Annotated in this window: 109 protein-coding genes, 1 tRNA gene, 1 pseudogene and 1 riboswitch (2 of these 112 cut by a window edge); of the genes and pseudogenes, 51 read left to right on the forward strand and 60 right to left on the reverse strand. The window is 71.5% G+C overall.

Annotated elements, in window-relative coordinates:
* Positions 1-1,195 carry the 5' portion of a threonine synthase gene (gene thrC, locus CG740_RS26350; protein ID WP_100577755.1) on the reverse strand. 101 nt of this gene lie to the left of the window's left edge, so the window shows 1,195 of its 1,296 coding nt (coding positions 1-1,195); it begins with the start codon at positions 1,193-1,195; its stop codon lies off the left edge, out of view.
* Between the two features lie 17 nt (positions 1,196-1,212).
* A riboswitch (SAM riboswitch) is annotated at positions 1,213-1,378 on the reverse strand.
* Between the two features lie 136 nt (positions 1,379-1,514).
* Between thrC and CG740_RS26355 the strand changes: the two genes are divergently transcribed.
* Positions 1,515-2,462, forward strand: coding sequence for a glucosyl-3-phosphoglycerate synthase (locus CG740_RS26355; RefSeq protein WP_100577756.1), 948 nt, complete (start codon positions 1,515-1,517; stop codon positions 2,460-2,462).
* 92 nt (positions 2,463-2,554) lie between these two features.
* Positions 2,555-4,042, forward strand: a complete 1,488-nt coding sequence (locus CG740_RS26360) for an alpha,alpha-trehalose-phosphate synthase (UDP-forming) (protein WP_100577757.1) — start codon at positions 2,555-2,557, stop codon at positions 4,040-4,042.
* 47 nt (positions 4,043-4,089) lie between these two features.
* Here the strand turns inward: CG740_RS26360 and otsB are convergent, their stop codons facing one another.
* The 3 genes from otsB to CG740_RS26375 form a co-directional block, all read right to left on the reverse strand.
* The gene (otsB, locus tag CG740_RS26365) at positions 4,090-4,935 is read right to left on the reverse strand and encodes a trehalose-phosphatase (RefSeq protein WP_100577758.1); all 846 of its coding nucleotides are present in this window, start codon (positions 4,933-4,935) and stop codon (positions 4,090-4,092) included.
* A gap of 83 nt (positions 4,936-5,018) precedes the next feature.
* Complete coding sequence (locus CG740_RS26370; protein ID WP_100577858.1) at positions 5,019-5,252, reverse strand: DUF3263 domain-containing protein; 234 nt, start codon at positions 5,250-5,252, stop codon at positions 5,019-5,021.
* Positions 5,253-5,773: 521 nt separating this feature from the next.
* Positions 5,774-6,991 carry an extracellular solute-binding protein gene (locus tag CG740_RS26375; protein ID WP_100577759.1) on the reverse strand — a complete coding sequence of 406 codons (1,218 nt, stop codon included), beginning with the start codon at positions 6,989-6,991 and terminating at the stop codon, positions 5,774-5,776.
* A 281-nt stretch (positions 6,992-7,272) separates the two neighbouring features.
* Here CG740_RS26375 and CG740_RS26380 point away from each other — a divergent pair, with 281 nt between their 5' ends.
* From CG740_RS26380 to CG740_RS26390, 3 genes are all read left to right on the forward strand, one after another.
* On the forward strand, positions 7,273-8,325 hold the full coding sequence (locus CG740_RS26380; RefSeq protein WP_199846576.1) for an ROK family protein: 1,053 nt from the start codon (positions 7,273-7,275) through the stop codon (positions 8,323-8,325).
* Positions 8,325-9,470: an N-acetylglucosamine-6-phosphate deacetylase gene (nagA, locus tag CG740_RS26385; protein WP_100577760.1), complete on the forward strand. Its 1,146-nt coding sequence runs from the start codon at positions 8,325-8,327 to the stop codon at positions 9,468-9,470. The genes CG740_RS26380 and nagA overlap by 1 nt, the downstream gene beginning before the upstream one ends.
* Positions 9,471-9,572: 102 nt before the next feature.
* Complete coding sequence (locus CG740_RS26390) at positions 9,573-10,493, forward strand: 1-phosphofructokinase family hexose kinase (protein WP_100577761.1); 921 nt, start codon at positions 9,573-9,575, stop codon at positions 10,491-10,493.
* Between the two features lie 29 nt (positions 10,494-10,522).
* On the opposite strand, the gene CG740_RS26395 is transcribed toward CG740_RS26390, so the two are convergent.
* Positions 10,523-11,542 carry a CBM35 domain-containing protein gene (locus CG740_RS26395; protein ID WP_100577762.1) on the reverse strand — a complete coding sequence of 340 codons (1,020 nt, stop codon included), beginning with the start codon at positions 11,540-11,542 and terminating at the stop codon, positions 10,523-10,525.
* Positions 11,543-11,652: 110 nt separating this feature from the next.
* Positions 11,653-13,326, reverse strand: a complete 1,674-nt coding sequence (gene cdgB / locus CG740_RS26400; RefSeq protein WP_100577763.1) for a diguanylate cyclase CdgB — start codon at positions 13,324-13,326, stop codon at positions 11,653-11,655.
* Between the two features lie 340 nt (positions 13,327-13,666).
* Here cdgB and CG740_RS26405 point away from each other — a divergent pair, with 340 nt between their 5' ends.
* A complete protein-coding gene (locus CG740_RS26405) occupies positions 13,667-14,233 on the forward strand; it encodes a flavin reductase family protein (RefSeq protein ID WP_100577764.1) in 567 nt (188 codons plus the stop codon).
* On the opposite strand, the gene CG740_RS26410 is transcribed toward CG740_RS26405, so the two are convergent.
* The 3 genes from CG740_RS26410 to CG740_RS26420 all read right to left on the reverse strand — a co-directional run bounded on the left by CG740_RS26410 (position 14,196) and on the right by CG740_RS26420 (position 16,455).
* Positions 14,196-14,507 carry a hypothetical protein gene (locus tag CG740_RS26410; protein WP_100577765.1) on the reverse strand — a complete coding sequence of 104 codons (312 nt, stop codon included), beginning with the start codon at positions 14,505-14,507 and terminating at the stop codon, positions 14,196-14,198. The two genes, CG740_RS26405 and CG740_RS26410, sit on opposite strands and share 38 nt — an antisense overlap.
* On the reverse strand, positions 14,504-15,034 hold the full coding sequence (locus CG740_RS26415; RefSeq protein ID WP_100577766.1) for a hypothetical protein: 531 nt from the start codon (positions 15,032-15,034) through the stop codon (positions 14,504-14,506). Before CG740_RS26415 ends, CG740_RS26410 begins: the two co-directional genes overlap by 4 nt.
* Positions 15,035-15,240: 206 nt before the next feature.
* Positions 15,241-16,455, reverse strand: a complete 1,215-nt coding sequence (locus tag CG740_RS26420) for a helix-turn-helix domain-containing protein (RefSeq protein WP_100577767.1) — start codon at positions 16,453-16,455, stop codon at positions 15,241-15,243.
* A 135-nt stretch (positions 16,456-16,590) separates the two neighbouring features.
* On the opposite strand from CG740_RS26420, the gene CG740_RS26425 reads away from it, so the two are divergent.
* A complete protein-coding gene (locus CG740_RS26425; RefSeq protein ID WP_100577768.1) occupies positions 16,591-17,262 on the forward strand; it encodes an HAD family hydrolase in 672 nt (223 codons plus the stop codon).
* A 129-nt stretch (positions 17,263-17,391) separates the two neighbouring features.
* On the opposite strand, the gene arfB is transcribed toward CG740_RS26425, so the two are convergent.
* Positions 17,392-17,826 carry an alternative ribosome rescue aminoacyl-tRNA hydrolase ArfB gene (arfB, locus tag CG740_RS26430; protein ID WP_100577769.1) on the reverse strand — a complete coding sequence of 145 codons (435 nt, stop codon included), beginning with the start codon at positions 17,824-17,826 and terminating at the stop codon, positions 17,392-17,394.
* Positions 17,827-18,026: 200 nt separating this feature from the next.
* Here arfB and CG740_RS26435 point away from each other — a divergent pair, with 200 nt between their 5' ends.
* Together CG740_RS26435 and CG740_RS26440 are read left to right on the forward strand one after the other, a co-directional pair.
* Entirely contained in the window at positions 18,027-18,602 is a 576-nt protein-coding gene (locus tag CG740_RS26435) for a TerD family protein (protein WP_100577770.1), read from the forward strand.
* Positions 18,603-18,949: 347 nt separating this feature from the next.
* Positions 18,950-20,452, forward strand: coding sequence for a M4 family metallopeptidase (locus CG740_RS26440; protein WP_100577860.1), 1,503 nt, complete (start codon positions 18,950-18,952; stop codon positions 20,450-20,452).
* Between the two features lie 57 nt (positions 20,453-20,509).
* On the opposite strand, the gene CG740_RS26445 is transcribed toward CG740_RS26440, so the two are convergent.
* Together CG740_RS26445 and CG740_RS26450 are read right to left on the reverse strand one after the other, a co-directional pair.
* On the reverse strand, positions 20,510-21,967 hold the full coding sequence (locus CG740_RS26445) for a M1 family metallopeptidase (RefSeq protein WP_234376496.1): 1,458 nt from the start codon (positions 21,965-21,967) through the stop codon (positions 20,510-20,512).
* Positions 21,968-22,067: 100 nt separating this feature from the next.
* Positions 22,068-22,625, reverse strand: a complete 558-nt coding sequence (locus CG740_RS26450) for a GlcG/HbpS family heme-binding protein (protein ID WP_100577771.1) — start codon at positions 22,623-22,625, stop codon at positions 22,068-22,070.
* Positions 22,626-22,810: 185 nt separating this feature from the next.
* On the opposite strand from CG740_RS26450, the gene CG740_RS26455 reads away from it, so the two are divergent.
* Together CG740_RS26455 and CG740_RS26460 are read left to right on the forward strand one after the other, a co-directional pair.
* Positions 22,811-24,229: a sensor histidine kinase gene (locus CG740_RS26455; RefSeq protein ID WP_442802855.1), complete on the forward strand. Its 1,419-nt coding sequence runs from the start codon at positions 22,811-22,813 to the stop codon at positions 24,227-24,229.
* Positions 24,226-24,861: a response regulator gene (locus CG740_RS26460; protein WP_100577772.1), complete on the forward strand. Its 636-nt coding sequence runs from the start codon at positions 24,226-24,228 to the stop codon at positions 24,859-24,861. Before CG740_RS26455 ends, CG740_RS26460 begins: the two co-directional genes overlap by 4 nt.
* 120 nt (positions 24,862-24,981) lie before the next feature.
* Here the strand turns inward: CG740_RS26460 and CG740_RS26465 are convergent, their stop codons facing one another.
* Entirely contained in the window at positions 24,982-25,317 is a 336-nt protein-coding gene (locus CG740_RS26465; protein ID WP_100577773.1) for a VOC family protein, read from the reverse strand.
* 291 nt (positions 25,318-25,608) lie between these two features.
* Between CG740_RS26465 and CG740_RS26470 the strand changes: the two genes are divergently transcribed.
* On the forward strand, positions 25,609-26,109 hold the full coding sequence (locus CG740_RS26470) for a hypothetical protein (protein ID WP_100577774.1): 501 nt from the start codon (positions 25,609-25,611) through the stop codon (positions 26,107-26,109).
* A 348-nt stretch (positions 26,110-26,457) separates the two neighbouring features.
* Here the strand turns inward: CG740_RS26470 and CG740_RS26480 are convergent, their stop codons facing one another.
* Positions 26,458-27,141 (reverse strand): pentapeptide repeat-containing protein, encoded by a 684-nt coding sequence (locus tag CG740_RS26480; RefSeq protein ID WP_234376498.1) that lies wholly within the window; start codon positions 27,139-27,141, stop codon positions 26,458-26,460.
* A 416-nt stretch (positions 27,142-27,557) separates the two neighbouring features.
* Positions 27,558-28,022: pseudogene (locus tag CG740_RS26485) on the reverse strand (GNAT family N-acetyltransferase); the annotation flags it as partial.
* A gap of 469 nt (positions 28,023-28,491) precedes the next feature.
* Between CG740_RS26485 and CG740_RS26490 the strand changes: the two are divergent.
* Positions 28,492-29,289 (forward strand): rhomboid-like protein, encoded by a 798-nt coding sequence (locus CG740_RS26490; RefSeq protein ID WP_234376499.1) that lies wholly within the window; start codon positions 28,492-28,494, stop codon positions 29,287-29,289.
* Here the strand turns inward: CG740_RS26490 and CG740_RS26495 are convergent.
* The gene (locus CG740_RS26495) at positions 29,286-30,011 is read right to left on the reverse strand and encodes a DsbA family protein (RefSeq protein ID WP_100577776.1); all 726 of its coding nucleotides are present in this window, start codon (positions 30,009-30,011) and stop codon (positions 29,286-29,288) included. The two genes, CG740_RS26490 and CG740_RS26495, sit on opposite strands and share 4 nt — an antisense overlap.
* A gap of 192 nt (positions 30,012-30,203) precedes the next feature.
* Between CG740_RS26495 and CG740_RS26500 the strand changes: the two genes are divergently transcribed.
* Complete coding sequence (locus CG740_RS26500; protein WP_100577777.1) at positions 30,204-31,595, forward strand: NAD(P)/FAD-dependent oxidoreductase; 1,392 nt, start codon at positions 30,204-30,206, stop codon at positions 31,593-31,595.
* 114 nt (positions 31,596-31,709) lie between these two features.
* Here CG740_RS26500 and CG740_RS26505 read toward each other — a convergent pair whose 3' ends face one another.
* The 3 genes from CG740_RS26505 to CG740_RS26515 all read right to left on the reverse strand — a co-directional run bounded on the left by CG740_RS26505 (position 31,710) and on the right by CG740_RS26515 (position 34,504).
* Positions 31,710-33,851, reverse strand: coding sequence for a restriction endonuclease (locus tag CG740_RS26505; RefSeq protein WP_100577778.1), 2,142 nt, complete (start codon positions 33,849-33,851; stop codon positions 31,710-31,712).
* A 124-nt stretch (positions 33,852-33,975) separates the two neighbouring features.
* Positions 33,976-34,299, reverse strand: a complete 324-nt coding sequence (locus tag CG740_RS26510) for a hypothetical protein (protein ID WP_100577779.1) — start codon at positions 34,297-34,299, stop codon at positions 33,976-33,978.
* 131 nt (positions 34,300-34,430) lie between these two features.
* Positions 34,431-34,504: transfer RNA gene (locus CG740_RS26515), tRNA-Thr, on the reverse strand.
* Positions 34,505-34,878: 374 nt separating this feature from the next.
* Here CG740_RS26515 and CG740_RS26520 point away from each other — a divergent pair.
* From CG740_RS26520 to CG740_RS26530, 3 genes are all read left to right on the forward strand, one after another.
* The gene (locus CG740_RS26520; RefSeq protein ID WP_100577780.1) at positions 34,879-36,015 is read left to right on the forward strand and encodes an ABC transporter ATP-binding protein; all 1,137 of its coding nucleotides are present in this window, start codon (positions 34,879-34,881) and stop codon (positions 36,013-36,015) included.
* Positions 36,016-36,225: 210 nt separating this feature from the next.
* Positions 36,226-36,633: a hypothetical protein gene (locus CG740_RS26525; protein WP_100577781.1), complete on the forward strand. Its 408-nt coding sequence runs from the start codon at positions 36,226-36,228 to the stop codon at positions 36,631-36,633.
* Between the two features lie 33 nt (positions 36,634-36,666).
* A complete protein-coding gene (locus CG740_RS26530; protein ID WP_100577782.1) occupies positions 36,667-37,398 on the forward strand; it encodes a nucleotidyltransferase family protein in 732 nt (243 codons plus the stop codon).
* Between the two features lie 97 nt (positions 37,399-37,495).
* Here the strand turns inward: CG740_RS26530 and CG740_RS26535 are convergent, their stop codons facing one another.
* The 7 genes from CG740_RS26535 to CG740_RS26565 form a co-directional block, all read right to left on the reverse strand.
* Positions 37,496-38,998 carry a DoxX family protein gene (locus tag CG740_RS26535; protein WP_100577783.1) on the reverse strand — a complete coding sequence of 501 codons (1,503 nt, stop codon included), beginning with the start codon at positions 38,996-38,998 and terminating at the stop codon, positions 37,496-37,498.
* 75 nt (positions 38,999-39,073) lie between these two features.
* On the reverse strand, positions 39,074-40,030 hold the full coding sequence (gene rlmB, locus CG740_RS26540) for a 23S rRNA (guanosine(2251)-2'-O)-methyltransferase RlmB (RefSeq protein WP_100577784.1): 957 nt from the start codon (positions 40,028-40,030) through the stop codon (positions 39,074-39,076).
* A 110-nt stretch (positions 40,031-40,140) separates the two neighbouring features.
* Positions 40,141-41,538, reverse strand: coding sequence for a cysteine--tRNA ligase (gene cysS / locus CG740_RS26545; RefSeq protein WP_100577785.1), 1,398 nt, complete (start codon positions 41,536-41,538; stop codon positions 40,141-40,143).
* A gap of 81 nt (positions 41,539-41,619) precedes the next feature.
* Positions 41,620-42,024 (reverse strand): PPOX class F420-dependent oxidoreductase, encoded by a 405-nt coding sequence (locus tag CG740_RS26550; RefSeq protein ID WP_100577786.1) that lies wholly within the window; start codon positions 42,022-42,024, stop codon positions 41,620-41,622.
* Positions 42,025-42,087: 63 nt separating this feature from the next.
* A complete protein-coding gene (ispF, locus tag CG740_RS26555; RefSeq protein ID WP_100577787.1) occupies positions 42,088-42,615 on the reverse strand; it encodes a 2-C-methyl-D-erythritol 2,4-cyclodiphosphate synthase in 528 nt (175 codons plus the stop codon).
* Entirely contained in the window at positions 42,605-43,342 is a 738-nt protein-coding gene (gene ispD / locus CG740_RS26560; protein ID WP_100577788.1) for a 2-C-methyl-D-erythritol 4-phosphate cytidylyltransferase, read from the reverse strand. Before ispD ends, ispF begins: the two co-directional genes overlap by 11 nt.
* 331 nt (positions 43,343-43,673) lie before the next feature.
* Positions 43,674-44,156, reverse strand: a complete 483-nt coding sequence (locus CG740_RS26565) for a CarD family transcriptional regulator (RefSeq protein WP_003953493.1) — start codon at positions 44,154-44,156, stop codon at positions 43,674-43,676.
* Between the two features lie 633 nt (positions 44,157-44,789).
* Between CG740_RS26565 and CG740_RS26575 the strand changes: the two genes are divergently transcribed.
* The gene (locus CG740_RS26575; protein ID WP_100577789.1) at positions 44,790-45,461 is read left to right on the forward strand and encodes a DUF461 domain-containing protein; all 672 of its coding nucleotides are present in this window, start codon (positions 44,790-44,792) and stop codon (positions 45,459-45,461) included.
* A gap of 136 nt (positions 45,462-45,597) precedes the next feature.
* On the opposite strand, the gene CG740_RS26580 is transcribed toward CG740_RS26575, so the two are convergent.
* Both CG740_RS26580 and CG740_RS26585 read right to left on the reverse strand, forming a co-directional pair.
* On the reverse strand, positions 45,598-46,278 hold the full coding sequence (locus CG740_RS26580) for a response regulator transcription factor (RefSeq protein ID WP_017242433.1): 681 nt from the start codon (positions 46,276-46,278) through the stop codon (positions 45,598-45,600).
* Positions 46,275-47,555: a sensor histidine kinase gene (locus CG740_RS26585; RefSeq protein ID WP_100577790.1), complete on the reverse strand. Its 1,281-nt coding sequence runs from the start codon at positions 47,553-47,555 to the stop codon at positions 46,275-46,277. Before CG740_RS26585 ends, CG740_RS26580 begins: the two co-directional genes overlap by 4 nt.
* A 198-nt stretch (positions 47,556-47,753) precedes the next feature.
* Between CG740_RS26585 and phoU the strand changes: the two genes are divergently transcribed.
* The gene (gene phoU, locus CG740_RS26590) at positions 47,754-48,431 is read left to right on the forward strand and encodes a phosphate signaling complex protein PhoU (RefSeq protein WP_100577791.1); all 678 of its coding nucleotides are present in this window, start codon (positions 47,754-47,756) and stop codon (positions 48,429-48,431) included.
* Between the two features lie 376 nt (positions 48,432-48,807).
* Here phoU and CG740_RS26595 read toward each other — a convergent pair whose 3' ends face one another.
* Positions 48,808-49,287: a hypothetical protein gene (locus CG740_RS26595; RefSeq protein ID WP_234376500.1), complete on the reverse strand. Its 480-nt coding sequence runs from the start codon at positions 49,285-49,287 to the stop codon at positions 48,808-48,810.
* Between the two features lie 217 nt (positions 49,288-49,504).
* On the reverse strand, positions 49,505-50,263 hold the full coding sequence (locus CG740_RS26600; RefSeq protein WP_100577792.1) for a phosphoglyceromutase: 759 nt from the start codon (positions 50,261-50,263) through the stop codon (positions 49,505-49,507).
* 239 nt (positions 50,264-50,502) lie between these two features.
* On the opposite strand from CG740_RS26600, the gene CG740_RS26605 reads away from it, so the two are divergent.
* On the forward strand, positions 50,503-51,801 hold the full coding sequence (locus tag CG740_RS26605; RefSeq protein ID WP_100577793.1) for an MDR family MFS transporter: 1,299 nt from the start codon (positions 50,503-50,505) through the stop codon (positions 51,799-51,801).
* A 161-nt stretch (positions 51,802-51,962) separates the two neighbouring features.
* On the opposite strand, the gene CG740_RS26610 is transcribed toward CG740_RS26605, so the two are convergent.
* Complete coding sequence (locus CG740_RS26610; RefSeq protein WP_100577794.1) at positions 51,963-52,451, reverse strand: YbjN domain-containing protein; 489 nt, start codon at positions 52,449-52,451, stop codon at positions 51,963-51,965.
* Positions 52,452-52,549: 98 nt separating this feature from the next.
* Positions 52,550-53,890 carry a D-inositol-3-phosphate glycosyltransferase gene (mshA, locus tag CG740_RS26615; protein ID WP_100577795.1) on the reverse strand — a complete coding sequence of 447 codons (1,341 nt, stop codon included), beginning with the start codon at positions 53,888-53,890 and terminating at the stop codon, positions 52,550-52,552.
* A 217-nt stretch (positions 53,891-54,107) separates the two neighbouring features.
* Here mshA and CG740_RS26620 point away from each other — a divergent pair, with 217 nt between their 5' ends.
* The 3 genes from CG740_RS26620 to CG740_RS26630 all read left to right on the forward strand — a co-directional run bounded on the left by CG740_RS26620 (position 54,108) and on the right by CG740_RS26630 (position 57,777).
* Complete coding sequence (locus tag CG740_RS26620) at positions 54,108-54,905, forward strand: class I SAM-dependent methyltransferase (protein ID WP_100577796.1); 798 nt, start codon at positions 54,108-54,110, stop codon at positions 54,903-54,905.
* Between the two features lie 310 nt (positions 54,906-55,215).
* The gene (locus CG740_RS26625) at positions 55,216-56,286 is read left to right on the forward strand and encodes a C40 family peptidase (RefSeq protein WP_234376501.1); all 1,071 of its coding nucleotides are present in this window, start codon (positions 55,216-55,218) and stop codon (positions 56,284-56,286) included.
* A 231-nt stretch (positions 56,287-56,517) separates the two neighbouring features.
* Positions 56,518-57,777 carry a PP2C family protein-serine/threonine phosphatase gene (locus tag CG740_RS26630; RefSeq protein ID WP_100577797.1) on the forward strand — a complete coding sequence of 420 codons (1,260 nt, stop codon included), beginning with the start codon at positions 56,518-56,520 and terminating at the stop codon, positions 57,775-57,777.
* A 56-nt stretch (positions 57,778-57,833) separates the two neighbouring features.
* On the opposite strand, the gene CG740_RS26635 is transcribed toward CG740_RS26630, so the two are convergent.
* The 3 genes from CG740_RS26635 to CG740_RS26645 all read right to left on the reverse strand — a co-directional run bounded on the left by CG740_RS26635 (position 57,834) and on the right by CG740_RS26645 (position 59,417).
* Positions 57,834-58,178 carry a DUF2516 family protein gene (locus tag CG740_RS26635; RefSeq protein WP_100577866.1) on the reverse strand — a complete coding sequence of 115 codons (345 nt, stop codon included), beginning with the start codon at positions 58,176-58,178 and terminating at the stop codon, positions 57,834-57,836.
* A 179-nt stretch (positions 58,179-58,357) separates the two neighbouring features.
* Complete coding sequence (locus tag CG740_RS26640) at positions 58,358-58,963, reverse strand: hypothetical protein (RefSeq protein WP_100577798.1); 606 nt, start codon at positions 58,961-58,963, stop codon at positions 58,358-58,360.
* Positions 58,964-58,985: 22 nt separating this feature from the next.
* Positions 58,986-59,417 (reverse strand): helix-turn-helix domain-containing protein, encoded by a 432-nt coding sequence (locus tag CG740_RS26645; protein WP_100577799.1) that lies wholly within the window; start codon positions 59,415-59,417, stop codon positions 58,986-58,988.
* A gap of 520 nt (positions 59,418-59,937) precedes the next feature.
* On the opposite strand from CG740_RS26645, the gene CG740_RS26650 reads away from it, so the two are divergent.
* The gene (locus tag CG740_RS26650) at positions 59,938-60,126 is read left to right on the forward strand and encodes a hypothetical protein (protein WP_159030411.1); all 189 of its coding nucleotides are present in this window, start codon (positions 59,938-59,940) and stop codon (positions 60,124-60,126) included.
* Positions 60,127-60,375: 249 nt separating this feature from the next.
* Here the strand turns inward: CG740_RS26650 and CG740_RS26655 are convergent, their stop codons facing one another.
* Positions 60,376-61,011, reverse strand: a complete 636-nt coding sequence (locus CG740_RS26655) for a TetR/AcrR family transcriptional regulator (protein WP_100577801.1) — start codon at positions 61,009-61,011, stop codon at positions 60,376-60,378.
* A gap of 77 nt (positions 61,012-61,088) precedes the next feature.
* Here CG740_RS26655 and CG740_RS26660 point away from each other — a divergent pair, with 77 nt between their 5' ends.
* Positions 61,089-61,529: a hypothetical protein gene (locus CG740_RS26660; protein ID WP_199846577.1), complete on the forward strand. Its 441-nt coding sequence runs from the start codon at positions 61,089-61,091 to the stop codon at positions 61,527-61,529.
* A 63-nt stretch (positions 61,530-61,592) separates the two neighbouring features.
* Here the strand turns inward: CG740_RS26660 and CG740_RS26665 are convergent, their stop codons facing one another.
* On the reverse strand, positions 61,593-61,961 hold the full coding sequence (locus tag CG740_RS26665) for a VOC family protein (RefSeq protein WP_100577868.1): 369 nt from the start codon (positions 61,959-61,961) through the stop codon (positions 61,593-61,595).
* A gap of 254 nt (positions 61,962-62,215) precedes the next feature.
* On the opposite strand from CG740_RS26665, the gene CG740_RS26670 reads away from it, so the two are divergent.
* Together CG740_RS26670 and CG740_RS26675 are read left to right on the forward strand one after the other, a co-directional pair.
* The gene (locus CG740_RS26670) at positions 62,216-63,766 is read left to right on the forward strand and encodes an FAD-dependent monooxygenase (RefSeq protein WP_100577802.1); all 1,551 of its coding nucleotides are present in this window, start codon (positions 62,216-62,218) and stop codon (positions 63,764-63,766) included.
* A 61-nt stretch (positions 63,767-63,827) separates the two neighbouring features.
* The gene (locus CG740_RS26675) at positions 63,828-64,406 is read left to right on the forward strand and encodes a dihydrofolate reductase family protein (protein ID WP_100577803.1); all 579 of its coding nucleotides are present in this window, start codon (positions 63,828-63,830) and stop codon (positions 64,404-64,406) included.
* Here the strand turns inward: CG740_RS26675 and CG740_RS26680 are convergent.
* Positions 64,403-65,023: a TetR/AcrR family transcriptional regulator gene (locus CG740_RS26680; RefSeq protein ID WP_100577869.1), complete on the reverse strand. Its 621-nt coding sequence runs from the start codon at positions 65,021-65,023 to the stop codon at positions 64,403-64,405. The genes CG740_RS26675 and CG740_RS26680 overlap by 4 nt on opposite strands.
* A gap of 261 nt (positions 65,024-65,284) precedes the next feature.
* On the opposite strand from CG740_RS26680, the gene CG740_RS26685 reads away from it, so the two are divergent.
* Positions 65,285-66,256, forward strand: coding sequence for a zinc-binding dehydrogenase (locus tag CG740_RS26685; protein ID WP_100577870.1), 972 nt, complete (start codon positions 65,285-65,287; stop codon positions 66,254-66,256).
* 46 nt (positions 66,257-66,302) lie between these two features.
* Here CG740_RS26685 and CG740_RS26690 read toward each other — a convergent pair whose 3' ends face one another.
* The 3 genes from CG740_RS26690 to CG740_RS26700 are packed head-to-tail and all read right to left on the reverse strand — an operon-like array spanning position 66,303 to position 69,201.
* Entirely contained in the window at positions 66,303-67,562 is a 1,260-nt protein-coding gene (locus CG740_RS26690) for a GNAT family N-acetyltransferase (RefSeq protein ID WP_100577871.1), read from the reverse strand.
* A gap of 25 nt (positions 67,563-67,587) precedes the next feature.
* Complete coding sequence (locus CG740_RS26695; protein ID WP_100577804.1) at positions 67,588-68,547, reverse strand: asparaginase; 960 nt, start codon at positions 68,545-68,547, stop codon at positions 67,588-67,590.
* A 60-nt stretch (positions 68,548-68,607) separates the two neighbouring features.
* Positions 68,608-69,201: an RsiG family protein gene (locus CG740_RS26700; RefSeq protein WP_100577805.1), complete on the reverse strand. Its 594-nt coding sequence runs from the start codon at positions 69,199-69,201 to the stop codon at positions 68,608-68,610.
* 166 nt (positions 69,202-69,367) lie between these two features.
* On the opposite strand from CG740_RS26700, the gene dtd reads away from it, so the two are divergent.
* Positions 69,368-69,793, forward strand: coding sequence for a D-aminoacyl-tRNA deacylase (gene dtd / locus CG740_RS26705; RefSeq protein WP_100577806.1), 426 nt, complete (start codon positions 69,368-69,370; stop codon positions 69,791-69,793).
* Between the two features lie 19 nt (positions 69,794-69,812).
* On the opposite strand, the gene ygfZ is transcribed toward dtd, so the two are convergent.
* The 3 genes from ygfZ to CG740_RS26720 form a co-directional block, all read right to left on the reverse strand.
* Entirely contained in the window at positions 69,813-70,778 is a 966-nt protein-coding gene (ygfZ, locus tag CG740_RS26710; RefSeq protein ID WP_100577807.1) for a CAF17-like 4Fe-4S cluster assembly/insertion protein YgfZ, read from the reverse strand.
* A gap of 10 nt (positions 70,779-70,788) precedes the next feature.
* A complete protein-coding gene (locus CG740_RS26715; protein ID WP_100577808.1) occupies positions 70,789-71,226 on the reverse strand; it encodes a Fur family transcriptional regulator in 438 nt (145 codons plus the stop codon).
* A 67-nt stretch (positions 71,227-71,293) separates the two neighbouring features.
* Entirely contained in the window at positions 71,294-71,866 is a 573-nt protein-coding gene (locus tag CG740_RS26720) for an FABP family protein (RefSeq protein WP_100577809.1), read from the reverse strand.
* Positions 71,867-72,093: 227 nt separating this feature from the next.
* Between CG740_RS26720 and CG740_RS41615 the strand changes: the two genes are divergently transcribed.
* Together CG740_RS41615 and CG740_RS26730 are read left to right on the forward strand one after the other, a co-directional pair.
* Positions 72,094-72,225 (forward strand): hypothetical protein, encoded by a 132-nt coding sequence (locus CG740_RS41615; RefSeq protein ID WP_267895425.1) that lies wholly within the window; start codon positions 72,094-72,096, stop codon positions 72,223-72,225.
* Between the two features lie 23 nt (positions 72,226-72,248).
* The gene (locus tag CG740_RS26730; protein WP_100577811.1) at positions 72,249-72,614 is read left to right on the forward strand and encodes a DsrE family protein; all 366 of its coding nucleotides are present in this window, start codon (positions 72,249-72,251) and stop codon (positions 72,612-72,614) included.
* Between the two features lie 34 nt (positions 72,615-72,648).
* On the opposite strand, the gene CG740_RS26735 is transcribed toward CG740_RS26730, so the two are convergent.
* From CG740_RS26735 to CG740_RS26765, 8 genes are all read right to left on the reverse strand, one after another.
* A complete protein-coding gene (locus tag CG740_RS26735) occupies positions 72,649-73,008 on the reverse strand; it encodes a DUF3099 domain-containing protein (protein WP_100577812.1) in 360 nt (119 codons plus the stop codon).
* A gap of 59 nt (positions 73,009-73,067) precedes the next feature.
* Positions 73,068-73,355 (reverse strand): DUF1416 domain-containing protein, encoded by a 288-nt coding sequence (locus tag CG740_RS26740; protein WP_030362227.1) that lies wholly within the window; start codon positions 73,353-73,355, stop codon positions 73,068-73,070.
* A 63-nt stretch (positions 73,356-73,418) separates the two neighbouring features.
* Complete coding sequence (locus CG740_RS26745; protein WP_100577813.1) at positions 73,419-74,264, reverse strand: sulfurtransferase; 846 nt, start codon at positions 74,262-74,264, stop codon at positions 73,419-73,421.
* Positions 74,265-74,447: 183 nt separating this feature from the next.
* Positions 74,448-74,528: an Ms5788A family Cys-rich leader peptide gene (locus CG740_RS41955; RefSeq protein WP_350751515.1), complete on the reverse strand. Its 81-nt coding sequence runs from the start codon at positions 74,526-74,528 to the stop codon at positions 74,448-74,450.
* A gap of 713 nt (positions 74,529-75,241) precedes the next feature.
* Positions 75,242-75,991 carry an LmeA family phospholipid-binding protein gene (locus CG740_RS26750; RefSeq protein ID WP_199846578.1) on the reverse strand — a complete coding sequence of 250 codons (750 nt, stop codon included), beginning with the start codon at positions 75,989-75,991 and terminating at the stop codon, positions 75,242-75,244.
* A gap of 125 nt (positions 75,992-76,116) precedes the next feature.
* Positions 76,117-77,430 (reverse strand): hypothetical protein, encoded by a 1,314-nt coding sequence (locus CG740_RS26755; protein WP_100577814.1) that lies wholly within the window; start codon positions 77,428-77,430, stop codon positions 76,117-76,119.
* 10 nt (positions 77,431-77,440) lie between these two features.
* On the reverse strand, positions 77,441-77,695 hold the full coding sequence (locus CG740_RS26760; protein WP_100577815.1) for a MoaD/ThiS family protein: 255 nt from the start codon (positions 77,693-77,695) through the stop codon (positions 77,441-77,443).
* 33 nt (positions 77,696-77,728) lie between these two features.
* The gene (locus CG740_RS26765) at positions 77,729-78,547 is read right to left on the reverse strand and encodes an alpha/beta hydrolase (RefSeq protein ID WP_100577816.1); all 819 of its coding nucleotides are present in this window, start codon (positions 78,545-78,547) and stop codon (positions 77,729-77,731) included.
* A 301-nt stretch (positions 78,548-78,848) separates the two neighbouring features.
* On the opposite strand from CG740_RS26765, the gene CG740_RS26770 reads away from it, so the two are divergent.
* The 5 genes from CG740_RS26770 (at position 78,849) to CG740_RS26790 (ending at position 84,290) form a co-directional block, all read left to right on the forward strand.
* Positions 78,849-79,616, forward strand: a complete 768-nt coding sequence (locus CG740_RS26770) for a response regulator transcription factor (RefSeq protein WP_100577817.1) — start codon at positions 78,849-78,851, stop codon at positions 79,614-79,616.
* Between the two features lie 81 nt (positions 79,617-79,697).
* On the forward strand, positions 79,698-80,720 hold the full coding sequence (locus tag CG740_RS26775) for a LacI family DNA-binding transcriptional regulator (protein WP_100577818.1): 1,023 nt from the start codon (positions 79,698-79,700) through the stop codon (positions 80,718-80,720).
* Between the two features lie 121 nt (positions 80,721-80,841).
* Complete coding sequence (locus tag CG740_RS26780; protein WP_100577819.1) at positions 80,842-82,014, forward strand: S1C family serine protease; 1,173 nt, start codon at positions 80,842-80,844, stop codon at positions 82,012-82,014.
* A gap of 135 nt (positions 82,015-82,149) precedes the next feature.
* Complete coding sequence (locus CG740_RS26785) at positions 82,150-82,881, forward strand: response regulator transcription factor (protein WP_100577820.1); 732 nt, start codon at positions 82,150-82,152, stop codon at positions 82,879-82,881.
* Positions 82,882-82,907: 26 nt separating this feature from the next.
* Positions 82,908-84,290: a sensor histidine kinase gene (locus tag CG740_RS26790; protein WP_199846585.1), complete on the forward strand. Its 1,383-nt coding sequence runs from the start codon at positions 82,908-82,910 to the stop codon at positions 84,288-84,290.
* Between the two features lie 514 nt (positions 84,291-84,804).
* Here CG740_RS26790 and CG740_RS26795 read toward each other — a convergent pair.
* On the reverse strand, positions 84,805-86,628 hold the full coding sequence (locus CG740_RS26795) for a bifunctional metallophosphatase/5'-nucleotidase (RefSeq protein WP_100577822.1): 1,824 nt from the start codon (positions 86,626-86,628) through the stop codon (positions 84,805-84,807).
* A gap of 228 nt (positions 86,629-86,856) precedes the next feature.
* Between CG740_RS26795 and mshD the strand changes: the two genes are divergently transcribed.
* The 8 genes from mshD (at position 86,857) to pstB (ending at position 96,908) form a co-directional block, all read left to right on the forward strand.
* Positions 86,857-87,780, forward strand: a complete 924-nt coding sequence (mshD, locus tag CG740_RS26800) for a mycothiol synthase (protein ID WP_100577823.1) — start codon at positions 86,857-86,859, stop codon at positions 87,778-87,780.
* Between the two features lie 751 nt (positions 87,781-88,531).
* Positions 88,532-90,757: an RNA degradosome polyphosphate kinase gene (locus tag CG740_RS26805; protein ID WP_199846579.1), complete on the forward strand. Its 2,226-nt coding sequence runs from the start codon at positions 88,532-88,534 to the stop codon at positions 90,755-90,757.
* 22 nt (positions 90,758-90,779) lie between these two features.
* Positions 90,780-91,823 carry a CHAD domain-containing protein gene (locus tag CG740_RS26810; protein ID WP_100577873.1) on the forward strand — a complete coding sequence of 348 codons (1,044 nt, stop codon included), beginning with the start codon at positions 90,780-90,782 and terminating at the stop codon, positions 91,821-91,823.
* Positions 91,820-92,248: an NUDIX hydrolase gene (locus tag CG740_RS26815; RefSeq protein WP_100577825.1), complete on the forward strand. Its 429-nt coding sequence runs from the start codon at positions 91,820-91,822 to the stop codon at positions 92,246-92,248. The genes CG740_RS26810 and CG740_RS26815 overlap by 4 nt, the downstream gene beginning before the upstream one ends.
* 375 nt (positions 92,249-92,623) lie before the next feature.
* Entirely contained in the window at positions 92,624-93,766 is a 1,143-nt protein-coding gene (gene pstS, locus CG740_RS26820) for a phosphate ABC transporter substrate-binding protein PstS (RefSeq protein ID WP_100577826.1), read from the forward strand.
* Between the two features lie 137 nt (positions 93,767-93,903).
* Entirely contained in the window at positions 93,904-94,902 is a 999-nt protein-coding gene (gene pstC, locus CG740_RS26825) for a phosphate ABC transporter permease subunit PstC (protein WP_100577827.1), read from the forward strand.
* A gap of 100 nt (positions 94,903-95,002) precedes the next feature.
* Positions 95,003-96,079, forward strand: coding sequence for a phosphate ABC transporter permease PstA (gene pstA, locus CG740_RS26830; RefSeq protein WP_100577828.1), 1,077 nt, complete (start codon positions 95,003-95,005; stop codon positions 96,077-96,079).
* 52 nt (positions 96,080-96,131) lie between these two features.
* Complete coding sequence (gene pstB / locus CG740_RS26835) at positions 96,132-96,908, forward strand: phosphate ABC transporter ATP-binding protein PstB (protein WP_100577829.1); 777 nt, start codon at positions 96,132-96,134, stop codon at positions 96,906-96,908.
* 920 nt (positions 96,909-97,828) lie between these two features.
* Here pstB and CG740_RS26840 read toward each other — a convergent pair.
* On the reverse strand, positions 97,829-98,827 hold the full coding sequence (locus CG740_RS26840; protein WP_100577830.1) for an inorganic phosphate transporter: 999 nt from the start codon (positions 98,825-98,827) through the stop codon (positions 97,829-97,831).
* A 7-nt stretch (positions 98,828-98,834) separates the two neighbouring features.
* Entirely contained in the window at positions 98,835-99,455 is a 621-nt protein-coding gene (locus CG740_RS26845) for a DUF47 domain-containing protein (RefSeq protein WP_053729022.1), read from the reverse strand.
* Positions 99,456-99,719: 264 nt separating this feature from the next.
* On the opposite strand from CG740_RS26845, the gene CG740_RS26850 reads away from it, so the two are divergent.
* Entirely contained in the window at positions 99,720-100,064 is a 345-nt protein-coding gene (locus CG740_RS26850; RefSeq protein ID WP_100577831.1) for a metal-sensitive transcriptional regulator, read from the forward strand.
* Positions 100,065-100,553: 489 nt separating this feature from the next.
* Here CG740_RS26850 and CG740_RS26855 read toward each other — a convergent pair whose 3' ends face one another.
* Positions 100,554-100,748 carry a hypothetical protein gene (locus tag CG740_RS26855; protein ID WP_100577874.1) on the reverse strand — a complete coding sequence of 65 codons (195 nt, stop codon included), beginning with the start codon at positions 100,746-100,748 and terminating at the stop codon, positions 100,554-100,556.
* Positions 100,749-100,906: 158 nt separating this feature from the next.
* Positions 100,907-101,698 (reverse strand): hypothetical protein, encoded by a 792-nt coding sequence (locus CG740_RS26860; protein WP_100577832.1) that lies wholly within the window; start codon positions 101,696-101,698, stop codon positions 100,907-100,909.
* Between the two features lie 88 nt (positions 101,699-101,786).
* On the opposite strand from CG740_RS26860, the gene CG740_RS40450 reads away from it, so the two are divergent.
* Positions 101,787-101,939 carry a hypothetical protein gene (locus CG740_RS40450; RefSeq protein WP_199846580.1) on the forward strand — a complete coding sequence of 51 codons (153 nt, stop codon included), beginning with the start codon at positions 101,787-101,789 and terminating at the stop codon, positions 101,937-101,939.
* 98 nt (positions 101,940-102,037) lie between these two features.
* Positions 102,038-103,615, forward strand: a complete 1,578-nt coding sequence (locus tag CG740_RS26865; RefSeq protein WP_100577833.1) for an FAD-binding oxidoreductase — start codon at positions 102,038-102,040, stop codon at positions 103,613-103,615.
* Between the two features lie 54 nt (positions 103,616-103,669).
* Here the strand turns inward: CG740_RS26865 and CG740_RS26870 are convergent, their stop codons facing one another.
* The 3 genes from CG740_RS26870 to CG740_RS26880 form a co-directional block, all read right to left on the reverse strand.
* Positions 103,670-104,374: a phosphatase PAP2 family protein gene (locus tag CG740_RS26870; RefSeq protein ID WP_100577834.1), complete on the reverse strand. Its 705-nt coding sequence runs from the start codon at positions 104,372-104,374 to the stop codon at positions 103,670-103,672.
* 202 nt (positions 104,375-104,576) lie between these two features.
* Positions 104,577-105,584, reverse strand: coding sequence for a C40 family peptidase (locus CG740_RS26875; protein ID WP_199846581.1), 1,008 nt, complete (start codon positions 105,582-105,584; stop codon positions 104,577-104,579).
* Positions 105,585-105,785: 201 nt separating this feature from the next.
* Complete coding sequence (locus CG740_RS26880) at positions 105,786-106,745, reverse strand: trypsin-like serine peptidase (RefSeq protein WP_100577836.1); 960 nt, start codon at positions 106,743-106,745, stop codon at positions 105,786-105,788.
* A gap of 404 nt (positions 106,746-107,149) precedes the next feature.
* Between CG740_RS26880 and CG740_RS26885 the strand changes: the two genes are divergently transcribed.
* The 4 genes from CG740_RS26885 to CG740_RS26900 all read left to right on the forward strand — a co-directional run.
* Positions 107,150-107,458 (forward strand): hypothetical protein, encoded by a 309-nt coding sequence (locus tag CG740_RS26885; RefSeq protein ID WP_053729027.1) that lies wholly within the window; start codon positions 107,150-107,152, stop codon positions 107,456-107,458.
* A gap of 174 nt (positions 107,459-107,632) precedes the next feature.
* A complete protein-coding gene (locus CG740_RS26890; protein WP_100577837.1) occupies positions 107,633-108,496 on the forward strand; it encodes a hypothetical protein in 864 nt (287 codons plus the stop codon).
* On the forward strand, positions 108,486-109,850 hold the full coding sequence (locus CG740_RS26895; protein ID WP_100577838.1) for a hypothetical protein: 1,365 nt from the start codon (positions 108,486-108,488) through the stop codon (positions 109,848-109,850). Before CG740_RS26890 ends, CG740_RS26895 begins: the two co-directional genes overlap by 11 nt.
* On the forward strand, positions 109,847-110,841 hold the 5' portion of the coding sequence (locus CG740_RS26900; protein ID WP_100577839.1) for an SCO6880 family protein. The gene runs 553 nt beyond the window's last position; the window shows 995 of its 1,548 coding nt (coding positions 1-995); its start codon is at positions 109,847-109,849; its stop codon lies off the right edge, out of view. Before CG740_RS26895 ends, CG740_RS26900 begins: the two co-directional genes overlap by 4 nt.

Below are 110,841 nucleotides of genomic sequence, written 5' to 3' on the forward strand. Positions count from 1 at the left end.
CACCGGTGTTGAGCACGACCGTGGTGAGCGACGGGTCGAGGAGGCCGGCCTCGATGAGCTTCCTGGTGACGCCGACCGTCACACCGCCCGCGGTCTCCGCGAAGATGCCCTCGGTGCGGGCGAGCAGCTTGATGGCGTCGACGATCTGCTCGTCGTTCACGTCCTCCACCGCGCCGCCGGTGCGGCGGGCGATGTCCAGGACGTACGGGCCGTCCGCGGGGTTGCCGATGGCGAGCGACTTGGCGATGGTGTCCGGCTTCTGCGGGCGTACGACGTCGTGGCCGGCCTTGAAGGCGGTCGACACCGGGGAGCAGCCCTCGGCCTGGGCGCCGAAGATCTTGTAGGGCTTGTCCTCGACCAGGCCGAGCTTGATCAGCTCCTGGAGGCCCTTGTCGATCTTGGTGAGCTGGGAGCCGGAGGCGATCGGGATGACCAGCTGGTCCGGCAGCCGCCAGCCGAGCTGCTCGCAGATCTCGTACGCCAGCGTCTTGGAACCCTCGCCGTAGTACGGGCGCAGGTTGACGTTGACGAAGCCCCAGCCCTCGCCCAGCGGGTCGCCGATGAGCTCGGAGCAGAAGCGGTTCACGTCGTCGTAGTTGCCCTCGATGCCGACGAGCTCGCCGCCGTACACCGCGGCCATGACGACCTTGCCCTGCTCCAGGTCGTGCGGGATGAACACGCAGGAGCGGAAGCCGGCCCGCGCGGCGGCGGCGCCGACCGCGCCGGCCAGGTTGCCGGTGGAGGAGCAGGAGAGCGTGGTGAAGCCGAAGGCGCGGGCGGCCTCCAGGGCCTGGGCGACGACGCGGTCCTTGAAGGAGTGCGTCGGGTTGCCGGAGTCGTCCTTGACGAACAGCTTGCCGGGCTCGACGCCCAGCTCGCGGGCCAGGTTCTCGGCCTTGACGAGCTTGGTGAAGCCCGGGTTCAGGTTCGGCTTGTCGGCGACGTCCGCCGGGACGGGCAGCAGCGGGGCGTAACGCCAGATGTTCTCGGGGCCCGACTCGATCTTCTTGCGCAGCGCCTCGGGGTCGCCGAGCGGCAGGTCATAAGCCACTTCGAGCGGTCCGAAACACAGTTCACAGGCGAAAATCGGCCCAAGTTCGAAGCGCTGGCCGCACTCGCGGCAGGAAAGTCCGGATGCCGGACCGAGGTCGACGGCGGTGCGGGTTTCAACGGTTGCGACAGTCTGAGCAGACATGGAGGGGAGGCCCTTTCTCCTCATCTTCCTCATGACGAACTTCGCCATGAGACGGATTTGGCACCTTCCCTAGCCGGTGGCCTCGTGTCCGGACCGTGTCGTGGCCGACGCGATCGACGAGAACCGACTGGAGGGTTGCCGGGGCTTCAACGGGCCGTATCCCTCTGCCCCTCTGGATGAGCGGTATTCGATTGTCAGCGTGACGACGACCCCCGACATGCGACGGTCATCCGCGTTGTTCAAGACTGTAACCGAAGCCCTGGACGGTTGAGATAGTCGTCCGAACCGCGAGATGGATCACACAAGGAGGCCAGGAGCCGTGCTGGAAGAGGTGGAACGCTGGCTGAGCAGGCGTTCCTGGGCCGCGGCCGAGCGACCGATCGAGCGGATCCTGGCCGCGAAGCACCGCACGGGGACCACGGTCAGCGTGGTGCTGCCCGCCCTGGACGAGGAGGCCACGGTCGGTGACATCGTGGCCGCGATCCGGCGCGAGCTGATGACGCAGGCCGTGCCGCTGGTCGACGAGCTGGTGGTCGTCGACTCCGGTTCCACCGACCGTACGGCCGAGGTCGCGGCGCAGGCCGGCGCCCGGGTCGTGCACCGCGACGCGATCCTGCCGCGCGTCCCGGCGCTGCCCGGCAAGGGCGAGGTGCTGTGGCGCTCGCTGCTCGTGACCAGCGGCGACATCGTGTGCTTCATCGACGCCGACCTGAAGGACTTCGACGCCGGGTTCGTATCCGGCGTCGTCGGGCCGCTCCTGACCGACCCGGACGTGGCGTTCGTCAAGGCGATGTACGACCGCCCCTTCGGCGGGGGTGCCGGCCAGGGCGGCCGGGTCACCGAGCTGGTGGCGCGCCCGCTGCTCAATCTGCACTGGCCCCAACTGGCCGGAATCGTCCAGCCGTTGGGCGGCGAGTACGCGGCCCGGCGCTCGCTCCTTGAGCGGCTGCCCTTCCCCGTCGGGTACGGGGTGGAGCTCGCGCTGCTGGTGGACGCGCTGCACACGGTGGGCCTGGACGCGCTGGCCCAGGTGGATGTGGGCGTACGCAAGCACCGCCACCAGGACGGGCAGGCGCTCGGCCGGATGGCCGCCGCGATCTACCGCACCGCGCAGCTGCGGCTGTCGCGGGGCCATCTCGTACGGCCCGAGCTGACCCAGTTCGAGCGGGGCGCGGACGGCTTCGTACCGCGGACGTATGCGGTGGACACCGAGGAGCGGCCGCCGATGCGGGAGATCGAGGAGTACGCGGTGCACCGCGCGGCCTAGGCCCGGGTGAGCGGAGGGGGTGGCCGGTTCCTTCCCCTGGGGGTGGGCGTACGGGTGTTTGAGGTATTGCGGGGCGGGCTAGGTTCCGCAACATGGTCACCGCGCAGGAATCTCCCCGGGCTCAGGTCCTCGTCGCCTCCAACCGAGGCCCCGTTTCGTACACCCTGAAGGACGACGGGTCCCTCGAATCCAAGCGGGGCGGGGGCGGGCTCGTCTCCGGGCTCAGCGCGATCGGCTCCGACGTGGACTCGGTGTGGGTGTGTGCCGCGCTCAGTGGGGGCGACCGCGAGGCCGTGCGGCAGGGCGTGGGTGAGCAGGGTGTCCGGATGCTGGACATCGACCCCGAGGTGTTCGCCGACGCGTACAACGGCATCGCGAACTCGGTGCTGTGGTTCGTCCAGCACATGCTGTACCAGATCCCGCTGGAGCCGGTCTTCGACGCGGAGTTCCGGCGGCAGTGGGCGTCGTACGAGGCGTACAACCGGGCCTTCGCCGAGGCGCTGGCGGCCGAGGCGGCGGACGGGGCGCGGGTCCTGGTGCAGGACTACCACCTGGCGCTGGTGCCGGGCATGCTCCGCGAGCTCCGGCCCGACCTGCGGATCGGCCACTTCTCGCACACGCCGTGGGCGCCGGTGGACTACTTCCGGATGCTGCCCGACGACATCGCCGAGCAGCTGCTGCGCGGGATGCTGGGTGCCGACCGGCTCGGGTTCCTCACCCGTCGGTGGGCGTCGGCGTTCCTGGACTCGGTGGCGGGCGTGCTGCCGGCGGAGGACGGCGAGGTGGCCGGGCACGAGGGGGATGCGTCCGGCGGCGGGCCGGAAGGGCGCCGGTTCTTCCGGCACGGGGCCGCGGGCGGGCAGGGGCGTACGACGGAGATCGCCGTGCACTCGCTCGGCGCGGACGGTGACTTCCTGCGCAAGCGGTCGCACGAGGCCGACGTCGAGGAGCGGATGGCGGCCCTGCGCGAGCAGATCGGGGCGGGCCGCAAGACGATCGTGCGGGTCGACCGCACCGAGCTGTCCAAGAACATCGTGCGGGGGCTGCTCGCCTACCGGCATCTGCTGGACACACGCCCCGAGTGGCGCGAGCGCGTCGTGCACGTCGCGTTCGCGTACCCCTCGCGGCAGGACCTCGCGGTGTACCGGGACTACACGGCGGAGGTCGCCCGGGTCGCCGAGGACATCAACTCCCGTTACGGGACGCCTGGTTGGACCCCGGTCGTCCTCCACGTCCAGGACGACTTCGCCCGCTCCCTCGCGGCGTACCGGCTCGCGGACGTCGCCCTGGTGAACCCCGTCCGCGACGGCATGAACCTCGTCGCGAAGGAGGTGCCGGTGGTGTCCGACGCGGGCTGCGTCCTCGTCCTCTCGCGAGAGGCCGGTGCGTGGGCGGAGCTGCGGGACGACGCGCTGGTCGTGAACCCGTACGACGTGACGGGGACGGCGGCGGCGTTGCACGCGGCGCTGTCCCTGCCGGAGGGGGAACGGGCGGAGCGGACGAAGCGGTTGGCGGCGGCGGGTACTGCGCTGCCGCCCCGGCGGTGGTTCCTGGACCAGCTGGAGGCGCTGGGGGGCTAGGTCCTGGGGCTGCGGGGCGGCACCGGGACGGCGGAGCACCCGGCGGGCTACAGGTGCAGGTGCTGGGCCAGGGTCGTCAGGAAGGCCGTCACCGCTGCGGGGCCGTTCAGGGAGAGGTCGGCCCGCTCGGCCAGTTCGGGGATCACCGTGTCCGCCGCCACCAACAGCCCGGGCAGGCCGTCCGAGCGGAGCTTCTCGACGGCGGCGAAGGCGGGGAGGTCGCCCAGGTCGTCGCCCGCGTACAGGACGGACTCGGCGCCCACCTCGCGCAGGTACGCCGTGAGCGCCACCCCCTTGTCCATGCCGGGGGGCCTCAGCTCAAGGACCATGCGGCCGGGTTCGAGGACCAGTCCGTGCCGGGTGGCCAGCTGCGCGAGAGGGTCGCGCAGGGCTTCGAAGGCGGCCTGCGGGTCGGCGGCCCTGCGGGTGTGGACGGCCACGGCCTGGCCCTTCTCCTCCACCCAGGTACCGCGCCAGGCCCCGTGCGATTCCAGGAACCCGGGGAGTTCCGCGCGGGCGGCGGCGACGCCGGGGTGGGGCGCGGGGGTGTGGACGGTGCCGGTGACCGCGTCCCAGCGCTCGGCGCCGTAGTGGCCCAGGACCACCAGGTGCTCCAGTCCGGGTACGCCGGCGAAGCCCCCGTAGCGGACGGCCACTCCGGCCGGGCGGCCGGTGATCACGGCCACGGAGGCCGTGTGCGGGGCGAGGGCGGCGAGCGCGGGTACGGCGTCGGGGTGGGCCCGGGCCAGCTCGGGGTCGGCGACGATCTCTGCGAGCGTGCCGTCGAAATCGATGGCCACGACGGCCTTCTCGGGCCGCGCGAGAATCGCCGCGAGGCCGTCACGGCCGGACGGGGTGGCGGGGGTCGGCAGGGGTTCCGGTTGGCTTCCCATGCGGGTGACCCTATCGGGGGTGGGGGCACGTGTGGCGCGACGGGGCGTGGGGCTTGGCACCGGCCCGTTCGGCCCCGCTCCGGTCAGCGCCGCTCGCGTTGTTCGTCGCGGATCCGGCGGAGGCGGTTGACCGTGACGGGGTCGTGGGCGAGGGCGCGGGTGTCGTCGAGGAGGGCGTTGAGGAGCTGGTAGTAGCGCGTCGGTGAGACGCCGAGCTCCTCCCGGATGGCGCGTTCCTTGGCGCCGGGGGTGGGCCAGGGGTGCGTCTCCATGCGGAGGACGGCGCGGGCGCGGGCGTCCAGGGGGTGCGCTTCCATGCCGCCCACGGTAGCCGTCCCGGGGTGCGGCGGGGTGGGGCGGCTGGGGCTCTGCCCCAGACCCCGGGGGTCCGCCCCGCCCCTTCCCGCAACCCTCCGGGGGTGGAGCGGGGACCGAGACCGCTCCCGAGACCGCTCCCGGGGCTGCGCCCCGGGCCCCGCTACCGGTTCGGCTGCGGGCCGTGGGTGGCTGGTCGCGCAGTTCCCCGCGCCCCTGAAACCCCGGTCGGCTGCGGGCCGCCGCTCCCCGCGCCCCTGAAACCCCGGTCGGCTGCGGGCCGCCGCTCCCCGCGCTCCTGAAACCCCGGTCGGCTGCGGGCCGTGGGTGGCTGGTCGCGCAGTTCCCCGCGCCCCTAAAGGCCTCGGTGCTGGCCCGCACAGGCATCCCCAGCCCGTCCGGGGATTGAGGACGAGCGCCCTTAAGGCGCGACGGGGTGCAGGGGGCGGAGCCCCTCAGAAGGTCTGGGGGTCAGCCGGGCCAACCCGCCGCACGGGCGGGCGGGGCCCCAAGGAACCCAGGGTTATTCGGCGTTCTCCGCGTCCAGCGCCACCTTCGCGATGTCCTGCAGAACCGCCTTCGGCGACCCCCCGGGCGCCACAGCCGTACCGATCTTCTTCTTCACCGTCTCGCTCACCTTCGGCCACGACGTCTTGCCGACCGGCGGCAGCTCGGACGTCGGCAGCGCGGCCAGGAACGGCTTCAGCTCCTTGTGCTTGGCGTCCGCCGCCATCGCCGAGGACGCCGACACCGTGGACGGCAGCAGGTCGTACTGGTCGGCGAACTTGAGCACGTTGTCGTCGGAGAACGTGAAGTCCAGGAACTTGCCGATCTGCGCCCGGTGCCCGCCCTGCTTGAAGCCCATGATCCAGTCGGCGACACCCATCGCCGCCTTGGCCTGGCCGTTGGGTCCTGGCAGCGGGACCATGCCGAACTTGATGCCCTTCTTCTTCGCCTGCTCCATCAGCGAGGGGTGGCCGTTCAGCATGCCGACCTCCCCCTTGGCGAACGCGTCGAACGCGGCCTGCCGGTTCAGCTTGGCGGGGGCGACCGGACCGGTCAGCTCGGGCTCGACCAGGTTGTTCTTCAGCCAGTCGAAGGTCTGGATGTTCTCGGGCGAGTCGATGTCGTAGCCGTCGACGGTGTTGGTGTAGCCGCCGTTGCCGCTGAGCATCCACATCATGGTCTCGGCCTGCGCCTCCTCGCTGCCGAGCGGCAGCGCGAAGGGGGTCTTCACCCCCTTGGCCTTGAGCGCCTTGGCGTCGGACGCGATCTCGGCCCAGGTGGTGGGCGCCTTGATGTGGGCCTGGTCGAACAGCGTCTGGTTGTAGAAGAGCAGTCGCGTGGAGGCCACGAACGGCATGCCGTACTGGACGCGCTTGACGTTGCCCGCGTCCGCCAGCGGGGCGAGGAAGTTGGCCTCGACGGGGATCGAGAGCAGCTGGTCGACGCTGTAGAGCTTGCCGCTCGCCGCGTAGTCGGAGTACGCGCCGATCTGCGCGATGTCGGGGGCGTTGCCCGCCTTCACCATCTCGGCGACCTTGGCGTCGACCACGTCCCAGGAGAAGACCTGGACGTCGACCTTGATGTTCGGGTTCTTCTTCTCGAAGTCGGCCACCACGTTGTGCCAGTACGTCTTCGTGGTGTTGCCGCCGGCTATGTCGTAGTCGGCGGCCACCAGCTTGAGGGTGACGTCACCGGACCCGCTCTGCCCGCCGCATCCCGAGAGCACTGCCGTCATACCGAATGCGGCAACCGCCGCGGTCAAGCCCAAGAAGCGCCTGCGCACGCGCTATCCCACCCTCGTTGTGATCCTGGCGGATCCAGCCGGTCCCCCGTGACGTCCTGTATTGAGCTGCGATTTTCCCTCATACGGGGGAATGAGGTCTACACCAGTCGCATATCGCTTCCGCAACGCCCGGTGCAAGAGTACATTGGGGAACTTTCAGCGGAGAAAGCGCTTTCTCTTTCATCCGGCGAGTGGACTAGACCTTTAGTGGGTGTTGGCGCGAGACTGTCCCCGTGAGACACGTCATCGCCCTGGATGTGGGCGGCACCGGGATGAAAGCCGCCCTGGTCGGGGCGGACACCGCGCTGTCCGGGGACACTGCCCCCAGACCCCCCAAGCTGCTGCACGAGGCGCGCAGGCCCACCGGCAGGGAGCGCGGGCCCGAGGCCGTGGTCGAGTCGATCCTCTCCTTCGCCGAGGATCTGCGGGCGTACGGCGAGGAGCACCTGGGCGAGAGCGCGGTGGCGGCCGGTGTGGCCGTGCCCGGCATCGTCGACGCCGAGAACGGGATCGCCGCGTACTCCGCGAACCTGGGCTGGCAGGACGTACCGATGCGGCGGCTGCTCAGCGAGCGGCTGCACGGAGTGCCGGTCGCGCTCGGCCACGATGTGCGCACCGGCGGTCTGGCCGAGGGCCGCGTCGGCGCGGGCCGGGGCGCGGACCGCTTCCTGTTCGTGCCGCTCGGCACCGGCATCGCGGGCGCCATCGGCATCGACGGCCGGGTCGAGCCGGGCGCGCACGGCTTCGCCGGGGAGATCGGCCACATCGTCGTACGCCCCGGCGGCGTCGCCTGCCCGTGCGGCCAGCGGGGCTGCCTTGAGCGCCTCGCCTCGGCCTCCGCGGTGTCGCTTGCCTGGGCCGGGGCCAGCGGCGACCCGGACGCGGACGCCGCCGACTGCGCCAAGGCCGTCGAGTCGGGCGACCCGCGCGCGCTCGCGGTGTGGCGCGACGCGATCGAGGCGCTCGCCGACGGTCTGGTTACCGCGCTCACCCTGCTCGACCCCCGCGTGCTGATCATCGGTGGCGGACTGGCCGAAGCCGGGGAAACCTTGTTCGTACCGCTCCGGGCCGCCGTGGAGGAGCGGGTGACGTTCCAGAAGCTGCCCGAGATCGTCCCCGCGGCCCTCGGGGACACCGCCGGGTGCCTGGGCGCGGGCCTGCTCGCCTGGGACCTGGCGGCGGAATCCACCCGACCCGCCACCGCCACCGCCACCGGCTCCGACCCCAGCGCCCGTGCCGACTCCGACTCCGACTCCGACTCCGACTCCAGTGAGGTAACCGCCTGATGGCCGCATCGAAAGTTCTCTCCGGCGCCCGTGTCGTCCTCCCGACCGGGGTCGTCGAGAACGGACGCGTGATCGTCGACGGCACCGCGATCGCCGGAGCCGCCCCGGCCGACGCGGCCTCGCTCGACCTGTCGGGCCACTGGATCGTGCCCGGCTTCGTCGACATGCACAATCACGGCGGTGGCGGCGCCTCCTTCACCAACGGCACGGTGGAGGACGTCCTCAAGGGCGTCCACACCCACCGCCTGCACGGCTCGACCACCGTGGTCGCCTCCACGGTGACCGGCGAGATGGACGTCCTCGCCCAGCGCGCCGGGCTGCTCTCCGAGCTGGTCGAGCAGGGCGACCTGGCCGGCATCCACTTCGAGGGCCCGTTCATCTCGCCCTGCCGCAAGGGCGCGCACAGCGAGAGCCTGCTGCGCCATCCGGACCCGGCCGAGGTCCGCAAGCTGATGGACGCCGCGCGCGGCACCGCGAAGATGTTCACGCTCGCCACCGAGCTGCCCGGCGGCCTGGACTCGGTGCGGCTGCTCGCCGAGCACGGCGTCATCGCGGCGATCGGCCACACCGACGCCTCGTACGAGCAGACCGTCGAGGCGATCGACGCGGGCGCCACCGTCGCGACCCACCTCTTCAACGCGATGCCGCCGCTCGGCCACCGCGAGCCCGGCCCGATCGCGGCGCTCCTGGAGGACGACCGGATCACCGTCGAGCTCATCAACGACGGCACGCATCTGCACCCCGCGGCCCTCGAACTCGCCTTCCACCACAAGGGCGCGGACCGCGTCGCTTTCATCACCGACGCGATGGACGCGGCCGGGTTCGGCGACGGCCTCTACCACCTGGGCCCGCTGGAGGTCGAGGTCAAGGAGGGCGTGGCCCGGCTCGTGGAGGGCGGCTCGATCGCGGGCTCCACGCTCACCCTGGACCGCGCGTTCAAGCGCTCGGTGACGGTCGACGGCATCTCGGTGGAGGACACCGTACGGGCGCTCTCGGCGAACCCGGCCCGGCTGCTCGGCCTCGACGACAGGGTCGGCTCGCTGGAGCCCGGCAAGGACGCCGACCTGGTGGTCCTGGACGCCGACTTCACCGTCAAGGGCGTTCTGCGCAAGGGCAGTTGGGTCGTCGAGCCCCAGCTCGGCTGAGCCGCTGCCCGGGGTCCTCGGCCGAACCCCGGCCCGACGTCTTTCGCACGGCGGCCGGTCCGGGGGCTGGGCCTGCCGCCGTCCGTTTGACATGATCACCGGGTGATTCTGACCGTCACGCTGAACACCGCACTGGACATCACCTACCGCGTCCCCGCCCTCGTACCGCACGCGAGCCATCGCGTCGACGAGGTCACGGAGCGCGCCGGCGGCAAGGGCCTCAACGTCGCCCGGGTGCTCGCCGCGCTCGGGCACGAGGCGGTCGTCACGGGATTCGTGGGCGGCCCGAGCGGCGAGGTGCTGCGCGCGCTGCTCGCGCGGGACGCACCCGTCGACGAGCTCGTCCCGGTCGCGGGCGCCACCCGGCGGACCATCGCCGTGGTGGACGCGGCGACCGGCGACACCACCCAGCTCAACGAGCCGGGACCGCTCGTCTCGCCCGCCGAGTGGGAGGCCTTCCTCGTCACGTACGGGAGGCTGCTGGAGGGCGCGGACGCGGTGGCCCTGTGCGGGAGCCTGCCGCCGGGGCTGCCGGTGGGGGCGTACGCGCAGCTGGTGCGCCAGGCCCGCGGCGCCAAGGTGCCCGTGCTCCTGGACACCAGCGGCGAGGCGCTGCGGCGCGGGATCGCCGCCCGGCCCGACCTGGTCAAGCCCAACGCCGACGAGCTGGCGCAGCTGACCGGTTCGCGCGAGCCGCTGCGGGCGGCGCGGGACGCGCGCAGGCGCGGGGCGCACACGGTGGTCGCCTCGCTCGGCGCCGACGGCCTGCTCGCCGTCTCCCCCGACGGCCTGTGGCAGGCGGCGCCGCCGGCCGTGGTGCGCGGCAATCCGACGGGCGCCGGCGATTCGGCGGTGGCCGGTCTGCTGTCGGGCCTGGTCGAGGGCCTGGACTGGCCGGGGCGTCTGACGCGTGCGGTGGCCCTGTCCGCGGCGACCGTGGCGGCGCCCACGGCGGGCGAGTTCGACCTCACGACGTACGAGAAAACGCTCGGCTCGGTGCGCGTGACCGAGCACGCGCCCTGAGCCGAGCGTTCCACCCTGCTGACGGGGCGTCAGTCAGCTGTCAGCCAGAGCTGATCGAGGTTGGCGTTGCACTGGTTGCCCTGCTCGCAGGACACCTTGATCTCGTTGTCGCCCTTGGCAAGCGTGACGTTCGCGTACGTGGTGGCCCAGCCCTTGGCCCAGTCGCCGGCCGCGGCGTGCGCGTAGTTCTTCATGTTGATCGGGCGCGACTCGGCCTTGCCGTTGAGCGTTATCGTCGCGTTCGCGTCCGTGCCGGGCACGCCGAAGCGCAGGTTCAGCCGGTACGAGCCGGCCTTGGGGACATTGGCCTTCCAGGTGACCGAGGCGCCCACGTTGTTGAAGTTGCCGACGAACGCCCCGCCCGTGCCCTTGGCGCCGGGCACGTTGGTGCCGACCTGCGCGGAGCCGCCGAGCGTGAGCGTCGCCGCGTCGCCCTTGGGCAGCTCCGTCGAGCCGGAAGGCGTGGACGACGGGTCGCCGCTCGGCGTGGACGAGGCCTGACTGGATGCCGAATTGCCCGGATTGGCGGTGTTGTCCTTCTTGTCCTTGTCGCCGCTGTTGCTGGCCAGCGCCACCGCGATGCCGATGACGACGGCCGCGACCACGGCGACCGCTCCGATCAGCAGGCCCTTGGTGTTGGGGCCGCGGCCGCCACCGCCGTTCTGCTGCGGGGGCGGGCCCTGCCGGGGCGGGCCGCCGGCGTAGTTCTCGGGCGCCGCGTACTGCGCGGTCGGCTGCCCGTACTGCTGCTGCGCGGACCCCTGCTGCGGCGGGCCCTGGTACTGCGGAGGGCCTTGATACTGCGGGGCTCCCTGGTACTGCTGCTGCGGGATCTGGCCGCCGTACTTGCGCTCACCGACCGTGCGCACCTGGTTGTACGACGTCCTGGGGACTCCGGGCTGCTGCTGCCCCACCGTCGGACCCGGGTAGCCGTAGCCGCCACCGGTGCGAGGCGGGTTGGCGCCCTGCGCCTGTCCGTCCTCGTAGAGGTAGCCGAACGGATCGTCGTCCTCGGGGGTGTTCGCGCCGTTGTTGCCGGGCGTCGTCATCCGGGGTCACTCCTCACTGTCCGCCAGCCGTCGCCGACCGGCCGAGCCTACCCCGAACGGACCACTGCCCGATCTGGCCCCGAGCACACACCGCCGGGGCCGGGCCGCGGTCAGCCCGCGCGGCGGTGGACCTTGGAGCGGGAGCGCTTCTCGATGTACATCCGCTGGTCCGCGGAGCGCAGGACCTCTTCGACGGACATCCCGCAGCTGGCCCAGCCGATGCCGAAGCTGGCCCCGACGCGGACCGCCCGGCCGTCGACCCGGATGGGCGGAATGATCGCGTTGCGGAGCCGAACCGCCAGGTCGGCGGCGTCCGCCGCGCCGAGCCCGTCGGCGAGGACGACGAATTCGTCACCCCCGAGCCGGGCGACGGTGTCGCCGTCGCGCACCCCGGTGGTGAGGCGCCGGGCGACCTCGATCAGGACCGCGTCGCCGGTGTGGTGGCCGAACCGGTCGTTGATCGACTTGAAGCCGTCGAGGTCGCAGAAGAGCACCGCGAGCCCCTTCGCGCCGTCGTCGATCTCACTGTCGGGGGCCACGGTGTGGACGTGGTGGTCGTACGGTCCGCCGCCGGGCACCGCCTCGAAGTCGAAGCCGTCGGCGCGGAAGGCGTGCCCGTGGACCTCGGACTCGGCCGCTCCCGGCGGCCGGTCGTAGGCCGCGTCCAGGGATTCGGCCGCGGCCGCCGGGCCGACCGAGTGCGGCCGGGGACAGAGCCGGGCCGAGAGCCTCGCGCGCAGCTCGGCGCTGTTGGGCAGTCCGGTGAGGGCGTCGTGCGAGGCGCGGTGGGCGAGCTGGAGCTCGTGCCGCTTGCGGTCCTCGATGTCCTCGACGTGGGTGAGCAGGAAGCGCGGCCCGTCGGCGGTGTCGGCGACCACCGAGTTGCGCAGCGACACCCACACATAGGTGCCGTCGCGCCGCCCGAGCCGCAGTTCGGCCCGGCCGCCCTCGGCGGAGGTGCGCAGCAGCGTCCCTATGTCCTCGGGGTGTACGAGGTCGGCGAAGGAGTAGCGCCGCATGACGGAGGCGGGCCGCCCGAGCAGCCGGCACAGCGCGTCGTTGGTGCGCAGCAGGCGCCCGTGCTGGTCGCCGCCCATCTCGGCGATGGCCATGCCCGAGGGCGCGTACTCGAAGGCCTGCCGGAAGCTTTCCTCGCTCGCGCGCAGCGCCTGCTGCTCCCGCTCCAGGCGGACCAGGGCGCGCTGCATGTTTGCGCGCAGCCGGGCATTGCTGATCGCAATCGCGGCCTGCGAGGCGTACATCTGGAGGGCTTCCCGCCCCCAGGCGCCGGGCTTGCGGCCGTTGCGGGGCTTGTCGACGGAGATGACGCCGAGGAGTTCCTGGGTGCCGCCCGCGGCGTACATCGGGGCGTAGAGGCGGTCCTGGGGATGCCACTCGTCCTCGAACCGGGGGTCGGGGCCCTCGGTGTACCACTGCGGTACGTCGTCCTCCAGGAGCACCCAGCCCTCGGTGTGCGGGATGAAGCGCAGGCCGTCCCAGTCCTCGCCCATCGCGAGGCGGCGCTCCCAGGAGGGGCGCGAGCCGACCCGCCCGGTGATCAGGGCTTCGGCCGCGGCGTTGCCCGCGAAGGCGGCGACGACCAGGTCACCGTCGGGGCGTACGAGGTTGACGCAGGCCAGCTCGTAGCCGAGCCCGGCGATGACGCCGTCCGCAACGGTCTGCAACGTGTCCGCGAGGCTGCGGGCCGTGTTGAGCTCTCCGACCACCTGGTGCAGCTGCCGCAGGGTCGCAAGACGGACGTAGGGCTCCGACTCGGTCTCCATTGCTCGCTCTCCCCGAGACCTCGACAGCAACTCCTGGCTTCAGATCGGCATTCCTTCGTGCACTGTCCAGCCACTGAATCACAGCGAGCTGTCTAGCCGGTACACAGGGTCAACAAATAGTGCCTTCTGTGACTCAAGTCACAGCAGATGATGGGGGGTTGGCCGTTCTTTCCGTCTTTGCCCCCTACCTTTCCTGAACGCAAACTGAGAACGGGCCGGAAGCGGCGGCCCCTTCACACCAGGGCGCCACGGCCGGATCCGGCTCGGCCCAGGGACCTAGGTCCCGCCTGGTCCCAAGGCCCGATGCGCGTCGCGGTGGCAGGAGACTAGCGTTCCGGTTGTGTTGCAGACACCCCTGACCGCCGCCCTTTCCGCACTTGCTCCGGAAACCCCGCATCCTGTGGGGGTGAGCAATGACGAGTTCCGCGCCGCGATGTCCCGACTGGCCGCAGGCGTCGTCCTGGTGACCGCGCACGACACCGACGACGGCCCGCGCGGCGAAGACGTCGGCATGACCGCGACGGCCTTCCTCTCCGTCTCCCTCGACCCGCCCCTCGTCCTCATCTCGCTGCGCAACGGCTCGCGCATGGACGACCTCCTCGCGGAGCAGCCGCTGTGGGCGGTGTCCCTGCTGTCCGAGAGCCAGCGGCACATCGCGGGCCGGTTCGCGATGAAGGGCCGGATCAGCGACCGCCTGCTGTTCGAGGACATCCCGTACACCCGCGGCGAGGCCAGCGGCGCCCCTCTGGTCGGCGGCGCGCTCGCGACCCTGGAGTGCCGCACCGAGCAGCGCGTGGCGGCGGGCGACCACACCCTGGCCATCGGCCGCGTCCTGACGGCGGCCCTGCCGAGCGCGGAGGGCGGGCCGCTCACGTACTTCCGGGGGCGGTACCGGCAGTTGGGGTGACCTGACCGCCGTCCGGGTCAGCCGGGCGATCCTCGCAGCCGCGGCCGGGCAGGAAGCTCCTCTGAGACTCCCGCGTCAGCCCGGCCGCACGCGCGGCTTCCGTCTGCTTGGCCGAGGCGGGACTCAGGTCGCCGGTCCGGATCGTGGCCTCACGCAACTGACCCCACGGGGGCGGCCGCAGGAACGCCACCCTCAGCAGGCCGTCGCCGAGGTCGAGGGTGATGAGCCCCGTGCGGCCTTCACGCTCGTACACGACGTAGTCCCACCGCTTCACGTCGCGGCTCCCCCGTCGAGCACGGCCGGAGCGTGCGAAACCGGCCACCTTCTCGGCGCCGGCCGGGCGAGGAGCCGTTCCTGCCCGACCCGCGCCAGGTCGGCGACCCGGACGGGATCGCACACGTCACCCACGCGTTCCGGCGCCACGACCCAGTGCGCACCCGGCCCCTGCCTGCGGCTGGGGTGCGGAACCGCGAGCCCGGTCCCACGCCCCAGGCAACGGCTCGCCGGGGCCTGCCAGTCCCGTGCGGTCCGGGTCGGGGCCAGGGCGTAGTACGCGCCCGAATCTCGGATGACCGCCCCCTGGAGGTACTCCGCCAGGAACCAGGCGAGCGTCGCGTGCGCGGTGCTGCTCACGGCGGCGTGCACGACCGCGTCGGCGATCCGCACGGCCTCGAACCGGGCCCCGAGCGCGATCACGGGAGTCGCCTCCGGATCGCGCCCCCACTCCCGCAGCACCTGCCCGGCCTCGGGCATCGGGCCTGCGAGCCATGCGGTGAGCTGCCGTACGTCCGCGGTGCTCATACCGCGGCGCCGGGGGTGTTGACGGCGTCCCGTTCGACGTCGGCCAAGGTCGGGCGGGCACCTCCGACACTGGGCCGAGTGGGGGCCGTTCTGCGAGGCACGTTCATCATCTGCTCCGGTTCCTTCACTGGCATGGAGTGAAGGTAGGGGTGGATCAGACCCGTTACCCGAACAGGGAGTTCGGGCGAACCCAGGGTTCGGGTCCGTCAGGTGATGTGGAGACGTTCGGCAAGGCTGTCGACCTGGCGGCGATAGGTGGGCCGTACCCGTCTGCGCAGTTCTGCGATGAGGGTGATCGCCGTCGGGCTGCGCGAAAGATCCTCCGGTGAGAGTTCCTCCAGTGCGAGGAGGTGGACGAGGACCGCGGCGTCGTCCCGGCGCATGGCGTAGCAGCGAGCGACTTCCAGGGTGAACGTGAACTGCCGCTCCCGGCTGGGCAGGGCTTCGGTGTCGACTTCGTCCGCGACTCGCAGCGCTTCGGCCGACTCGCCGGCAAGCATCTCGATACTGAGGGCGTGCAGTTCCACGTTCGTGGGACCGAAGACGGTGTGCTGCACGTTGCCTTCCCCGGCCTCCCTCGCGAGGGGGACGGCCTTCTCCGCCAGGCGCGCTCGGGCGTTCCACCACTGGTGGTGGCGGGCCGCGGCAACAACGGCGACGAGTTCCAGGGCGCCCTGGATGGCGCTGATCCGAGGGGTTCTGGTCTCGCGGTCGAGTCGGCTGACGGCATTGAGTGCGATGTCGGCGGCCTCTTCGAGGGCGTCGTCGCGAGGATCGGAGAGCAGAACGTGGCCGAGATTCCAGGATGCCGCGGCGATCCGAACCGGATCGTCGGCGTCTTCGGCGGCGCGAACGGCCCGATCGGCGACCATCAGGGACAGATCGAGGCGCCCAACACGGCGGCAGTAGGAGCGCAGCAGCCCGTACAGGTCGACAGACGTGCGCAGGGCATCACGCCGGGCCGCCGGGTCGCTGCCGTCGCGGTGGACACGTACCGCGTGCTCGACATCCACGATGAGAGCGGGGAGTACGACGGCGATGCCAGTGAAGCGCGTCGTTGAGGTCTGCCAGATCCGCCACGCCCGTTCGACCCGCTCACGGAGCACTGCGGACTCGACGGGCTCGCCGGACCGGGCTGGGCCGTAGCCCATGAGTGCGCGGGCGACGGCTGGTTCGTCGGTCACGGGTGCCGGGAGTTCGGGTGGGGTCTGCTCGGCGAGGAGGGCGGCGACGGGTACGCCTAGTTCGGCGGCGAGGCGGGAGAGCACGGCGGCGGAGGGGACGCGTGCGCCGTTCTCGATGAGGGACAGGTAGCGCTCGCTGATGCCGCAAAGACCGGCGACGGCGGCCTGTGTGCGGTTGCCGTTCGTGGTGCGGTAGTACGCGATCCGCCCACCGATCGGCAGTCTTGGTGCGTCCATGTTGTGCTCGCTCCCTCCCCGCGTGGTGGGTGTTCCGTCAGCCTAGGGCGACGACACACGTCGCGGACACTTTCTGTGACCATCGGTGCACAGGCTCGATACCTTGTGGGATTCGGGGAGTTGGGGAGGCCGGACATGCGGCTGGTGCTGTGGGACATCGACCACACTTTGATCTCGACACGTGGGGTGGGGAGGGAGCTGTCGGCTGCGGCGTTCCTTCGTGTGACGGGGCAGCCGATGCGGGAGCAGGCGAAGATCGACGGGATTACAGAGCCGGTCATCTTTCGGGAGACCGCGAAGCTGCACGGCCTGGTTACTGGGCGAGCGGACTTCGAGGAGTTCGCCCAGGTGCTGTCCGAGGAGCATCGGACTCGGTCGGGTGAACTGCGCGAGCACGGGGTAGCGCTGGCCGGCGCTGCCGCGGCCCTCGGAGCCCTTGACGCGGCCCGCGTGACACAGACCGTGGTGTCGGGAAACGTACGGGCCGTGGCGGGGATCAAGCTGGCTGTGTTCGGGCTCGACCGGCACATCCGCTGGGAGCTCGGCGCCTATGGTGAAGACGCGGACGGACGAGCGGAGTTGGTACGGCTTGCCCTGGAGCGTTCCGGCGCGACGGCCGTAGACACGGTGCTGATCGGCGATACCCCGGCCGACGTCCAGGCAGGGCTCGCTAACGGGGTGCGGGTCATCGCCGTGGCCACGGGGAGCAGTGACGAGCACGAGCTGCGCGGTTGTGGGCCGTTCGCGGTTCTGCCGGATCTGTCCGATACGGAGCGTTTGGTGATGCTGATCGCCGAGGGGGCGTAGGGGCCATCGTCGTACCCCTACGGGAGCCGGAGGCTTCTCGGGCCGACGCCGCCGACCGCCGCCGAAGGCCGAACCGGCACCCGGCCCGGCATCTCCGAGGGAAGGGCCCGGCACCGGCGCCCCCGGCGCCTACCAGTCCCGCCCCGAGCGCCCCTTCTTCGTCTGGGCGCGGGCCTTCTTCTCGCGCAGGCGGCGCTCGTTGATGCCGCGCGGGATCTTCGTGGCCCGGCGCGGCTTGGGCGGCGGGGCGGTCGCCTCGGCGAGCAGCGAGGCCAGGCGCACGGCCGCCGTCTCCCGGTTGCGCCACTGCGAGCGGTGCTCGGACGCGCGTACGGACACGACGCCGCCCACCAGACGGCTCGCGAGCCGTTCCAGGGCGCGGGCCTTCCAGACCTCCGGCAGCGCCTCGGTCTTCGCGAGGTCGAAGCGGAGCTCCACCTGGGAGTCGCTGGTGTTGACGTGCTGGCCGCCGGGCCCTGACGACCTGGAGAAACGCCAGATCAGCTCGGCCTCCGGGAGGGAGACGGAGCCGCGGATGACATAGGGCCCGGACATGACATCCATGGTGCCGGGTACGCGGCACCCCGTCACGCGCTTTTCGCGGTCGCGGGGCCCCCGGCGACGGGCCGCGACCGCCCTTGACGGCCCTTTGGCAAAGAAAGCAAAGCGGGATGGAACCTCTCGGTCCCCTGCCGACGTTATGGGAGATGACGGTAGCTTCGGGACGGCTCGAAGCCCGCACACCACGATGAAGGGGACATCCCATGGCTGTAAGCCTGTCCAAGGGCGGCAACGTCTCGCTCACCAAGGAGGCCCCGGGCCTGACCGCCGTCACGGTCGGCCTCGGCTGGGACGTCCGCACCACCACCGGAACCGACTTCGACCTGGACGCCTCGGCCATCGCGGTGAACGCCACGGGCAAGGTCTACTCCGACGGCCACTTCGTCTTCTTCAACAACAAGTCGACGCCGGACCAGACCATCGTCCACACCGGTGACAACACCACGGGCCAGGGCGAGGGCGACGACGAGGCGATCAACGTCAACCTGGCCGGCCTGCCCGCCGACGTCGACAAGATCGTCTTCCCGGTCTCCATCTACGACGCCGAGACGCGCTCGCAGAACTTCGGCCAGGTGCGCAACGCCTACATCCGCATCGTGAACCAGGCCGGCGGCGCTGAGATCGCCCGCTACGACCTGAGCGAGGACGCCGCCACCGAGACCGCGATGGTCTTCGGCGAGCTGTACCGCAACGGCGCCGAGTGGAAGTTCCGTGCCGTGGGCCAGGGTTACGCCTCGGGCCTGGTCGGCATCGCGCAGGACTTCGGCGTCAACGTCTGACGTTCGGCCGTTCCCAACGGCAGTTGAGCGCGAAGGTGCCCCCGGCGATCATCGCCGGGGGCACCTTCGCGTCCGGCGTGGCGGACACCATCCGCGCCGGGGGCGCCTTTCACGCGCTCGCCGAGCACGCGGACCCCCTCAGCAACTCCCTTACCGGCGGCTTGAATTAGTCGTTCAGCGGACAGCATCCACCTGTTTTCGGACACGATCAGGTCAAATAGTTGTCGCGTCACTGTCAAGAAGAGGTCATCGCCTGGCAGTCTCCCATTCGCCCCCACGGAACGAGTGAAGGAGACCACCGAGTGCGAACCACTCTGCGTGCCGCCGCTCTTGCTGCATCCGCCGCCATGGTCGTCGTCGGCGTCCAGGCAGGCTCCACCGCCGGTGCCACCGACCGCGCCGCCGGCGCCACCGCGCTGGACCTCACCACCACCCAGCGCGCCGACGCCCTGAGCGCGGCGCAGGACGCGGCGCCCGCCACCGCCAAGGAACTCGGGCTCGGCGCCAAGGAAAAGCTCGTCGTCCGCGACGTCGTCAAGGACGCCGACGGAACGGTCCACACCCGCTACGAGCGCACCCTCGACGGCCTGCCCGTCCTCGGTGGCGACCTCGTCGTGCACACCGCGAAGGACGGCGCCGTCAAGGGCGTCGACAAGGCGACCGACGCGAAGATATCCGTCGCCACCACCACCTCGCTCAAGGCCGCCCCCACCGGCTCGCGCAAGGTCGTCTGGGCCGCCTCCGGCAAGCCCGTCCTCGCCTACGAGCGCACCGTCACCGGCACCCAGCCGGACGGCACGCCGAGCCGCCGCGACATCGTCACGGACGCCACCACCGGTGCCCAGCTGTACTCCCACGAGGAGATCGAGACCGGCACCGGGACCAGCGAGTACTCCGGCACGGTCACGCTCGGCACCACCAAGAGCGGCTCGACCTACAGCCTCACCGACGCCGCGCGCGGCGGCCACAAGACGTACGACCTGAAGGGCGGCAGCTCCGGCACCGGCACGCTCTTCACGAAGTCCACCGACACGTGGGGCAACGGCTCGCCGTCCAACCGCGAGACCGCCGCCGTCGACGCCCACTACGGCGCGGCCGAGACGTGGGACTTCTACAAGACCGAGCTGGGCCGCAACGGCATCGCGGGCAACGGCAAGGCCGCCTACTCCCGGGTCCACTACGGCAACGCGTACGTCAACGCGTTCTGGGACGACAGCTGCTTCTGCATGACGTACGGCGACGGCCAGGGCAACAACAAGCCGCTCACCGCGCTGGACGTGGCCGGCCACGAGATGAGCCACGGCCTGACCGCGGCCACCGCCAAGCTGAACTACAGCGGTGAGTCCGGCGGCCTCAACGAGGCGACCAGCGACATGTTCGGCACCTCGGTCGAGTTCTTCGCCAACAACGCCTCCGACAAGGGCGATTACCTCATCGGCGAGAAGATCGACATCAACGGCAACGGCACCCCGCTGCGCTACATGGACAAGCCCAGCAAGGACGGCGCGTCGGCCGACTACTGGTCGAGCGGCGTCGGCAACAAGGACGTGCACTACTCGTCCGGCCCGGCCAACCACTTCTTCTACCTGCTGTCCGAGGGCAGCGGCGCGAAGACGATCAACGGGGTGAACTACAACTCGCCCACGTACGACGGCTCCAAGGTCACCGGCATCGGCCGCGTCAAGGCGTACAAGATCTGGTACAAGGCGCTCTCCACGTACATGACCTCGACCACCAACTACAAGGCCGCGCGCGCCGCGACCCTGAAGGCGACGGGCGACCTGTACGGCACGACCAGCACCGAGTACAAGACGGTGGGCGCCGCCTGGACCGCCATCAACGTGAAGTGAACCGTGCGGTGTAGCGCTCCAACGCGCTTGCCCTGACGGGCAGTCGGGCCCGGCACCCTATGGGGTGTCGGGCTTTCCGTCTCCGTAGAGCCAGATGTCCCATACCGCCGAGAGGCGGTGGCCCATCTCGTCGTCCACGAAGCGGACGAAGTCCTTCGTGGAGGCGTTGCCGTGGCGGTGGACGCGCACCCAGTCCTGGACCAGGGTGCGGAACCTGGCGTCGCCGACGGCCTCGCGGATCTTGTGGACGACCATGGCGCCGCGCACGTACACCGGCCGCCCCGAGACGTCGGAGGCGGTCGGCGGCTTGGCCGGCGGGAAGGCCCAGATCTCGTCGCCGTCGTCCTTGGCGTACTCCCCGTCGAAGATCTGCTGTGCGCTCGGACCGCCGTGGTCCTCGCTCCACAGCCACTCCGTGTACTGCGCGAAGCCCTCGTTGAGCCACATGTCCCGCCAGGCGGCCGGGGTGACGGAGTCGCCGAACCACTGGTGGGCCAGCTCGTGCACGAGGGTGCTGGCGTCGAAGTGGTCCAGCGGGAGCACCGGCCGGTTCTGGGTCTCCAGGGCGTAGCCCGAGGCCTTCGCGGGCGCCACGATCACCCCGGTGGACGCGAACGGGTACGGCCCGAACCGCTTCTCCTCCCAGGCGAGCATGTCCGGCAGCTGAGCGACGACGGCGGCGGTCTGCTTGCGCACCCCGGGATCGATGGCGCTGTAGATCGGAATGCCGGACTTGGTCGTGCCCTTGTCGATCTCGTACGGCCCGATCGCGACGGTCGCCAGATAGGTCGCCATCGGCTCCTTCGTACGCCAACTGAACGTAGCCCGGCCCTTGTTGACGGTCCGTGACACCAACTCGCCGTTGGACACGGCCTGGAGACCGTCGGGCACGGTCACCTTGATGTCGTACGTGGCCTTGTCGCTCGGGTGGTTGTTGGACGGGAACCAGGCCATCGAGCCGGTCGGCTCCCCGAGCGCGAGCACGCGGCCGCCGGGCGAGCGCAGCCAGCCTTCCTGCGAGCCGTCCAGGTCCGTGATGGTCTTGGGGCGGCCCGAGTAGCGCACGTACGCGGTGAACGTCTCGCCCTCGGTGAGGTCTTCCGCGGGCCGCAGGGTGAGCTCGTCCCCGGCCCGGTTGACGGCGGCCGGCTCGTCGTCGACGGTGGCCGACTCCACGTCCATGCCCGCGAAGTCGAGGTCGAAGGCGCTGAGGTCCTTGACGGCCCTGGCCACGATGGTGGCCCCGCCCTTGAGGCGTCCGCTCCCCGGGTCGTAGTCCAGGTCCAGGCTGTAGTGCTGGACGTCGTAGCCGTCGTTGCCCAGCTTGGGGAAGAGCGCGTCGCGCATGCCGGAGGAGCCCGGGGTGCCGGTCACTCCGCCGCTGCACGAGGTGACGGCGAGGGCGGTGAGCAGCGCGACGGCCGCGAGGCGGGTGCGGCGGGTGCGGTGCGTTCGGCGTGTTCGGCTGCCCCCGAGCCGTGCCGGTAGTGCCCGCCTCTCCGGTCCTTTGTCCACGTCTGTGATCCTACGGGCGACACGGCCACCCGCGACCGGGGGCCGTGATTCCGCTACCAGGGCTTTACTTGGGGGTCCCGCGTGCGGGGCTCCGCGTGCCCTACTTCCCCAGTGCCGCGACGCCCGCCTGCGCGAACTTCTCGTCGAGGTCGCCACTCGGGGCCCCGGCCACGCCGACACCGGCGATCGGTGCGCCCTTCGCCTGGACCGGGGCGCCGCCCGCCAGGAACAGGGTGCCGGGGATGTCCTTCAGGTTCGGGGTCTGGGCGAGGCGCTTGGCCAGCTCGGAGGTGGGCGCGTTCCAGGAGACGGCGGTGTACGCCTTGCGCTCGGCCGACTCCGGCGACTGCGGGCCCGCGCCGTCGCCGCGCAGCGTCACGATGGTGTTGCCGTCGCGGTCGACCACGGCGACGGAGACCTTCTGGTTCTCCTTGCCGGCCGCGTTGAGGGCGGCCTGGGCGGCCTTGGTCGCGGCGGTCACGGTGAGGTGGGTGGAGGTGGTGAGGTTCTGACCGGCGGCGGGGGCCGCCGCCGGGACCGCGGTGCCGGCCGTGCCGCTCGCGGCATTGGCGGTGACGACGCCGAAGGTGCCGGCGGCGGCGATGGCGAGCGCGGTGGCGGACAGGGCGAGCTTCTTGTTCTTCTTGGTGAGGTTCATGCTTCGATCCTGGCGGCGCGAAGGCCCCGTTCCCCTCGGCGTACCGGCTGCTCCCGCGGCGCGGTACGGCGGATGGCCCCGTCAGCCGATCGGTTGATGCGGGGGTGGCCGGAGCGGGTGACGATGAGGGGGCGGCTCGTGCGTACGGGCAGGTGAGAGGCGTGAACGAGGAGGGCGGAGGACGGATGGCCGACAGCGGCGACGACCGCGACGAGGACGGCGGCGGCGCCCGACGCGCGGCACACGACACCATCGCCGACGGCCACGACGAGCCCGGCGACGACCTCGACGCGGACGCCCGCGGCAACGGACCCGCGGCACACGACACCATCGCCGACGGCCACGACGAGCCCGGCGACGGTCCCGGGGCACACGGCGCCGTCGATCCGCCCGGTACCGAGCGGTGGCTGCCGGTCGTCATGCACGCGGCGTTCTTCCTGCTGCTCGGCGCCTCGCTCGCCCGGTTTCTGATCCGGCACCCCGGGGACGCCCGCACGCCGTGGATCATCGCGCTCTCCACCGCACTGGCCCTGCTGTACGTGCTGGGTCCCGCGCTGGGCTCACGGCCGACGCCGCGCCGGCTGGCCTGGCTCGGCGGGGTCGTGGCCACCTGGATGGTCCTGGTGGTGCTCGCGCCGAGCTTCGCGTGGTGTGCGGTGCCGCTGTTCTACACCGGTCTGCGGACGCTGCGGCCACGCGCGGCGCTGGTCCTGGTCGCGGTGCTGACCGCGTTCGTCGTGATCGCCCAGGTCGAACTCTCCACCAACGGCTTCGACCCGAACCTCGTGCTCGCCCCGCCCGCCGTGGCGGCGATCGCGACCGCCGTGTTCGTACAGATGCAGCGCCAGTCCGACCGCCAGCATGAACTGGCAGAGCAGCAGAGGCAGTTGATCGACGACCTGCTGCGCACGCGGCGCGAACTCGCCGCCACCGAACGCCGTGAAGGCACGCTCGCCGAACGCCAGCGGCTCTCGATGGAGATCCACGACACCCTCGCGCAGGGCCTGTCCAGCCAGCAGATGCTGCTCCAGGCCGCCGACCGGGTGTGGGCCAGCGACACCGACGCGGCCCGCCGCCATGTCCGTACGGCCGAGTCCATCGCGGAACGCAACCTCGCCGAGGCCCGCCGGTTCGTGCACGACCTCACCCCCGCCGACCTCGCGGCGGGCGGCGGCCTGGACGAGGCGCTGCGGGCGCTCGCGGCGCGGGAATCGGCGGAGTCGGAGTCGGGGGCGGGGGCGTTCGAGGTGCGTTGCCACATCGACGGGGCGCCGGTCGCGGCGCTGCCCGAACGGGTCGGCTCGGCCCTGCTGCGCATCGCCCAGGGCGCGCTCGCGAACGTACGCGAGCACGCCGGGGCGACGACGGCCGCGCTCACGCTCACCTATCTGGGTGACCAGGTGGTCCTGGACATCGCGGACGACGGCCGGGGCTTCACGCCCGGCCCGCTCGGCGTACGGGCCCCCTCCCCCGGCGTACGAGGGCACGGCCTGCCCGCGATGCACGCCCGGGTCCGGCAGCTGGGCGGCACCCTGACCGTCGAATCGTCCCCCGGCGAAGGCACCGTCCTGTCCGCCGCGATCCCCTTGGAGCCGCGCCCATGACCCCATCGCCCGTTCCGGTACGGATCCTGCTGTGCGACGACCACGTGGTGGTGCGGGCGGGGCTGCTGGCGCTCATCGGCAGCGAGCCGGACATCGAGGTGGTCGGCGAGGCGGGCAGCGGCGAGGAGGCGGTGGCCGCGGCGGCCAAGCTGAAACCGGACGTGGTGCTCATGGACCTCCAGCTGGGGCCGGGCATCGACGGCGTCGAGGCGACGCGGCGGATCTCGGCGAGCGGGGTGCACGTGCTCGTCCTGACGACGTACGACACGGACGCGGACATCACGCGGGCGATCGCCGCGGGGGCGACCGGGTACCTCCTGAAGGCGGAGCGCCCCGAGGAGCTGTTCGCCGCGATCCGGGCGGCGGCGCAGGGCCGTACGACGCTGTCCCCGCCGGTGGCGAGCCGCGTCATGAACCGGCTGCGGGGTGCCTCCCGGCCCGCCCTCACCCCGCGCGAGCTCGACATCCTGGCCCAGCTGGCCAACGGCCTCGGCAACCGGGAGATCGCGCGGGCGCTGTTCATCAGCGAAGCGACGGTGAAGACGCACCTGGGACGCATCTACGAGAAGCTCGGCGTCGATACGCGGGCGGGGGCGGTGTCGGTGGCCAAGGAACACCGCCTCCTGCCCTGAGGGGGTGCGGGGGGGCTCGCGGGGGCTTACGGGGGCGGGCCGGCCCGGGGAGTTCGCCCGCCCACCCGCCCGTGATGCCCACCCGCCCGTGATGCCCCCCGGCCCACCCGCCGGGGCGGGTCAGCCGGAGACGCAGAACTCGTTGCCGGCGGGGTCCTGGAGGGTGGTCCACGCGAGGCCCGGCGCGCTGTGCTCGCCGACGATCGTGGCCCCCATCTTCACCAGCCGATCCACCTCGTCCCTGCGGTCCGACGAGGAGAAGTCGACATGGATACGGTTCTTGCCCACCTTTGCCTCGGGCACGCGCTGGAAACCCAGGACGAGCGGCTGGGCCGCGAGGACGACGAACTCACCGAAGTCCTGGGCCACTTCAACCCCCAGGGCCCCCGCCCACCAGTAGGCAAGGGCCCGGGGCTCCGCACAGTCAATCGTGATCATCTTCGCCGAAAGCGCCATGCGACCACGGTAGATCAGAAGGAGCGCTCCCGGACCTCACCTCTCGACCCCGGCCCACCTACAGAGGCACGGAGACCGCGGCACTCCCCCTCCACCCCGGCCCACCTACAGGGGCGCGGGGAACTGCGCGAACGGCCCCCACGGCCCGCAGCCGATGCATCCCACCCCCGGAGGCCGCACGGCGGAGCCGCAAAAGTCACAGCGGGCCAAAGGGGAGGCTGCCGCAGGGGCCGTAGGGGGCCGCAGGGGGCCGCAAATGGGACGTGCCCCAAGCCATGGCACCATCGAGGCGTGCTCGACATCGGCTACTCCCTATCCCGCCGCTTCCCCGACCCCACCCGCATCGACTACAGCCGCGCGGACGTCTACACCCTCCGCCACGACCTCTTCTGCGGAGACGTCTACCTCGCCGACACCAAGGCGGACCGCGAGGTGTCCACAGCCTGGGGATGGGTGCCCGTGCTCGACTTCGCCTGGGCGCTGTGCGACACCGTCGAGAACCTGGACCAGGATCCCCTCGGCTCCCGCGCCGCCCGCCCCCAGTACGCCGAGATCGACTTCACCGAGTCGACGGACCGCATGCTGTTCGAGCGCCGCTTCGGCTGGGTGGACGTCGAGGCGGACTGGATGCCCGCCGACGAGCCCCCGCTCACCTTCGCGCACACCGAACTCCGCCGCGAGACAAGGGACTTCCTGCACGATCTGATCGCGGACCTGACCGACCTCCACGAGGGCCTCGGCGAGAACCCGATCGTCTGGGACCTCCAGGCCCGCTTCCCCCGAATCGACTGACGGCCGGCCCCCCAGGGGGAGGACCAGGCGAATGGAACCGGGAGGGGGCCGGGACCGGGGCCGGGAGCGGGCCGGGACCGGGGCCGGGAGCAGGACCGGGACGGGGGCCGGGAGCAGGACCGGGACCGGGACCGGGAGCAGGACCGGGAGCAGGGCCGGGGCCGGGAGCAGGGCCGGGACCGGGGCCGGGGCCGGGAGCAGGACCGGGACCGGGGCCGGGGCCGGGAGCAGGACCGGGACCAGGGCCGGGGCCGGGAGCAGGGCCGGGACCGGGGCCGGGGCCGGGAGCAGGGCCGGGACCGGGGCCGGGAGCAGGACCGGGAGCGGGGCCGGGAGCGAGAGGCTCGCTCACGCCTCCACCCGCACCCCCACCTGCGCCGCGAACGCCGGTGCCAGATCCAGGAGTTGGGACGGGCTGATGACCGCCCCCGCGAGCCGCTCCACCCCGCGCGCGATGTCGAGCAGAGTCGCCCCGCGCAGATCGACGTCCTTGAGCCGGGCCCCCGTGAAGTCCGCCCCGCGCAGCTCGCAGCCGTGGAACTCGACCCGTACGAGCGAGGCCCCGCCGAAGTCCGGCTCGGAGAGCACACAGCCCTCGAAGACGACGTCGCGCAGCTCGGCCTCGCGCAGGTTCAGATAGTCGATCTTGCCACCGCGGATCAGCACCCGCTCCAGGACCGAGCCGTGCAGCTGCACCCCGCCCATCCGGACGTCGCGCACCTCCACGTCGCGCAGGCTGGCCCGCGCCAGATCCGTACCCACCCCACGGATCCCGGAGAGCACCGAGTCGATGAAGCGGGCTCCGGTCAGCCGCGTATCGTCCAGGACGCATCCGTACACACCGCAGTCGAGGAAGCGCGAGCTGGGCGCCTGCTGGCGCGACAGGTCGAGATCCCTGAACTCAAGCCCGTCATAGTCACCCTCCGGCTCCAGCTCACCCGCGCCGAACGGCGCCAGTGGCGGCAGTCGCACCTCCGCCCTGCGGGCACCCGCCCTAGCCGCCGTCTTCTTCGCACTCCGTGCCGCTGCCATATCCCCATGCTGGACCATGGCACTGACAATCACCCCTGCTCGGAACCGGGGGAACCGCTCACTCCATAAATTCGCGCCCTGGACATGTCACATTCCAGCCGCCCGTTCCGTCCCGTTTCCGTACGCCTTCCAGGACCGGAACCGCGCCCGTGCCGGGGCCGTACCGCCGCCGGCCCCGCACCGTACGAACGCGGAACCACACGCCGGCGCGGCGGCACCTCGCGAAGCCCCGAACAGGGTCTGCTGGAGGGCGAGTTCACCCAGGACACCCCGGGCTGGCCGGAACGCTTCCCCGGCCCGGGCCCCGGCCCCCGCCCCCGGCCACCGGTCAGCGGCTACGCCTGGGCATCCGCCGTCGCCGCCCCCGGCTTCCCCGGCTTCCCCGGCTTCCCCTGCTTCCCCGACCCCCCTGGCGTCCCCAGTTCCGCCAGCGCCCCGTCCGTGAGCCGGTAGACCGACCACTCGTCCTGCGGCCGCGCGCCCAGCGACTCGTAGAATTCGATCGTCGGGGTGAGCCAGTTCAGGACCGACCACTCCAGGCGGTCGTAGCCGCGCTCCACGCACACACGGGCCAGCTCCTTCAGGAGCGCCTTCCCGTGGCCGCCGCCGCGGGCCCCGGGGCGTACGTACAGGTCTTCCAGGTAGATGCCGTGCGTCCCGCGCCACGTCGAGAAGCTCAGGAACCAGATCGAGAAGCCCACCGGCTCGCCCGAACCGTCCTCGGCGATGTGTGCGAAGGCGGCCGGGCGCTCGCCGAACAGGGCCGCGTGGAGCTGGGCCGGGGTGGCGCGGACCTCGTCCAGGGACTTCTCGTGCTCGGCGAGCTCGCGGATCATCTCGTGGATCACGGGGACGTCGGCGGCTGTGGCGTTACGGATCATTGGCGAAGGGTAGGCACCGGCCCCGGTGCCCCGCCCGCCTATTTCGTCATGCGGACACCGGCCCGGGCGGACCCGCGCTCCCAGCACCGACGGCCCGGGCCCCCGGCCCCAGCGAGCCAAGACCCCGGCCCCGGCGGCCCGGATCCGAGCCCCGACGGCCACCGATCACCGCCCCGGCACCCCTCACCCCGATCCCGGCCACCCCGAGCCCGATCGGTCCCGACACCCCGGCCCCGGCCGGCGGCCCGGATCCCAGCTCCGACGGCCGCCGACTACCGCCCCGGCACCCCGCACCCCGAGCCCGATCGGTCCCGACACCCCGCACCCCGGTCCCGGCCGACACCCCGCACCCCGGTCCCGGCCGACACCCCGCACCCCGGTCCCGGCCGACGCCCCGCACCCCGGTCCCGGCCGACGCCCCGGGATGTCGGTCCACCCGCCCGACCCGCCCCCATGGGTGAATCGGGGCATGAGGCCCCTCCCCCCCGACGCGCGGCCGATCCGGCGCAGGCTGCGCTCCATCGGCGTCTCCATCGGCGTCTCCCTCGGTGCCGTCGGCGTCCGCGTCGGTGGCTACATTCGCAGCGCGCCCGGCACCTACCTCTGGCTCGCCGCGCTGTTCGTCACCACCATCGCCATGCACCACATGTCACCGGAGTTCGAGGCCGACTTCCTGCGGCAGCGGTCCACCAACATCCACGAGCTGTCGACCAACCCCCGCCGGGTCCTGATCGCGAGCGCGTTCTGGATCGACGGCGGCACCTGGCTCTCGTACGCCGTCCTCTACAGCGTCTTCCACGCCCAGGCCGAACGCTGGCTCGGCACCGCGCGCTGGCTGCTCGTGGCCTTCGGTACGCACGTGGCCGCCACCTTCATCAGCGAGGGCGCCCTGCTGTGGGCCGTCCGGCACGGCTACGCCCCGCACTCGGCCGTCAACACCCTTGACGTGGGCGTGAGTTACGCGCTGGCCGGTGTCGTCGCCGTACTCACGTACCGGATCGCGACCCCGTACCGCTACCTCTATCTGCTCGGCGTACTCGTCATCTACGGCGCCCCGCTGATCAGCGGCCGCACCTTCACCGACCTGGGGCACTTCGCGTCCGTGCTCGTCGGGCTCGCCTGGTATCCGCTCACGCGCGGGCAGGGCGGGCCGCCGTGGAATCCGGCCGACACGGTAAGGAGTACGGCCGCGGCCGGCCGGCGGCTCCGGCGGCACCGGCGGGCGGGCCGGCCGGATCCCGGGGGCTTCGACCGGAGTTCCCGCTAGGAGACGCCCGCCTCGGCGAGGACCTTCTTGAACGCGTCCGCGTCGAAGAGCGCACGGCCGTCGCCGTCCGGCTTCTTGCCGTCGATCAGGACCACGGGGCTGCTCTGGACGCCCGAGTCCTCGAAGGCCTTCTCCGCCGCGCTCACGAAGTCGCCGTACGAGTTGTCGCGCACCGCCTTGTCGAAGGCGGCTCCGCGCAGCCCCGGCACCTTGTCGGCGATCTTCAGGAGGTTGTCGGCGGTGAACGCGTCGTCCGTCTCCTCCTTCGGCTGGCTGACGAAGACAGCCGCGTGGAACTCGGGGAACTTGCCCTGCTCGACCGCCGCCCGCATCGCGTTGACCGCCCGCTTCGAGCTGTCGCCGCCGAAGTTGCGGTCCAGGAACGAGGCGATCGTGTAGCGGATCTTGACCTTGCCCTCGGCCGCGAGCCGGGCGACCGCTCCGGCGCCGCCCTCCTCGAAGTGCTTGCAGAACGGGCAGCGCGGATCCTCGTACACCGTCACGGTGTGCGGCGCCTTCGGATCGCCGACGACGATTTCCGCACCCTCGACCTTGGCGGGCAGTTTCGCCAGCGTGGCCGCGTCCGGGGAGGACTTGGCGGTCAGCTCCGCCTGCGAGGACGTGCCCGATCCGGAGCCGGAGGAGCAGGCGGCCGCCGAGAGGCCGAGGGCGGCGGCCGCCACCACCGCGACGGCGGCACGACGGAAACTGCGTACACCCATGAAGACTCAACCCTTCGGCACAAAAGCGGCGAAACCCACCTGACCTTCGACACTAAACACCCACCCGTGCCGCCACCCGCGCCAAAGGTCCCGCCCCACGCCGCCGTTGGTCCCACGGATTCCGCAACGCGCCCGCCACCTGCGAATTCCATGGGTGGACAGTTCCGGGAGGCGGGTGTACGAACAAGCCCCATGAGCGCGATCAACGGCGGAATCTCCTTCTGGTACGCAACCGACGGCCTCCCCACCCCCCGCGAGCCGCTGCCCGGTGACGCGACCGCCGACGTGGTGATCGTCGGCGGCGGCTACACCGGCCTGTGGACGGCGTACTACTTGAAGAAGGCGGCGCCCTTCGTCGACATCGCGGTCCTCGAATCCCGCTTCTGCGGCTACGGCGCCTCCGGCCGCAACGGGGGCTGGCTCTACAACGGCATCGCGGGCCGCGACCGCTACGCGAAGCTGCACGGCCAGGAGAGCGCGGTACGCCTCCAAGAGGCGATGAACGACACGGTGGGAGAGGTGGTGCGGGTCGCCGATGCGGAGGGGATCGACGCCGACATCCACCGCGGCGGGGTACTCGAAGTCGCCTACACACCAAGCCAGTTGGGACGCCTGAAGGCCTTCCACTCCGCCGAGGTGGCCTTCGGCGAGAAGGAGCGCGTCCTGCTCGGCGCGCGCGAGACCGCCGAGCGGATCCGGGTGGCCGGGGCGGTCGGCTCGACCTGGACGCCGCACGGGGCACGCATCCACCCGGTGAAACTGGTCAAGGGCCTGGCCCGGGTGGTGGAGTCCCTCGGCGTGCGGGTGTACGAGTCGACCCCGGTCACCGAGATCGGCCCCGGGCACGCGGTCACCCCGTACGGAACCGTCCGCGCGCCCTACATCCTGCGCTGCACGGAGGGCTTCACGGCGTCCCTCAAGGGACAGCGGCGGGCCTGGCTGCCGATGAACTCCTCGATGATCGCGACGGAGCCGCTCGGGCCCGAGGTGTGGGAGGCGATCGGCTGGGCGGGGCGCGAGACGCTCGGCGACATGGCGCACGCGTACATGTACGCGCAGCGCACCGCGGACGACCGGATCGCGCTCGGCGGGCGGGGCGTGCCGTACCGCTTCGGCTCGCGCACCGACAACGACGGCCGCACGCAGCCGGCGACGATCGAGGCGCTGCGGGAGATCCTGGTCCGCTTCTTCCCCCAACTGGCCGGGGTACGGATCAGCCACGCCTGGTCGGGCGTGCTCGGGGTGCCGCGCGACTGGTGCGCCTCGGTCACCCTCGACCGCACGACGGGCCTTGGCTGGGCGGGCGGATACGTCGGCTCCGGGGTGGCCACGGCGAACCTCGCGGCACGCACGCTGCGCGACCTGGTCCGCCAGGACTCGGGCCAGGCGGGCGCGACCGCCCTGACCGCCCTGCCCTGGGTGAACCACAAGGTGCGGATGTGGGAGCCGGAGCCGTTGCGGTGGGTGGGGGTGCGGGGCATGTACGCGGCGTACCGCTCGGCGGACCGCCGCGAGCTCCTACGCCCCCGCCCCGCGACCGACCCCCTCGCGACCCTGGCCGACCGGATCGCGGGCCGCCACTGATCCGATTCCGGGCACACCAGCCCCCCCCTGCCCGCGCGGCCGTGGCAGTGGGGGTGCCGGCCGGCGCCGGAATCGTCGGCCTGCTTCCCCGCGAGCCGCGACAGCCTGCTCTCCCTAAGCCACCACCACCCCGTACTCCCCCACCAACTCCCCCAGCCCACCCCGATATCCCTTCCCACCCGGGACGAAGTCCCAGTCACCCCCGCCCCGTCGCCGAAACGAACCGAGGACCAACGCCGTCTCCCCCGGCCGCCCGTCCGCCACGGGCAACCGGTCCAGCTCGGCCCCCGCCGCGTCCCGCAGACAGATCGCCGCCGAGGTGAACCCCGCCAGATCCCCGCCCGGCGCGGCCTCGGGGTCGACGGCGGCGACGAGCACCAACCGGTCCGCCCCCTCCGGCAGCGCGTCGAAGGCGACCCGTATCGCAGCCCGGTCACCCCCGACCCCCGGCACCATCCGTACCGAACTCCCGGGATTGGCGGGGTTGTTGAAGAAGACGAACTGTTCCTCGGACAGCACCCGGGACCCCCGGCACACCAGCGCGCACACGTCGAGCGCGACCGACCCGGCCCACACCATGCCGAGGAGGTTGAAGTCCCCGGCCCTGCCCGGCGCGACAGCGTCCGGCACCGTCATGTCCGGCACGGTCGCGTCCGACGCGGGCCGGGGTGTCGGCACGCCCGCCGCCCCCGCAGCACCGGGACCGCCCGAGGCCCCCTCCCCCAACCGCCCCCGCAACCCGTGCTGATGCAGCAGCTCCACCAGCTCCGCCCCCGACACCAACGTCAACGGCTTGCCCTCGGCGAACCCGTACGACCCCGGCCCGAACCCCGAAGTCGTCACCAGAACACCCTTGTTGGCCCCGGCCCCCTGCACCGTCCCGTACAGATCCCGCACCGCGGTCGGCGGCACCGTATTGCGGTAGCGCTTGACCTGGACGATGATCCGCCCGCCACTGATGGGATCCGGATCGAGCGCCTCGACGTCCACCCCGCCGTCGTTGGAGCGCTGCGTGGTGAGCGCCTGCATCCCCCGCGCGCGGAACAGTTCGGCGACGAGCCCCTCGAACTCGATGGGGTCCATCGTGAACAGGTCCGGCTCGTCGCCGCCCCCGTGCGACACGACCCCCGTACCCACATCGGCGGGCCGCCGTCCGGGACGTACGGCCGCACGCTGGTCGGGCCGCGCCGACAACTGCCCGCGCAGCGCCTCCACCAGGCAGTCGACCGCGCTGACCTGCCCGAGGTTGAGCGGCGCGAAGGCGGCACGCGGCACGCTCACCGCCGCGAGAAAGATCTCCGCGCGCTGCCCGGTAGCCGGATCGACATCATCAACGAACCCATTGAGGACAACCGATTCGAGCACCCCGAACTCATCGGCCGCGAACAGATCGCGCAGCACCAGCAGCACACACTGCGCGAGCGCGTCCCGGTACACCGCGCGCCGCTGGGTGACGGGCCGAGCGGCCTCCTTCTCCTGATCCGAACTGGCCACATAGCGAACGGACTTGACCTCGGGCACCACGTCGATGGGAGGCAGCTCCCAGTCGAGTACGAGCTGGCGCGCACCCCGGTCGAAGGCGGCGGCCACCTGACGCGGAAACCCCTCCGGCCAGGCGCCCGAGGCGTACAGCGCGGCCGAGAAGTAGTCCACCGCCGCGCCCGGTTCGCCGGCCCGCAGCGCGTCCACCAGCTGAGCCAGCCCCGCGTTGTGCGTGCGAACCTCGGCGAGCTGCCCGGCCGCCCACGCCTCGTACTGCGCCCGGTACTCGGCGAGCTGCCGCACCCGATGCGCCTCGGCGGCCTGCGCGGCCTGCCAGTCGTGCTGGTACCGGGCCTGCGCCTCCTGCTGGGCCTGCGCCCGCCGCCCGGACGTCCAGCCGCCCTGTGCCTGGTAGTGCGCCGGGTCGGGCATGGGCACCGGCTGCGCGAGCGAGCCGGGCTCGAAGGGCGCGACCGCCTCCACCCGGGTCAGCGCCGCCACCCGGAAGGGTGCGGCCCGGCACCCCGCCGCCAACAACCCGCCCAGCGCCGCGACTTGCTGCTCGATCTCCTCCGTACGCAGCCGGGCATCCGCCTCCCGCCCCTGCCGGTACGCCGCCTGCTGCTCGCGCTGCATCCGCGCGAGATCCCGCTCGTACGCCCGCTGCTGCCGCTGCTGCTGCACCACGGCCCGCTGCTGCGCCTCCCGCTGCCGCTGCTGCTGCCGCTGCGCCTCGGCCCAGACCCCGACCAGCCCACTGGAACGCCGGCTCATGCGCTGACTTCCCCTCTCCCCAGACCCCTCAAGCACCCCGAAAACACCAGTGTCCCGGACCTGGCGGGCCCGGGACGATCTCTCACACCTGTTCGCTACAGACTCCCGCCGTGCGCCCGCCGCCTCACAGAGGCGGGAGCTTGTAGGGGCGGCTCCGCTTGGGCTTCCCCTTGTGCCTGCTCCTCGGCAGGGCCCCCTCCCGGTACCCCTTGATGACAAAGGCCCCCACCGCTATCAGGAGGCCACCGGGGACCACGAAGGCGGGCCACGCATCATGGGCCCAGAGCAACCCGGCGCCCATGACCCCCATCCCCGCAGGCAGGCACCACGCCCAAGGGCTTGAGCCCGAGGCCGCCGCGATCCAGAAGAAGAACCCGCAGAGCGCCAGGACCGTCCCCACACCGAAGACGGACGTCCCGCCCCCTACCGCCAGCTGTACTGACTGCATCCATCCTCCTGATAGTCCAGCGACCACACCGGACGCCGAAGCGCCCCACCGCCGGCGGCGCCGCCCGTTGATATCAGAAGAAGATGTGCCGAGGGCCCCCAGCCAACACCGGCCGGGGGCCCTCGCCCACGAGCCCCCTGTCGGGTTCGAACCGACGACCCCCGCTTTACAAGAGCGGTGCTCTGGCCAGCTGAGCTAAGGAGGCAACCCGTGAAGTGTAACCAACGCTCGTGCGAGTGCGGCCGGAAATGTGGTCGGGCGGGAATTTGGGCGGGCGGGCAGCCGGCGCCCGACAGGACCGGGGTGACCGGCCCGGGCAGGACCAGGTCGCCGGCCCCGACTGGACCGGGGCGGCCAGCGGGGCGGGGCCGGGCGGGCGCCCCGGCGGGGCCAGGCCGGGCGGCGCGGTGAAGTCGAGGGGGCCGGGGCCCGATCCCCGGAATTGGTCGGCGCCGGGCTGCTGACAAGCCGCGCATCCCCAGGTAGCGTCCTGACCCAGCCCACCCAGGTGGACTAAACCACTTCTCCCTCTACTCGGATCGTCCGGCACGTTCCTGCCGGTGAAGGGACACATCAGTCATGGCCACTGTCACGTTCGACAAGGCGACCCGGATCTACCCGGGCTCCACCAAGCCCGCGGTCGACGGTCTGGAGATCGAGATCGAGGACGGCGAGTTCCTCGTCCTCGTCGGCCCCTCCGGCTGCGGAAAGTCCACCTCCCTGCGCATGCTCGCGGGCCTGGAGGACGTCAACGGCGGAGCGATCCGCATCGGCGAGCGTGACGTCACGCACCTGCCGCCCAAGGACCGGGACATCGCGATGGTGTTCCAGAACTACGCGCTGTACCCGCACATGACCGTCGCCGACAACATGGGCTTCGCCCTGAAGATCGCCGGCGTGAACAAGGCGGAGATCCGGAAGAAGGTGGAGGAGGCGGCCAAGATCCTCGACCTGAGCGAGTACCTGGACCGCAAGCCCAAGGCGCTCTCCGGCGGTCAGCGCCAGCGCGTCGCGATGGGCCGCGCCATCGTGCGTGAGCCCCAGGTCTTCCTCATGGACGAGCCGCTCTCCAACCTCGACGCCAAGCTCCGCGTCTCGACGCGTACGCAGATCGCCTCGCTCCAGCGCCGCCTCGGCATCACCACCGTGTACGTCACGCACGACCAGGTCGAGGCCATGACGATGGGCGACCGCGTGGCCGTCCTCAAGGACGGTCTGCTCCAGCAGATCGACTCGCCGCGCAACATGTACGACCGCCCCGCCAACCTCTTCGTCGCCGGCTTCATCGGCTCGCCCGCCATGAACCTGGTCGAGGTGCCGATCACCGACGGCGGCGTGAAGTTCGGCAACAGCGTGGTGCCGGTCAGCCGTGAGGCGCTGGCCGCGGCCGCCGACCGCGGCGACCGTACGGTCACCGTCGGCGTGCGCCCCGAGCACTTCGACATCGTCGAGCAGAACGGCGGCGCCGGGACCGGCCTCACCAAGGCGGCCGCCGACGCGCCGGCCGGTCTGGCCGTCACCGTCAACGTCGTCGAGGAACTCGGCGCCGACGGCTATGTGTACGGTTCCGCCGAGGTCGGCGGCGAGACCAAGGACCTCGTGGTCCGCGTCAACGGCCGCGCGGTGCCGGACAAGGGCACACAGCTTCACGTCGTCCCGCGTCCGGGTGAGACCCACGTGTTCTCCACCTCTACGGGCGAACGCCTTACAGACTGAGACCGTGAGGCGGCCGCCACCAGGGGGTCTACGGTTGTGGCGGCCCCGCACGCGAGTGCGGGGCCGCAGCCGGTTGTCGACAAATACCCCGGCACGCCGGTCATTTCGAATCGTGTTCGTCAACACGCCATTCGAAAAACGACGTCGAACCGTCCCCCGACAGAGTGACTAAATGTCGCCAAATCATCACTCCCCGCTACGCTCGCCTCCGTGACGCACACAGCCCGCCGAATCGGCCGAACTCTCGCCCTCGTCCTGCCCGTCGTCCTCGTCCTCTCCGGGACGCTCGCGGTCACCCGGGTCAACTGGGCCGGAAACGAATCGCAGATCCTGACCGCCTCCTCGGAGAACGTCTCCGTACGCGCCAAGTCCCGCGCCCCGCAGGACGTGCTGCGCGACGCGCTCCTGACCGAACTCCAGGAGAAGGACCCCGGCACCGCGCTGACCCACCTCCAGCGCGAGGTCGAGCACCGCCCCTCGCTCGCCCAGCACTGCATGTCGATCGCCCGCGCGCTCGGCAGGGCCGCCGTGGAGCACTACGGCCCCGTGAAGGCCCAGTCGTTCTCCCGCCCCGTCTGCGACACCTCCTTCGCCTCCGGCGTGGCCCAGGAGCGGTGACGTCCCGCTGCGGGGACGCCTATCGTTCACCGCATGACTGCGAGCACGACTGCGACTTTTCCGACCCAGGCCGTGGTTCTGGCGGGCGGCCAGGGCTCACGGCTCCGGCCCTACACCGACGACCGCCCCAAGCCGATGGTCGAGATCCCGGGCACCGGGGTCCCGATCATCGGCCATCAGCTCGCCTGGCTGGCCGCCGAGGGCGTCACTGACGCCGTGGTCTCCTGCGGCCACCTCGCCGACGTCCTGAAGGACTGGCTGGCGAAGGCCGATCTGCCGTTGCGCGTCACCACGGTCGTCGAGGACGAGCCGCTGGGCCGGGGCGGCGGCCTCAAGTACGCGGCGGCCTCGCTGCCCCACCACGACCAGCCCTGGTACGCCACCAACGGCGACATCTGGACGCGCTTCTCGCTCCGCGAGATGGCCTCCTTCCACGGCGAGCGCGACGCGACCGCCACCCTGGCCCTGGCCCGCCCCCGCATCCCGTGGGGCGCCGTCGAGACCGACGCCTTCGGCCACATCACCGACTTCATCGAGTCGCCGCCCTCGCCGTACCTCATCAACGCGGGCGTGTATGTCTTCTCCGCGGCCTTCACCGCGATGCTGCCGGACATCGGCGACCACGAGCGCACCACCTTCCCCCGGCTCGCCCGCGAGCGCCGCCTGGCCGGCTTCCCGCTGCCCCAGGGCGCGTACTGGCGCGCCATCGACACCGTCAAGGACCTCACGGAGGCGGCCAAGGAGCTCTCCGCCGACGGGAGTTGATTCCTCTTGGCGTCAACTGAGCTGTAGGCGTGACCTGCAGGGAACGCCGCAGGGGCCGGACACCTCAAGTGTCCGGCCCCTGCTGTGTGTTGGGGCGTCAGCCCAGCAGGCCGCCGATGGGGTTGCGGGCGCCGCCGCCTCCGCCGCCGGTGCCGCCGCCACCGCTGGAACCCGTGCCGCCCGAGGACGTCGGACCGGCGCTGGTGGGCGCCGCCGGGGCCTGGGGCGTGGTGCCCCGGTGGTGGGAGGGGGCGTGGCCGCCGGTGCCGGCGGAGTGGCTCGGCTGCCCGGTGGTGCCCGCCGTGGCCGTCTGGTGCGCCTTCGGCTTCTTGGACGCCTTCGGGGACGGGCTCGCCGAACTCTTGGCCTTGGGCGAGGGCTTGACCGCCCTGGGCGTGTTCCGGGGCGCGAGCGCCGGGCCGGTCTCGCTCGGCAGCGGGGTGCCGGGCAGGTAGTTGGTCGGGTCGTCGTCGGGGCCCGGCACGGTCACCACGGTGGTGGAGCGGACGGCGCCGCCGAGCAGTGCGCCGGTGGTCAGGGTGAGGCCGATGACGACGGTCGTCATGACCAGGCCGCGGCGCAGCACCCGCCGCCGCAGCTCCCAGAGTTCGGAGCGGGGGCCGAGCTTGCGCCAGGCCTCGCCCGCCAGCCGGGCGTCCAGGGAGTAGACCGGGGCGCCCGCGATGATCAGCGGGGACCAGGCGGCGAGGTAGATGATGTCGGGCGCGTCATAGGCGCGTACGGTCTGCCAGCTCACCGTCACGAGCAGAGCCGCCGACAGGAGCGCGCCGAACACGGCCGCCACCCGCTGCCACAGGCCGAGCATCGTCAGTACGCCGACGACGACTTGGAGGAAGGCGACGGTCAGACCCGCACCCACGGGATGCTGGAGGGCGAAGTCGCGCAGGGGCTCGGCGAGCGCCCAAGGATGCAGCGAATTCAGCCACTTGACCATCGAGCCGCGCTCGCCGCCGTCGAAGTAGACGGGGTCGCACAGCTTGCCCATGCCCGCGTAGACGGAGATGAAGCCGAGGAAGACGCGCAGCGGGAGCAACACGACGCCGAGGTTCATCCGGCGGCCGGGGTAGTAGGCGTGCCGGACCGGATCGGCGCCGCGCCGCTTGGCGGGCGAGCCGTCGCCGGCGCCGTCGTCGAGCTCGTCGAAGTCCTCGAACTCGCCCTGGGCGTAAGGCTGTTGACCGTACGGCGTGCGCATCTGCGGGAGCAGCGCGGTCTCCGGTCCGGCGCCGGGTCCGGTGACCAGCGGCGTCGGCATCGTGTCGTCGACGGAGATGCGCGGGATGGTCTGCGTCGCGCCGGTGTCGTAGCTCGCGCCACCGCCGCCACCGACGGAGGTGGCGCGGACCGCCTGGAGCAGTCCGCTCGCCCCCGGCGCCGACTTCCCGCTCCACACCACGGGCGCCCTGCGGCGCACCGCGGTGCTCGAAATGACGGGCTTCGGCAGCGACTTGGGAGCGAGCTGCACCCTGAAACTCGCGTGGTTGACGATGACCTGCGCGGGGTCGCAGTCCACCTTGGCCATGCTCAGGGCAGGCTGGTCGTCGAACCCGGGCCGGGGCGTTCTGGTGTCCACACTCATCTAACCGAGTGACGGGTGTTTAGGACACTGCTTGACGGGTCCGAATCTGTCCGAGACCCGTCAAGATCACCCAGTTCAGGCGCGTCGGCGGGCCGCCTCGTAGAGCACGATGCCCGCCGCCACACCGGCGTTGAGGGACTCGGCGCCGCCCGGCATCGAGATCCGCACGCGGTAGTCGCAGGTCTCGCCGACGAGTCGGCCAAGTCCCTTGCCCTCGCTGCCGATCACGATGACGACGGGGCCGCCGATCTGCTCCAGGTCCTCGACCGTGTGCTCGCCGTCGGCCGCGAGACCGACGATCGTGAGGCCTTCCTTCTTGTAGGCCTCAAGGGCGCGCGTCAGGTTGGTGACACGGGAGACCGGCGTGCGCGCCGCGGTGCCCGCGGACGACTTCCAGGCACCCGCCGTCATGCCGGCCGCGCGCCGCTCGGGCACGACCACGCCGTGGCCGCCGAAGGCGGAGGTGGAACGGACGATGGCACCCAGGTTGCGCGGGTCGGTCACGCCGTCGAGCGCGACGATCAGCGGGTCCTCGCCGTTGTCGTACGCGAGGGCGGTCAGGTCCTGCGGGTCCGCGTACTCGTACGGCGGGACCTGGAGGACGAGGCCCTGGTGGTTGAGCCCGTTGGTCATGCGGTCGAGCTCGACGCGCGGGGCCTCCATCAGGTTGATGTTGCCGCGCTCGCCGGCGAGCTGGAGGGCCTCGCGGACCCGCTCGTCGTTGTCGATGTACTGCTGGACGTAGAGCGTGCTCGCCGGGACGCCGTCGCGCAGCGCCTCGAAGACCGGGTTGCGGCCCACGACCATCTCGGACGTGCCCTTGGCGCCGCCGCGCCGGGGCGCGGGGCGGCGGGTGGCGGCCTGCTTGGCCTTGGCGGTCGCGATGCGGTTCTTCTTGTGCTTCTTGCGGTCCTCGGCCTTGGGAGTGGGGCCCTTGCCCTCCAGGCCACGGCGCCGCTGGCCACCGCTGCCGACCGTCGCGCCCTTCTTGTTGGACGTGCGGCGGTTCCTGCGCTGGCTGTTCCCGGCCATGACCTACCTATTTCCTCAGTGAATCCGCGATCCACATGCGGATGCAGATCGTGTACGTACGTATATGAAGTGTGCCGCCCGATCGCCCGGGCGGCACATCAGGCTGCCGCTCAGCGCGGACCAAGGGTCCAGCGGGGGCCGCTGGGGCTGTCCTCGATCACCAGGCCGGACTGGGTCAGCTGGTCGCGGATCGCGTCCGCGGTCGCCCAGTCCTTGCGGGAGCGGGCCGCCTCGCGCTGCTCCAGGACCAGGCGTACGAGGGTGTCGACGGCCCCGTGCAGGTCTTCGCCGCGGTCGGTCTCGCCGGCCCAGTGCGGGTCCAGCGGGTCCAGGCCGAGGACGCCCAGCATGGCGCGGACCTCGGCGAGGCGCGCGGTCGCGGCTTCCTTGTCGTCGGCGGCCAGCGCGCTGTTGCCCTGGCGCACCGTGGTGTGGACGATCGCGAGGGCCTGGGGCACGCCCAGGTCGTCGTCCATCGCCTCGGCGAACGCGAGCGGCACCTGGGCGGCGGGCTCGACGACGCCCCCCGCCTTCTCCGCCACGCGCTGGATGAAGCCCTCGATCCGCGCGAACGCCGACTCGGCCTCGCGCAGGGCCTCCTCGCTGTACTCGATCATCGACCGGTAGTGCGGGGTGCCCAGGTAGTAGCGCAGCACGATCGGGCGCCACTGCTTGACCATCTCGGAGACCAGCACGCTGTTGCCGAGCGACTTCGACATCTTCTCGCCGGACATCGTGACCCAGGCGTTGTGCACCCAGTACGTGGCGAACTCGTCGCCGAAGGCCTTGGCCTGGGCGATCTCGTTCTCGTGGTGCGGGAAGATCAGGTCGAGGCCGCCGCCGTGGATGTCGAAGGCGGAGCCCAGGTACTTGTGGGCCATCGCCGAGCACTCCAGGTGCCAGCCCGGCCGGCCGCGCCCCCACGGGGTCTCCCAGTCGGGCTCGCCCGGCCTGGAGGCCTTCCACATCGCGAAGTCGCGCGGGTCGCGCTTGCCGGCGACGCCCTCGTCGGGCTGGCGCAGGTCGTCGATGTCCTGGTTGGACAGGGACAGGTACTCGGGGAAGGACCGCACGTCGAAGTAGACGCTGCCGTCCGCCTCGTAGGCGTGGCCGCGCTCGATGAGGCCGCGCATCATCTCGACCATCTCGGTGATGTGGCCGGTCGCGCGCGGCTCGTAGGTGGGCGCGAGGCAGCCGAGCGCGGTGTAGCCGTCGTTGAACGCCCGCTCGTTCTCGTATCCGATCGACCACCAGGGGCGGCCCTGCTCGGCCGACTTCTTGATGATCTTGTCGTCGATGTCGGTGACGTTGCGGATGAACGTGACGTCGTAGCCGCGGTACTCGAACCAGCGGCGCATGATGTCGAAGTTGAGCCCCGAGCGGATGTGGCCGATGTGCGGGGCCGCCTGGACGGTGGCGCCACAGAGGTAGATCGAGACACAGCCCTGCGTGAGCGGGACGAAATCACGAATCTGCCGGGCGCTGGTGTCGTACAGGCGAATGGTCACCCCACCAGGGTAGTGGCCCAATACCAGTGCCCCGCGACCCTTTCCGGGCCTCGGGGCACACAATTTGGCGACTGTTGGGTCTCAGAGGCTTCCGACGATCTTGCGCGGAGTGATCCGGACGACGACCCGCTCGGCGTCGTGCACCGAGTCCGGGTTGAATTCCCGGTACTTCTTGCCCACGTACTTCACCGCGAGGTCGTCGATCAGCTCCTGCCCGCCCTCGGTGGTCAGCTCGGCGGTGCCCCGGATCTCGGCGTAGGTGTACGGGGCGTCGAAGGGCTGGACGAGGACGGTGACGCGGGGGTCGCGGCGCAGGTTCTTCTCCTTGCGCCGGCCCACGGTCGTCGAGATCAGTACGTCGTCGCCGTCGCGCTTCACCCAGACCGGGGACACCTGAGGGCTGCCGTCGGGCTGGATGGTGGCGATGTTGACGAAGACGGGGGTGTCGAGGAGTGCCTTGAGGTCGTCGCTGAGCTGAGCGGACACGTGCGGTCCTTCCGGAGGAGGTCGAAATCGTCGCCTCCTCTCCTACCCCAGACCGCTGCGTTTCTACGGCAACCGGTACACCATCGCCGTGGCGATCGCCGCGAGCCCCTCGGCCCGGCCGGTCAGACCTAGCCCGTCCGTGGTGGTGCCGGACACCGCCACGGGCGCCCCGGCGGCGGCCGACAGCGCCTTCCGCGCCTCCTCGCGGCGCTTGCCGATCTTCGGGCGTACGCCGATGACCTGCACCGCGATGTTGCCGATCTCGTAGCCCTCGGCGCGCACGATCCGGGCGGCCTCGGCGAGCAGGCTGACGCCCGACGCGCCGGACCACTCGGGGCGGTCGGTGCCGAAGTGGGCGCCGAGGTCGCCGACGCCGGCCGCCGAGAAGATCGCGTCGCAGGCGGCGTGGGCGGCGACATCGCCGTCGGAGTGCCCGGCCAGGCCGTACTCCTCGCCCTCCCACAGCAGCCCCGCGCACCACAGCTCACGGCCGCGCTCGAAGGCGTGGACGTCGGTGCCGATCCCGACCAGCGGGATCAGCGGGCTCACGGGGGCCTCGGCAGCGGTGCCGGCCGGGGTCTCAGAAGCCATCGTTGGCCCTCCGTCGTGCGAGTACGGCCTCGGCGAGTACGAGGTCCAGCGGGCGGGTCACCTTGAACGCCTCTTCGTGGCCGGGCACCACCACGACGGGCAGACCCAGCTGCTCGATCATGCTCGCGTCGTCCGTGACGTTCTCGGTGACGCTCTCGTGGGCGCGCACGAGCGTGGCGTGGTCGAAGCCCTGCGGGGTCTGCACCGCGCGCAGCCGGCTCCGCTCGGGGGTGGCCACGACCGGCTCGGGCGAGCCGTCGGCGCGCGGCTCGACCTGCTTGACGGTGTCGGCGAGCGGGAGCGCGGGCACCACGGCGGGGGCGCCGTCGCGTACCGCCTCGATGACCGCGTCGACGGTGTCGACGGGGACCAGCGGGCGGGCCGCGTCATGGACCAGGACGACGTCGAAGCCGGGCGGCAGCGCGTCGAGGCCGAGCTTCACGGACTCCTGGCGGCTCTCGCCCCCGGGCACCACGAGGAAGTCCGTCCGCTCCGGCAGGGCGTGCTCGGCGAGCAGGTTCTTCACCTCGGTCGCGCCGTCCGGCGGGGCGACCACGACGACGAGCGAGACGGACCGCGACGCGGCCATCGCCCGGACGGCGTGCACGAGCATGGGAGTGCCGTTCAGCGCGCGGAGCGCCTTGGGGGCGCCCGGGCCGAGCCGCACACCGCGTCCGGCCGCTGGAATGACCGCGGCGGTGCGGAAAGGGCGCGATTCGTCAGACAAGGTTTGTGTCCTCAAACGACATGGGTATGGCCTGGGGGTACCCCCTGCTCCTGGAGCCTGGGGGAGTGCCGGGCGCGACGCCCTGACCGGCCCTTCCGTGACGACCGGTCAGGCAGGCCGCCCGGGCCCGGCACACACAGTGCGGGCGCCGATGGCGACCGGGACATAGGGACATGGCGCGGGGCGTCGGCGGCGAGGGGATACGAACATGCCGCAGCGCCCGGCGACACAGCAATGTTCACTGCTGGTCAGCGGGCACCGCGGCAAAGCCGGGCATTCCAGGGCGGCGGCCCCGGAACAAGGGCCTGTCCAGCGGACGGGCCCTACGGCGTCAGGACGCGAGAACCTCGTCGAGAAGGGCCTCGGCCTTGTCTTCGTTGGTGTTTTCCGCGAGGGCCAGCTCGCTCACCAGGATCTGGCGCGCCTTGGCGAGCATGCGCTTCTCACCTGCGGACAGTCCGCGCTCGCGCTCACGACGCCACAGGTCACGCACCACTTCGGCGACCTTGATGACATCGCCGGAGGCGAGCTTCTCAAGGTTTGCCTTGTAACGACGGGACCAGTTCGTGGGCTCCTCCGCGTACGGCGCGCGCAGCACCTCGAAGACCCGGTCCAGCCCGTCCTGACCAACTACATCGCGAACACCGACGAACTCCGCGTTGTCCGCGGGCACGCGCACAGTCAAGTCGCCCTGGGCGACCTTGAGCACCAAGTAGGTCTTGTCCACGCCTTTGATCTGGCGAGTTTCGATGGCCTCGATCAGCGCGGCCCCGTGATGGGGATAGACCACGGTGTCGCCAACCTTGAACGTCATGTGACAGGTACCCCTTCCGTGGCTATCCAGGGTAACACGGAAACTGCTTCTTCTGAATGGCGTTTTCGCAGGTCAGGGCATATCTCGGGGCTTGACAACAGCAACAGGAACGTGCTGCGCGGGGCGCAGGGAAGGCGGTATTCGCAGGTCGGAGCGGCTGCGAAGGGGCAGCGAAACGTGTGCGTTCCGCACCCCCGGAAGGCCCCCAGGAGGCCGAACGTCCCGGTTTGCCGGGTCCGGACGGTGAACTTCATCTACTCCGTTCGGCGCCCGTTCACCCGTTCGGACGCGCGGGATTCTTTCCGGAATTGATCAACGAACGGCCGGGCCGGACCGCCTCGGTGGATTTTCGGTAAGGAATGCGTGGCCGGCCGGGGAATTGATCACTCGCCGATATGTGAACGGCGTACGAAAGCGCGAGATCAGCGGGGTATCCACCGGAGATCGGCCGATGATCCACCCGACTTCTCCGGGCCCGTCGCCGGTAGGGGCGGGTCGGGTGCGGGGCGCGTGGGACGGCTCGGTAATCTAGGCCCGCTGACACACCCTTAGCCGGCCCTTAGGTACGCGGCCGGCTGACCCGCAGTCCGTCCGAAGCAGTCCGTCTCGTACGTCCAAGGAGTTGCCGCCGCCGTGAGCCGCAGCCTTCGACGCGGCGCCCTCGCCGCTTCTGCCATCGCGTTCTCGCTCGCCTCCCTCTCCGCCTGCGCGGCGGGCAACAAGGCCCAGACGCTCGGGGTCAAGGCGGACAACGCCTATGTCACCGTCGGCGACATCAAGATCCAGAACGCGACGGTCGTCACCCAGCCGAAGGCCGACGCCGAAGGCCCGGCCGTCGTCGCGGCGACGCTGTTCAACAACGGCACCGCCCCGCAGACCCTGGACTCCGTTCAGATCGGCAGCACCGCGGTCAAGCTCTCCCCCGCCAAGGGCACCGGCGCGATCACCATTCCCAGCCACGGCTCGGTCGTCCTCGGCGGCAAGAACAACGCCTCCGCGGTCGTCGACAACGGCCGCGAGGCCGCCAAGAACGGCGACGCGCAGAAGGTCACCTTCCAGTTCAGCAAGGCCGGCGCGGTGAGCCTGGACGCCTTCGTGGTCCCGGCGACCAGCTACTTCGAGGGTGTCGGCCCCAGCGAGCTCCCCAAGCCCAAGGAGACCCCCTCGGGCGAGCCGTCGGGCAAGGCCTCCAACAGCCCCTCGGGCACACCGACCAACTCGGCCAACCCGAACGCGGGCGGCAGCGGCAAGCCCGCGGGCTCCGGCTCGCCCACGCACAGCGCGAGCACTGGCACGGGTCACTGACCCGGGTCGGGTCCCAGGCACTAGCCGCAGGCACCAAGCCATAGGCGCCAAGCCGCAGGCAGCAGAAGGAGGGCGGCCCCGGATTCGATCCGGGGCCGCCCTCCTTCATGCCCTAGGTGCTGGTCCGGGCGTCGGCCTACGGCTCGAACTTGTAGCCCAGGCCGCGGACCGTGACGAGGTAGCGCGGGGCGCCCGGGTCCGGCTCGATCTTGGCGCGCAGGCGCTTGACGTGGACGTCGAGCGTCTTGGTGTCGCCGACGTAGTCCGCGCCCCACACCCGGTCGATGAGCTGCATACGGGTCAGCACCCGGCCCGCGTTGCGCAGGAGCATCTCCAGGAGGTCGAACTCCTTCAGCGGGAGGTCGACCTTGCCGCCGGAGACGGTGACCACGTGCCGGTCGACGTCCATGCGGACCGGGCCCGCCTCCAGGGCGGCCGGGGTGACCTCCTCGGGCTCGCCGCGGCGGCGAAGGACCGCGCGGATGCGGGCCACCAGCTCGCGCGAGGAGAACGGCTTGGTGACGTAGTCGTCGGCTCCTATTTCCAGGCCCACGACCTTGTCGATCTCGCTGTCCTTCGCCGTCACCATGATGACCGGGACGTTGGAGCGGCCGCGCAGCTGACGGCAGACCTCGGTGCCGGGCAGGCCGGGCAGCATCAGGTCGAGCAGGACCAGGTCGGCGCCGTTGCGCTCGAACTCGTCCAGGCCGTCGGGCCCGGTGGCCGCCACCGCGACCTCGAAGCCCTCCTTGCGGAGCATGTAGGACAGGGCGTCGCTGAAGGATTCCTCATCCTCGACGACGAGCACTCGGGTCACGGAAGGACCTCCGGGGCAGGAACTATGGCTGGTGAATGAGGCACAGCGGAACTGAAGGTCTCGTACGGGACGTCGTCGTCCTCGTCGGCCGTGACCGGACCGCGCCCGGCCGAGGCGCGGTCGCGAACGGCGCCGGCTTCCGGCAGCCGCAGGGTGAAGGTGGAGCCCTGTCCCTCGGAGCTCCACACCGTGACCTCCCCGCCGTGCGAGGCGGCCACGTGCTTGACGATGGCGAGGCCCAGGCCCGTGCCTCCGGTGGCGCGGGAGCGGGCCGGGTCCACCCGGTAGAAGCGCTCGAAGATGCGCTCGCGGTCCTTCTCCGAGATGCCGATGCCCTGGTCGGTCACGGCGATCTCGATCAGGTCCCCACCGGGTGCGGCGATGCGCCGCCCGGCGATGCCGACCCGGGTCCTGGCCGGCGAGTAGTTCACCGCGTTCTCGACCAGGTTGCCGAGGGCGGCGGCGAGCTGGCCGCGGTTGCCCCACACGTACAGGTCGGCGGTGCCGCCCGCGGCCATGGTGATCTGCTTGGTGGACGCGGTGTGCCGGGAGCGGTCGATGGCCTCGGCAACGAGTTCGTCGACGCGGACCGGCTCGGCGTCCTCCAGCGGGTCGTCGTTCTGGACCCGGGAGAGGTCGATGAGCTCCTGGACCAGGTTGGTGAGCCGGGTCGCCTCGATCTGCATCCGGCCGGCGAAGCGGGTGACCGCCTCGGGGTCGTCCGAGGCGTCCATGACGGCCTCGGACAGCAGCGAGAGCGCCCCGGTCGGGGTCTTGAGCTCATGGCTGACGTTGGCCACGAAGTCACGCCGTACGGCTTCGATGCGGCGGGCCTCGGTGAGGTCCTCCACCAGGAGCAGCACGAGCCGGGAGCCGAGCGGGGCGACCCGGGCGGAGACCGCGAGGGCCTCGCCGCGGCCGGTGCCGCGCCGGGGCAGGTCGAGCTCGACCTGCCGTATCTCGCCGTCGCGCCGGGTGTCGCGGGCCATGTGCAGCATGGGCTCGACGGCCAGCTTGCCGCCCCTGACCAGGCCGAGCGCGTACGCCGCCGAGCTGGCCTTGACCACCGAGTCGCTCTCGTCGAGGACGACCGCGGAGGAACGCAGCACGGAGAGGACCGTGTCCACGCCCGGGGGCAGTACCGCGTCGGTGTGCAGGGAGGTCCGCGTGGGCCGCGCCTGGTCGCGCTCGCTCCAGCGGAACGCCAGCATGGCGATCACGCCGGTGCACACCCCGGCGATCGCTGCCAATGCGGCGACCGCCGCGTTCACGTCCATGCACCCAGGTTATGCGGCGCCACCGACACTCTCCCAGCCAAATGGGTGGCCGCTCGAACGTTCGTCGCCCAGAGTTCACCGAGGTGATAGTGCCGGTTCACTTCCTGTGGCCGAATCGGACGCGTACGGGACGGACCGTGGGAGCGTGGGGGTCACAGCACCCCCGGCCCCCCGAGACCGTTGTAGAGAGGGACACCCATGCGGGACGCGTACCACGAGGAACTGGACTCGATCGGCGAGGGCCTGGTCGAAATGGCCCGCCTTGTCGGGTCGGCGATCGGGCGCGCCACCACGGCCATGCTCGACGCCGACCTCAAGCTCGCCGAGAGCGTGATCGCGGCCGACCAGAAGGTCGACGACCTCCAGCACGATCTGGAGGCCCGCGCGATAGCCCTGCTGGCCCGCCAGCAGCCGGTCGCCACCGATCTGCGGATCGTGGTGACCTCCCTGCGGATGAGCGCCGACCTGGAGCGCTCGGGCGACCTCGCCCAGCACGTGGCGAAGCTGACCCGGCTGCGCTACCCGGAGCGTGCCGTACCGCACGACCTGCACGCCACCATCCTGGAGATGGGCCAGCTCGCCCAGCGCCTGATGGCCAAGGCGGCCGAGGTCATCATCACCAAGGACGTCGACCTGGCCCTCCAACTGGAGCAGGACGACGACGAGATGGACCTGCTGCACCGCACGCTCTTCCAGCACCTGATGGACGACCGCTGGAAGCACGGCATCGAGACGGCCGTCGACGTGACGCTGCTCGGCCGCTACTACGAGCGCTTCGCGGACCACGCGGTGTCGGTCGCCAAGCGCGTGGTCTACCTGGTCACCGGCGAGCACGCCGACGACCTCCAGCCGCCCGCGCAGGTCGAGGGGGCCTGACCTCCGCCGTCCGGCCGGCCCTCCGGCCACCGGCCGGACTCCGGGGAGCGCCCTCAACAAGCTTGCGCACATGCGCCGTTGATGCGCCCGCCCCAGTGGGCATGCAATGGGCGAAGGCTCGTTGCGGCTGCCTACCCCCGGGAGGGACCCATGGCCGATTCACCCACGACCGAACCACGTCAGGAAGCACCCGTCACACCTGTCGAAGTGATCCGGCTTCCCCTGATCGGCGCGTGCGGCTGCGGCTCCGGCTGCGGCTGCGGCTGCCAGTCGGGCGCGCCCTGCCAGTGCGGCGGCTGACCCAACGGGACCGGCAGTCGAAGGGCCCCGCCCGGTTCCGGGCGGGGCCCTTCACATGCTCAGCGCGCGACGGGGGTCACTTCACGGTGACGGTGACCGTCGGCGAGACGACCTCGTCGTACTTGATCCGCAGGTCCTGCTTGCCCTTGTCGTTGAGCTTGGCGTCGAGGGAGTAACTGCTGCCCTGCTTGACCACGGCGCTGGCCTGCAAGGTCGTCCACTTGCTCCCCTTCTTGTGCTGGAGCACGACCTTGGTGCCTATGGGCAGGCCCTTGGTGCGGCCCGTGAAGGTCACCTTGTCGCCGGCCTTCACCGACGTGGACGAGGCCTTCACGGTGATCGAGCCGGCCATCTTGGACGCGGACGGACTCGGCTTGGGGCTGGCGGCGGCCGAGGCGAAGGTGCCGGCGGCTCCGGCGGACAGCAGGGCGGCGGACAGCGCACCGGCGGCGAAGGTACGGACACAGCGGTTGCGCAGGGTGGTGTTCACGATCTGGACTCCCGTCTTGGCGGACTCCCCCAGGAAACGCAGTTCACCACTTCGGGCGAAATGCACCTTTCGAGGTTCGAGGCTATCCACGGAGTCGCGATACGGCGACCGGAGGGTGCCGGGGCCGTGACGGTACGTAATCGTCGACCGGCTCGTGGCCACACAACGCGAGCCCCCTGCCACCGAGGGAACGGCGGCAGGGGGCTCGACGGGCGCGAGGCACGCGCCAAGTGGGGCGGGGCGGATGCCGGCTGGCGCGCCTGGGCGCCAGGTGGGGCTTCGGCTACTTCTTGCCCTGGTTCTTGACCGCCTCGATCGCGGCGGCGGCCGCGTCCGGGTCCAGGTAGGTGCCGCCCGGCTTGACCGGCTTGAAGTCGGCGTCGAGCTCGTACACCAGCGGGATGCCGGTCGGGATGTTCAGGCCCGCGATGTCCGCGTCGGAGATGCCGTCGAGGTGCTTGACCAGCGCGCGCAGCGAGTTGCCGTGGGCGGCGATCAGGACGGTCTTGCCGTCGAGCAGGTCCGGGACGATGCCGTCGTACCAGTACGGCAACATGCGCGTGACGACGTCCTTGAGGCACTCGGTCTGCGGGCGCAGCTCCGGCGGGATCGTCGCGTAACGGGCGTCGTCGCTCTGCGAGAACTCCGTGCCGTCCTCAAGGGCGGGCGGCGGGGTGTCGTACGAGCGGCGCCACAGCATGAACTGCTCCTCGCCGAACTCGGCGAGCGTCTGCGCCTTGTCCTTGCCCTGGAGCGCGCCGTAGTGGCGCTCGTTCAGGCGCCAGCTGCGGTGCACCGGGATCCAGTGGCGGTCCGCGGACTCCAGCGCGAGCTGGGCGGTGCGGATGGCGCGCTTCTGGAGGGAGGTGTGCAGCACGTCGGGGAGCAGGCCGGCGTCCTTGAGCAGCTCACCGCCGCGCGCCGCCTCCTTCTCGCCCTTCGGCGTGAGGTTGACGTCCACCCACCCGGTGAACAGGTTCTTCTCGTTCCACTCGCTCTCGCCGTGGCGGAGCAGGATCAGCTTGTACGGTGCGTCGGCCATGCGTCCGAGCCTAATCGACGTTCCGGGGCCCTCGCGCGCGCAGGGACCAAGGTCCCGGGCCCGTCTCGATTGACGGACGCCGTCAATTCACTGGCCCCCGGAACCGGGCCACTTGTAACGTGCGGGCATCTGTTGCACCACTTACAGCAGCAGGCGTTGCGCCACTGCACCACCGCACACCGCACACCGCACCACCGCACCATCGCCATCAGCAGAGCCACAGTTCCGGGGGAAGCCGTATGTCCGTCGCCAGTCTGAGACGCGCCGCACGAGAGACCGTCTCGGGGCTGCCCCGGGAATTCTGGTGGCTGTGGACCAGCACGCTGATCAACCGGCTCGGGGCCTTCGTCGCCACTTTCATGGCGCTCTACCTCACCCTGGACCGGGGCTATTCGGCCTCGTACGCGGGACTTGTGGCCTCGCTGCACGGGCTCGGCGGGGTCGTCTCCTCGATCGGCGGCGGCATCATGACCGACCGCCTCGGCCGCCGGCCCACCCTCGTCATCGCCCAGACGGCGACGGCCTTCTCCGTGGCGCTGCTCGGCTTCATGACGGACCCGGTGGCGATCGCGGGCGTGGCCTTCCTCGTCGGCATGGCGAGCAACGCGTCGCGCCCCGCGGTGCAGGCGATGATGGCGGACATCGTGCGGCCCGAGGACCGGGTGCGGGCGTTCTCCCTCAACTACTGGGCGATCAACCTGGGGTTCGCCGTCTCCTCGATGGCAGCGGGGTTCATCGCGCAGTACAGCTACCTGGCCGGCTTCCTCGGCGAGGCGGCGCTGACCCTGGTCTGCGCGATCGTGGTGTTCCTCAAGCTGCCCGAGTCGCGCCCGCAGCGCACGGCCGAGGAGAAGGTGACGGAGCCCCAGGTCGGCATCGGTACGGTGCTGCGCGACGGCCGCTTCATGGGAGTGGTCGGCCTGTCCTTCCTCATCTCCCTCATCTTCCAACAGGGTTACGTGGGCCTGCCGGTCGCGATGGGCACGGACGGGTTCTCCAGCGCGGACTTCGGTCTGGCCATCGCGGTGAACGGCATCCTGATCGTGGCGGTCCAGATCCCCGTCACCCGCTACATCCAGCACCGCGACCCGCGCCGTCTGCTGGTCGTCTCGGCGCTGCTCGCGGGCTACGGCTTCGGCCTGACGGCGTTCGCCGGTTCGGTCGCGGTGTACGCGCTGACGATCTGCGTCTGGACCCTGGCCGAAATCGTCAACGCCCCTACCCAGACGGGCCTGGTGGTCCGCCTCTCCCCCACCCACGGCCGGGGCCGCTACCAGGGCGTCTACACGATGTCCTGGTCAGTGGCAGCGCTGGTCGCTCCGCTGATGTCGGGTTACGTCATCGACCACTTCGGGGCGGAGTGGCTGTGGGGCACGTGTGCGGTTCTGGGGACGGTGACGGCGTTGGGGTACTGGGGGTTGATGCGGAGCCTGCCGACGGAGGGGACGGCGGAGGCGGCGAGCGCGGGGGCAGTGGCGTCGCCGGTGGAGGTGGAGGTGGCGGTGCCGGTGCCGGTTCGGGCGGACTCTGCGGTGTGAGGGGCGAGCCCCTCAGGGGGTCTGGGGCGGAGCCCCAGGGGCCGGAACCCTCCAACCCCGAGCAACGGGCGGGCGGTTGGGAAACCCCCGGGGTCCGGGGCGGAGCCCCGGGGGCCGCACCCTCGACCCTGCGCATACGGGCAGGCGGGCGGGAAAACCCCCTACCCCGCCTCCCCCGTGACCCGCCCAAACGCCTCCAGGTTCCGCGTAGATTCCCCCCGGGCCACCCGCCACGCGTACTCCCGCCGGATCGCGGACGCGAACCCCATCTCCAGCAGGGTGTTGAAGGAACCGTCCGCCTCCTCCAGGACGACCCCGAGCAGCCGGTCGAGCTCCTCCGGCGTGACGGCGGCGAGCGGAACCTTGCCGGCCAGGTACACGTCCCCGAGGCGGTCGACCGCGTAACTCACGCCGTACAGACGGAGGTTGCGCTCCAGGAGCCAGCGATGCACGGCCGGCTCGTTCTCGTCGGGGTGGCGCACCACGAACGCGTTCACGGAGAGGGCGTGCGCCCCGACCCGCAGCGAGCAGGTCGTGGAGAGCTTGCGGGTGCCCGGCAGCGTCACCACGTACGCGCCCGGCTCCGGGGACTCCCACGAGAGCTCCGCGTCCTTGAGCGCCGCTTCGATGACCTGCCGCACGTCAGCCATGCCGCGAGCCTACGCGAAGCGCCCGGCCCCGGCCGGGGCACCTGGCCGCCGCGCGAGCGCGCCCACCTCGACCGCACTGCCACACCACCGCAAGCACCTCAACCGTGCGACCGCACCCGCCGCCGGTGCTCCTGCATCGCCGCCGTGTACACGTCCGCCGTCGCCGCCGCGGCCGTGCCCCAGCCGAAGGACTGCGCGTGCCGGGCGGCCGCGCCGCCCATGCGCTCCACCAGCGCCGGCTCCTCGACGAAGCGGTACAGCGCGGCCGCGTAGTCCTTGGGGTCGTGACCCCGGACGAGGAAGCCCGTCGAGCCGTCCCGTACCGCCACCGGAAGCCCGCCGACCGAGGCCGCGACCACCGGCGTCCCGGCCGCCTGCGCCTCGATGGCGACCAGGCCGAACGACTCGCTGTACGAGGGCATGACCAGGACGGACGCCGCCCGGAACCAGTCCGCGAGCCGGTCCTGGCCGACCGGCGGCTTGAACCGTACGACGTCGCCGACGCCGAGCTTGGCCGCCAGCTTCTGGAGGCCCTCCGGCTTGGCCAGGCCGCTCCCCGACGGCCCGCCCACGATCGGCACGATCATCCGCGAACGCAGCGAGGGGTCGCGGTCCAGGAGCTCGGCCGCCGCGCGCAGCAGGATGTCCGGCGCCTTGAGGGGCTGTATGCGGCCCGCGAAGAGCGGAACGAAGGCGTCCCGCGGCAAGCCGAGCCGGTCGCGTGCGGCGGTGCGTCCGTCGGCCGGGCGGAAGCGGTCGAGGTTCACGCCGGGGTGGACGACGGCGACCTTGCCGGGCTCGGCGTCGTAGAAGCGGACGAGTTCGTCGGCCTCCTCGGCGGTGTTGGCGATCAGGCGGTCCGCCGCGTTCACGATCTGCGTCTCGCCGATGACCCGCGCGGCCGGTTCGGGGGTGTCACCCTCGGCGAGCGCCGCGTTCTTGACCTTGGCCATGGTGTGCATGGCGTGCACGAGCGGCACGCCCCAGCGTTGGGCGGCGAGCCAGCCGACGTGTCCGGAGAGCCAGTAGTGGGAGTGGACCAGGTCGTAGTAGCCCGGCCGGTGGCGTGCCCAGGCCGTCATCACGCCGTGCGTGAACGCACAGAGCTGCGCGGGCAGCTCCTCCTTGGCGAGGCCCTCGTACGGCCCCGCGTCGATGTGCCGCACGAGGACGCCGGGCGACATCTCCACGGCGGGAGCGAGCCCGCCCGTGGTGGCCCGGGTGAAGATCTCGACCTCGATGTTGATCGCGGCGAGGCGCTTGGCGAGCTCGACGATGTACACGTTCATGCCGCCCGCGTCGCCCGTACCCGGCTGGTGCAGCGGCGAGGTGTGGACGCTGAGCATGGCGACGCGCCGGGGCTTGCGGTGGCCGCCGGGCAGCCGGAGCCTGGGCGGCCCCGCCAGGGTGCCGGCGAACCGGGACACGTACTGGCTCACGTCGAGGGCCTCCTCGGCTCGGGGCACTGCCTTGGGACGCGGATCGGGGCACTGCCTGTGACGCGGATCGGGCATGCGGGACGCCCCTCCAAAGCCCCGAACACCGGAACCCGCCCTTTCATTTCCACTTTGCCAAAATGTTGCCGGACCCGCCGGGGCGCCGCTTGCGCGACCCCGGACCGGCCGGTCACCGGCTTGCGCCGCCTACCCTCGTCCCATGGCTCCACCCGCCCCGCCCGCGAAACGCCCCGTCGGCACCGTCACCCGCGGCACCACCAACCCGAACCGGCTGCGCCGCATGGACCGCTGGATCGCGGACGCGCACGGGGCGGCGCTGCGCCGCGCGACGGCCCCGGTCGCCGTCGACCTCGGGTACGGGGCCGCCCCCTGGACCGCGGTGGAACTGCTCCAGCGCCTGCGCACCGCGGCCCCCGCCGTCTCGGTGGTGGGCATCGAGATCGAGCCGGCCCGGGTCGCCGCCGCCAAACCGTACGAGCGTGCGGGCCTCACCTTCCGGCACGGCGGCTTCGAGGTCCCGCTGCCCGAACCGCCGCTGCTGATCCGCGCGGCGAACGTACTGCGCCAGTACGACGAGGCGCAGGTGGCCGCGGTCTGGGCCCGCCTGTGCGAGCGGCTCGCGCCCGACGGGCTGCTCGTCGAGGGCACCTGCGACGAGATCGGCCGCCGCCACGTGTGGGTCGCGCTCGACCGTTCGGGTCCCCGAACGGTGACCTTCGCGACCCGGCTCGGCTCCCTGGACCGCCCCTCCGACCTGGCCGAGCGCCTGCCCAAGGCGCTGATCCACCGCAATGTGCCGGGCGAGCCGGTGCACGCCTTCCTGCGCGACTTCGACCGGGCGTGGGCGGCGGCGGCCCCGTACGCCTCGCTCGGCGCGCGCCAGCGCTGGATCAAGTCCGTACGGGATCTGGCGGGCGACTGGCCGGTCGTGGACGGCGCCCGGCGCTGGCGACAGGGCGAAGTGACGGTCAACTGGTCGGCGCTCGCGCCCCGTTGAGGCCCGCGCGGCGCGAAGCGGACGGCCGTCGCCGTCGCCGTCGCCATCGCTGCCGCTGTCGCTGTCGTCTAACGAGTGAACTCCTGTGCCCCGAGGAACGCCTGGAGCCCGGGGTTCGTCAGACGGATGGGAGCCGGGTGGCGACGCACGCGAAGGGGACGAGCGTCGTCCGGTGCCCCTGCGCCTCTGTCGTTTTGGCCGGGGGCGTGGCAGCATCGCGGGCATCGGTGTGATGTTACTGACGGTAAATCACATGCGGTTGCCCGGTGTTCCGGTGTGGGGCCGGAGTTGACTGGAGGGGGAGTTCTCAGTGCCGAACAAGGTGCCGAACAAGCGCCGTTTGGCGACCGCGATCGCCTTGGTGTGCGCCCTGACCGCTTTGGCCGCGCCGGGCACGGCGTTCGCCGACCCGGCACCGACGCCGTCGACCACGGCACCGGCCGCGTCCAAGACGCTCGACGAGGTGAGCAAGGAGATCGACGACCTGTACCGCCAGGCGGCCGCGGCCACCGACGCGTACAACCTCGCCGAGGAGAAGACCAAGCAGCAGTCCGCGCAGATCGTCCAGTTGGCCCAGGAGATCGTGAAGGGCCAGGAGAAGATCCGGCGTCTGAAGGACCAGGCGGGCGCCACCGCGCGGATGCAGTACCGCAACGGCGGTCTGCCGCTCGGCGCGCAGATGATGCTCAGCGGCGATCCGCAGTCCTTCTTCGACGGGGCGGATTCGCTGCGCCAGGGCCAGCAGGCGGCCCAGGGCCTGCTCGGCGAACTGAACAAGACCCAGGCCGACTTGGCGGCGTACAGCGCGGACGCCACCGCACAGTGGAAGAACCTGGAGGCCAACCGGGTCAAGAAGGAAGCGGCGAAGAAGGACATAACGGAGAAGATCGCGGCGGCCGAGAAGCTCCAGTCCCAGCTGAAGGAGCAGGAGCGCGAGCGCCTGGCCGAGCTGGAACGCAAGAAGGAGTTCGACGCGCAGACGGCCTGGTTGAGCACGGGCGTCCTGAAGGACATCAGCAGCAGCGCGAGCGAGCAGGGCAAGAAGGCCGTGAAGTTCGCCACGGACCAGATCGGCAAGAAGTACGTCTGGGGCGCCGCCGGTCCCGACACCTTCGACTGCTCGGGGCTCACCTCCCAGGCCTGGCTCGCGGCCGGACACCCCATCCCGCGCACCTCGCAGGAGCAGTGGGCCCAGCTGCCGCACGTCGCGATCAAGGACATGCGCCCCGGCGACCTCGTCATCTACTTCGCCGACGCCACCCACGTCGGGATGTACATCGGCGACGGCGCGATCGTGCACTCCCCCCGCCCGGGCCGGACGGTGACGATCACGGGCGCGGGCTCCATGCCGATACTCGGCGTCGTACGGCCGGACAAGTAGCCACCCGCGCACCGGAACCCGGGGCACACCCGGCCCCGGCGGCCGGGGCCGTGCGGAACTTCCTGAGGCCCGGACAAATGAGGCATGTGGCATATGCCATCCGGTCGGACGTGATGAACCACCCAACGCCATTCCGCCACGCCCGTGGATGACGCTAGGGTCCCGGCTGGTGGGGCGCCGACCGGCGCTCACCCGCGCCCTCGGGGGGAGGGAAGGATCCCGGAACCGACGATGCCCGCATCCCAGCACGTACCCGTACCGCACCAGCGAGCCGCCCCTCAGGCCGCGCCGGGCAGCGCCGGCGACGGCCCGCTCAACCTGCTGGTCATCGAGGACGACCCGGCGGGCACCTTCACCGTGCACGAACTGCTGGACGCGGCGGGCCCCCGGATCCGCATCCGTACCGCCCGCAACCTCACCGAGGCCGAGCGGCTGCTCACCGACGACATCCACTGCATCCTGCTCGACCTGGCGCTGCCGGGCCGCGACCCCGACGACGAGCTGGCGGCCCTGCGCCATCTGCTCCTCCTCGCGCCGCACCACGCCGTACTGGCCCTCACCCCGTCCGGGCACGCGGAGCGGGCGGCGGAAGCGGTGCGGGTCGGCGCGCAGGACTATCTGTTCCGGGACGAGCTGGACGGCAGGCTCCTGAGCCGCGCCATCCGGTACGCGGTGGAGCGCAAGCGCGCCGACACGGCCCAGTACAAGCTGGCCGAGTCGAAGCTGCGTGCCCAGGAGAACGCCCGCCTGGAGCGCGGCCTCCTGCCGACACCGCTGCTCGACGGCTCGGACCTGCGCTTCGCGGCCCGCTACCGCCCCGGCCGCTCCCGGGCGCTGCTCGGCGGCGACTTCTACGACACGGTGCGCACGCCCGACGGAACCGTCCACGCGATGATCGGCGACGTCTGCGGCCACGGCCCCGACGAAGCGGCCCTCGGGGTCGAACTCCGCATCGCCTGGCGGGCGTTGACGTTCGCCGGGCTGTGCGGGGACGACCTGCTCTCCACTCTTCAGGAGGTCCTGGAGCACGAGCGTGACAGCGAGGAGATATTCGCGACGCTGTGCACGGTCGACATCGCACCCGACGGCCGCAGCGCCGGGCTGTGCCTGGCCGGCCACCCGGCGCCGCTGATCGCCCTGGACGGCCGGGCGCAGTTGCTCCCGTACGAGAACGGGGGCCCGGCCCTCGGCCTGCTCCCGCGCGCCCGCTGGCCGCGCCGGCAGGTTCAACTCGGCCGCGAATGGGGGCTTTTGATGTATACGGACGGTCTGATCGAGGGCCGCACCGACGCGGGCAGCGGCCAGCGGCTCGGCCAGGACGGGATGCTGGAGATGATCAATACCCAGCTGGCGTCCGGCCTGCGCGGCGAGTCACTCCTGGAAGCGGCGGTGACCCGGGCGCGCGAACTCAACGGCGGCGAGCTGACGGACGACGTGGCCGTGGTCCTGCTCGAACGCAAACGCGGCGACCGGAACGGCCGCCGCGCCTGAGGAATCCGCTCGCCGGGCCTGGGAGCCGCCCGCTGCGGGGATCCGCTCGCCCGTGCCTACCGGCCACCGTTGTACGGCCCGTACGGGCCGTCGCTGCTGGAGCCGCCGCCACGGCGGCCGCCCCGGCCACCGCCTGAGACCTGCCGGAGCGCCGGCCGCACGTCCACCATGAACACGATCGAGGCGACGAGCCCGGCGAGCTGGAGGAAGAGCATCGGCACGAACAGGTTCACCACGACCGTGATGCCGAGGACGATCAGCCAGAACGGCTTGGTCTGCTTCTCGGCCGCCCGGTAGGCGTCCTCGCGGGCGATCACGGCGAAGACCAGCGCCACGACGGCGATGACGAGCATCGCGAGATAGAGCAGCGAGGTGAGAAGGCTGAATCCCGAGAGCAACATGCCGTGCACCGCCTAGTCAGTACTGATGTGTGTGGAAAACGCCTCGCGGCCAAGGTACTGGTTCAACGGATCGGACACCCTGAAGGTGCCCGACCCGCACCCAACCCCTACCCACCCCGGTGCCCGACCAGCAAACCCGGCCCATGCGTCGCGAACCGGCGCGTGCACCGCGGAAGGCGTTACTCCGCGGACTTGACGGTGGTCTTCTTCACCGGCGCCTTGCGCGGGGCGGCCTTCTTGGCGGCGGGCTTGTCGGCGTCCGAGTCGGCCGCGACCGTGCCCGCGCCCTGGCCCGGAGCCGCGTCCTTCGTCTCCGCGCCCTTCGTCTCCGCGTCCGGCTCGACCACAGTGGCGATCTCGACGATCTCGTCGGCGGCCTCGCCGCGCCACTGCTTGACGACCTCCTGGCCGTGCTCGGCGACCGAGTCGTAGCCCTCGCGCGCCTTGACGGCGTACTCGGCGAGGACGCCGACGCCGCGCAGGGCCAGGTCCTGGGCGTTCTCACCGAGCTTCTTCAGGTCGCCGTCGAGGGCCCCGAAGAGCTCGTTGGCCCGCGTCGTGACGACGCCCTGCACCTCCTTGACCCGCGCGGTCGCCTTCTCCTGCACGGCCTTGGGGTCGGTGCGGCGCACGGCCTCGATGCGCTCGGGCGCCTCGGCCTGGATCTTCTCGATCAGCGCCGGAACCTTCTTGGCCTGCTGCCCTGCGAGGTCCGCCGTGCCGGCGAGGAAGTAGAGGGGGGTGGGGTCGGTGAGGGTCTTGCGCAGGTCATCGGTGATGGCCATGACTGTCCTCCCGGATCAGTGCTCAGTTGCTCGCTTGAGGGTGGTCGGCATCGCTGCCGTCGGCACCGCTGCCGTCGGCCGCGCTTTCGGTGCCCGTCTCGTCGGCGTCGAGCCCGTTCTCCTTGCGGAAGGACTCGTAGATCTGGAGCAGAACCTGCTTCTGACGCTCGCTGAGCGAGGGGTCGGCGAGAATGACGCTCCGCGTCCCCGCGGCCTCGGGAGACCGCTCGTCGAGAATTCCGGCCTGCACGTACAGCGTCTCGGCGGAGATCCGCAGCGCCTTCGCGAGCTGCTGCAAAATGTCCGCGCTCGGCTTGCGCAGCCCGCGCTCGATCTGACTCAGATACGGATTGGACACCCCGGCGGCATCGGCGAGCTGCCGCAGCGACAGCTGTGCGTTGCGCCGCTGCTCGCGCAGATACTCGCCGAGATTGCCGACGTTGAGCGATGCCATGCCCCGATGGTGCACCCATCGCGCTAACTATTGCAAGCGGATGCTTGCAAAAGTGCGCTGCGCCACTCCGTGGGCGGCTGTGACCGCCCGCGGTGGTTGACACTTCGCAGCCGTGGCCGGCACAGCGCGGCCACAGGCGTGCAGGCCCCTGCGGCCTCACTTGAGCTTCGCGTGCAACACGGCGGTAGGGTCGCGCGCATGTGGGCGGGACTGGATGCAGGCGACTGGGCTGGGCTGAAGCACGACTACGGGTCTGCCGAGGATGCAGCGCCCTGGAAGCACTCGGACGCGGCGCCGCCGAGCGAGGGCGCCCCCATCCTGCCCTGCGCAAGCTGGCCGACCTCGGCCCGTACGCCGCCCCCTACGCGGACCGATTCAGGGCGATGACCGCCGACAGCGACCCCTGGACTCCGTCGAGGCGGCCCACACTCTGTGGGCTGCGACCGGCGATGCGGAGGCCGCTGTCCCCGTGCTGACGACTGCCGTGCGGGATCTGGCTGAGGGTTCCTGCCTGCCTGTCATGCTCCCCGCGCTGAACCACCTGGCCCGGATCGGCCAGGCGGCCCGGCCCGCCGCCCTCCTCCTGCGCAACGTAGCCGCATATGACCAGCGATTGCGTCCCCATAGCGGCTGGCGGGGCTTCGCCCAGGACGAGGACATCCGTACTGCCGTCGGCGAGCTACTCGGCGCGTCCGGCCTGTCCGCGTGAGGCGGGTGGTCAGGTCGGCGGGTTCCTGGACCTGCGCAGTGAAAGGCGCGATCTGGCGGCGTCCTGCATGCAACCGGCGGGCCGTCGAGGCATCTGGTCACCCGGCTCGCCCGGCCTCGGGCATTCGACGCGGTGTCTCGGGCGACCCTGGGCACTGGTGCGCTCGGCGCCGGCATCGGGCCGATCACTCCGGCCCGCGATCATCTCCCGGGCGCGGCGGCCGGCGACGCCGCGTCCGGTCGGCCGCCCTTACGAAGCGTCCGCAGCCGCAGCCGCGTCGTGATCGAGGAGCGAGATCGCGGATGCCAGCGCGCGGGCCGTGTCGACGAAGTACTGCTCGTCGGCCGCCGGGGCCAGGCCGAGGGGGACGCCCTGGCCGAGGCCGACGAACAGGGCCCGGAGCGCGGTGGTCAGGCGTTGCGCCTGATGCGAGGTCACCACGCTTCCGTTGTGGGACCTTCCGGTGAACAGCGCGGCCAGATGTTCCTCCTGCGACCGGATGGACGTGGCGAGCCGGGACCCCAGCCCCGGGTCGTGCAGAGCCATGTCCAGCAAGGTGATCTGGAGCGACAGGCGAGCCAGTGCGTCCGGGGCGTCACAGCTGCGCCGGTAGTACCGGGCGAACGCGTCGACCGCCTCCAGGAGATCCAGCTCGGCGGGAGCCACCTGCTGGATCTCCTCGTAGTACGGCCGCAGGTGATCGGCGACCAGGGCGACCACCAGGCCGTTCTTGCTCCCGAACAGGGAGTAGACGGCGCCGGTGGTCAGGCCGGCACGTTCGGCGATCTCCTCCAGCTTGGCCCGGTATCCGTCCCGGGACACGACCTGGAACGCGGCGTCCAACAGGGCACGGCGGTTGCGTTCCTTGGCCTCCGCTCTTGTCATTCTCATAGTTTGATTATTACCGTAATCTCGTTACGGGATTGGTTGGTGGTCGGAGACAAGCTTCGAGGGGGACGCTCATGACCCAGGCCGTGGCACCGCGGGTGACCCGCCAGACCGTCGGCGCCCTCGCCGATGGCGCCTTCAAGGTGTTGCTCGCCGCTGTCTGCGTCGTCGGCGCCGCCCCGCTGGGCCGGTTGCTCGGCACGCCGACCTGGCTGATGGTCGCCTCGGGCGTGGCCCTGCTGATGGGCGGCGGCTTCGAGATCGGATACACGCGCAGCCGGTCGATGCGCACCTACACGCGGCTCATGATCGCGTACGACGCCGGCTGGGTGTCGACGGCCCTGGCCGGTCTCCTGATGGCGTGGCAGGGCAGCGGCGCCGGGGGCGAAGTCTGGATGGGGTACCAGGCAATCGCCCCTCTTGTGTTCGCGGCGCTGCTGGTCGCCTCCGCCCCGACGCAGAGAGCCCCGGGCACTCGGGGCGACACCTCGGTCCGGCACTTGGACACCCTTTGAAGCCCTTGAACCCCTCGAACCCCTCGAACCCCCGAACCCCTCGATCAGCTTCTAGCTTCTCTTCTAGCTTCTGATGATGCAGAAGGGATGCCCGGCCGGATCGGTGAGGGCCCGCGCCTTGTCACCGTGCGGCTGGTGCTCCGGCTTGCCCGCGCCCAACTCCAGCAGCCGGGCCTCGGCCGCGTCCAAGTCCTCGACCTTGAAGCAGACATGGAGCTGCTGGGGGACGATTTGGTCGGGCCAGGTCGGAGCCCGGTAGTCGTCGACCCGTTGGAAGCCGATGAGGAGGCCGTGTTCGCCGTTGAGGCCCGCGAAGTCGGCATCCGACTTCGGGTGCAGTTCATGGCCGGTCGCCTGCTGATAGAACGCCGCCAGAGCCATCGGGTCGGAGCAATCCAGCGTTATCGCGACCAACTTCATCCGCAGGGGCATGGTCATGGCATCCCCGAATCGATCGTGGTTCTCCGCGATGAACACCCTAGAGGCGGCTCCCCGCGGTCGAGCGGGCACCCGACCGCCACCAACGTCCCACTCAGCCGTGGCCCCACTCAGCGCCTGCTGTCGGATTCCACCGTCGACCGGGCAGCGCGTGTCGGATACCGGCGTGATGGGGTCGTTTTCTGGTTCGGGTGGGGTGGGCGGCGGAGCGTTGCCTCTGTCCTGACCGCACGGCCGGAGGAGATTCCATGGATACCGAAGTGCTCGTCGTCGGCGCTGGGCCGACCGGAATGACGCTCGCCAACGAGCTGCTGACGGCAGGCGTACCGACCGTTCTCGTCGACAGGCTGGCCCGGCGCAGCGAGCTGTCCAAGGCGGGCGGTGTGCAGTCCCGCACGCTGGAGGCGCTCGACCAGCGGGGGCTCCTGGAGCCCTTACTGGCCACCGGGGACCACCCCGTCACCACCGGCCACTTCGCGGGGATCCCGCTGCCGCTCCGCTCCAACGGGCCCCGGCTGCCCTGGCGTTCGGTACCGCAGGTGGTGATCGAGGGGTTCTTCGAGCGGCACCTGGCCGAGCACGGCCTGTACGCCCGGCGGGGCCACGAGCTGTCCGGTCTCGCCCAGGACCACGACGGGGTCACCGCGACCTTCGCCGACGGCTCGACCCTCCGCGCCCGTTACCTCGTCGCGGCCGACGGGGCCCACAGCATCGTACGGTCGCTGCTGCGGGCCGCGTTTCCCGGGCAGCCCGGCACGTTGACGATCGTCGCCGCCGACGTGCGGCTGAGCGGCGACGATCGGGTCGGCTCGCACACCTGGAGCGAGGACGGGCACTGGGCGGCGCTGTTCCCGCTCGGCACCGACGCGCAGGGCAGGCCGCTGCGGCGGCTGGTCATCGGCGGTCCCGGCCGGTCCCTGCCGAGGGAGATACCGGTCACCGAGGACGAGATCCGTGACAGCCTCGCCACCGTCTTCGGCACGGGGGTACGGCTCCTCGAACTGCGCTACGCCCGCCGCATCACCAACGCGTCGCGGCAGGCCGAGCGGTACCGGCACGGCCGGGTGTTCCTCGCGGGCGATGCCGCCCACGTCCACCTTCCGCTCGGCGCGCAGGGCATGAACACCGGGATGCAGGACGCATTCAACCTCGGCTGGAAGCTCGGCGCCGCGGTGCACGGCTGGGCTCCGGAGCACCTGCTCGACACGTACCACGCGGAACGGCATCCGGCCGGGGCCGCCGTCCTGCGCAACGTCCGGGCGCAGAGCCTCCTCATGGACTGGACCGGCACCCGCGATCCGGACGTGCTCGCCGCCCGGGAGGTCTTCACGGGCCTGGCCCAACTCCCGGACGTCCAGCGGCATCTCGCCGATCTGATGTCCGGGACGGCGGTTCGCTATCCGATGCCGGGCACCGGGGACCATCCGCTCGTCGGCCGCCCCGCGCCCGACCTGGACCTCGGCCCGACCCGGGTGCACGAGCTACTGCGGTCCGGGCGCGGGATCCTGCTCGACCTGCCCGACGCCCCGTCCGGACTGCCCCACCCGTCCCACCCGTCCGACCCGTCCGACCTGTCCGACCTGTCCGACGCGTCCGCCAAGATCGTCGACCCCTGGTCGGACCGGGTGGACCAAGTGGCCCTGATGCGCTCCGGCTCCGGCTCCGGCTCCGGCTCCGGCTCCGGCTCCGAGCCGATGCTCATCCGGCCGGACGGTTACGTGTGTTGGGCCGGCCGGGACGGCCTGGAAGCGGCGCTCGGCCACTGGTTCGGCGAGCCGCGCCGAGCCGGGCGGCGATGAGTTCCGGGGGCCGAGCGGGTCTACCCCCAGGACGGTACCGCCCCGGCGAGAGGAACCCGCCATGCCCGCCCTGCCCGACACCGCACCCCAGACCCCCGAAGGCAAGGTGCTCTGGCACTTCACCATGTCCCTGGACGGGTTCGTGGCCGGCCCCGAACACTCCATGGGGTGGTTGGCGGGGGCCTCGTTCCGGGCCGGGCTCGTCCAGGAGTACGTCTCGACCACCGGCGCGGTGCTCGGGGGCCGGGACGGCTGGGAAGCCCGTCCCGACCCCACGGGCATCTACGGCGGCGCCTGGCAGGGTCCGCTGTTCGTGCTCACCCACCACCCCGAGGACGCCGGGCCCGTCGCGGGCGTCACGTTCCTGGGCTGCGGGGCGGCCGAGGCCGTACGGACCGGGCTCGCGGCCGCGGGCGGCAAGAACCTGGAGGTGTTCTCGCCGAGCATCGGCCGCCAGCTCCTGCGGCTCGGCCTGATCGACGAGATCGATCTGCACATCGCGCCCGTGCTGCTCGGCGACGGCATCCGCCTCTTCGACGACCCCGGCGGCTCACCCGTACCGCTCGCCCTGGTCAACGGCGACGACCCGACGGCCACCGTGAACGTCCGCTACCGGCCGCTGCCCGAGCAGAGCCGCTAGGCGTGCGCCCTGACGACCCGCCAACTCCCGTACGCACCCGCCCGCGCCGCCGCACCCGCGGCCAGCGCGGCGCGGTCCGCGGTCGGCTCGTCCAGGGGGTCGCCGCTCACCAGGAAGCGGTAGTAGAGCGGGGCGGAGACGGCCCGGATCACCTCGCGGGCGTCCGTGCCGGGCGGCACCTCGCCCCGCTCGGCGGCCCGCGTCACGCAGGGCGCCCACTCCTCGATGCGGGTCGCGTAGAAGCGGCGCAGCGCGCCGGCCGCGCGGTCGTCGCAGGTGGCCGCGGCGATCACCGCCTTGAACAGGGCGCCCTGCCGCGGGTCGGTCAGCGTCCCGGCGACGAGTCGTGCGTTCGCCCGCAGATCGCCGTCGAGCGAGCCGGTGTCCGCGCGCGGCGAGGACTGCTCGGCCATGTCGTCCAGGAGGTCGGCGACCAGGCCCGTCGTCGTCGACCAGCGCCGGTAGACGGTGGTCTTGCCCACTTCCGCCCGGCGCGCGACATCCGCGAGGTCGAGCCGGTCGAAGCCGTGCTCCACCAGCGCGTCCCCGGCCGCCCGCAGCACGGCGGCCCGTACCCGGGCGGTCCGCCCGCCCGGCCGGACCGTGCCCGGCTCCATGCCCTCCACGCGCGACTCCCGTTCCCGGCCCGACGGAGGCGAGCCATTTTCCTCGCTTTCCCTCACTTTAAGGGAATCCCGGCACCGTTAGTACGGGCCGCCGGCCGTCCAGTACGGGCCGCCCAGCCGTCCTTGACCTCAAGCGCACTTGAGGCCGAACACTCACCGTACGAGCAGCGAGAGCAGCGAGAGCAGCTACCGCGGCAAGAGCGAGCGCAGGCCGCGCCCCGGCGCGGACAACGGGTTGGAGCAGTGATCGACATGCGTGTGGCACAGGTCCAGGAATTCGGCGGGCCCGAGGTACTGGTGACGGCGAGCGCGCCGGACCCGCTCGCCGGGGAGGGCGAGGCCGTGGTGGCCGTCGACCACATCGACACCCTCTTCGTGCAGACCCAGATCCGCGCGGGAGCCTTCGGCGAGTACTTCGACGCCAAGCCCCCTTACGTGCCCGGCGGCGGTGTCTCCGGCACGGTCACCGCCGTCGGCCCGGGTGTCGACACGGGCCTGGTCGGCCGCCGGGTGGCGGTGTCCGGCGCGGACGACACCTACGCGGAGTTCGTGAAGGTCCCGGCCACCCACCTCTCCCCCGTGCCCGACGGCGTCGGTCCGCGCGAGGCGGCCGCCCTGGTGCACGACGGCGTCACCGCCCTCGCGCTCCTCGACACCACCGCGCTCAAGCCGGGCGAGACCGTCCTGATCACCGGCGCCTCGGGCGGCATGGGCACCCTGCTCGTCCAGTTCGCCCACGCGCTCGGCGCCCGGGTGGTGGGTGTGGCCCGTGGGCCCGAAAAGACCTCGCTGGTAAGGGAGTTGGGGGCCGACCATGTCGTCGACGCGGCGGATTCGGGGTGGGGCCGGCAGGCCCGCGCGGCGCTGGGCGAAAGCGGCGCCGATCTCGTTCTGGACGGAGTCGGCGGCCAACTCGGGCTTTCGGCTTTCCCGTTGACCGCCGACGGCGGTCGCTTCTCCGCACACGGCGCCCCCAGCGGCACCGGGTTCGCGGCCGTCGACCCGGCGCAGGCCGAGCGGCGCGGCATCACCCTGCTCGGCATCGGCGACGTACAGCTGACGCCGGAGCGCCGCCGCGAGCTGCTCGGCCGGGTGCTCCAGGAGGCGGCGGCCGGCCGGCTGCGGCCGGTGATCGGCGAGGTGTTCCCGCTGGCCCGCGCCGCAGACGCGCACCGGGCCATCGAGAGCCGCGCCCTGGTCGGAAAGGTGCTGCTCAAGCCGTGACCCCGTGAACGCCCGGCACGGTTCCGATCCCCCACGGGGGTGGGGGTCAGAACATGTCGGGGCACCAGGGGCGGCCGGCCGTGCGGAACAACTCGTCCGTGCGCGCCGCCGCCCCCGCCCTCTCCTCGGCCGCCCGGCCGAGCGCGAGCAGCCGCCGCGCCGACTCGTCGCCGAGGTAGAGGGAGGCCAACTCCCTTACGTCCAGGGTCAGTTCGGCGGTCCGGGTGGTAGAGGTGCAGCGGGCTCCCGCCGGGCCCGCCTCCAGCAGGAAGCGGCCCGCCGCGAGGCCCGCGGGGTCCACGACCTCAAGGACCAGCGTGCCCTCGGCGGCGTAGGTGCGTGCCTCCAGGACCCGTACGACGTCGAGCAGCCGCAGCCACAGATAGTCGGAGTGGGTGACGATCCTGGCCGCGCGCGGGTTCGGGAAGTACTGCGGCAGCAGGTCGTCGGGAGCGCGGCGGCCGGTGCGCACCGTGCGGATCCAGTCGATGGAGCACAGGTAGTGCCACAGCGCGCGCTCGGCCTCGGGGGTGAGGGCGATCAGGTCCGCCACCGTCGCCGTGTTCTCCGGCAGCTTGGCGTCGCTCCACCTGTCGTCGGCGCGGTAGCCGGCGAACCCGGCCGGGGCGCCGTCGGCGGTGCGGTACACCGCGAAGAACGGCTCGGTCCAGGGCTCGTAGCGGCGGGCCACTCCGGTCGTCAGGTCCCACCAGCGCCGGTCGCGGCTGATCGCCCCGTGCCGGGTCGGCCGAAAACGTTCGAACACCTCGGCGCCGAGCTTGGCGGCCTCGGCCATATCCACGAGTTCGATGCTGCCGCCGTCGGCCGGGGCCGCCCAGCGCGGGTCGAGCCCGGCGCGGGCCGTGTCGATCTCCCACTCGGTGATGTGGGACGCCGGGCCGTACCCGTAGCGGCCGTAGATCGGGTACTCGGCGGCGATCAGCGTGGACGCGACCTCGCCGCGCTCCTTGGCCGCCGCCAGCTCGGCCGCCATCATCCGGGTGAGCAGGCCGCGCCGGCGGTGGGTGGGCGTGACGGTGACACCGCTGACCGCGCTCACCGGCAGCGCGGCGCCGCCGACCGTGGTCAGCTCCTGCGCGAAGGAGCGGAACGTGGCCACGCACCGGCCGCCGTCGAAGGCGCCCTGGATCCGGCCCAGTTCGCTGTTGGCCTGCAGACCCCGCACGTACTCCTCGTCCGCCGCGGGCGGCCGAAGGAATCCCACATTGACCGCCCCCATCCAGTCGGTGAACTCGTCGTCGGCGACGGTACGGACCTCGATGGCGGGCTTGGCCGGAGTGCTCATGGCGGCCACGCTAGGCCGGTCGGGCTCAGAATGTCGCCCGTATTTCGCCGACCTCCGCGGCCCCGCCCAACAGCGGCGCCCGGCCGATGCGGTCCACGACCGGACCCTCGATGCCCAGCTGCCGGAGCGCACGGGCCAGGATCGGGCCGAGCGCGCGGATCGCGCCGTCGTCGACCTTGAAGGCGAGCGCCCGGCCGTCGGCGAGGGCCACCGCCTGCACCGCCTCGGCGCCCATCTTCGACAGGGTGCCGGGCACCTCGCGCATCAGCCAGGTGTCGGGCCGCCGGGTGCCGGCCACGTACTCGGGGTGGGCGCGCATGGCCTCGGCCACCCGGCCCTCGACCGTGCCCGCGTCCGCCGTCGCGAAGGTGCGGAAGGCGCGCGCGAGACCGGTGAGGCTGATCGCCATGAGCGGCGCCCCGCAGCCGTCCGTGCCGACCGAGGCGACCCGCTCGCCGGCGGCCGACTCGACGGACTCCAGGACGAGCCGCTGCAACGGGTGGCCGGGGTCGAGGTAGGTGCCCTGGTCCCAGCCGTTCAGCTTGCAGGCCGCGAGCATCGCCGCGTGCTTGCCGGAGCAGTTCATGGTGAGCCGCTCACGGACGTGCCCGGCGGCCAGGTACGCCTCGGCCTCGGCGGGGTCGAGCGGCAGGTCGGGCGGGGTCTGGAGGTCGTCCGGGGTCAGGCCGTGCTCGGCCAGCATCTTGCGCACGAGGTCGAGGTGGAAGCCCTCGCCCGAGTGGCTGGCCGCGGCGATGGCCAGGCGCTCGCCGGACAGCTCCAGACCGGCCCGCAGCACGGCGGCGGCCTGCATGGGCTTGTTGGACGAGCGGGGGAAGACGGGCGCGGCCGGGTCGCCCAGCGAGAACTCGACGCTGCCGTCGGCCGCCAGCACCACCAGCGAGCCCCGATGATGGCCCTCGACGAATCCGGAGCGTACGACTTCGGCGAGGACCGGGGGTATCGGGGACGTCACGGCGGTCATGGGGTGCGGCCTTCCGGGCGGGTGACCCGCCCCGGAGGGATCGCTTCCGATACGAGCGGGTCACATGAGCAGATCGTCTACTTGCGCTTCCCCATCACGGTACCTGCGGGCGATCTCCGCGCTGCAATCGTCGGCGGTGCGCTGGACCTCCTTGCGGCGCCGCGAGACCTGCTGCTCGTAGCGGATGAGGCGCCCGGTGGCGGTGTGCAGCTCGTCGTCCGTTCGGGCGCCCAGGTCCGACAGCTCGACCTCGGCGTCCATCTCGGCGGCGAGCAGCCGGTACTCCTCGCTGCGCGGCGCCGACAGCGTGACGTGGCGGGCCGAGGCGCGGTGCGAGGACGGCGCGTCGGTGAGGATCTCGGCGAGCCGCTCCACCACCGGCGCCTGCGGCCCGGTGCGCCGGGCCAGCTCGGCCCGCAGGATGTCGATCCGGCCGTGCAGCAGCCGCCGCACATAGCTGAGGTCGGCCTCGTCGCGCTGCGACTGGCGGCGCAGGGTGCGCAGCTCGGCCAGCCGGAGCGCGGCCAGGTCGTGTTCGCGCTGGGGCGGCAGAGTGCCGCCCGCTCGCTGCACGGGCGGGCGCACGGCGGTACGCGGGTTGGTCCGGGTCAGCGATACGGGACCGGACGGCTGCCCGGCGCCTGATGTGCTCATGCTTTTTCGTCCCCTCGACCGGTGCATGGGGTCTCCCCCGGCCCAGGGGACCCAGGGGAAGCACCGCCTGTACGCATCGTGCCACTCCGGGTACGGCACGTGCAGGTGCACTGCACCCGTTCAGCCGCTCGGAATTCGGCCGTGCCGTTGGCATAGGTTGGGGCGCATGCGAGCGGTGGTGCAGAGGGTCGACGGCGCACAGGTCGTCGTGGACGGTGAGACGGTCGGCGAGATCGAGGGCGAGGGCCTCTGTGTCCTGGTCGGGGTCACCCACGGGGACGATCCGGACAAGGCGGCCCAGCTCGCCCGCAAGTTGTGGTCGGTTCGCATCCTTGAGGGCGAGAAGTCCTGCTCGGACGTGAATGCGCCCTTGCTGGTGATTTCGCAGTTCACTCTCTACGGGGACGCTCGCAAGGGCCGCCGCCCCACGTGGAACGCGGCCGCCCCCGGCGAGGTGGCCGAGCCCCTCGTCGACGAGGTGGTGGCCCAACTGCGGGCGCTCGGCGCCCTGGTGGAGACGGGCCGGTTCGGCGCGGACATGCGGGTGTCCCTCACCAACCACGGCCCGTTCACGCTCCAGATCGAGGTCTGAGACCCGGGCCCGGCGTCGCCTACGGCTCGACCACGACCTCCTGCGCCGCGGCCGTGTTCCCCGCCAGGAGGGGCGCGTCGACCGGCACGTTCCGCTTCACCAGGGCCAGGGCGATCGGGCCCAGCTCGTGGTGGCGGGCCGAGGTCGTGATGAAGCCGAGCTGGCGGCCCTCGGCACCGTCGGCCGCGAGCCGCACCGGAGTGCCGTGCCCGGGAAGCAGCACCTCGCTGCCGTCCAGGTGCAGGAAGACCAGGCGCCGCGGCGGCTTCCCCAGGTTGTGGACGCGGGCGACCGTCTCCTGGCCCCGGTAGCAGCCCTTCTGGAGGTGCACGGCCGGGCCGATCCAGCCCACCTCGTGCGGGATCGTGCGGTGGTCGGTCTCGAAGCCGAGCCGGGGCCGGTGCGCCTCGACCCGGAGGGCCTCGTACGCCAGGATGCCGACGAGCGGGCCCGCCTGCGCCGCGTACGTCTCCAGGTCGGCGCGCGGCAGGAACAGATCACGGCCGTACGCCGTCTCGCGCACGACCACCCCGTCCGGCACCTCGGCGATGGACCCGGCCGGCAGGTGTACGACCGCGAACTCCTCGGTGCGGTCGGCCACTTCGACCCGGTAGAAGAACTTCATCGACTCCAGGTACGCGATCAGCTCGCCCTGGGTGTCGGGCTCGACGTGGATCCACACCGTGGTGCCGTCGTCGACGAGGTACAGGGCGTGCTCGACGTGTCCGTTCGCGGAGAGGACCAGTGCCTCGGTGGCCTGCCCGACGGGCAGCTCGCTGACGTGCTGGGTCAGCAGCAGGTGCAGCCAGCTCAGCCGGTCGTCGCCGGTGACGGTGACGACTCCGCGGTGCGAGAGGTCGACGAGACCGGTTCCGCCGGCGAGCGCGCGCTGCTCGCGGAACAGATCGCCGTAGTGCGCCGCGACTCCTTCGTCGCGCCCTTCGGCGGGGACGGCGCCGGCCTGGGACAGCAGAGGGCTCTTCATGCGGGCAAGCCTACGACTCGGCGCTTGAAGCCTTCTTTGCGCAGTCCGCGCAGCGGCCGAAGATGGCGAAGTGCTTCATGTCCGTCTCGAAGCCGAAGGTGTCCCGGAGCTTCGCGGTGAAGTCCGCGGCCTCCGACACGTCCGCTTCGATCACCGTGGTGCAGTCCCGGCACACCAGGTGGATGTGGTGGTGCCGGTCGGCCAGGTGGTACGTCGGGGCGCCGTGGCCCAGATGCGCGTGCGAGACCAGACCCAGCTCCTCCAGGAGCTCCAGGGTCCGGTACACGGTCGAGATGTTCACGCCGCCCGCCGTCTTCCGCACCTCGGTGAGGATGTCGTCGGGCGTCGCGTGTTCGAGCACGTCGACGGCCTCCAGGACGAGCTGTCGCTGGGGGGTCAGGCGGTACCCGCGCCTGCGGAGGTCGCTCTGCCAGTCGGTGGTCACCACGCTCCCAGTGTAGGAGGGAGTGCGGCGACTCCCAGGGGCGAAGGACGCCCGGCTTCCGGAAGCGGGCCTACTTGAAGAAGGCGATGCCGTCGTCCGGGAGGTCGCCGAGGCCACGGGCCATGTCCGCCACCTCTTCCGGGGTGACGACCTTCTTCAGGTGCGCCGACATGTAGGGGCGCAGCTCGACCTCGGGGGTCGCCTTCTCGCCGACCCACATCAGATCGCTCTTCACGTAGCCGTACAGCCGCTTGCCACCCGTGTACGGTCCGGAGGCCGCGGTGCGGGCGACGGCGTCGGTGACCAGGTCGATCTGCGGCTTCTGGTGGGCGAGCTCGCCGTACCAGATCTCGACGATGCCCTGGTCACGGACCATGACGACCTCGACCTTGCGGTCCTTGTCGATGCGCCAGTAGCCCGACTCGGACTCCAGCGGCTTCACCTTGTTGCCCTCGGCGTCCAGGATCCAGGAGTGCGAGACGTACTCCAGGAAGTCACGGCCGTCGTGGGAGAAGGTCACGGACTGCCCGAAGTTCGCCTTCTCGGCGCCCGGGAAGTCGGTCACGCCGGCGCCCTCCCACGTACCGAGGAGGAAGACCAGGGGGACCAGGTCGGGGTGGAGGTCGGACGGAATCTCGATCATGAGGCTGCGATCTCTTCGTTGCGGTCGGGGTTAGCGCTGACCCTGGTACAGCTTCTTGACGGTCAGACCGGCGAAGGCGAGGACGCCGACGCAGACCAGGACAAGGAGGGTGGAGAAAACAGCCTCAAGCACGGGGGGCTCCTCGCATGAGCGGGTGTAGGGGCGGTCAGGGCCGGCCCCCAGCCTAATGGGTGGGGGGCCGGCCCTCTCGGTGAGGTACGCCGCCGGTGGCGCGCCCCGCGTACGGGCGGACCGTCCTCCAGGAGCTGCTCCTGGAGGACGGTCGTCCGGTGGAAGGGGACCGCGGCGGCCTCGTGCGTACCGGAGACCCGGCGGCCGGCGCCGAACTCCGGTCGTGACCCGGCGGATTACAGTTCCGCATATGCCGAACAAGAAGCTCGTGATCAAGGTGACCGCAGGTGCCGACGCACCCGAGCGGTGCTCGCAGGCCTTCACGGTGGCGGCGGTGGCCGTGGCCAGCGGGGTCGAGGTCTCGCTCTGGCTGACCGGCGAATCGTCCTGGTTCGCCCTGCCGGGCCGGGCCGCCGAGTTCACCCTCCCCCATGCCGCGCCGCTGCCGGACCTCATCGCGTCGGTGCAGGCGGGCGGCCGGATCACGCTGTGCACGCAGTGCGCGACCCGGCGGGAGATCACGGAGCAGGACGTCCTGGAGGGCGTACGGATCGCGGGGGCTCAGGTCTTCGTGCAGGAGATCATGGCGGACGGCGTACAGGCGCTCGTGTACTGACCGGCGAGGGGCGGGCGAGGGCAGCCGCCGCGGGCTAGGGGCGGCGCTTCTTGCCGTCCAGCTCGTCCCACCACTCGTCGGACTTGGGGTCGCCCGAGGGGTCGTCCCACCAGCGGTCGTCGGGGCCGCGCCGGTTGGCGACCATCGCGGCGATCGGCGGGATCACCATGGCGACGACGCACATCCCGACCGCCACCGGAATCGACCACAGGCGCACGAATCCCCAGGCGGACACGAAGAGCAGGATGCAGCCGCCCATCATCCAGAAATAGCCGCGCCGACGTCGGGCCAACATGCATCCAGCGTACGACCGGGGAGCCGAGCCGGATACGGGAAGAGGCCGGTAAGAGAGCGGGCCGGGGCAGGCCGGACGGCGCGAAGGGCCGCACCCCATTCCAAGGCGTCCAACCCCCGGGGTGCGGCCCTCCGGCCGGTACTGCGTGCTGCCGCCGGTCAGACGGCGATGGCGACCTCGGCGAGGCCACCGGTCTGGGCGACGACCGTACGGTCCGCGCTGCCGCCCGGCACCAGGGCGCGCACGGTCCACGTGCCCTCGGCCGCGTAGAAGCGGAACTGTCCGGTGGCCGAGGTCGGGACCTCGGCGGTGAACTCGCCCGTCGAGTCCAGCAGGCGCACGTAACCGGTGACGGGCTCGCCGTCGCGGGTCACCTGGCCCTGGATCGTGGTCTCACCGGGCTTGATCGTCGAGGCGTCGGGGCCGCCGGCCTTCGCTCCACACATGGGTTCTTCCTTACGGTCTACGGTCTACGGTCCGGGTGCTGGGGGCTGAGCGGGCTGCGCGGGTTACTTGTTGGCGCCGAGCTCGATCGGCACGCCGACGAGGGAGCCGTACTCGGTCCACGAGCCGTCGTAGTTCTTGACGTTCTCCTGGCCGAGCAGCTCGTGCAGCACGAACCAGGTCAGCGCCGAACGCTCGCCGATGCGGCAGTACGCGATGGTGTCCTTCGCGAGGTCGACCTGCTCGTCCTCGTACAGGGCCTTGAGCTCGTCGTCCGACTTGAACGTGCCGTCGTCGTTGGCGTTCTTCGACCACGGGATGTTGCGCGCGGACGGGACGTGGCCCGGGCGCTGCGACTGCTCCTGCGGGAGGTGGGCCGGGGCGAGCAGCTTGCCGGAGAACTCGTCGGGCGAGCGCACGTCGACGAGGTTCTTGGAGCCGATCGCGTTGACGACGTCGTCGCGGAAGGCGCGGATCGAGGCGTCCTGGGGCTTGGCCTTGTACTGGGTGGCCGGGCGGCTGGGGACCTGGTCGCCGTCCACGAGGTCGCGGGAGTCCAGCTCCCACTTCTTGCGGCCGCCGTCGAGGAGCTTCACGTCCTGGTGGCCGTAGAGCTTGAAGTACCAGAAGGCGTACGAGGCGAACCAGTTGTTGTTGCCGCCGTACAGGACGACGGTGGTGTCGTTCGCGATGCCCTTCGCGGAGAGGAGCTTCTCGAAGCCCTCCTGGTCGATGAAGTCGCGGCGGACCGGGTCCTGGAGGTCCTTCGTCCAGTCGATCCGGATCGCGTTCTTGATGTGGTTCTTCTCGTAGGCCGAGGTGTCCTCGTCGACCTCGACGATGGCGACCTTCGGGTCCTCGATGTGGGCCTCGACCCAGTCGGCGTCTACCAGGACGTCACTGCGGCTCATGTTCTTCTCCTCCGGGGCAGTCTGCGGGGGCGGTGCGGTGTGCGGGTACGCGGCCTCGGCGACGGCGGCTTCGCACGGCTGCGGGTGCGGGGGTGCGGGGCGCGTACGGCGGCACGAGGGGTGGGCCTGGGGGCCTGGGTACGGCCGAGGGGCCCGGGGAATGCGGGAGTGCGAGCGTCCCGCTCAGAAGGGGCGACAGAGCATGGCGGCGACGCGGCACAGGTCTACTGCCCGCCGCTTCGTGAGGTCCGCCTGTCGCTTCATGCGTCCGATCGTAGGGAGGGGGAGTGGGGCGTGTCACCGGTGTGTCGCATGCTGAGACTCGATCATCCGCATACTGATACGCGCGGGCCTGCGAAGTCTCCTCCGGCTCGGCCGCGGCGGGCTTTGCCCGGCCCCGCGCCTGTCCTGCGGACGGGGGTGTCTCAGCATGCGGGCCGTGCGCTGCTGGGGGCGGGGTTTGCCCACCCTCCCGCCCGTGCGGCGCGCCGCAGGGTTCAGCCCCTGGGGCTCCGCCCCAGACCCCCTGAGGGGCTGCGCCCCTCGACCCCCGCAAGGGGCTCCGCCCCCTGCACCCCCGTTCGCGCCTGAACGGCGCTCGTCCTCAAACGCCGGACGGGCTGAAGATGCCGATGCCGGCCAGCACCGAGGCATTCGGGGCCACCTACAGGGGCGCGAGGAACTGCGCGAGAAGCGACCACGACCCGCGGACAAAAACGGGGTTGGGGGCGCGGGGAACTGCGCGAGCAACCACGCACGGTCCGCAGCTCAAACGGACCCAGGGGCGCGGGGAACTACGCAAGAAGCGGGCACGGTCCGCAGCTCAAAACGCACCCAGGGGCGCGGGGAACTACGCAAGAAGCGGGCACGGTCCGCAGCTCAAAACGGACCCAGGGGCGCGGGGAACTGCGCGAACGGCCCCCGCGGCCCGCAGGCGAAGAAGCGGGGACCGGGGCCAGGGGCGGAGACCCAGGTGCTCAGCCCGCCAGGCGGACTTCCTTGCCCTCGCCCGAGAAGCGGAGGCCCGACTCAGACGCCGTGACCTTGCTGAGCTTGATGCTCGACGGCATGCCGTCGATCTTCAGGTCGTAGTCGACCGCCTTGCGCAACCGCGCATCGAACCCCGGCACGGGCAACGCCGGCAGCGACTCCGCCCGAAGCTGCACCGAACCCGCCGCGTTCAGACCGACCGTGCTGTAGGCCGAGACCGTACGCCCCTGGAGCAGCGCCTTCACCGCCGCCGGCAGCGTGACGCCCTGGCCCTCGATGAGGTCGGTGAGCGGGCCCGACACCTTGACCTGGCCCTTGGCGGCCCGCTCCGGCCCGGCGTAACCGACCGTCGCCCCCTTGGGCGCGGCCTTGGAGAGGTCCGCGTACGAGATGTTCGCCGCCCCGTCGGCCCGGCCCGCCACCGCCGACGAGAAGGAGCTGTCGATCTTCACCGCGTACAGCTCGGCCGTCACCTCGGTGACGTTCACCGAGTGGCCCCCGGCGGTGGCGGTGACCCCGGAGAGGGAGACGTCGACCTCGTCGAGTTCCTTGCCGAGCACCTGGGTCAGGAAGGGGAAGCCCTTGATGTCGACGTCGGGCGTCGAGCCGAGCCGCTGGCTGCTCTTGATCTTGTCGGCCGTCTTCGACTCGGCGACGTTCACCGCGATGCGGTCCACGGCGACGAAGATTCCGCCGAGAACGATCGCGATGACCAGAAGTATTCGCAGTGCGCGCATTGCCTACGTGTCCCCCACCAGTCGGCCGCCACTCGGCCATGGACTCATTGATCAGAAACGTCAGAAGCAGACGAACGGAAGAACCGACGCCTTCGAAAGACGATCACGACACCAGCCGCGGTTCCCTAAGCCACCGCCCGGCCGATGAGATACAGCGCGGGCACCGCCGCGGTGAGCGGCAGGGCCACGCCCGCCGTCATGTGGACGAACCGGGACGGGTAGTCGTACGAGGCGACCCGCAGCCCGATCAGCGCGCAGGCGCCCGCCCCGAGGCCGAGCAGCGCGCCGGACGCGCCGATGCCGGTCAGTCCGCCCACCGCGATGCCGGAGCCCGCGGCCGCGAGCAGCGCGACCGCCACCGAGACGGCCGACGGCAGCGGCAGGGCGCGGGCGAGGACCGCGACGGCCACCGCGGCCGCGCCGACGGACACCGCGTGCGGCGGCGCCGCGAGGTAGCCGCCCGCCATGACCGCGAGGGCCGCCGAGGTGACGGTCGCCATCAGGCCGTACATCCGCTCGTCGGGATCGGCGTGCGAACGGAGCTGGAGGACCAGGGTGAGCAGCACCCAGACGCCGAGCGTGCCGAGGATCGCGGCCGGCGCGTGCTCGCGGCCGAGGGCGAGCAGGGCCACGTCGGCGACGAGCGCGCCCGCGAAGGCGAGCGCGATGCCCTGCCGGGCGGGCCACATGCCGTTGAGCCGGAACCAGCCCGCCGCCGTGACCGCCTGGAGCGCGACGAGCGGGACGGCCAGGGCGTACGGGCCGATGGGCGCGGCCACCGCGAGGAGCAGGCCGAGCACCGCCGTGATGGCCGCGGGCTGCATGCCGGGCGCGATGACCGGCGAGCGGCCCTCCGCTCGGGCCCGCTGGGCGTCGGTGATCCGCGCGTTGCCGACCGTGGTGGGCGGGCTGTAGGCCGGACCCGAGGCGGATGCGGCGGCCGGCCCGGCGGCCGGGGGCGTGGCGGGCTCGTAGACCGGGGCCGGAGCGGGCGCGGAGGCCATCGGCATCTCGGGCGGCAGCGGCACGGAGGCCGTACCCGCGCCGTGCTGCGGCGGCAGATAGGCCGTCTCCTCGGCGCCCGCGTGCCGCGGCGGCGCGTACGCCGGGTCGACGGGACGCTCCTCCCACGACGGCTCGGGCTGCGCGGGCTGCATGGGCTGCGCGGGCTGCGCGTGGCGCCCACGGCGCGGGGACGGATCCACCGGCTGATGCTGCTGCACCGGCTGCTGCTGCACGGGCGGGATCGTGGGCTGGTACTGGGTGTCCCAGGTCTGCCCCTCCCACGTCTGCGTGTACTGCTGGTGGTCCTGGTACGGCTCGTGCGGGAACGGCGGCTGGGACTGGGGCTGGGGCTGTACGGGCTGCCCGTACTGGTCGTACGGGTCGTACGGGGGCTGGGCCTGTGGCCGCTGCTGATACGGGTACTGCTCGCTCATGACGTGGGGGTCACCCTCCTGCGAACGGCGGGAGCACCTCGACCGTGCCGCCCTCGGCAAGGCGTACGGTCTCATGCTTCCGCTTGCCGACGGGGTCACCGTCGACCAGGAAGGAACACCGCTGAAGTACGCGCGTGAGCTCACCGGGGTGCCGTTCGCGCACCGCGTCGAGGGCTTCGGCCAGCGTCCGGGCCGCGTACGGCTCCTCTGCGACACCGGCCGCGGACTTGGCCGCGGCCCAGAAGCGGATGGTTCCCGCTGCCATGGTCAGGCTCCTTTCGTCGCCCTCCATGATGGGCTACGCGGCGGGCCGCGCGGCGATGAGCCAGCTCGCGATCCGCCCGAGCAGCTCGTCACCGGCCGCGTTCTCGGCGTGCCCCATGCCCGGCTCCAGCCACAAGCGCGCAGGTCCGGCCGCCGCCAGCATGCGCGGATGGTCCACCGGGAAGTACGGGTCGCGGTCGCCGTGGACGATGAGCAGCGGGGTCGGCGCGATCAGCGGGACGGCCTCGACGGGCGAGAGCGGTACCGGGTCCCAGTCCTCGGAGTGGATCCGGGTGGCGAAGCCCAGGCGGCCGACCAGACGGCCCGCGCGCCGGGTGATCAGCCAGTGCACCCGCCGCATGGGGGCCGTGCCCCGGTAGTACCAGCGGGCGGGCGCGCTGACCGCCGCCACTGCTTCCGTGCGCCTCACCGCGCTCCCCCGGTGGGTCGCCGCGTGCCGCAGCACCACGGACCCGCCCATCGAGAAGCCGACGGTGACCACCCGCGCGTACCCGAGTGATCTCGCCCACTCCACTGCCGCCGCCAGGTCGAGCACCTCGCGGTCGCCGACCGTCGAGCGGCCGCCGGACTTGCCGTGCCCGCGGAACGAGAAGGTGATCACGCCCGCGTACTGCGCGAACACCCCCGCGGCCCGGCGTACGGCGGGCCGGTCGGCCGAGCCCGTGAAGCCGTGCGCGACCACGATCGCGGTATCGACGTGACCCTGCACACAGGGGGTGTGAACCGCCTCGATCCGGACACCGTCGGTCGTACACAGGGTTGCGCGCCGGAGGCCGGGAGTGATCGAGGAAACAGCGGAAGTGTGAAATCGATCATCTGCCTCGGCATTCATGTGGGCTATTCTGCTTGGCAGAGGATCCGGGCACCGAAGCCCCCGGGTCCTTTTGTGTTTCCCGGTCGTTGTTACGGACGGGTGAACAAACGCTCACACAGGCCTCGGGCCGTGCGTGCGGGCCCGGGACCGGGAGCGGAACGAGCACAGAACGAAAAACGCAGAACGCATTACGCATTACGCAGGACGTACGAAGCAGTGCCGCAACGCCCCCGAGCTCTCAGCGAGCAGGAGGAACCGACGTCATGGGCGAGCCAACCGTGCACGATACGAAGCGGACTACCTGGGCAGGTGGAGCCCGATGAGCTCCTTGCTGCTCCTCACCAACGCCCTCCAGCCGTCGACGGAGGTGCTCCCCGCCCTCGGACTGCTCCTGCACAGCGTGCGGGTCGCCCCCGCCGAGGGCCCGGCCCTCGTCGACACCCCCGGTGCCGACGTCATCCTGATCGACGGCCGCCGCGACCTGCCCCACGTGCGGTCGCTGTGCCAGCTCCTGCGCTCCACCGGACCGGGCTGTCCGCTGGTGCTGGTCGTGACCGAGGGCGGACTGGCCGCCGTCACCGCCGACTGGGGCATCGACGACGTCCTGCTCGACACCGCGGGCCCCGCCGAGGTCGAGGCCCGGCTGCGGCTCGCGACCGGTCGCGCGCAGGCCGTCTCGGACGACTCCCCCATGGAGATCCGCAACGGCGACCTGTCGGTCGACGAGGCCACGTACAGCGCGAAGCTCAAGGGGCGGGTCCTGGACCTGACCTTCAAGGAGTTCGAGCTGCTCAAGTACCTCGCCCAGCACCCGGGCCGGGTCTTCACGCGCGCCCAGCTGCTCCAGGAGGTCTGGGGCTACGACTACTTCGGCGGCACCCGCACGGTCGACGTCCACGTACGGCGGCTGCGGGCCAAGCTCGGCCCCGAGCACGAGTCGCTGATCGGCACCGTGCGCAATGTCGGCTACCGCTTCGTGACCCCGGAGAAGCCCGAGCGCTCCGCCGAGGACGCCAAGGCGAAGGCCGTCGTGGAGGCGGCCACCGCCGAGACGAAGGAAGCGGCGGCGCGCTCCGCGAAGCCGTAGCCCGGACGGTAGATCACACCTGGGGTACGACCTGCGATACGCCCTGCCCAGAGGGGGGTCACCCCGCGTAGACTGCCGCGCGTGGCCAAGGTGACGCGGGACGACGTGGCACGACTTGCGGGTACTTCGACCGCCGTCGTCAGCTATGTCATCAACAACGGACCCCGGCCGGTCGCCCCGGCCACGCGCGAGCGTGTCCTCGCCGCGATCAAGGAGCTGGGGTACCGGCCGGACCGGGTCGCCCAGGCCATGGCGTCGCGGCGTACCGACCTCATAGGAATGATCGTCCCGGACGCGCGCCAGCCGTTCTTCGCGGAGATGGCGCACGCCGTCGAACAGGCCGCGTCCGAGCGCGGAAAAATGGTCCTGGTCGGCAACTCCGACTACGTCGACGACCGCGAGGTCCACTACCTGCGGGCCTTCCTCGGCATGCGGGTCGCCGGGCTGATCCTGGTCAGCCAGGGTCCCAGCGAGCGGGCCGCGGCCGAGATCGACGCCTGGGACGCCCGGGTGGTGCTGCTGCACGAGCGGCCCGAGGCGATCGACGACGTGGCGGTGGTGACCGACGACATCGGCGGCGCCCAGCTCGCCACCCGCCACCTGCTCGAACACGGCCACGAGTACGTCGCCTGCCTCGGCGGGGTCGAGTCCACCCCGGCCGTCGGCGACCCGGTGGCCGACCACGTCGAGGGCTGGCGCCGGGCCATGCTGGAGTCCGGCCGCTCGCTCGAAGGCCGCCTCTTCCAGGCCCCGTACAACCGCTACGACGCCTACAAGGTGGCCCTGGAGATCCTCGCCGGGCCCCAGCGGCCCCCCGCCATCTTCTGCTCGACCGACGACCAGGCGATCGGTGTGCTGCGGGCCGCGCGCGAGCTGCGCATCGACGTGCCGGGCGAGCTGGCCGTGGCCGGCTTCGACGACGTCAAGGAAGCGGCCCTGACCGACCCGCCGCTGACCACGATCGCCTCCGACCGGCCGGCCATGGCGCGGGCCGCGGTGGACCTGGTCCTGGACGACGGGCTGCGGGTCGCGGGCTCGCGCCGCGAACGCCTCAAACAGTTCCCCTCGCGGCTCGTCGTGCGCCGTTCCTGCGGCTGCGGCTAACCCGCCCACGAGCCGTTGACGGACGCCGCGAAGGCGTCTTTATTTCGGGCAAACGCGGTTCTGCCGGGCTTCTTACGCGGTCCTCAGACTGCTCTCATCATCCGTGGCGAAAGTCATAGACATGACCGAGAGCCCCCGCCACAGCGGCGAGTACCCCGAGCAGCAGCCTCAGCACTCCGACCACGCCGACGAGTCCTGGCAGCGAGCCAAGGACGACGCCCGGCGAGAGGCAGAGGCCCACGCGGCCGCGTATCCGCCGCCGCCCCCGTACCCGGCCACCGCGCACTTCGCCACCGCCGGGCCGGAGGCCCCCAGGCCGCGGCGCGCCAAGCGTTCGGTGGGGCTCATCGCGGCCGTCGCCATCATCGCGGCGGCGATAGGCGGCGGCACCGCGAGCTTCGTCGAGCACTACGTCGGCAACGACAACGCGAGCGTCAGCTCCGGGGTGAGCGGGACCAACGCGTCCAACAGCACCAACGGCACGGTCTCCGGTGTCGCCAAGGCCGTCATGCCGAGCATCGTCGAGATCAACGCGACCTCCGGCTCGGGCGAGTCGACCGGCGCCGGCGTGATCGTCACCGCCAACGGCGAGATCATCACCAACAACCACGTCATCTCGGGCTCGACCTCCATCAAGGTGAAGCTGAGCAACGGCAAGACGTACACCGCGAAGGTCGTCGGCACCGACCCCGACAAGGACCTCGCGCTGATCAAGCTGGACGGGGCGAGCGGCCTCAAGCCCGCCTCCCTCGGCGACTCCAGCAAGATCGCGGTCGGCGACCAGGTCGTCGCCATCGGCTCCCCCGAGGGCCTCACCGGCACCGTCACCAGCGGCATCGTCTCCGCGCTCGACCGCGATGTCACCGTCGCCAAGGAGCAGGGCAACCAGGGCCAGGGCCAGGGCCAAGGGCAGGGCCAGGGACAGGGGCGCGGTCAGGGCGGCTGGCCGTTCGAGTTCGGCGGGCAGCAGTTCAACGGCGACACCGGCTCCTCGAAGACCACGTACAAGGCGCTCCAGACCGACGCCTCGCTCAACCCGGGCAACTCCGGTGGTGCGCTCATCGACATGAACGGCAACATCATCGGCATCAACTCCGCGATGTACTCGCCGAGTTCGAGCAGCGCGAGCGGTTCGTCGGCCGGCAGTGTCGGGCTCGGCTTCGCCATCCCGATCAACACCGTCAAGTCCGACCTGTCGAGCCTGCGCAACGGCGGCAGCGGCGGCGCCGACACCGGCGGCAACGACAACAGCCAGGGCGGCGACAACTCCGGCGGCTTCGGCGGCAGCTACTGAGCGGCCCGGAGGCCACCCGAACCGCGTGGGGCGGCAACTGACCCTCCCGGGGCAGCGAGCCGCCCCGCGCCACACCGTCCGCATGCGAGGCTGATGGTCCCGAGCCGACAAGACGCACCAGAAGGAAACCCGCTCATGAGCCCCGCCGAGGACGAACCGCAGCGCATCCTGATCGTCGACGACGAGCCCGCCGTCCGCGAGGCGTTGCAGCGCAGTCTGGCCTTCGAGGGATACGGCACCGAGGTCGCCGTGGACGGCCTCGACGCCCTCGCGAAGGCCGAGGCCTACCAGCCCGAGCTGATCGTCCTGGACATCCAGATGCCGAGGATGGACGGGCTCACCGCGGCCCGCCGGCTGCGCGCGGCCGGCTCGACCACCCCGATCCTGATGCTGACCGCGCGCGACACGGTGGGCGACCGCGTCACCGGGCTCGACGCGGGCGCCGACGACTACCTGGTCAAACCGTTCGAGCTGGACGAACTCTTCGCCCGCATCCGGGCGTTGCTGCGCCGCAGCTCGTACGCGGTCGACGCGGGGGCGGCCGGGCAGGACGCCGGGAACGTCCTCAGCTTCGCGGACCTGCGGATGGACCTGTCCACCCGCGAGGTCACCCGCGGCAACCGGGTGGTGGAGCTGACCCGCACCGAGTTCACCCTCCTGGAGATGTTCCTGGCCCACCCCCGCCAGGTGCTCACGCGCGAGCAGATCCTCAAGGCCGTGTGGGGCTTCGACTTCGAGCCCTCCTCCAACTCCCTCGACGTGTACGTGATGTACCTGCGCCGCAAGACCGAGGCGGGCGGCGAGCCGCGGCTCGTGCACACCGTGCGGGGCGTGGGGTACGCGCTCCGGCCCGGCGGCGCGGAGTGAACCGTGTGCTGCGGCGCTACCGCGCGATGCCGCTCCGCTCCCGTCTCGCGATGCTGGTCGCGACGGCCGTCGCGGTGGCGGTGGCGGCGGTCGCGGTGGCCTGCTGGTTCGTGACGCGCGCGCAGTTGCAGGAGCAGATGGACAACTCGCTGCGCAACGTCCAGCCCGACCTCGGCTATCTGGCCCAGACGCTGGAGCGGTGCACCTCGGTGTCCACCAAGGCCAGCGCGGACCAGCGGCCCGGCGCGTACAACGTGCAGGTCGTGCAGCCGAACGGCGCGCGGTGCGTGGGGCGGGGCTCCGAGGCGGTCGTCGTGCAGCAGCAGGACGTCAATGTCGCGCTCGGGCTCAGCCCCTGGGCCCGGCACGACGCCAAGGCGGCGGACGGCAGCCCGGTCCGGGTGTACACCGCGCTGGCGAGCACGCCCATCGGCACCCTCACGTACTCGCTCTCCCGCCCCCTCAAAGAGGTCGACAAGCCGCTGTCGACGCTGGCCTGGGTCCTGTTCACCGTCGCCGGGATCGGCGTCCTCGCGGCAGGGGCCGCGGGCCTGTGGGTCGCACGGACCGGGCTTCGGCCCGTGGACAAGCTGACCGGGGCCGTCGAGCACGTGGCCAGGACCGAGGACCTCACGGTCCGCATCCCCGTCGAGGGCGAGGACGAGATCGCCCGGCTCTCGCGGTCCTTCAACGCGATGACCGCCGCGCTCGCCACCTCGCGGGACCGGCAGGCGCAGCTCATCGCGGACGCGGGGCACGAGTTGCGTACGCCGCTCACCTCGCTGCGCACCAACATCGAGCTGCTCGCCCGGAGCGAGGAGACGGGGCGGGCCATTCCGCCCGCCGACCGCAAGGCGCTGATGGCCTCCGTGACGGCGCAGATGTCCGAACTCGCCTCCCTCATCGGGGACTTGCAGGAGCTTTCGCGTCCGGACGCGGTCCGGGAGGGCCCCCTCGAAGTGGTCGGCCTGCACGACATCACGCGGGTCGCGCTCGACCGGGCGCGGCTTCGGGGCCCGGAGCTCACCATCACGGCGCAGCTGGCGCCCTGGTACGTACGGGCCGAGCCGGCGGCGTTGCAGCGGGCGGTGGTGAACGTGCTGGACAACGCGGTCAAGTTCAGCCCGCCGCACGGGGCGGTCACGGTGGTCCTGGACCGGGGGGTCCTGACCGTCCGCGACCAGGGGCCCGGCATTTCGGCGGAGGACCTGCCGCACGTCTTCGAGCGCTTCTGGCGTTCGCCCTCGGCGCGGGCCCTGCCCGGGTCGGGCCTCGGGCTCTCGATCGTGGCCCGTACGGTCCGGCACGCCGGGGGCGAGGTCTCGCTGGCCCCCGCCGAAGGCGGCGGCACCCTGGCCAGGCTCACCCTGCCGGGTGCCCCGACGCCGCCTCCGGAGACCGCGCCCTGACGCCCTGGGGGGGGTTGCCCACCCACCCGCCCGTGCAGCGGGTCGAAGGGCTCGGGCCCTGGGGCTCCGCCCCAGACCCCGGGCATCTTGCCCACCCACCCGCCCGTGCAGCGGATTGGATCAGCTGAGCCCTGGGGCTGCGCCCCAGACCCCCTGAGGGGCTGCGCCCCTCGAACCCCCGCAAGGGGCTCCGCCCCCTGCACCCCCGTTCGCGCCTGAACGGCGCTCGTCCTCAAACGCCGGACGGGCTGGGGATGCCCATGTGGCCAGCACGATCAGCAGGCCGGGCTGAAGCGCCCGATGCGGGCCAGCACCGAGGTCTTTAGGGGCGCGGGGAACTGCGCGAGAAGCGACCACGGTCCGCACCCGAAAGAGGCGGGACCCGGGGCGCAGCCCCCGGAAACTTCCCCACCCCCCATTCCACCCCCGGAGGGTTGCGGGAAGGGGTGGGGAGGGGCAAAAAAACCGGGACCGGGGAAGCCGGGAGACCGCCCCCGCCTCCCCCAGCGCCTGACTACTTCAGGACCGAAATCCGCCCACCCACCGGCGGAGCCATCGGCGCCGAGGCAGACGAGTTCGCCGCCAGGTACGCGTCGAAGACGTCCAGATCCGACGCCCCGACCAGCTTGTTCGTGCCGACCAGCGCCGGGAACCCGTCACCCCCGCCCGCCAGGAACTCGTTCATCGCCACGCGGTACGTCTTCGCCGGGTCGATCGCCGCCCCGTTCAGCTTGACGGAGTCGACGAGCACCCGCGCCGCGCCCGACTTCTTCAGGTCGAGCGTGTAGGTCAGGCCCCTGGAGACCTGGAGGATCTTCGGGGAGGCCTCGTTCGGCCCGCTGACCTGCTGCTGGAGCGCCGTCAGGAGCTGCGCACCGGTCAGGTCGACCACGTTCATCATGTTGGTGAACGGCTGGACCGTGAACGCCTCGCCGTACGTCACCACCCCGTCCCCCTCGCTCCCGCTCGCCTTGTACACGAGGTCGGAGCGGATGCCGCCGGGGTTCATCAGGGCGAGCTGGGCGCCGCCCTTGTCGGGGGCGGAGAGCCCGGCCAGCTGGGCGTCCGCGATCAGGTCGCCGAGCGGCTGCTCCAGGGAGTCGGAGCCGCGGCCGTTGATGTCGGCCGAGATGTAGCCCTGCGGACGGCCGGCGATCGGTGCCGCCAACTTGCCCCAACGGGAGATCAGTTGGGTCATGTCGGGCGCCTTCGCCTGGTCCCTGCCGACGATGTGGTTCGCCGACTTCGGGGACTTCGGCGTCGCCACGGCGGTGCGTACGATGTCCTTCGTGCGGCGGTCGTACGTCAGCTTCGTATCCGTGTACAGCTTGCCGAACGACGCCGCCGAGGTCACCAGGCGCGGGTTGCCCGCCGGGTCCGGGATGGTGCAGACGTACGCCTGGTGGGTGTGGCCGGTGATCAGCGCGTCCACCTTGGGCGTGATGCCCTTGGCTATGTCCACGATCGGGCCGGAGATGCCGCTGCCGGGGCCCTGGCTGTCGCAGCTGTCGTTGTAGGCGTTGCTCGACGGCATGCCGCCCTCGTGGATCAGCGCGACGATCGACTTCACACCCTGGCGGTCGAGTTCCTTGGCGTACTTGTTGATCGTCTCGATCTCGTCGGCGAACTTGAGGCCCTTGACGCCGGACGCGGTCACGACGTTCGGGGTGCCTTCGAGCGTCACACCGATGAAGCCGATCTTGACGCCGTTCTTCTCCCACACCGTGTACGGCTTGAGGATCGGCTTGCCGGTCTTCTCGTTCGTCACGTTGGCCGCGAGGTAGGGGAAGTCCGCGCCGCGGAACTTCTTGCCCTTCTCGTAGCAGCCCTCGGTGGGATGGCAGCCGCCGTTCTGCATGCGGGCGAGCTCGGTGGCGCCCTCGTCGAACTCGTGGTTGCCCACGGCCGTGACGTCCAGCTTCAGCTTGTTGAGCGCCTCGATGGTCGGCTCGTCGTGGAACAGCCCGGAGAGCAGCGGGCTCGCGCCGATCATGTCGCCGCCGGCCGCGGTGATCGAGTACGGGTGGCCCTTGCGGGCGGTGCGCAGGGAGGTGGCGAGGTACTCGATGCCACCGGCCGGCACGGACTTGGTGGTCCCGTCGGCCTGACGCTCCGTCACCGCGCCCGCCGAACCGGCCGGGGGCTCCAGATTGCCGTGCAGGTCGTTGAAGGAGAGGAGCTGCACGTCGACGGTGCGGTCCGGCTTCGAGTGGTGTCCGTGTCCGCGCTCGTGCGCGTCCGCGGGCATCGCGGCGACGAGGGCCGCGACGGTGGCGAGTCCGGCGGCCCCCGCCCACATTCGTGTGGCGGCACGCTTCATGTGGGGTTTCGCTGGCATGTGTTCTTTGAGTCCCCTGTGAGTTTCCGGTGAGGTCCCGGCGCAGCCTAGGGTCAACGCGCGTAGCGCAACAGGGGGTGGCGGGTTACGAGCTGGTTGCCGTTCGCCCCGCACCGCGGCGCCTCCTGCCGGGCGCGTTCGCCCCGTACCGGGGACGCCGTCCGCCCGGCACGTTCACCCCGTACCGGCGACCCGGTCCGCCGGGCACCGCGCCGTACCCTCGTATCCATGACAGACGCAGCCGCCCCTTCGCCGTCCTCCCGCGACATCCAGACGCTCGACGAACTCAGTGCCGGCCAGGCGCAGGCCGTCCTCGACCTGCTCGCCGAAGCCGCCCGCAACGACGGGCAGCAGGCGGTCTCCGAGCAGGGGCGGCTCCAGTTGCGCGGCGGCCGGCGGCCGGGCGTGCGGCACTTCCTGCTGACCGTGGACGAGGTGCTCGCCGGATACGCGCAGTTGGAGGACGCCGACCCCGTCGAGGCGCCCGCCGCCGAGCTCGTCGTGCACCCCGCGTACCGCGGGCACGGGCACGGGCGGGCGCTGGGCAGCGCGCTGCTCGGGGCGACCGGCAAGCGGCTGCGGGTGTGGGCGCACGGCGGCCACCCGGCCGCCCGCCACCTCGCGCAGGTCCTCGGCCTCACCCTCTTCCGCGAACTGCGCCAGCTGCGGCGGCCGTTGAGCCCGCTCGGCATCGGCGAACCGGTCTGGCCCGAGGGCGTCAGCGTGCGCACCTTCACGCCGGGCGAGGACGACGCGGCCTGGCTCGCGGTGAACGCGGCTGCCTTCGCGCACCACCCCGAGCAGGGCTCGCTCACCCAGCGCGACCTCGACGACCGCAAGGCCGAGCCGTGGTTCGACCCCAAGGGCTTCTTCCTCGCGGAGAAGGACGGCGAACTCGTCGGCTTCCACTGGACGAAGGTGCACGCCGCGGAGCGGCTCGGCGAGGTGTACGTGGTCGGGATCCGGCCGGACGCCCAGGGCGGCGGCCTCGGCAAGGCCCTGACCGCGACGGGCCTGCGCCACCTCGCGACCGAGGGCCTGCCCACCGCGATGCTGTACGTCGACGCCGACAACACGGCGGCGGTCACCGTCTACGAGCGCCTCGGCTTCACCACCCACGAGGTGGACCTGATGTACCGCGCGGAGTCCTGAGGCCGCCGGACCGGGCACGGCCCGGAGCGCAGATCGGGCACGGCCCGGAGCGCGGATCGGGCGCGGTCCCGGAGCTCGGACCGGGCGCAGCGCCGAAGGCGGAGTCCTGAGGCCGCCGGACCGGGCACGGCCCGGAGCTCGGACCGGGCGCAGCCCGGGGCCGGACCGGGCGCAGCCTCGAAGGCGGAGTCCTGAGGCCGCCGGATCGGGCACGGCCCGGAGCTCGGACCGGGCACGGCCCCGGGGCCGGACCGGGCGCAGCCTCGAAGGCGGAGTCCTGAGGCCGCCGGACCGGGCACGGCCCGGAGCTCGGACCGGGCGCAGCCCCGGGGCCGGACCGGGCGCAGCCCCGAAGGCGGAGTCCTGAGGCCGCCACACCGGGCCCAGCCCCGAGGCCCGGGCGGGCGGAGCCGGGACAGCGCTCCGACCCGCCCGGCCGCCCGGGTCGGCCCCCTGAACCCGGCCGGGACGAGGGCTTGCCCCGGCCGGGGGAAGCGCCGCATCCTGGGGCCCGGCCACGCCAGGGGCGGCGCGTCGTGGCCCCGCCCCGACGTCCCGGGGCCCGGGTTCGCTTGCCCGCACGTCATGTCCCCGTAACCAGCCATTCAGACGCGCTTGCGACGCTCGCGTAATGAAGCCGCCGGCGCCCGTCCCCCGGAACGGAACAGTTCCCCCGCCCAGAACCCCCCGGGCCCTCACTCCCGCGCTCTCCGACGCGCTGGAGGACCCCGGTGCGCGGAACAATGGGGACATGAGCCAGCAGCCCAGCGCCGACGTCCCGCTCAAGCCCGCCCAGCCGTCCGTCGGCTCCATAGCCGCGCACCGGCCGCACACCCTCGCGGCCGCCGTCTCCGATCTGGAGCCGGACCTCGACGCGGATCTGGACGCCTACGAGGACGAGAGCGAGGGCGACGAGCTGCCCTCGGGCCGCTTCCTGGACCGGGAGCGCAGCTGGCTCGCGTTCAACGAGCGCGTCCTGGAGCTCGCCGAGGACCCGGCGACCCCGCTCCTCGAACGGGCGAACTTCCTGGCGATCTTCGCCTCGAACCTGGACGAGTTCTTCATGGTCCGGGTGGCCGGACTCAAGCGCCGCATCGCGACCGGGGTGGCCACCCGGTCCGCCTCGGGCCTCCAGCCCCGCGAGGTGCTGGACCTGATCTGGACGCGTTCGCGCGAGCTCATGGCCCGGCACGCCGCCTGCTACCAGCAGGACGTGGCCCCGGCCCTGGCCGACGAGGGCATCCACCTCATCCGCTGGCCGGACCTCACCGAGAAGGAGCAGGCCCGCCTCTTCACCCTGTTCCGGCAGCAGATCTTCCCGGTCCTGACCCCGCTGGCCGTGGACCCGGCGCACCCCTTCCCGTACATCTCGGGGCTCTCGCTCAACCTCGCCGTGGTGGTGCGCAACCCGGTCTCGGGCCACCGCCACTTCGCCCGGGTGAAGGTGCCGCCGCTGCTGTCCCGCTTCCTGGAGGCCTCGCCGCAGCGCTACGTCCCCCTTGAGGACGTCATCGCGGCGCACCTGGAGGAGCTGTTCCCCGGCATGGAGGTGCTCGCGCACCACATGTTCCGGGTGACGCGCAACGAGGACCTCGAAGTCGAGGAGGACGACGCCGAGAACCTGCTCCAGGCCCTGGAGAAGGAACTCATGCGGCGCCGCTTCGGACCGCCGGTGCGCCTGGAGGTCGAGGAGTCCATCGACCCCTACGTACTCGACCTGCTGGTAAGGGAGTTGAAGATCTCGGACGCCGAGGTCTACCCGCTGCCCGGCCTGCTCGACCTGACCGGACTGTTCGGGATCTCCGCGCTCGACCGGCCGGAGCTGAAGTTCCCCAAGTTCGTCGCGGGCACCCACCGCGACCTCGCCGAGGTGGAGTCCGCCTCCGCGCCCGACATCTTCGCGGCGGTGCGCGAGCGGGACGTACTGCTCCACCACCCCTACGACTCGTTCTCCACCTCGGTGCAGGCCTTCCTGGAACAGGCCGCCTCCGATCCCGACGTGCTCGCCATCAAGCAGACCCTGTACCGGACTTCGGGCGACTCGCCGATCGTGGACGCGCTGATAGACGCGGCCGAGTCGGGCAAGCAGGTGCTGGTCCTCGTCGAGATCAAGGCACGCTTCGACGAGCAGGCCAACATCAAGTGGGCCCGCAAGCTGGAGGAGTCCGGCTGTCACGTCGTCTACGGGCTCGTCGGCCTCAAGACGCACTGCAAGCTGTCGCTCGTGGTGCGCCAGGAGGGCGACACGCTGCGCCGCTACAGCCACGTCGGCACCGGCAACTACCACCCCAAGACGGCCCGGCTGTACGAGGACCTGGGGCTGCTCACCGCCGACCCGCAGGTCGGCGCGGACCTCTCGGACCTCTTCAACCGGCTGTCCGGATACTCCCGCAGGGAGACCTACCGCCGACTGCTCGTGGCCCCCAAGTCCCTTCGGGACGGCCTGGTTTCGCGGATCAACAAGGAGATAGCCCACCAGCACGCCGGGCGCCCCGCCTACGTCCGCATCAAGGTCAACTCGATGGTGGACGAGGCCGTCATCGACGCCTGCTACCGGGCGTCGCAGGCGGGCGTGCCGGTGGACGTCTGGGTCCGCGGCATCTGCGCGATACGGCCCGGAGTCGCCGGGCTCTCGGAGAACATCCGGGTGCGCTCGATCCTCGGCCGCTTCCTGGAACACTCGCGGGTCTTCGCCTTCGGCAACGGCGGCGAGCCCGAAGTCTGGTTCGGCAGCGCCGACATGATGCACCGCAACCTCGACCGACGCATCGAGGCACTGGTCCGGGTCGCCGACCCGGCCCACCGCGCGGCCCTGAGCCGGCTCCTGGAGACCGGGATGTCGGACAGCACCTCGTCCTGGCACCTGGGCGCCGACGGGAACTGGACCCGGCACTCGACCGACGCCGAGGGCCAGCCGCTGCGGAACGTACAGGAGATGCTGATAGACGCCCGGAGGCGCCGGCGTGCAACGCCCTGAGAACACCGCCGGAATCGCCCACATGCCCGGGCAGGAGCTGGCGGGCGAGATCCTCGCCCCCTATCTCCACCAACAGGCGGGGGAATTCCTGCGCGGCCTGCGCCTCCACCGCGAGGCCGGGCCCGACAACCAGTCCACCGAGGAGGCCGCCCACGCCCTGCGGGCCGCGGCCCGCCGCATCAGCGCGACCCTGCACACCTTCCGGCCGCTCCTCGAAACCGCCTGGGCCGACCAGCTGCGGGCCGAACTCGCCTGGCTGTCCGGCACGTTGGCGGGCGAGCACGCCTGCTCGGCCCGGCTCACCCGGCTCCTGGACGCGCTGCACCGGCTGGCCGGCCACCGGGTGCCACCGCCACGCGGCGACACCGGCACGCTCACCGTGGGCGCGGCCCGCGCGGGCGCCCTGCTCGACCGGCAGCTCACCCTGGCCCGCACCCGGGCCCACTCGGCGGCGCTCCAGGCGCTCGGTTCCTCCCGCTTCCACGCGGTGGCGGACGCGGTCGCACTGCTCGCCAGCGAGGTGCCGCTGGCCCCGGCCGCCGCCGCCCACGCCTGCGAGGTGCTCGCCCCCGCGGCCCTGGAGGCCCAGGACCGGCTGGACCGGGCGGTGGCCGCGCTGCCGCTGGCCCGGGCGGCGCACCCGTACAACGCGGACGCGCTGGGCCAGGAGAGCGAGAGCCAGGACAGCCCCTGGCACCAGGTGCGGCTGCTGCTCCGGCTGCACCGGTACGCGCAGGAAGTACTGCACCACGGGCTCGACGAGCGGGAGGCACCCGAGCGGCTGCTGGCCGCGGGCCGCGCCCTGGACCGGCACCGGGACGCGGCCGAGGCCGCCTCGGCCGCGTCCGGCGCGGCCCGCACGCCCCGGATCGCCCCAGCCACCGCGTACGCGCTCGGCGTGCTGCACGCCGATCAACGGCACGAGGTGGAGGCCGCACGTTTCGCCTTCCAGCGGATCTGGCAGCCTGTGGCGGTGACCCAAGCAGCGTCAGCGACCACGGCCGTGTCGGCGAACCCGGCAGCGTCAGCAACAGCAGCAGCGCCGGCGACCACGGCCGCCCCATGAGTACCGCACCCGACGGAACCGTCCTCGCCGCGGGATGTGTCCTGTGGCGCCGCTCCCCCTGGGGCGACGGCGGCATCGAGATCTGCCTCGTGCACCGGCCCAAGTACGACGACTGGTCGCACCCCAAGGGCAAGCTGAAGCGGGACGAGGCCGCGCTGGACGGCGCGCTGCGCGAGGTCCTGGAGGAGACCGGCTTCGCGTGCGCGCCGGGCGCGGTGCTGCCCACCGCCCATTACACGGACGGCCAGGGCCGCCCCAAGCGCGTCCAGTACTGGGCCGCCGAGGCGGGCGAGGGGCGCTTCACCGCGAACGACGAGGTCGACCGCTTGCTCTGGCTGACGCCGCCGGCCGCCCATCACCGCCTGACCCACCCGCGCGACCGCCAGCTGGTCCTCGCGCTGCTCGACGCGCTGCACTCCGCCTGAGCCCACCCTCCCGGGAACCCCGGGAGATCCCGGGAGATGCCCGGCGTCCCCGAAGCACCCGGCGTCCCCGAAGCACCTGAAGTCCCCGCGGCCCCTGAAAATCGGGCCCGGGGCCGGGCGCGCACCGCCGCGCGGGCGGTTCCGTACGCAGCTTGAACACGATTCCGTACTCCTGCTGAACACGAACCGGTAACGGTCGGCACCGCACTGCCCGCCACGGTTCACCTCCCGTTAACTCTTCCCCGCCGACCACTTCACCTGTTCTGCCTAATTTCGGCCTTACACGGTGCACGGCATCCCGCCCTCACCGCCCATCCAACGCACGCCGCCGTACAACGAACGGAAACCGGCGGCTCCCGGAAGGAACACCCGAAAGTGAAGCTTCAGCGCAAGAACCGGCTCCGCGCCACCGCCCTCGGCGTCATCGCCGTGTCCAGCGCCCTGGCCCTCACGGCGTGCGGCAGCGACAACAACAGCGGCGGCGGGAGCACGGGCGGCAGCGGTGACAAGACCACCGGGGCGGCCTCCAGCGTGAAGTGCGACGGCGCCAAGGGCCAGCTCCTGGCATCCGGCTCGTCCGCCCAGAAGAACGCCATGGACCTGTGGGTCAAGAACTACATGGCCGCCTGCAAGGACGCCCAGGTCAACTACAAGTCCTCCTCCTCCGGTGACGGCATCGTCGCGTTCACCCAGGGCACGGTCGGCTTCGCCGGCTCCGACTCGCCGCTCAACCCGCAGCAGGTCGAGGACTCGAAGAAGGTCTGCTCCGGCGGCCAGGGCATCAACCTCCCGATGGTCGGCGGCCCGATCGCGGTCGGCTTCCACGTCGAGGGCGTCGACAGCCTGGTGCTGGACGCCTCCACGATCGCCAAGATCTTCAACGGCAAGATCACCAAGTGGAACGACGAGGCGATCACCAAGCTCAACCCGAGCGCCAAGCTTCCCGACCTCGCGATCCAGGCCTTCCACCGCTCCACGGACTCGGGCACCACCGAGAACCTCACCAAGTACCTCTCCGCGACCGCCAAGACCGACTGGCCCTACCCGCCGGCCAAGAAGTGGGCCGCCTCCGGCGGTCAGGCCGCCTCCGGCTCGGGCGACGTCGCCGCCCAGGTCAAGCAGGTCAACGGCGCGATCGGCTACTTCGAGCTCTCCTACGCCGCCTCGCAGTCCATCAAGACGGTCGACATCAACACCGGCGCCTCCGCCCCGGTCAAGGCGACCGCCGAGAACGCCTCCAAGGCCATCGCCGCCGCGAAGATCGCGGGCACCGGCAAGGACCTGGCCCTGAAGCTCGACTACACGACCAAGGCCGACGGCGCCTACCCGCTGGTCCTCGTCACGTACGAGGTCGCCTGCGACAAGGGCAACAAGCCGGCGACGCTGGGCGCGGTCAAGTCCTTCCTGGCCTACACCGCCAGCGCGGACGGCCAGAAGCTGCTCTCCGACGCCAGCTACGCCCCGATCCCGGCCGAGATCAACGCCAAGGTTCTTGAGACGGTCAACTCCCTCTCGTAGAACCACAGGTGGGCCGCCGGGCCGAAGACCCGGCGGCTCAGGTGGGGCGGGGGCCCCGATCCGGCCCCCGCCGCACACCATCCGGTGCACCGCCGCCAGGGGACCCACCAGGTCCCCGCCCACAGACCGGAAAGATCATGGCTTCTTCCATAGCAACCGACACACCGCCTCCACCCGCTCCCGCTTCCGCGCAGCGCCGCAAGCAGTCCACCGGCCGCGCGGGCGACAAGATCTTCCTCGGACTCTCCCGGGGCTCCGGCATCTTCCTGCTGGTCGTCATGGCGGCCATCGCCATCTTCCTCAGCGTCCGGGCCGGCATCGCCATCTCGAAGGACCAGGGCAACTTCCTGACCACCTTCGACTGGGACCCGGCCGGCAGCCCGCCGGTGTTCGGCATCGCGGTCCTGCTCTTCGGCACCGTCGTCAGCTCGATCATCGCGATGGTCATCGCGGTTCCGATCGCCGTCGGCATCGCCCTCTTCATCTCGCACTACGCACCGCGCAAGCTGGCCGCGCCCCTCGCCTACGTCGTCGACCTGCTCGCCGCGGTGCCCTCGATCGTCTACGGCGTCTGGGGCGCCCTGTTCCTGGTGCCCTACCTCGGCGGGCTCAACGACTGGCTCGACCAGTACATGGGCTGGACGTACGTCTTCGAGAAGACCGAAGTCGGCGTCGCCCGCTCGATGTTCACCGTCGGCATCCTGCTCGCGATCATGATCCTGCCGATCGTGACCAGCGTCAGCCGCGAGGTCTTCCTCCAGGTCCCGCGCATGAACGAGGAGGCCGCCCTGGCCCTCGGCGCGACCCGCTGGGAAGTCATCCGCCTCTCCGTCCTGCCCTTCGGCCGCTCGGGCGTGATCTCCGCCTCGATGCTGGGCCTGGGCCGCGCGCTCGGCGAGACGATGGCCGTCGCCACGGTCCTGTCCCCGAGCTACGTCCTTTCGCTGCACGTCCTCGACCCGGGCGGCGGCACCTTCGCGCAGAACATCGCCGCGAAGTTCGACGAGTCCAACCAGCTCGGCCGGGACGCCCTGATCGCCTCGGGCCTGGTCCTCTTCGTGCTGACGCTGCTGGTCAACGGCGCCGCCCGCATGATCATCGCGCGCCGCAAGGAGTACTCGGGGGCCAACGCGTGAGCCCCGCCGAGCCGCGAGGCCGATGCCTCGCCGAGCCGCGAGCCCGGTGTTCCGCCCAGCCCCGAGTCCTCCGTCCCGCAGCCCCCGAAGGGAGCCCCGCATGAGCCACGTAGCCGTATCCGACGCCCGGCCGGCCGCCCCGGCCCCCCACAAGGGCAGCCTCAGCGCACGCTCGCTTCCGCGCTGGGCGGGAGCCGGCTTCGCGGTCGTCTCCATCGCGCTCGCGGTCGGCATCGGCCTCGTCTTCGGCCTGCAGAGCAAGGTCCAGTGGGGCCTGATCGCGGCGCTGCTCTTCATCCTCGTCTCGTACGCGGTCACCACGGCCGTCGAGAACAAGCGGCAGGCCAAGGACCGGGTGGCGACCTCCCTGGTCTGGGTCTGCTTCATCCTCGCCGTGATCCCGCTGGCCTCCCTGCTGTGGACGACGATCAGCCGCGGCACCAAGGTCCTCAACGGGTACTTCCTGTCCCACTCGATGGCCGGCGTCCCCGGCTTCGAGACCGGCGGCGGCGTCTACCACGCGCTGATCGGCACCCTGGAACAGGTCGGCCTCGCCACCCTGATCTCGGCCCCGCTCGGCCTGCTCGCCGCGGTCTACCTGGTGGAGTACGGCAAGGGCGCGCTCGCCAAGGCCGTGACCTTCTTCGTGGACGTCATGACGGGCATCCCGTCCATCGTGGCCGGCCTGTTCATCCTGACCCTGATGCTGATGTTCGACCTCGGCCCCTCGGGCTTCATGGGCTCGCTCGCCCTCGCGATCCTGATGCTGCCGGTCGTGGTCCGCTCCACCGAGGAGATGCTCAAGCTCGTACCGAACGAGCTGCGCGAGGCCGCCCTTGCCCTCGGCGTACCGAAGTGGCGCATGATCCTGAAGGTGGTCCTGCCGACCGCGATCGGCGGCATCACCACCGGCGTCATGCTCGCGATCGCCCGCATCGCCGGTGAGACCGCCCCGATCATGCTCCTGGTCTTCGGCAACCAGCTGATCAACACCAACCCGTTCCAGGGTGCTCAGTCCTCGCTCCCCTTCTACATCTGGGAGCAGTACCGGGTCGGCAGTGACGCGGCGTACGACCGCGCCTGGGCCGCCGCCCTGGTCCTGATCGCCTTCGTCATGATCCTCAATCTGGTGGCTCGCGGCATCGCCCGCTGGAAGGCCCCCAAGACCGGTCGCTGACGCGGCCACACCAGCGACCGATCCCGTACGCCCCGAAAGAAGCAGTGATCCCATGGCCAAGCGAATCGACGTATCGGGCCTCTCCGCCTATTACGGCGCCCACAAGGCGATCGACGACATCTCCATGACCGTGGAGCCGCGCTCCGTGACGGCCTTCATCGGCCCGTCCGGCTGCGGCAAGTCCACGTTCCTGCGCACCCTGAACCGCATGCACGAGGTGACCCCCGGCGGGCGCGTCGAGGGCAAGGTCCTCCTGGACGACGAGAACCTGTACGGCTCCGCGGTCGACCCGGTGGCCGTGCGCCGCACGGTCGGCATGGTCTTCCAGCGCCCCAACCCGTTCCCGACGATGTCGATCTTCGACAACGTGGCGGCGGGGCTGCGTCTGAACGGCAAGTTCAAGAAGAGCGAGCTGGCGGACGTCGTCGAGAAGTCCCTCAAGGGCGCGAACCTCTGGAACGAGGTCAAGGACCGCCTCAACAAGCCGGGTTCGGGCCTGTCGGGCGGGCAGCAGCAGCGGCTGTGCATCGCGCGGGCGATCGCGGTGGAGCCGGACGTGCTGCTCATGGACGAGCCCTGCTCGGCGCTCGACCCGATCTCCACGCTCGCGATCGAGGATCTGATCGGGGAGCTGAAGGAGCGCTTCACGATCGTGATCGTGACGCACAACATGCAGCAGGCCGCGCGTGTCTCCGACCGTACGGCCTTCTTCAACCTCTCGGCGGTCGGGCAGCCCGGCAAGCTGATCGAGATCGACGAGACCGAGCGGATCTTCTCCAACCCCTCCGTGCAGGCCACGGAGGACTACATCTCGGGTCGCTTCGGCTAGGCCGCGGCCCGTCCCCGACCGTCTGCGGTGCTGCATGGCGGTGCCACCGCCAGACGAACGGCCCGCCTCCCGAACCCCGGGAGGCGGGCCTCTTCCCTACCCGGGGCCCCTGGGGCTCCGCCCCAGACCCCGGGCAGCTTGCCCGCCGCCCGCCCGTGCGGCGGGTTGGATCAGCTGAGCCCTGGGGCTGTGCCCCAGACCCCCTTGAGGGGCTGCGCCCCTCGGACCCCCGCAGGGGGCTCCGCCCCCTGCACCCCCGTCGCGCCTGAACGGCGCTCGTCCTCAAACGCCGGACGGGCTGGGGATGCCAATGTCGGCCCGCACGGATCAGCAGGCCGGGCTGAAGCGCCCGATGCGGGCCAGCACCGAGGTCTTTAGGGGCGCGGGGAACTGCGCGAGAAGCGACCACGGTCCGCGGACGAAAACGGGGTTGGGGGCGCGAGGAACTGCGCGAGAAGCGACCACGGCCCGCGGACGAAAACGGATTTTGGGGGCGCGGGGAACTGCGCGAACGCCACGCACGACGCGAAGACGGCAGACCTCCAGGGGCGCGGGGAACTGCGCGACCAGCCACCCACCACCGACAGGCAAAACGAGGTCAGGGGCGCGGGGAACTGCGCAACCAGCCCCCACAATCCGCACCCGAACAAGCAGGGTGCCCACGCCGCAGCCCCCGCAGAACCTCACCTCCGCCTCCCACCCCCGGAGGGTTGCGGGAAGGGGCGGGGAGGGGCAAAAACACCGTGCCCCTGGGCAGCACCCCAGGACCTCAGCGCCACCAGCACCACCACCACCCGCAGCACCCGCACCCGCACCAACGCCAAAACCCCGCCCCCGGCGGAGCCGGAACGCGGGGTCACCCCCAGGGCAGAGCCAAAAAGGCGGGGCCGGCCGGGGAAGGGGCGGAGCCAAAGGCGGGGCTAGCTGAAGAAGACGTGGACCAGCAGATAGCTCAGCGCAGCGACCAGCGCCGCCGCGGGCATCGTGATGAACCACCCCAGAATGATGTTCTTCGCGACCCCCCACCGCACCGCGTTGACCCGCTTCGTCGCCCCCACACCCATGATCGCCGAGGTGATCACATGCGTCGTGGAGATCGGCGCCTGGAACAGGAACGACGACCCGAACATGATCGACGCGCCCGTCGCCTCCGCGGCGAACCCCTGCGGCGGGTCGAGCTCAATGATCTTCCGCCCCAGCGTCCGCATGATCCGCCAGCCACCCGCGTACGTACCGAGCGACAGCATCGCCGCGCACGCGATCTTGACCCAGATCGGGATCTCCGAGCCGGCGTCCTGCACATCGGCGATGACCAGCGCCATCATCACGATGCCCATGGTCTTCTGCGCGTCCTGGAGGCCGTGGCCCAGCGCCATGCCGGCCGCCGAGACGGTCTGCGCGATGCGGAACCCGCGCTTGGCCTTGTGCGGGTTCGCCTTGCGGAACATCCACAGGATCGCGCACATCACCAGGTAGCCGACCACCAGGCCGACCACCGGCGAGACGAACATCGGGATGACGATCTTGTCGAGCACCCCCGACCAGTACACGGTCGTACCGCCCGCGAGGGCAGCGCCCACCATGCCGCCGAACAGGGCGTGCGAGGAGGAGGACGGCAGCCCGAAATACCAGGTGACCAGGTTCCAGATGATCGCACCGACCAGCGCCGCGAACAGGATCCCCATGCCCTTGTTGCCTTCGGGCGTGGAGATGAGCCCCTCGCTCACCGTCTTGGCGACGCCGCTGCCGAGGAAGGCACCGGCGAGGTTCATCACGGCGGCCATCGCTAGCGCGGCCCGGGGGGTCAGCGCCCGCGTCGAGACCGATGTGGCGATGGCGTTCGCCGAGTCGTGAAAGCCGTTCGTGTACGTGAATCCGAGCGCGACGCCAATGGTCACGATCAACGCAAAGGTGTCCATGACTGGGTCAGGACTCCTTGACGGCGATGGTCTCCACCGTGTTCGCCACATGCTCGAACGCGTCCGCCGCCTCTTCGAGCACGTCCACGATCTGCTTCAGCTTGAGCACCTCGATGGCGTCGTACTTGCCGTTGAAGAGGTGGGCGAGCAGCTTGCGGTGGATCTGGTCGGCCTGGTTCTCCAGACGGTTGACCTCGATCCAGTACTCGGTCAGATTGGACATCGTCCGCAGGTTCGGCATCGCCTCGGCGGTCAGCACGGCCGCCCGGTTGAGCACCTCGATCTGCTGCTCGACGCCCTTGGGCAGTTCCTCCACGTTGTAGAGGACGACCAGGTCGACGGCCTCCTCCATGAAGTCCATGATGTCGTCGAGGCAGGAGGCGAGGTTGTAGATGTCCTCGCGGTCGAACGGCGTGATGAAGGAGGAGTTCAGCTGGTGGAAGATCGCGTGGGTGGCATCGTCCCCCGCGTGCTCCGCTGCCCGCATGCGCTCCGCGATCTCGGCCCGGGACGCGGAATCCGCTCCGAGCAGTTCCATGAGGAGCTTCGAGCCCGTGACGATGTTGTCCGCGGATGCGGAGAACATGTCGTAGAAGCTCGTCTCCCTGGGGGTCAGACGAAAGCGCACGTGGGGTCCTCGGAGTGCTTGGGATTCGGTCAGGCTGATGCTAGGCGCATCATCCGGCCACGGCTAACCGGCGTTCTTCAGTGTCGCCCATCAGGCACAGTGATCCGCACGGGCCCCCGCCAGGGATCCGAAAATTCGTTACCATATACCCATGAGGGGTATCACTCCCCTTGCCCCACAAGGCAGGCCACCAGGCAGGCCACCAGGCACACGCCAGGCCGCCGGGCACATGGCAGACCACTTGGCAGACAACGGGAGGACGCGATGACGACCACCGAGGCAGCCGACCCCCCGGTCGAGACCCCTGTGACCGATCACGACCGCGGCGTGCACGGCTATCACCAGCAGAAGGACGAGCACCTCAAGCGGCTGCGGCGGATCGAGGGCCAGATCCGCGGCCTCCAGCGCATGGTCGACGAGGACGTCTACTGCATCGACATACTCACCCAGGTCTCCGCGTCCACCAAGGCGTTGCAGTCCTTCGCGCTCCAGCTCCTGGAGGAGCACCTGCGGCACTGCGTCGCCGACGCGGCGGTCAAGGGGGGCGACGAGATCGACGCGAAGGTGGAGGAGGCCACGAAGGCCATCGCCCGCATGATGCGCACCTGACACGAGGGGCTGGGCCCCTCGGACCCCCGCAGGGGGCTCCGCCCCCTGCACCCCGCTTCGGGGCTCCGCCCCGGACCCCGCATCGCGCCTGAACGGCGCTCGTCCTCAAACGCCGGACGGGCTGGGGATGCCTGATGCGGGCCAGCACCGAGGCCTTTAGGGGCGCGGGGAACTGCGCGAACGGCCCCAACGGTCCGCAGCCGAAAGCGGGTTTCAGGGGCGCGGGGCTGTGTCTTCTATGCGGCTCCGCCGCAGGGGCGCAACCACTCGGCACTGGGCGCCCCACAGGGGCGCGGGGAACTGCGCGAACAGCCCCAACGGTCCGCAGTCGAAAGCGGGTTTCAGGGGCGCGGGGAACTGCGCGAGCAACCACGCACGACCCGCACCCCCCGCACCCCGCACCCCGCACCCCGCACCCACAACAGCGCCTCCACCCCCGAAGGGGCACCCCGCCGCACCGTCCCGCAGGGGCACCCCCACCAAGGGGGGCTACCGGGGCCGGGCCCCGGGTGGCGGTGGGGGCGGGCACGGGCGGCCGACGTTCAGGACCTCGTCGATGAGGTCCGGACTGAGCCGGTCCCCCTCCGCCGCAGACGCCGCGATCATCAACTCACCGCACAGCTCGATCTCGACGAGGGCCACGTGGTCCTGGACGGTCGCACCCCGAAGCGAAGCCACGCTCATCACCTCTTCCTCGACCTCTTCCCGCTCTTCCGCTCTTCCGCTCATCCGCCGTCGCCCGCTCGGCTTCCTAGCGTAGGGAGGGGGACACGGACCGCGCATGGCACGGACGGACCATTTCCGCCACCCCCGGCCCACCTGAGGGGGCCATATCTGGCTGATTACGGCTGGATCTTCCCGTCGTAGATGTCCCGCGCCTCCGGCAGCCGTACGCCGACCGCCGCCCCGAACCCGTAGAGCAGCGTCGTCGAGGCCACCGCGACGGGCCGCCCCCGATTGACGTAGCTGAACTGCTGGCGCACCTTGCACAGCCGGCCCGACTCGTCGAAGTACGCGTCGAACGGCACCACGGCTGTGGAGAACCCTTTCGCCACCTGCCCGGGCAGCGCCGCGCTCCCCCGGTAGTGGCGCACCTTCACCCCCGCAAGGCTCTCCTCGCCGACGTACGTCACGTCCCGCGCGCCGCGCAGCAGTTCGGCGGCCGTGTACGGGTCGGTGGCGCCGCCCGTGACCAGGTTGCCGTCGGCGAGCGCCGCCGTGTCGACCCGTACCCATTTGTCCGCGGGCACCCCGGCTCCCCGGTTCTTCATGTAGAGCGCGCCCGGCGCGAGGACCTCGGTGATCGGGTGCTGTTCCGCCGCGCCCTTGACGTCCTTGGGCAGCATCACCGTCAACTGCCCGGTCCGGTGCCGGAAGTCGTAGGTGCCCTCGCCGCGGATGGTGACCCGGGTGCCCCCGGTGGCCATCTCCAGCGAGGTGGTGGCCTGTGAACTGCCCGCCGCCACCAGGCGGTCGGCCGCCGAGCGCACCAGCGCGGCCGGATCGGGTGCGGGCCCGCTCGCCATCTCCGCGGTGCTCCCACCGCAGCCGCCCGCCGCCGCGATCACACCGCCCACCAGCGCGGCGGTCACGATCGCACCCGCTCGCCCGGCTCCGTGCCGTTGCACCACCATCGTCGCCGAACCCCCAACGCCCTTGGCATAGCCCGCACTCCTAACGACCGCGGTACGGCCGCCGTCACGCCCGCAGTACGGTGGTGAGGTGCCCCACCAGACCACCATCACGGAACGCGGCAGCTTCGCAGTGGCCCGCTGCTCCTGCGGCTGGACGGGCCCGGCCCGCCGGAGCCGCGACCGAGCCCGCACGGACGCCGAGTCCCACCACTCCCCGAACCCGACCCCGTCCGCCGGCTGAGCCCGAGGGCCCGAGGGCCGGACCGCTTCCCCCCGTTCGGGAAGGGGCGGCACGGGGAAGGAGCCAGCCCAGCGCCCCACACGCCCCCGGGAGCCCCCATGCGCCGCCGCACCCTCCTCACCGCCGCCACCGGCACCGCCGCCCTCGCCGCCGCCGGCTGCGGCAGCACCGCGCACCCGGCCCCCGCGCCGACCGGCACGGCCACACCGCCGCCCACCGGCACCGCGAGCCGCACCCCCGCACCGAGCGCCTCGGCCCCGGCGGACTGGAACGCGCTGGCGCACTCCCTGGAGGGCAAGCTCGTCCGTCCCGACGACGCCGACTACGCCGCCGCCCGCCAGCTCTACAACACCCGCTTCGACGACCAGAAACCGGACGCCGTGGCGTACGTGGCGCACGAGGCCGACGTCCAGGAGTGCCTCGCCTACGCCCGCGCCCACCACGCCCCGATATCCGTCCGCAGCGGCGGCCACGACTACGCCGGCCGGTCCTCGGGGACGGGCCGCCTGGTCATCGACGTATCGCGGCTGAACAGCGTGTCCGCCGACGGCGGCATCGGCGCGGGCGCCCGCCTCCTCGACGTCTACACCGGACTCGCCGAGAGCGGTCGCACCATCCCGGGCGGCTCCTGCCCCACGGTCGGCGTCTCGGGCCTGACCCTGGGCGGCGGCCACGGCGTCACGGCCCGCGCCTACGGGCTGGCCTGCGACAGCCTGACCTCCGTGAGCCTTGTCACCGCCGATGGCCGGAAACTGACGGCGAGCGAGAAGCAGAACCCCGATCTGTTCTGGGCCCTGCGCGGCGCGGGCAACGGCAACTTCGGCGTGGTCACCGGACTCACCTTCCGTACGCACGAGGCCCCGCAGGGCGTCACCGCCTATCTCACCTGGCCCTGGCGCCAGGCGCAGGCGGTGATCGAGGCCTGGCAGGAGTGGGGGCCCGACCAGGCCGACGAGATCTGGTCCGCCGCGCATCTGGCGGGCGGCGCCGGCGGCGGCAACCCGACGCTGACCGTCTCCGCGTTCTCCCTCGGCTCGTACGGCGAGCTGCAGAACGCCCTGGACCGCCTCGCCGACCGGGCGGGCGCCTCCGCCTCCTCGGTGTCCCTGCACCGCACCGGGTTCCAGGACGCGATGCTGCTCTACGGCGGGTGTGCCACCTTCAGCCAGGCCCAGTGCCACCTGCCCGGCCGGACCCCGGGCCGCAGCCCGCAGGGCGTCCTCCAGCGCGAGACGTACGCCGCGAAGTCCGACTTCTACACCAAGGCGATACCGACGTCGGGAGTACGCCAACTCCTCACCGGCGCCGAGCAGTTCACCCGCATCCCGGCCGCCGACAACGGGGGCGCCGGGACGGTCGTGCTCACCGCGCTCGGCGGCGCGATCAACCGGGTCGACCCCGGCGCCACCGCGTTCGTGCACCGCACCTCACGGGTGCTCGCCCAGTACATCGCCTCGTGGCGGCCCGGCACTTCCGGTGCGACCCAGCAGTCCTGGCTGACGCGCACGCACGACGCGATGCGCCCGTACGCCTCGGGCGCGGCCTACCAGAACTACCCCGACGCCTCGCTCACCGACTGGCGTACGGCCTACTACGGCTCGGCTGCGCCGCGCCTGGCCGCACTGAAGAAGCAGTACGACCCGAACCGGCTCTTCGACTTCCCCCAGGCACTGTGACCGGCGGCACGTGGACCGGCCTTCGGCAGGCACTCCGACGACCGGGCCGGCCCGTCAGGCCGCGAGATCGCGCTCCTCGGGGCCGGAGCGCTCGACCGCTCCGCCGGGCGCGGCCGGAACCACCGTCAGGACCCTGCGCGAATGCACCAGGAGGCCGAGCCGCGGCGAACGCGCCACGGCCGCGACGACCGGGGTGAGCAGCAGCTGGGCGAGCGGGGCGAGCAGCAGCGTGACCGCCGTGCCGAGCGCGAAGCCGCCGACGACGTCCGTCGGGTAGTGCACGCCCAGGTAGATCCGGCAGAACCCTTCGAGCAGGGCGAGGCCGAGCGCGATCAGGCCGAACTTCCGGTTGGCGACGAACAGTCCGGCGCCGAGCGCCATGGCGAGGGTGGCGTGGTCGCTGACGAACGAGAAGTCGCTCTTGCCGCCGACCAGGACATCGAGTCCCTTGTGGTCCAGGAAGGGCCGGGGCCGCTGCACGAAGCCGCGGATCGGGATGTTGACCAGGACGGCGATCCCGGCGGCCAGCGGCGCCCACACGATCCCGGCGACGGACGCGACCGCCGCCTGCCGGTCCGCCGCGCGCCGCACGCTCCACCAGCACCACAGCACGACGAGCACGAGGCCGAGCAGGATCCCGTACTCCCCGACGAAGGCCATGGTCCGGTCGAGCCAGGAGGGGGCGTCCTTGGCGAGTCCGTTGATGTCGTAGAGCAGGCTGACATCGGGATTCGCTCCGTCGAATGCGAGTCCAGCCATGCTGCGGCCCCTTGCCTTGATCCGTCCTGCTACCAACCCCCGTGGTCAGTACGTACATCAGTCACTGTCCAGGGAACGCCTTCCACGGCGGCCGCGTTCCACTCTCCACTGAATGATCACCTCGACGTTATCGAAGAGAGACGAATAGCCCCAGCTCAGGGCCATGGCTTCACGGAGAGTTCCAGCCACCGAAGGGCCTTGTTCAGGACCCCGGTTGGGGCGTGGGCAGCGCCGCCGCGCCGTCCTTGGTGACCCGGGTCGCGCCGAAGTAGTCGGGTGCGTCGATCTTGTCGAAGCGGATGACGGCACCGGTGTACGGGGCGTTGATCATGTACCCGCCGCCCACGTAGAGCCCCACGTGATGGATGGCCCGCGAATTGCCGAGGTCGGTCGAGAAGAACACCAGGTCACCGGGGAGCAGCTCGTTGCGGGCGGGGTGCGGGCCGGCGTTGTACTGGTCGTTGGCGACGCGCGGCAGCGTGATCCCGACGCTCTGGTACGCGGCCTGCGTAAGCCCCGAGCAGTCGAAACGCCCCCCTTGCTCGGGCGTCCCCTCCCCGCCCCAGAGGTAGGGCGTGCCGAGCTTCTGCTGTGCGTAGTAGATCGCCCCGGCCGCCTGCTGCGAGGGCTGCACCCGGCCGACGGGCGCGGCGAAGCTCTTCTCCAGGGAACGGATGGTCTTCACATAGCCCTGGGTCTCCTTGTACGGCGGAACACCCTGGTACTTGATGACCGCGTACGCGCCCGCGTTGTACGCCGCCAGCATGTTGTCGCTCGCGTCGCCGGGTACGTCCTTGACGTATTTGGCCAATTCGCAGTCATAGGACGCCGCTGACGGAATGGCATCGGCCGGGTCCCAGATGTCCCGTTTGCCGTCGCCGTTGCCGTCGATGCCGTGGCTCGCCCAGGTGGCGGGCATGAACTGGGCGATGCCCTGCGCGTTGACCGGGCTGACCGCGGTCGTCTTCCAGCCGCTCTCCGAGTAGAGCTGGGCGGCGAGCATCGCCGGGTTGAGGCTGGGGCAGTAGTCGCCCCACTTCTGCACGAGCGGCTGGTAGAGCGCGGGCACGGCTCCCTTGGCGAGGCCGATGGCACCGCCCGCCCGGGAAGCGAGCCCGGCGGCGGCCGAGTACGTACCGACGACGAGCAGCGCGACGAAGCTCAGGCACACCCCGAACCCGATCCCGCCGACCACCCAGACTCTGCGCACCCCTCAACCCTCCCCCATCGAGGCGCGGTTCACCGCCACTTCGCCCGCACTCGTGTCGGACCCTCGCTCATTCGGCCAGGAACCCGAACCGCCACCGCTCCCGTGATCCACTGGCCTCCATATGACGGTACGTCACCGTGCAGGCGCTGCGGGAGTGTTCGGAAAGGACCGTGACCGACCGTCGCGCAGTCCGCCCCGGTCTCAGCTCCAGGGAATCAAGGCGGTGAGCAGCCGCAGGACCTGACCGGTCCACGCCTCGGGGGCGGACTTGGCGCCGGAGGACGCGGGGGCGGGCTCGGCGGCAGCGGGTGCCTTGGCCGCCGGGGTCGCGGAAGGGGCCGGCGCGGCCGGGGTCGGGGACGCCGTCGGAGCCGCCGGCTTCGGCGTGCCCGCGGTGTTCGCCAGCTGGTACAGGGACTTGACCTTCGGCCCGAAGACGATGCTGTAGGAGACGTCGGGGTCGTCCCCGCCGAACTGGTAGCCGCCGATCACCCCCGCCACCGCCCCGCCCTCGACGACCCACGGGCTGCCGCTGGTGCCGCCCGGGAAGTCGGGGCACTCGATGCGCTGCTGGGTGTCCCCGTACGCGACGGCCGTGTTCGCGCAGACCTGCGGGACCTCGGTGTCGGACGGGTATCCGGTCAGCGTCGCGGACTCCCCGGTGGCCCGGCCCGCGAACAGCGGGGCGGCGCCCACCACGTCCTCGATCTGCTTGCCCCCCTGCGAGCCCGGCCCGAGGACCGCGAAGGCGACGTCGCTGTCCTGGTCGCCGTCCTCGGTCCAGCTGTCCTCCTCGTACACCGACTCCACCGGCCACGTGCCGTAGGGCGCGGAGCCGTCGCGGTAGGCGGGCGCGAACACCGCCTTGCCGTCCTCCGACTCGTCCGCGGTCAGACAGTGCGCGGCGGTGACGATGACGTCGTGGCCCGAGCTCTGCACCACCGACGCGGTGCAGTAGTGCCCGTCGTCCAGGCCCCCCTTGAACAGCGCCCCCACCCGGGCGTTCTCGGCGCTGGCCGGCGCCGTCGTGGTCCGGCCGGCCGCCCCCGCGTCACTGGCCCCCAGCGCCGGTATGACGAGGAGCACGGCCGCGGCGGACAGCGCGCCGAACCGTCCGCGACCGGTCGCGAATCTCGTCCCGAAGATGCCAGTGCGCTTCATACGGTGCGTCTCCTGGAGGTCGGCGGGCGTGCTTGCTGACTGCGAACACTCAAACTCTCGCTGCCCCGGCTGAGAGCGACCATGAACCTTTTCTGAAAAGTTTCTATGAACGGCCCGTCGCTCCGACCTGCGCCGTCGGCCGCCGACACGACAAGCGGCCCAAGGGTGTAACAACGACAGTCATTGCCCGGAGTCACCCTGCGTGATACACAGAGTGACCATACGCGTTTTCGCATACAACCGATTCACCGCAGGTCAGGGCGGTTCTACGGGCACATGTGTGCGGGGGCGGGTAAAGAGAGGCGCCAAGGCGTCCTACTCCGCCGGTTTCATCAGCGAAGATAGAACCTGACCCATGCCATGGGGCAGGGGCATCGAACTACCCGACAGGGGCGGTGAGTTACATGTACCTGGCAGCCGGAAAAGGCGACATCACCACCATCATCGGCGGAATCGCCCCCAACTGGGGGCCGTTCGGGACGCTCGGCAACGAGGCCCGCATCATGGTGGAGGTGGTGATGGCGGTCGCCATCCTCCTCTGCCTCGGCATCGCGGTATGGGGTGCGGCCAAGCAGCGGATCGGAGCGACGGCGCTGCGCGACACCTTCAGCGCCGAACAGGGCAAGGGCCTGATCGTGGCCGGCCTGACCGGAGTCTTCATCATCGGCTCCCTGGGCACGCTCTTCACCATCGTTTACGGGATGGCCGTCTGACCTCCCGTCAGGCGTCCTGTCACCCCTCCCGTCCCCCTCACACCATCCGTCCGTCGTGCCCACCGGCAGAGGTTGCGTCTCCCTGATGTCGAGTCACCACACCGCGCCCGCGCGGCAACCAGCACGGCTACCGTCGTACTACGCGGATTCGTACACGGCCGAGGGGGCGCAGGCATGAGTTTCGACGACGAGCCGGGCCACGTCGGGGGCGACCCCGGCCGCGGCGACGACCGCTTCAGCACGCTCGGCGGCACCCGGCAGACCCGTACGCGCATGCCGGAGACGACCGGCGACGTCTACGGCGGCGCCCGCCGCCCCCAGCGCACCTCGCGCTCACTCGTGATGGTGGTCGGCGTCGTGGTCCTGCTCGTGGCCGCGATCGCCTTCGCCAACCGGGGCGGCGACGGCTCCGCCACCACCCCCGACACGGCCAAGCCCGGCGCGGCCGAGCCGACGGCGGCGACGGGGACGAAGCCGGTGGGGGGGAAGCAGGGGGGGATCGCGTCGGGGTTCGCCCACGATGAGCAGGGGGCGCAGTCGGCTGCGGTCAACTATCTGGTGGCCCTCGGCTCCGACGGCATGTACAGCACCAGCCGCCGGCACGAGATCGTGAACACGGTGTATGCCCCCGACATCGCCGCGGCCCGGCAAGGAGACCTCGACAAGGTTTACTCCGGGAAGGACTTCCTGACCCGCATCGGCCTCAATGCCGACGGTACGGCGCCTTCGGGCCAGACCTTCATTTCCCGGTTCAACCCGGTCGGCGCCAAGGCGGACAAGTTCGACGGCAACACGGCGAGCGTGTCCGTCTGGTACTCCGCTCTCTTCGGTCTGGCCGGCGAGGGCTCCAAGAACCCGGTCTCCGAGAGCTGGTTCACCAACACGTTCCAGCTCAAGTGGACCGGCGGGGACTGGAAGATCACCGACTTCACGCAGAAGGACGGCCCGGCACCCGTCGGCCGTGACCAGGCCGCCGCTCCCGCCAAGGACATGACCGACGCGGTGGAGCAGTTCGGAGGGTTCACGTATGCCCGGTAAGCCGCATCGCCGCGCCTTTTCCGTCGCCGCCGCGTTCACCGCCGTACAGACCGCGGCCATCCTGCTCGCGAGCAGGGCGTACTCCGCGCCCACCCCCACGCCCGGCGGGTCTCCGGGCGCCAGCCCGAGCCCGAGCCCGAGCAACAACGCCTGCGACCTCATCCGCGGCCCCGCCCGGGACTACTGCCAATCCGGCGGCAGCAAAAGCAGCACCCCGCCCCCCGGCGACGGCGCCGCCTCCGACCCCCTGACCTCCCTCGCAAAGGGCTGCGCCGACGCCGCCGCCTGGATCGTCGGCAAGCTCTCCGACGCGGTGAAGTCGACCGCCACCGTCGACTTCACCAACCCCAGCTTCCGCACCCAGTACGCCGTCGTCTTCGCCGCCGCCACCTTCCTCACCCTCGTCCTGTGGCTCCTGGCCGTCGCCAAGCGGGCCATCCGCGGGGTGCCGCTGTCGACGGCGATCTCGGAGGCCGTCGGCTTCCTCTGGCTCACCGTGCTCGCCTCCGCGTTCACCCCGCTGATCCTCTACACCGTCGTATCCGCGACGGACGCCGTCACCGAGGCCATCGCCAACGCGACCGGCAACCAGTCGGACGTGTTCTTCGGCTCGTTCTCGGCCGCGCTCAAGAAGGGCACGGACATCGGCGGCGGCCCGATCATGCTGATCGTCGTCGCCCTCGTCTCGATCCTCGCCGCGGGCGTCCTCTTCCTCGAACTGGTCATCCGCGCGGCCCTGTTGTACGTCGGCGCGCTGCTCGGCACGGTCGTGTACGCGGGGCTCGTCGACAAGAACATGTGGGGCCACGTACGCCGCTGGGCGGGCATCATGATCGCCGTGATCATGGTGAAACCCGTCATCGTGATCGTGCTCGGGCTCGCCGGAGCGCTCTCCTCCGGCAAGGGACCCGACTCCTTCTCGGCCGTCGTCTCCGGCCTCGCCATCATCCTGCTCGCGATCTTCGCCTCGGCGATGATCTACCGCTTCGTGCCCGGCTTCGGCGACGAGATCGCCTCCGCCCGCACCAACCGCAAGCAGGCCACCGACGGCTCCCAGGCCGCCGCCCTCATCTCCTCGCCCGCAGCCCTCGTCTCGCAGGGCATCAAGACCCACAGCGGCCGTGGCAACCAGGGGGGCGGCGCCACCCAGGCCCGCCCCGCCAACCCCATGTCCGGTGGCGTGGCCGCCCACAGCAGCCGGGGCTCCGGCGGCGGAGTCGGCGGCGGAACTGTCCCCTCCGCCGCACCTCCGCCGCGCAGCGGCTCCGGCCCGACGTCCGGCACGCCGCACACCCACCGCCGTAATTCCGGCGGCACCGCAGGCAACAAGAACACTGGAGGTGGAGGGCGTTGACGACCCAGTCCCAACCGGTCGCGCCCCGCCGTACGTATCTGATCGGCCGCGCCCGGCCGTCGGCCGTCGTCGGCAAGAACCGCGAGACCGGCGAGATCGTACTGATCATCGGCGGCGCGTTCCTCGGCATGATGTGCGGGCTCCTGGTCCCCGTCCTGTCCCTGCGGATCGTGCTTCTGATGGGCTTCCCGTTCCTGGCGCTCGCGGCGGTGTACCTGCCGTACAAGCACCGCACGTTCTACAAGTGGTTCGAGATCAACCGCAGTTACAAGCGTTCGCTGCGCCGCGGCACCGCCTTCCGCTCGGGCGCGGCCGAGGCCGGCGTACGGCTCGACGGGCGCGAGGTCGAGGTGGGACCGCCGCCCGGCATCGGCCACGTCAGCTGGCTCGCCGCCCCCTTCGGCCCCGACGAGATCGCGGTCCTGCTGCACGCGGACCGCCGTACCGTCACCGCCGCCATCGAGATCGAGGGCCCCGGCGTAGGCCTGCGCGACAGCGAGGACCAGGAGGCCCTCGTCGACCGCTTCGGCACGCTGCTCAAGCATGTCGCCAACGGCGACGGCTTTGTGACGCGGCTTCAGATGCTGGCCCGCACCCTCCCCGCCGACCCCGACGCGCACGCCAAGGACGTCGCCCAGCGCGGCGACACCAAGGCCCCCGGTTGGCTCCAGGACTCCTACGAGCAGCTCCAGTCGATGGTGTCCACCTCCAGCGAGCAGCACCGCGCCTACCTCGTGGCCTGCATGCAGTACAGCCGTGAGCTGGCCGCCGAGGCCAACGCGATGGCCCGCGCCGCCAACCCGCACGGCCGCAAGCTCGACCGCGACGCCGGCCTCGCCGTCGTCATGGCACGTGAACTCACCGACATCTGCGCCCGGTTGGCCGAGGCCGACATCCGCGTACGCCAGCCGCTCGGCCAGAGCCGGCTCGCCTCGCTCGTGCACTCCATGTACGACCCGGACCACCCCATCGACCACATCCAGGCCATGAC

This window comes from Streptomyces sp. CB01201 (genome assembly GCF_002803085.1).
GTDB classification, from domain to species: Bacteria; Actinomycetota; Actinomycetes; order Streptomycetales; family Streptomycetaceae; genus Streptomyces; species Streptomyces hundungensis.

What these genes read in the sequence shown, in the direction of transcription:
- pstB (WP_100577829.1), top strand. Translation starts at nt 96,132, where the DNA reads ATGGCCAAGCGAATCGACGTATCGGGCCTCTCCGCCTATTACGGCGCC.
- CG740_RS26495 (WP_100577776.1), bottom strand. Translation starts at nt 30,011, where the DNA reads ATGGGTGTACGCAGTTTCCGTCGTGCCGCCGTCGCGGTGGTGGCGGCC.
- CG740_RS26770 (WP_100577817.1), top strand. Translation starts at nt 78,849, where the DNA reads ATGAGCTCCTTGCTGCTCCTCACCAACGCCCTCCAGCCGTCGACGGAG.
- CG740_RS26395 (WP_100577762.1), bottom strand. Translation starts at nt 11,542, where the DNA reads ATGACGACGCCCGGCAACAACGGCGCGAACACCCCCGAGGACGACGAT.
- CG740_RS26510 (WP_100577779.1), bottom strand. Translation starts at nt 34,299, where the DNA reads ATGCAGTCAGTACAGCTGGCGGTAGGGGGCGGGACGTCCGTCTTCGGT.
- CG740_RS26790 (WP_199846585.1), top strand. Translation starts at nt 82,908, where the DNA reads ATGCCGCTCCGCTCCCGTCTCGCGATGCTGGTCGCGACGGCCGTCGCG.
- CG740_RS26670 (WP_100577802.1), top strand. Translation starts at nt 62,216, where the DNA reads ATGGATACCGAAGTGCTCGTCGTCGGCGCTGGGCCGACCGGAATGACG.
- CG740_RS26880 (WP_100577836.1), bottom strand. Translation starts at nt 106,745, where the DNA reads ATGAAGCGCACTGGCATCTTCGGGACGAGATTCGCGACCGGTCGCGGA.
- CG740_RS26885 (WP_053729027.1), top strand. Translation starts at nt 107,150, where the DNA reads ATGTACCTGGCAGCCGGAAAAGGCGACATCACCACCATCATCGGCGGA.
- CG740_RS26890 (WP_100577837.1), top strand. Translation starts at nt 107,633, where the DNA reads ATGAGTTTCGACGACGAGCCGGGCCACGTCGGGGGCGACCCCGGCCGC.
- CG740_RS26730 (WP_100577811.1), top strand. Translation starts at nt 72,249, where the DNA reads ATGCCGAACAAGAAGCTCGTGATCAAGGTGACCGCAGGTGCCGACGCA.
- CG740_RS26660 (WP_199846577.1), top strand. Translation starts at nt 61,089, where the DNA reads ATGACCCAGGCCGTGGCACCGCGGGTGACCCGCCAGACCGTCGGCGCC.
- CG740_RS26695 (WP_100577804.1), bottom strand. Translation starts at nt 68,547, where the DNA reads ATGACCGCCGTGACGTCCCCGATACCCCCGGTCCTCGCCGAAGTCGTA.
- CG740_RS41955 (WP_350751515.1), bottom strand. Translation starts at nt 74,528, where the DNA reads ATGAAGCGACAGGCGGACCTCACGAAGCGGCGGGCAGTAGACCTGTGC.
- ygfZ (WP_100577807.1), bottom strand. Translation starts at nt 70,778, where the DNA reads ATGAAGAGCCCTCTGCTGTCCCAGGCCGGCGCCGTCCCCGCCGAAGGG.
- CG740_RS26680 (WP_100577869.1), bottom strand. Translation starts at nt 65,023, where the DNA reads ATGGAGCCGGGCACGGTCCGGCCGGGCGGGCGGACCGCCCGGGTACGG.
- CG740_RS26855 (WP_100577874.1), bottom strand. Translation starts at nt 100,748, where the DNA reads ATGAGCGTGGCTTCGCTTCGGGGTGCGACCGTCCAGGACCACGTGGCC.
- pstA (WP_100577828.1), top strand. Translation starts at nt 95,003, where the DNA reads ATGAGCCACGTAGCCGTATCCGACGCCCGGCCGGCCGCCCCGGCCCCC.
- CG740_RS26700 (WP_100577805.1), bottom strand. Translation starts at nt 69,201, where the DNA reads ATGAGCACATCAGGCGCCGGGCAGCCGTCCGGTCCCGTATCGCTGACC.
- CG740_RS26850 (WP_100577831.1), top strand. Translation starts at nt 99,720, where the DNA reads ATGACGACCACCGAGGCAGCCGACCCCCCGGTCGAGACCCCTGTGACC.
- CG740_RS26565 (WP_003953493.1), bottom strand. Translation starts at nt 44,156, where the DNA reads ATGACGTTCAAGGTTGGCGACACCGTGGTCTATCCCCATCACGGGGCC.
- CG740_RS26805 (WP_199846579.1), top strand. Translation starts at nt 88,532, where the DNA reads ATGAGCCAGCAGCCCAGCGCCGACGTCCCGCTCAAGCCCGCCCAGCCG.
- CG740_RS26690 (WP_100577871.1), bottom strand. Translation starts at nt 67,562, where the DNA reads ATGAGCACTCCGGCCAAGCCCGCCATCGAGGTCCGTACCGTCGCCGAC.
- CG740_RS26605 (WP_100577793.1), top strand. Translation starts at nt 50,503, where the DNA reads ATGTCCGTCGCCAGTCTGAGACGCGCCGCACGAGAGACCGTCTCGGGG.
- CG740_RS26815 (WP_100577825.1), top strand. Translation starts at nt 91,820, where the DNA reads ATGAGTACCGCACCCGACGGAACCGTCCTCGCCGCGGGATGTGTCCTG.
- rlmB (WP_100577784.1), bottom strand. Translation starts at nt 40,030, where the DNA reads ATGGCCGGGAACAGCCAGCGCAGGAACCGCCGCACGTCCAACAAGAAG.
- CG740_RS26500 (WP_100577777.1), top strand. Translation starts at nt 30,204, where the DNA reads ATGAGCGCGATCAACGGCGGAATCTCCTTCTGGTACGCAACCGACGGC.
- nagA (WP_100577760.1), top strand. Translation starts at nt 8,325, where the DNA reads ATGGCCGCATCGAAAGTTCTCTCCGGCGCCCGTGTCGTCCTCCCGACC.
- CG740_RS26520 (WP_100577780.1), top strand. Translation starts at nt 34,879, where the DNA reads ATGGCCACTGTCACGTTCGACAAGGCGACCCGGATCTACCCGGGCTCC.
- CG740_RS26750 (WP_199846578.1), bottom strand. Translation starts at nt 75,991, where the DNA reads ATGCGCGCACTGCGAATACTTCTGGTCATCGCGATCGTTCTCGGCGGA.
- CG740_RS26455 (WP_442802855.1), top strand. Translation starts at nt 22,811, where the DNA reads ATGGCCGACAGCGGCGACGACCGCGACGAGGACGGCGGCGGCGCCCGA.
- CG740_RS26415 (WP_100577766.1), bottom strand. Translation starts at nt 15,034, where the DNA reads ATGAGCACCGCGGACGTACGGCAGCTCACCGCATGGCTCGCAGGCCCG.
- dtd (WP_100577806.1), top strand. Translation starts at nt 69,368, where the DNA reads ATGCGAGCGGTGGTGCAGAGGGTCGACGGCGCACAGGTCGTCGTGGAC.
- CG740_RS26535 (WP_100577783.1), bottom strand. Translation starts at nt 38,998, where the DNA reads ATGAGTGTGGACACCAGAACGCCCCGGCCCGGGTTCGACGACCAGCCT.
- CG740_RS26895 (WP_100577838.1), top strand. Translation starts at nt 108,486, where the DNA reads ATGCCCGGTAAGCCGCATCGCCGCGCCTTTTCCGTCGCCGCCGCGTTC.
- CG740_RS26435 (WP_100577770.1), top strand. Translation starts at nt 18,027, where the DNA reads ATGGCTGTAAGCCTGTCCAAGGGCGGCAACGTCTCGCTCACCAAGGAG.
- CG740_RS26720 (WP_100577809.1), bottom strand. Translation starts at nt 71,866, where the DNA reads ATGATCGAGATTCCGTCCGACCTCCACCCCGACCTGGTCCCCCTGGTC.
- otsB (WP_100577758.1), bottom strand. Translation starts at nt 4,935, where the DNA reads ATGGGAAGCCAACCGGAACCCCTGCCGACCCCCGCCACCCCGTCCGGC.
- pstC (WP_100577827.1), top strand. Translation starts at nt 93,904, where the DNA reads ATGGCTTCTTCCATAGCAACCGACACACCGCCTCCACCCGCTCCCGCT.
- CG740_RS26425 (WP_100577768.1), top strand. Translation starts at nt 16,591, where the DNA reads ATGCGGCTGGTGCTGTGGGACATCGACCACACTTTGATCTCGACACGT.
- CG740_RS26785 (WP_100577820.1), top strand. Translation starts at nt 82,150, where the DNA reads ATGAGCCCCGCCGAGGACGAACCGCAGCGCATCCTGATCGTCGACGAC.
- CG740_RS26450 (WP_100577771.1), bottom strand. Translation starts at nt 22,625, where the DNA reads ATGAACCTCACCAAGAAGAACAAGAAGCTCGCCCTGTCCGCCACCGCG.
- CG740_RS26490 (WP_234376499.1), top strand. Translation starts at nt 28,492, where the DNA reads ATGAGGCCCCTCCCCCCCGACGCGCGGCCGATCCGGCGCAGGCTGCGC.
- CG740_RS26610 (WP_100577794.1), bottom strand. Translation starts at nt 52,451, where the DNA reads ATGGCTGACGTGCGGCAGGTCATCGAAGCGGCGCTCAAGGACGCGGAG.
- CG740_RS26765 (WP_100577816.1), bottom strand. Translation starts at nt 78,547, where the DNA reads ATGAATGCCGAGGCAGATGATCGATTTCACACTTCCGCTGTTTCCTCG.
- CG740_RS26645 (WP_100577799.1), bottom strand. Translation starts at nt 59,417, where the DNA reads ATGGCATCGCTCAACGTCGGCAATCTCGGCGAGTATCTGCGCGAGCAG.
- mshD (WP_100577823.1), top strand. Translation starts at nt 86,857, where the DNA reads ATGACAGACGCAGCCGCCCCTTCGCCGTCCTCCCGCGACATCCAGACG.
- CG740_RS26420 (WP_100577767.1), bottom strand. Translation starts at nt 16,455, where the DNA reads ATGGACGCACCAAGACTGCCGATCGGTGGGCGGATCGCGTACTACCGC.
- CG740_RS26780 (WP_100577819.1), top strand. Translation starts at nt 80,842, where the DNA reads ATGACCGAGAGCCCCCGCCACAGCGGCGAGTACCCCGAGCAGCAGCCT.
- CG740_RS26360 (WP_100577757.1), top strand. Translation starts at nt 2,555, where the DNA reads ATGGTCACCGCGCAGGAATCTCCCCGGGCTCAGGTCCTCGTCGCCTCC.
- CG740_RS26635 (WP_100577866.1), bottom strand. Translation starts at nt 58,178, where the DNA reads ATGTTGCTCTCGGGATTCAGCCTTCTCACCTCGCTGCTCTATCTCGCG.
- CG740_RS26585 (WP_100577790.1), bottom strand. Translation starts at nt 47,555, where the DNA reads ATGGACGTGAACGCGGCGGTCGCCGCATTGGCAGCGATCGCCGGGGTG.
- arfB (WP_100577769.1), bottom strand. Translation starts at nt 17,826, where the DNA reads ATGGATGTCATGTCCGGGCCCTATGTCATCCGCGGCTCCGTCTCCCTC.
- CG740_RS26740 (WP_030362227.1), bottom strand. Translation starts at nt 73,355, where the DNA reads ATGTGTGGAGCGAAGGCCGGCGGCCCCGACGCCTCGACGATCAAGCCC.
- CG740_RS26465 (WP_100577773.1), bottom strand. Translation starts at nt 25,317, where the DNA reads ATGGCGCTTTCGGCGAAGATGATCACGATTGACTGTGCGGAGCCCCGG.
- CG740_RS26745 (WP_100577813.1), bottom strand. Translation starts at nt 74,264, where the DNA reads ATGAGCCGCAGTGACGTCCTGGTAGACGCCGACTGGGTCGAGGCCCAC.
- CG740_RS26760 (WP_100577815.1), bottom strand. Translation starts at nt 77,695, where the DNA reads ATGGCAGCGGGAACCATCCGCTTCTGGGCCGCGGCCAAGTCCGCGGCC.
- CG740_RS26630 (WP_100577797.1), top strand. Translation starts at nt 56,518, where the DNA reads ATGCCCGCATCCCAGCACGTACCCGTACCGCACCAGCGAGCCGCCCCT.
- CG740_RS26795 (WP_100577822.1), bottom strand. Translation starts at nt 86,628, where the DNA reads ATGCCAGCGAAACCCCACATGAAGCGTGCCGCCACACGAATGTGGGCG.
- CG740_RS26480 (WP_234376498.1), bottom strand. Translation starts at nt 27,141, where the DNA reads ATGGCAGCGGCACGGAGTGCGAAGAAGACGGCGGCTAGGGCGGGTGCC.
- CG740_RS26650 (WP_159030411.1), top strand. Translation starts at nt 59,938, where the DNA reads ATGCTCCCCGCGCTGAACCACCTGGCCCGGATCGGCCAGGCGGCCCGG.
- CG740_RS26685 (WP_100577870.1), top strand. Translation starts at nt 65,285, where the DNA reads ATGCGTGTGGCACAGGTCCAGGAATTCGGCGGGCCCGAGGTACTGGTG.
- CG740_RS26505 (WP_100577778.1), bottom strand. Translation starts at nt 33,851, where the DNA reads ATGAGCCGGCGTTCCAGTGGGCTGGTCGGGGTCTGGGCCGAGGCGCAG.
- CG740_RS26460 (WP_100577772.1), top strand. Translation starts at nt 24,226, where the DNA reads ATGACCCCATCGCCCGTTCCGGTACGGATCCTGCTGTGCGACGACCAC.
- CG740_RS26870 (WP_100577834.1), bottom strand. Translation starts at nt 104,374, where the DNA reads ATGGCTGGACTCGCATTCGACGGAGCGAATCCCGATGTCAGCCTGCTC.
- CG740_RS26810 (WP_100577873.1), top strand. Translation starts at nt 90,780, where the DNA reads ATGCCCGGGCAGGAGCTGGCGGGCGAGATCCTCGCCCCCTATCTCCAC.
- CG740_RS26370 (WP_100577858.1), bottom strand. Translation starts at nt 5,252, where the DNA reads ATGGAAGCGCACCCCCTGGACGCCCGCGCCCGCGCCGTCCTCCGCATG.
- ispF (WP_100577787.1), bottom strand. Translation starts at nt 42,615, where the DNA reads ATGGCTTCTGAGACCCCGGCCGGCACCGCTGCCGAGGCCCCCGTGAGC.
- CG740_RS26675 (WP_100577803.1), top strand. Translation starts at nt 63,828, where the DNA reads ATGCCCGCCCTGCCCGACACCGCACCCCAGACCCCCGAAGGCAAGGTG.
- cdgB (WP_100577763.1), bottom strand. Translation starts at nt 13,326, where the DNA reads ATGGAGACCGAGTCGGAGCCCTACGTCCGTCTTGCGACCCTGCGGCAG.
- CG740_RS26620 (WP_100577796.1), top strand. Translation starts at nt 54,108, where the DNA reads ATGGCTCCACCCGCCCCGCCCGCGAAACGCCCCGTCGGCACCGTCACC.
- CG740_RS26860 (WP_100577832.1), bottom strand. Translation starts at nt 101,698, where the DNA reads ATGGTGGTGCAACGGCACGGAGCCGGGCGAGCGGGTGCGATCGTGACC.
- CG740_RS26600 (WP_100577792.1), bottom strand. Translation starts at nt 50,263, where the DNA reads ATGGCCGACGCACCGTACAAGCTGATCCTGCTCCGCCACGGCGAGAGC.
- CG740_RS26755 (WP_100577814.1), bottom strand. Translation starts at nt 77,430, where the DNA reads ATGAGCGAGCAGTACCCGTATCAGCAGCGGCCACAGGCCCAGCCCCCG.
- CG740_RS26375 (WP_100577759.1), bottom strand. Translation starts at nt 6,991, where the DNA reads ATGACGGCAGTGCTCTCGGGATGCGGCGGGCAGAGCGGGTCCGGTGAC.
- CG740_RS26440 (WP_100577860.1), top strand. Translation starts at nt 18,950, where the DNA reads ATGGTCGTCGTCGGCGTCCAGGCAGGCTCCACCGCCGGTGCCACCGAC.
- CG740_RS26530 (WP_100577782.1), top strand. Translation starts at nt 36,667, where the DNA reads ATGACTGCGAGCACGACTGCGACTTTTCCGACCCAGGCCGTGGTTCTG.
- phoU (WP_100577791.1), top strand. Translation starts at nt 47,754, where the DNA reads ATGCGGGACGCGTACCACGAGGAACTGGACTCGATCGGCGAGGGCCTG.
- CG740_RS26865 (WP_100577833.1), top strand. Translation starts at nt 102,038, where the DNA reads ATGCGCCGCCGCACCCTCCTCACCGCCGCCACCGGCACCGCCGCCCTC.
- CG740_RS26665 (WP_100577868.1), bottom strand. Translation starts at nt 61,961, where the DNA reads ATGCCCCTGCGGATGAAGTTGGTCGCGATAACGCTGGATTGCTCCGAC.
- CG740_RS26840 (WP_100577830.1), bottom strand. Translation starts at nt 98,827, where the DNA reads ATGGACACCTTTGCGTTGATCGTGACCATTGGCGTCGCGCTCGGATTC.
- CG740_RS26640 (WP_100577798.1), bottom strand. Translation starts at nt 58,963, where the DNA reads ATGGCCATCACCGATGACCTGCGCAAGACCCTCACCGACCCCACCCCC.
- CG740_RS26735 (WP_100577812.1), bottom strand. Translation starts at nt 73,008, where the DNA reads ATGGGGTGCGGCCCTTCGCGCCGTCCGGCCTGCCCCGGCCCGCTCTCT.
- CG740_RS26655 (WP_100577801.1), bottom strand. Translation starts at nt 61,011, where the DNA reads ATGACAAGAGCGGAGGCCAAGGAACGCAACCGCCGTGCCCTGTTGGAC.